This window comes from Streptomyces sp. NPDC002867, from assembly GCF_053591895.1.
On record NZ_JBSFUR010000002.1, the window covers coordinates 55,728 to 171,070 of the forward strand.

General features: G+C 69.9%; 100 protein-coding genes, 2 tRNA genes and 3 pseudogenes (2 of these 105 cut by a window edge). 63 read left to right on the top strand and 42 right to left on the bottom strand.

Translation table 11 applies throughout. The features are described 5' to 3' along the window. The 5 genes from ACWD0A_RS01815 to ACWD0A_RS01835 form a co-directional block, all read left to right on the top strand. On the top strand, positions 1–730 hold the final stretch of the coding sequence (locus tag ACWD0A_RS01815) for a replication initiator (protein ID WP_451293649.1). It extends 734 nt beyond the left edge of the window; 730 of the gene's 1,464 nt are visible here — the last part of the coding sequence; its start codon lies beyond the left edge, outside the window; its stop codon occupies positions 728–730. Next, positions 727–933 carry a helix-turn-helix transcriptional regulator gene (locus ACWD0A_RS01820; protein ID WP_451293651.1) on the top strand — a complete coding sequence of 69 codons (207 nt, stop codon included), beginning with the start codon at positions 727–729 and terminating at the stop codon, positions 931–933. The genes ACWD0A_RS01815 and ACWD0A_RS01820 overlap by 4 nt, the downstream gene beginning before the upstream one ends. Further along, a complete protein-coding gene (locus tag ACWD0A_RS01825; protein ID WP_451293653.1) occupies positions 927–2,321 on the top strand; it encodes a tyrosine-type recombinase/integrase in 1,395 nt (464 codons plus the stop codon). Before ACWD0A_RS01820 ends, ACWD0A_RS01825 begins: the two co-directional genes overlap by 7 nt. Before the next feature lie 455 nt (positions 2,322–2,776). After that, entirely contained in the window at positions 2,777–3,709 is a 933-nt protein-coding gene (locus tag ACWD0A_RS01830; RefSeq protein ID WP_451293655.1) for a hypothetical protein, read from the top strand. Beyond that, entirely contained in the window at positions 3,706–3,933 is a 228-nt protein-coding gene (locus ACWD0A_RS01835; RefSeq protein ID WP_451293657.1) for a hypothetical protein, read from the top strand. The genes ACWD0A_RS01830 and ACWD0A_RS01835 overlap by 4 nt, the downstream gene beginning before the upstream one ends. Positions 3,934–4,485: 552 nt before the next feature. Here ACWD0A_RS01835 and ACWD0A_RS01840 read toward each other — a convergent pair. Continuing rightward, on the bottom strand, positions 4,486–5,919 hold the full coding sequence (locus tag ACWD0A_RS01840) for a trypsin-like peptidase domain-containing protein (RefSeq protein WP_451293659.1): 1,434 nt from the start codon (positions 5,917–5,919) through the stop codon (positions 4,486–4,488). A gap of 276 nt (positions 5,920–6,195) precedes the next feature. Between ACWD0A_RS01840 and ACWD0A_RS01845 the strand changes: the two genes are divergently transcribed. The 3 genes from ACWD0A_RS01845 to ACWD0A_RS01855 all read left to right on the top strand — a co-directional run bounded on the left by ACWD0A_RS01845 (position 6,196) and on the right by ACWD0A_RS01855 (position 8,789). Further along, positions 6,196–6,999, top strand: a complete 804-nt coding sequence (locus ACWD0A_RS01845) for a glycerophosphodiester phosphodiesterase (RefSeq protein WP_451293661.1) — start codon at positions 6,196–6,198, stop codon at positions 6,997–6,999. Positions 7,000–7,052: 53 nt separating this feature from the next. Further along, entirely contained in the window at positions 7,053–7,652 is a 600-nt protein-coding gene (locus ACWD0A_RS01850) for an ATP-binding protein (RefSeq protein WP_307714615.1), read from the top strand. 153 nt (positions 7,653–7,805) lie between these two features. Next, positions 7,806–8,789, top strand: coding sequence for a DUF5926 family protein (locus tag ACWD0A_RS01855; protein ID WP_451293663.1), 984 nt, complete (start codon positions 7,806–7,808; stop codon positions 8,787–8,789). 193 nt (positions 8,790–8,982) lie between these two features. Here ACWD0A_RS01855 and ACWD0A_RS01860 read toward each other — a convergent pair whose 3' ends face one another. Both ACWD0A_RS01860 and ACWD0A_RS01865 read right to left on the bottom strand, forming a co-directional pair. Then, complete coding sequence (locus ACWD0A_RS01860; protein ID WP_451293665.1) at positions 8,983–9,600, bottom strand: hypothetical protein; 618 nt, start codon at positions 9,598–9,600, stop codon at positions 8,983–8,985. 198 nt (positions 9,601–9,798) lie between these two features. Then, positions 9,799–10,539, bottom strand: a complete 741-nt coding sequence (locus ACWD0A_RS01865) for a bifunctional DNA primase/polymerase (protein WP_451293667.1) — start codon at positions 10,537–10,539, stop codon at positions 9,799–9,801. A gap of 498 nt (positions 10,540–11,037) precedes the next feature. Here ACWD0A_RS01865 and ACWD0A_RS01870 point away from each other — a divergent pair, with 498 nt between their 5' ends. Then, a complete protein-coding gene (locus tag ACWD0A_RS01870) occupies positions 11,038–12,582 on the top strand; it encodes a PP2C family protein-serine/threonine phosphatase (RefSeq protein WP_451293669.1) in 1,545 nt (514 codons plus the stop codon). A gap of 129 nt (positions 12,583–12,711) precedes the next feature. Further along, a complete protein-coding gene (locus ACWD0A_RS01875; RefSeq protein ID WP_451293671.1) occupies positions 12,712–14,172 on the top strand; it encodes an aminopeptidase P family protein in 1,461 nt (486 codons plus the stop codon). A gap of 28 nt (positions 14,173–14,200) precedes the next feature. Here the strand turns inward: ACWD0A_RS01875 and ACWD0A_RS01880 are convergent, their stop codons facing one another. Then, positions 14,201–14,653, bottom strand: a complete 453-nt coding sequence (locus ACWD0A_RS01880; protein ID WP_451293673.1) for an ATP-binding protein — start codon at positions 14,651–14,653, stop codon at positions 14,201–14,203. A 203-nt stretch (positions 14,654–14,856) separates the two neighbouring features. Between ACWD0A_RS01880 and ACWD0A_RS01885 the strand changes: the two genes are divergently transcribed. The 9 genes from ACWD0A_RS01885 (at position 14,857) to ACWD0A_RS01925 (ending at position 24,378) form a co-directional block, all read left to right on the top strand. Beyond that, positions 14,857–15,639, top strand: coding sequence for a hypothetical protein (locus ACWD0A_RS01885; RefSeq protein ID WP_451293675.1), 783 nt, complete (start codon positions 14,857–14,859; stop codon positions 15,637–15,639). Between the two features lie 95 nt (positions 15,640–15,734). Next, positions 15,735–16,481, top strand: a complete 747-nt coding sequence (locus tag ACWD0A_RS01890) for a YcnI family copper-binding membrane protein (RefSeq protein WP_451293677.1) — start codon at positions 15,735–15,737, stop codon at positions 16,479–16,481. Between the two features lie 31 nt (positions 16,482–16,512). Beyond that, positions 16,513–17,169 (top strand): SCO family protein, encoded by a 657-nt coding sequence (locus ACWD0A_RS01895; RefSeq protein ID WP_451293679.1) that lies wholly within the window; start codon positions 16,513–16,515, stop codon positions 17,167–17,169. Further along, positions 17,169–17,615 (top strand): copper chaperone PCu(A)C, encoded by a 447-nt coding sequence (locus ACWD0A_RS01900; RefSeq protein WP_451294021.1) that lies wholly within the window; start codon positions 17,169–17,171, stop codon positions 17,613–17,615. Before ACWD0A_RS01895 ends, ACWD0A_RS01900 begins: the two co-directional genes overlap by 1 nt. A gap of 15 nt (positions 17,616–17,630) precedes the next feature. Next, positions 17,631–19,589 (top strand): copper resistance protein CopC, encoded by a 1,959-nt coding sequence (locus tag ACWD0A_RS01905; protein WP_451294023.1) that lies wholly within the window; start codon positions 17,631–17,633, stop codon positions 19,587–19,589. A 5-nt stretch (positions 19,590–19,594) separates the two neighbouring features. Beyond that, complete coding sequence (gene efeB, locus ACWD0A_RS01910) at positions 19,595–20,824, top strand: iron uptake transporter deferrochelatase/peroxidase subunit (protein WP_451293681.1); 1,230 nt, start codon at positions 19,595–19,597, stop codon at positions 20,822–20,824. Between the two features lie 44 nt (positions 20,825–20,868). Next, positions 20,869–21,810, top strand: coding sequence for a prephenate dehydratase (gene pheA / locus ACWD0A_RS01915; RefSeq protein WP_307714604.1), 942 nt, complete (start codon positions 20,869–20,871; stop codon positions 21,808–21,810). A 481-nt stretch (positions 21,811–22,291) separates the two neighbouring features. Continuing rightward, the gene (gene serS, locus ACWD0A_RS01920) at positions 22,292–23,569 is read left to right on the top strand and encodes a serine--tRNA ligase (protein WP_451293683.1); all 1,278 of its coding nucleotides are present in this window, start codon (positions 22,292–22,294) and stop codon (positions 23,567–23,569) included. Then, positions 23,566–24,378: an HAD family hydrolase gene (locus tag ACWD0A_RS01925; protein ID WP_451293685.1), complete on the top strand. Its 813-nt coding sequence runs from the start codon at positions 23,566–23,568 to the stop codon at positions 24,376–24,378. The genes serS and ACWD0A_RS01925 overlap by 4 nt, the downstream gene beginning before the upstream one ends. 3 nt (positions 24,379–24,381) lie before the next feature. Here the strand turns inward: ACWD0A_RS01925 and ACWD0A_RS01930 are convergent. The 7 genes from ACWD0A_RS01930 to ACWD0A_RS01960 all read right to left on the bottom strand — a co-directional run bounded on the left by ACWD0A_RS01930 (position 24,382) and on the right by ACWD0A_RS01960 (position 29,626). Continuing rightward, a tRNA-Ser gene (locus tag ACWD0A_RS01930) sits at positions 24,382–24,468 on the bottom strand. A 261-nt stretch (positions 24,469–24,729) separates the two neighbouring features. Next, the gene (locus ACWD0A_RS01935) at positions 24,730–25,350 is read right to left on the bottom strand and encodes an NADPH-dependent F420 reductase (RefSeq protein ID WP_451293687.1); all 621 of its coding nucleotides are present in this window, start codon (positions 25,348–25,350) and stop codon (positions 24,730–24,732) included. Between the two features lie 108 nt (positions 25,351–25,458). After that, entirely contained in the window at positions 25,459–26,055 is a 597-nt protein-coding gene (locus tag ACWD0A_RS01940) for a hypothetical protein (RefSeq protein ID WP_451294025.1), read from the bottom strand. A gap of 61 nt (positions 26,056–26,116) precedes the next feature. Continuing rightward, complete coding sequence (locus tag ACWD0A_RS01945) at positions 26,117–26,836, bottom strand: ABC transporter permease subunit (protein WP_451293689.1); 720 nt, start codon at positions 26,834–26,836, stop codon at positions 26,117–26,119. 17 nt (positions 26,837–26,853) lie between these two features. Continuing rightward, entirely contained in the window at positions 26,854–27,765 is a 912-nt protein-coding gene (locus ACWD0A_RS01950; RefSeq protein WP_451293691.1) for an ABC transporter ATP-binding protein, read from the bottom strand. Then, the gene (locus ACWD0A_RS01955; protein ID WP_451293693.1) at positions 27,762–28,664 is read right to left on the bottom strand and encodes an ABC transporter permease; all 903 of its coding nucleotides are present in this window, start codon (positions 28,662–28,664) and stop codon (positions 27,762–27,764) included. The genes ACWD0A_RS01950 and ACWD0A_RS01955 overlap by 4 nt, the downstream gene beginning before the upstream one ends. Further along, positions 28,661–29,626 (bottom strand): ABC transporter ATP-binding protein, encoded by a 966-nt coding sequence (locus ACWD0A_RS01960; protein WP_451294027.1) that lies wholly within the window; start codon positions 29,624–29,626, stop codon positions 28,661–28,663. The genes ACWD0A_RS01955 and ACWD0A_RS01960 overlap by 4 nt, the downstream gene beginning before the upstream one ends. A 301-nt stretch (positions 29,627–29,927) precedes the next feature. Between ACWD0A_RS01960 and ACWD0A_RS01965 the strand changes: the two genes are divergently transcribed. The 3 genes and pseudogenes from ACWD0A_RS01965 to ACWD0A_RS01975 all read left to right on the top strand — a co-directional run bounded on the left by ACWD0A_RS01965 (position 29,928) and on the right by ACWD0A_RS01975 (position 33,336). After that, positions 29,928–31,703, top strand: a complete 1,776-nt coding sequence (locus ACWD0A_RS01965) for an SDR family oxidoreductase (protein WP_451293695.1) — start codon at positions 29,928–29,930, stop codon at positions 31,701–31,703. Then, positions 31,700–32,635: pseudogene (locus tag ACWD0A_RS01970) on the top strand (MerR family transcriptional regulator). The gene ACWD0A_RS01965 and the pseudogene ACWD0A_RS01970 overlap by 4 nt, the downstream one beginning before the upstream one ends. 128 nt (positions 32,636–32,763) lie before the next feature. Then, positions 32,764–33,336 (top strand): RNA 2'-phosphotransferase, encoded by a 573-nt coding sequence (locus tag ACWD0A_RS01975; protein WP_451293697.1) that lies wholly within the window; start codon positions 32,764–32,766, stop codon positions 33,334–33,336. A gap of 105 nt (positions 33,337–33,441) precedes the next feature. Here the strand turns inward: ACWD0A_RS01975 and ACWD0A_RS01980 are convergent, their stop codons facing one another. Next, the gene (locus ACWD0A_RS01980) at positions 33,442–34,341 is read right to left on the bottom strand and encodes an LLM class flavin-dependent oxidoreductase (protein WP_451293699.1); all 900 of its coding nucleotides are present in this window, start codon (positions 34,339–34,341) and stop codon (positions 33,442–33,444) included. A 93-nt stretch (positions 34,342–34,434) separates the two neighbouring features. Here ACWD0A_RS01980 and ACWD0A_RS01985 point away from each other — a divergent pair, with 93 nt between their 5' ends. Further along, positions 34,435–35,298, top strand: coding sequence for an HAD family hydrolase (locus tag ACWD0A_RS01985; protein WP_451293701.1), 864 nt, complete (start codon positions 34,435–34,437; stop codon positions 35,296–35,298). A gap of 57 nt (positions 35,299–35,355) precedes the next feature. On the opposite strand, the gene ACWD0A_RS01990 is transcribed toward ACWD0A_RS01985, so the two are convergent. The 5 genes and pseudogenes from ACWD0A_RS01990 to ACWD0A_RS02010 form a co-directional block, all read right to left on the bottom strand. Further along, a complete protein-coding gene (locus ACWD0A_RS01990; protein WP_451293703.1) occupies positions 35,356–36,519 on the bottom strand; it encodes a M23 family metallopeptidase in 1,164 nt (387 codons plus the stop codon). A gap of 125 nt (positions 36,520–36,644) precedes the next feature. Next, positions 36,645–36,845: pseudogene (locus ACWD0A_RS01995) on the bottom strand (histidine kinase); the annotation flags it as partial. A gap of 124 nt (positions 36,846–36,969) precedes the next feature. After that, positions 36,970–40,527 (bottom strand): thiol reductant ABC exporter subunit CydD, encoded by a 3,558-nt coding sequence (gene cydD / locus ACWD0A_RS02000; RefSeq protein WP_451293705.1) that lies wholly within the window; start codon positions 40,525–40,527, stop codon positions 36,970–36,972. A 15-nt stretch (positions 40,528–40,542) separates the two neighbouring features. Beyond that, a complete protein-coding gene (gene cydB, locus ACWD0A_RS02005) occupies positions 40,543–41,544 on the bottom strand; it encodes a cytochrome d ubiquinol oxidase subunit II (protein ID WP_451293707.1) in 1,002 nt (333 codons plus the stop codon). 21 nt (positions 41,545–41,565) lie between these two features. Then, positions 41,566–43,071 (bottom strand): cytochrome ubiquinol oxidase subunit I, encoded by a 1,506-nt coding sequence (locus tag ACWD0A_RS02010; protein WP_451294029.1) that lies wholly within the window; start codon positions 43,069–43,071, stop codon positions 41,566–41,568. Positions 43,072–43,271: 200 nt separating this feature from the next. Between ACWD0A_RS02010 and ACWD0A_RS02015 the strand changes: the two genes are divergently transcribed. Beyond that, the gene (locus ACWD0A_RS02015) at positions 43,272–43,682 is read left to right on the top strand and encodes a cyclophilin-like fold protein (protein ID WP_451293709.1); all 411 of its coding nucleotides are present in this window, start codon (positions 43,272–43,274) and stop codon (positions 43,680–43,682) included. Positions 43,683–43,707: 25 nt separating this feature from the next. On the opposite strand, the gene hisC is transcribed toward ACWD0A_RS02015, so the two are convergent. Then, complete coding sequence (hisC, locus tag ACWD0A_RS02020) at positions 43,708–44,787, bottom strand: histidinol-phosphate transaminase (protein WP_451293711.1); 1,080 nt, start codon at positions 44,785–44,787, stop codon at positions 43,708–43,710. A gap of 360 nt (positions 44,788–45,147) precedes the next feature. Between hisC and ACWD0A_RS02025 the strand changes: the two genes are divergently transcribed. The 3 genes from ACWD0A_RS02025 (at position 45,148) to ACWD0A_RS02035 (ending at position 48,492) form a co-directional block, all read left to right on the top strand. Continuing rightward, positions 45,148–46,260, top strand: coding sequence for a LacI family DNA-binding transcriptional regulator (locus ACWD0A_RS02025; RefSeq protein ID WP_307714591.1), 1,113 nt, complete (start codon positions 45,148–45,150; stop codon positions 46,258–46,260). 161 nt (positions 46,261–46,421) lie between these two features. Continuing rightward, the gene (locus ACWD0A_RS02030; protein WP_451294031.1) at positions 46,422–47,519 is read left to right on the top strand and encodes a metallophosphoesterase; all 1,098 of its coding nucleotides are present in this window, start codon (positions 46,422–46,424) and stop codon (positions 47,517–47,519) included. Positions 47,520–47,667: 148 nt separating this feature from the next. Beyond that, positions 47,668–48,492, top strand: a complete 825-nt coding sequence (locus ACWD0A_RS02035; RefSeq protein WP_451293713.1) for a hypothetical protein — start codon at positions 47,668–47,670, stop codon at positions 48,490–48,492. Between the two features lie 214 nt (positions 48,493–48,706). On the opposite strand, the gene thiC is transcribed toward ACWD0A_RS02035, so the two are convergent. Then, a complete protein-coding gene (gene thiC / locus ACWD0A_RS02040; protein WP_451293715.1) occupies positions 48,707–50,482 on the bottom strand; it encodes a phosphomethylpyrimidine synthase ThiC in 1,776 nt (591 codons plus the stop codon). A 196-nt stretch (positions 50,483–50,678) separates the two neighbouring features. On the opposite strand from thiC, the gene ACWD0A_RS02045 reads away from it, so the two are divergent. Beyond that, positions 50,679–52,007, top strand: a complete 1,329-nt coding sequence (locus ACWD0A_RS02045; RefSeq protein WP_451293717.1) for a YibE/F family protein — start codon at positions 50,679–50,681, stop codon at positions 52,005–52,007. A 22-nt stretch (positions 52,008–52,029) separates the two neighbouring features. On the opposite strand, the gene ACWD0A_RS02050 is transcribed toward ACWD0A_RS02045, so the two are convergent. The 4 genes and pseudogenes from ACWD0A_RS02050 to ACWD0A_RS02065 form a co-directional block, all read right to left on the bottom strand. Then, positions 52,030–52,464, bottom strand: a complete 435-nt coding sequence (locus ACWD0A_RS02050) for an SsgA family sporulation/cell division regulator (protein ID WP_451293719.1) — start codon at positions 52,462–52,464, stop codon at positions 52,030–52,032. Between the two features lie 142 nt (positions 52,465–52,606). After that, a pseudogene (locus ACWD0A_RS02055) lies at positions 52,607–53,378 on the bottom strand (IclR family transcriptional regulator). Between the two features lie 263 nt (positions 53,379–53,641). Then, positions 53,642–53,863, bottom strand: coding sequence for a DUF5326 family protein (locus tag ACWD0A_RS02060; protein WP_451293721.1), 222 nt, complete (start codon positions 53,861–53,863; stop codon positions 53,642–53,644). A 122-nt stretch (positions 53,864–53,985) separates the two neighbouring features. Continuing rightward, positions 53,986–54,303, bottom strand: a complete 318-nt coding sequence (locus tag ACWD0A_RS02065; RefSeq protein WP_307714585.1) for a cupin domain-containing protein — start codon at positions 54,301–54,303, stop codon at positions 53,986–53,988. 47 nt (positions 54,304–54,350) lie between these two features. Between ACWD0A_RS02065 and ACWD0A_RS02070 the strand changes: the two genes are divergently transcribed. From ACWD0A_RS02070 to ACWD0A_RS02085, 4 genes are all read left to right on the top strand, one after another. Then, positions 54,351–54,728, top strand: coding sequence for a phage holin family protein (locus ACWD0A_RS02070; RefSeq protein ID WP_451293723.1), 378 nt, complete (start codon positions 54,351–54,353; stop codon positions 54,726–54,728). Positions 54,729–54,779: 51 nt separating this feature from the next. After that, on the top strand, positions 54,780–55,913 hold the full coding sequence (locus ACWD0A_RS02075; RefSeq protein ID WP_451293725.1) for a cystathionine gamma-lyase: 1,134 nt from the start codon (positions 54,780–54,782) through the stop codon (positions 55,911–55,913). A gap of 249 nt (positions 55,914–56,162) precedes the next feature. Continuing rightward, positions 56,163–57,053 carry a LysR family transcriptional regulator gene (locus tag ACWD0A_RS02080; protein WP_451293727.1) on the top strand — a complete coding sequence of 297 codons (891 nt, stop codon included), beginning with the start codon at positions 56,163–56,165 and terminating at the stop codon, positions 57,051–57,053. Between the two features lie 61 nt (positions 57,054–57,114). Further along, positions 57,115–57,594, top strand: a complete 480-nt coding sequence (locus ACWD0A_RS02085) for an NUDIX domain-containing protein (RefSeq protein WP_177149290.1) — start codon at positions 57,115–57,117, stop codon at positions 57,592–57,594. Positions 57,595–57,622: 28 nt separating this feature from the next. Here the strand turns inward: ACWD0A_RS02085 and ACWD0A_RS02090 are convergent, their stop codons facing one another. Next, positions 57,623–59,434 (bottom strand): globin domain-containing protein, encoded by a 1,812-nt coding sequence (locus ACWD0A_RS02090; protein WP_451293729.1) that lies wholly within the window; start codon positions 59,432–59,434, stop codon positions 57,623–57,625. A 525-nt stretch (positions 59,435–59,959) separates the two neighbouring features. Here ACWD0A_RS02090 and ACWD0A_RS02095 point away from each other — a divergent pair. The 4 genes from ACWD0A_RS02095 (at position 59,960) to ACWD0A_RS02110 (ending at position 62,560) form a co-directional block, all read left to right on the top strand. Next, complete coding sequence (locus ACWD0A_RS02095) at positions 59,960–60,505, top strand: DUF2269 domain-containing protein (RefSeq protein WP_451294033.1); 546 nt, start codon at positions 59,960–59,962, stop codon at positions 60,503–60,505. Between the two features lie 4 nt (positions 60,506–60,509). Next, a complete protein-coding gene (locus ACWD0A_RS02100; RefSeq protein ID WP_451293731.1) occupies positions 60,510–61,364 on the top strand; it encodes a GNAT family N-acetyltransferase in 855 nt (284 codons plus the stop codon). 274 nt (positions 61,365–61,638) lie between these two features. After that, a complete protein-coding gene (locus tag ACWD0A_RS02105) occupies positions 61,639–62,097 on the top strand; it encodes a MarR family winged helix-turn-helix transcriptional regulator (RefSeq protein ID WP_177149293.1) in 459 nt (152 codons plus the stop codon). Between the two features lie 10 nt (positions 62,098–62,107). After that, positions 62,108–62,560 (top strand): N-acetyltransferase family protein, encoded by a 453-nt coding sequence (locus ACWD0A_RS02110; RefSeq protein ID WP_451293734.1) that lies wholly within the window; start codon positions 62,108–62,110, stop codon positions 62,558–62,560. Between the two features lie 84 nt (positions 62,561–62,644). Here ACWD0A_RS02110 and ACWD0A_RS02115 read toward each other — a convergent pair whose 3' ends face one another. Continuing rightward, complete coding sequence (locus tag ACWD0A_RS02115; RefSeq protein ID WP_451293736.1) at positions 62,645–64,021, bottom strand: serine hydrolase domain-containing protein; 1,377 nt, start codon at positions 64,019–64,021, stop codon at positions 62,645–62,647. A gap of 137 nt (positions 64,022–64,158) precedes the next feature. Here ACWD0A_RS02115 and ACWD0A_RS02120 point away from each other — a divergent pair, with 137 nt between their 5' ends. Together ACWD0A_RS02120 and ACWD0A_RS02125 are read left to right on the top strand one after the other, a co-directional pair. Continuing rightward, positions 64,159–64,725, top strand: coding sequence for a TetR/AcrR family transcriptional regulator (locus ACWD0A_RS02120; protein ID WP_451293738.1), 567 nt, complete (start codon positions 64,159–64,161; stop codon positions 64,723–64,725). 9 nt (positions 64,726–64,734) lie between these two features. Continuing rightward, a complete protein-coding gene (locus tag ACWD0A_RS02125; protein WP_451293740.1) occupies positions 64,735–64,986 on the top strand; it encodes a hypothetical protein in 252 nt (83 codons plus the stop codon). A gap of 177 nt (positions 64,987–65,163) precedes the next feature. Here ACWD0A_RS02125 and dnaB read toward each other — a convergent pair whose 3' ends face one another. Further along, entirely contained in the window at positions 65,164–66,636 is a 1,473-nt protein-coding gene (gene dnaB / locus ACWD0A_RS02130) for a replicative DNA helicase (RefSeq protein ID WP_451293742.1), read from the bottom strand. A 426-nt stretch (positions 66,637–67,062) separates the two neighbouring features. Here dnaB and ACWD0A_RS02135 point away from each other — a divergent pair, with 426 nt between their 5' ends. Then, on the top strand, positions 67,063–68,400 hold the full coding sequence (locus ACWD0A_RS02135; RefSeq protein WP_451293744.1) for an MATE family efflux transporter: 1,338 nt from the start codon (positions 67,063–67,065) through the stop codon (positions 68,398–68,400). Positions 68,401–68,534: 134 nt separating this feature from the next. Here ACWD0A_RS02135 and rplI read toward each other — a convergent pair whose 3' ends face one another. From rplI to rpsF, 4 genes are all read right to left on the bottom strand, one after another. Next, positions 68,535–68,981: a 50S ribosomal protein L9 gene (rplI, locus tag ACWD0A_RS02140; protein ID WP_177149300.1), complete on the bottom strand. Its 447-nt coding sequence runs from the start codon at positions 68,979–68,981 to the stop codon at positions 68,535–68,537. 18 nt (positions 68,982–68,999) lie between these two features. After that, a complete protein-coding gene (gene rpsR / locus ACWD0A_RS02145) occupies positions 69,000–69,236 on the bottom strand; it encodes a 30S ribosomal protein S18 (RefSeq protein ID WP_003956534.1) in 237 nt (78 codons plus the stop codon). Positions 69,237–69,279: 43 nt separating this feature from the next. Then, positions 69,280–69,867, bottom strand: coding sequence for a single-stranded DNA-binding protein (locus tag ACWD0A_RS02150; protein WP_451293746.1), 588 nt, complete (start codon positions 69,865–69,867; stop codon positions 69,280–69,282). A gap of 75 nt (positions 69,868–69,942) precedes the next feature. Continuing rightward, complete coding sequence (gene rpsF / locus ACWD0A_RS02155) at positions 69,943–70,233, bottom strand: 30S ribosomal protein S6 (RefSeq protein WP_004950685.1); 291 nt, start codon at positions 70,231–70,233, stop codon at positions 69,943–69,945. A 271-nt stretch (positions 70,234–70,504) separates the two neighbouring features. On the opposite strand from rpsF, the gene ACWD0A_RS02160 reads away from it, so the two are divergent. From ACWD0A_RS02160 to ACWD0A_RS02170, 3 genes are all read left to right on the top strand, one after another. Next, a complete protein-coding gene (locus tag ACWD0A_RS02160) occupies positions 70,505–70,819 on the top strand; it encodes a hypothetical protein (protein WP_177149302.1) in 315 nt (104 codons plus the stop codon). A 141-nt stretch (positions 70,820–70,960) separates the two neighbouring features. Beyond that, positions 70,961–72,079 (top strand): lipid II:glycine glycyltransferase FemX, encoded by a 1,119-nt coding sequence (locus tag ACWD0A_RS02165; protein WP_177149303.1) that lies wholly within the window; start codon positions 70,961–70,963, stop codon positions 72,077–72,079. Positions 72,080–72,173: 94 nt separating this feature from the next. After that, positions 72,174–73,205 (top strand): alanine racemase, encoded by a 1,032-nt coding sequence (locus ACWD0A_RS02170; protein WP_177149304.1) that lies wholly within the window; start codon positions 72,174–72,176, stop codon positions 73,203–73,205. Between the two features lie 45 nt (positions 73,206–73,250). Here the strand turns inward: ACWD0A_RS02170 and ACWD0A_RS02175 are convergent, their stop codons facing one another. Next, positions 73,251–74,819, bottom strand: a complete 1,569-nt coding sequence (locus ACWD0A_RS02175; protein ID WP_451293749.1) for a glycosyltransferase family 87 protein — start codon at positions 74,817–74,819, stop codon at positions 73,251–73,253. Between the two features lie 125 nt (positions 74,820–74,944). Further along, complete coding sequence (locus tag ACWD0A_RS02180) at positions 74,945–77,620, bottom strand: transglycosylase domain-containing protein (protein WP_451293751.1); 2,676 nt, start codon at positions 77,618–77,620, stop codon at positions 74,945–74,947. A 372-nt stretch (positions 77,621–77,992) separates the two neighbouring features. Here ACWD0A_RS02180 and ACWD0A_RS02185 point away from each other — a divergent pair, with 372 nt between their 5' ends. The 3 genes from ACWD0A_RS02185 to ACWD0A_RS02195 all read left to right on the top strand — a co-directional run bounded on the left by ACWD0A_RS02185 (position 77,993) and on the right by ACWD0A_RS02195 (position 81,197). Continuing rightward, a complete protein-coding gene (locus ACWD0A_RS02185; protein WP_451293753.1) occupies positions 77,993–78,709 on the top strand; it encodes a helix-turn-helix transcriptional regulator in 717 nt (238 codons plus the stop codon). Positions 78,710–78,768: 59 nt separating this feature from the next. Further along, positions 78,769–79,851 carry an inositol-3-phosphate synthase gene (locus tag ACWD0A_RS02190; protein WP_307714566.1) on the top strand — a complete coding sequence of 361 codons (1,083 nt, stop codon included), beginning with the start codon at positions 78,769–78,771 and terminating at the stop codon, positions 79,849–79,851. Positions 79,852–79,928: 77 nt separating this feature from the next. Next, on the top strand, positions 79,929–81,197 hold the full coding sequence (locus ACWD0A_RS02195) for an MFS transporter (protein WP_451293755.1): 1,269 nt from the start codon (positions 79,929–79,931) through the stop codon (positions 81,195–81,197). 93 nt (positions 81,198–81,290) lie between these two features. Here ACWD0A_RS02195 and ACWD0A_RS02200 read toward each other — a convergent pair whose 3' ends face one another. After that, on the bottom strand, positions 81,291–82,757 hold the full coding sequence (locus ACWD0A_RS02200; RefSeq protein WP_451293757.1) for a CCA tRNA nucleotidyltransferase: 1,467 nt from the start codon (positions 82,755–82,757) through the stop codon (positions 81,291–81,293). 182 nt (positions 82,758–82,939) lie between these two features. On the opposite strand from ACWD0A_RS02200, the gene ACWD0A_RS02205 reads away from it, so the two are divergent. The 7 genes from ACWD0A_RS02205 to trxA all read left to right on the top strand — a co-directional run bounded on the left by ACWD0A_RS02205 (position 82,940) and on the right by trxA (position 92,446). Next, entirely contained in the window at positions 82,940–85,291 is a 2,352-nt protein-coding gene (locus ACWD0A_RS02205; RefSeq protein ID WP_451293759.1) for a DUF6049 family protein, read from the top strand. Between the two features lie 44 nt (positions 85,292–85,335). Further along, positions 85,336–87,483 carry a murein biosynthesis integral membrane protein MurJ gene (murJ, locus tag ACWD0A_RS02210; RefSeq protein ID WP_451293761.1) on the top strand — a complete coding sequence of 716 codons (2,148 nt, stop codon included), beginning with the start codon at positions 85,336–85,338 and terminating at the stop codon, positions 87,481–87,483. Positions 87,484–87,603: 120 nt separating this feature from the next. Continuing rightward, positions 87,604–89,340 (top strand): serine/threonine protein kinase, encoded by a 1,737-nt coding sequence (locus ACWD0A_RS02215; RefSeq protein ID WP_451293763.1) that lies wholly within the window; start codon positions 87,604–87,606, stop codon positions 89,338–89,340. Between the two features lie 24 nt (positions 89,341–89,364). Beyond that, positions 89,365–90,069 (top strand): RNA polymerase sigma factor SigM, encoded by a 705-nt coding sequence (sigM, locus tag ACWD0A_RS02220; protein ID WP_177149314.1) that lies wholly within the window; start codon positions 89,365–89,367, stop codon positions 90,067–90,069. Continuing rightward, on the top strand, positions 90,066–90,965 hold the full coding sequence (locus ACWD0A_RS02225) for a hypothetical protein (RefSeq protein ID WP_451293765.1): 900 nt from the start codon (positions 90,066–90,068) through the stop codon (positions 90,963–90,965). The genes sigM and ACWD0A_RS02225 overlap by 4 nt, the downstream gene beginning before the upstream one ends. Positions 90,966–91,089: 124 nt before the next feature. Beyond that, positions 91,090–92,064: a thioredoxin-disulfide reductase gene (gene trxB / locus ACWD0A_RS02230; RefSeq protein WP_451293767.1), complete on the top strand. Its 975-nt coding sequence runs from the start codon at positions 91,090–91,092 to the stop codon at positions 92,062–92,064. A 49-nt stretch (positions 92,065–92,113) separates the two neighbouring features. Continuing rightward, positions 92,114–92,446: a thioredoxin gene (gene trxA / locus ACWD0A_RS02235; protein ID WP_177149317.1), complete on the top strand. Its 333-nt coding sequence runs from the start codon at positions 92,114–92,116 to the stop codon at positions 92,444–92,446. A gap of 78 nt (positions 92,447–92,524) precedes the next feature. Here trxA and ACWD0A_RS02240 read toward each other — a convergent pair whose 3' ends face one another. From ACWD0A_RS02240 to rpmH, 9 genes are all read right to left on the bottom strand, one after another. Beyond that, complete coding sequence (locus ACWD0A_RS02240) at positions 92,525–93,142, bottom strand: GNAT family N-acetyltransferase (protein WP_307714556.1); 618 nt, start codon at positions 93,140–93,142, stop codon at positions 92,525–92,527. Positions 93,143–93,451: 309 nt separating this feature from the next. After that, on the bottom strand, positions 93,452–94,552 hold the full coding sequence (locus ACWD0A_RS02245; RefSeq protein ID WP_451293770.1) for a ParB/RepB/Spo0J family partition protein: 1,101 nt from the start codon (positions 94,550–94,552) through the stop codon (positions 93,452–93,454). After that, the gene (locus ACWD0A_RS02250; protein ID WP_451293772.1) at positions 94,549–95,622 is read right to left on the bottom strand and encodes a ParA family protein; all 1,074 of its coding nucleotides are present in this window, start codon (positions 95,620–95,622) and stop codon (positions 94,549–94,551) included. Before ACWD0A_RS02250 ends, ACWD0A_RS02245 begins: the two co-directional genes overlap by 4 nt. 248 nt (positions 95,623–95,870) lie before the next feature. Next, the gene (gene rsmG, locus ACWD0A_RS02255) at positions 95,871–96,587 is read right to left on the bottom strand and encodes a 16S rRNA (guanine(527)-N(7))-methyltransferase RsmG (protein ID WP_177149320.1); all 717 of its coding nucleotides are present in this window, start codon (positions 96,585–96,587) and stop codon (positions 95,871–95,873) included. A 110-nt stretch (positions 96,588–96,697) separates the two neighbouring features. Beyond that, a complete protein-coding gene (locus ACWD0A_RS02260; RefSeq protein WP_177149321.1) occupies positions 96,698–97,210 on the bottom strand; it encodes a Jag family protein in 513 nt (170 codons plus the stop codon). 14 nt (positions 97,211–97,224) lie between these two features. Beyond that, positions 97,225–98,511, bottom strand: a complete 1,287-nt coding sequence (yidC, locus tag ACWD0A_RS02265; RefSeq protein ID WP_451293774.1) for a membrane protein insertase YidC — start codon at positions 98,509–98,511, stop codon at positions 97,225–97,227. A gap of 3 nt (positions 98,512–98,514) precedes the next feature. Further along, positions 98,515–98,874, bottom strand: a complete 360-nt coding sequence (gene yidD, locus ACWD0A_RS02270) for a membrane protein insertion efficiency factor YidD (protein ID WP_307714552.1) — start codon at positions 98,872–98,874, stop codon at positions 98,515–98,517. After that, positions 98,871–99,242, bottom strand: coding sequence for a ribonuclease P protein component (gene rnpA, locus ACWD0A_RS02275; protein WP_177149324.1), 372 nt, complete (start codon positions 99,240–99,242; stop codon positions 98,871–98,873). Before rnpA ends, yidD begins: the two co-directional genes overlap by 4 nt. An 18-nt stretch (positions 99,243–99,260) precedes the next feature. Then, a complete protein-coding gene (gene rpmH / locus ACWD0A_RS02280; RefSeq protein WP_018846094.1) occupies positions 99,261–99,398 on the bottom strand; it encodes a 50S ribosomal protein L34 in 138 nt (45 codons plus the stop codon). Between the two features lie 360 nt (positions 99,399–99,758). Between rpmH and dnaA the strand changes: the two genes are divergently transcribed. From dnaA to ACWD0A_RS02335, 11 genes are all read left to right on the top strand, one after another. Then, entirely contained in the window at positions 99,759–101,564 is a 1,806-nt protein-coding gene (dnaA, locus tag ACWD0A_RS02285) for a chromosomal replication initiator protein DnaA (protein ID WP_451293777.1), read from the top strand. A gap of 870 nt (positions 101,565–102,434) precedes the next feature. Continuing rightward, a complete protein-coding gene (dnaN, locus tag ACWD0A_RS02290) occupies positions 102,435–103,565 on the top strand; it encodes a DNA polymerase III subunit beta (RefSeq protein WP_177149470.1) in 1,131 nt (376 codons plus the stop codon). Between the two features lie 86 nt (positions 103,566–103,651). Beyond that, positions 103,652–104,545, top strand: coding sequence for a phosphogluconate dehydrogenase (NAD(+)-dependent, decarboxylating) (gnd, locus tag ACWD0A_RS02295; RefSeq protein WP_451294035.1), 894 nt, complete (start codon positions 103,652–103,654; stop codon positions 104,543–104,545). Positions 104,546–104,602: 57 nt separating this feature from the next. Further along, complete coding sequence (gene recF, locus ACWD0A_RS02300) at positions 104,603–105,742, top strand: DNA replication/repair protein RecF (protein WP_451293779.1); 1,140 nt, start codon at positions 104,603–104,605, stop codon at positions 105,740–105,742. Further along, positions 105,739–106,284: a DUF721 domain-containing protein gene (locus ACWD0A_RS02305; protein ID WP_307714548.1), complete on the top strand. Its 546-nt coding sequence runs from the start codon at positions 105,739–105,741 to the stop codon at positions 106,282–106,284. Before recF ends, ACWD0A_RS02305 begins: the two co-directional genes overlap by 4 nt. A gap of 307 nt (positions 106,285–106,591) precedes the next feature. After that, the gene (gene gyrB / locus ACWD0A_RS02310; RefSeq protein WP_451293781.1) at positions 106,592–108,667 is read left to right on the top strand and encodes a DNA topoisomerase (ATP-hydrolyzing) subunit B; all 2,076 of its coding nucleotides are present in this window, start codon (positions 106,592–106,594) and stop codon (positions 108,665–108,667) included. Positions 108,668–108,711: 44 nt separating this feature from the next. Then, a complete protein-coding gene (gene gyrA / locus ACWD0A_RS02315; RefSeq protein ID WP_451293783.1) occupies positions 108,712–111,306 on the top strand; it encodes a DNA gyrase subunit A in 2,595 nt (864 codons plus the stop codon). A gap of 3 nt (positions 111,307–111,309) precedes the next feature. After that, the gene (locus tag ACWD0A_RS02320) at positions 111,310–111,945 is read left to right on the top strand and encodes a DUF3566 domain-containing protein (protein ID WP_373429308.1); all 636 of its coding nucleotides are present in this window, start codon (positions 111,310–111,312) and stop codon (positions 111,943–111,945) included. An 82-nt stretch (positions 111,946–112,027) separates the two neighbouring features. Then, positions 112,028–112,101, top strand: a tRNA-Ile gene (locus ACWD0A_RS02325). Between the two features lie 235 nt (positions 112,102–112,336). Then, on the top strand, positions 112,337–112,471 hold the full coding sequence (locus ACWD0A_RS02330) for a DLW-39 family protein (protein WP_003958712.1): 135 nt from the start codon (positions 112,337–112,339) through the stop codon (positions 112,469–112,471). 1,872 nt (positions 112,472–114,343) lie between these two features. Next, positions 114,344–115,343, top strand: partial view of a hypothetical protein gene (locus tag ACWD0A_RS02335; RefSeq protein WP_451294037.1) — the 5' portion only. Its footprint extends 494 nt past the window's final position; only the first 1,000 of its 1,494 coding nucleotides appear in the window; the start codon lies at positions 114,344–114,346; its stop codon lies beyond the right edge, outside the window.

Below are 115,343 nucleotides of genomic sequence, written 5' to 3' on the forward strand. Positions count from 1 at the left end.
CCCGGCCTGGACCACCTTCGACGCCCTACGCGTCGCCGTCGGCCTGGCAGTCGAGCGGGCCCGGCTCACGATCGAGTCGGACGCGGTCGGCGAACGCGTCATCCGATGGGGCGACCGGTTCAAGGTGGACCAAATCTCGGCCCTGGGTGACGGCGAACTCACCGACGCCAAAGTCGCCGGATACGTCGCCAAGTACGCCACGAAGAACGCCGAGGGCGCGGGCACCGTGGACCGCACCCTCGTCTGCCGCCCCTGCGCTGGACGCGGCTACGTACGCGGCCCCGACGGCTTCCGCGACCTGTGCGACGACTGCGACGGCACCGGCCAAGCCGAGCGCCTCGCCGATCTCCCCGTCCAGCAGCACACCCGGCAGATGATCCGCACCGCATGGGCGCTCGGCCACCTCCCCGAGTTCGCCGATCTCAAGCTCTGGAAGTGGGCCCACATGCTCGGCTTCCGCGGCCACTTCGCCAGCAAATCCCGCGCCTACTCGACCACCCTCGGCGCACTCCGCGACGTACGCCGTGCCTGGCGCACCGCCCAAGCCGAAGCCACCCGCATCCGCGCCGGCCTCCCCGTCGACGACGAGAACACCACCCTCATCACCGCCTCGTCATGGACCTACCTCAGAAGCGGCTACCGCCCCGGCGAAGAGTTCCTCGCCGCCCAGGTCCGCCACGACAGAGCCCACACCGAACGCCTCAAGTCCGAAGGAGCCCCCTGGCTGTGACCACTCCGACCACCGCCAACAAGCGAACGCTGACGCTGGTCGAAGCACTCGCTGAGATCAGAGTCTCCCGTGCTGCCTTCTACCGGATGCGCGCGCGGGGCCAGGCACCAAAGCACCTGAAGCTCCCCAACGGTCAGATACGCATCCGCCGGGCCGACCTCGACGCCTGGTTCGACGGCTGCGAGGTGCAGGAAGCTTGCTGACCTACGACGTTCAGGTCTGGGGCATTCGCAAGCGGCCCAACCGTGTGGCGGCCTATCAGCTCCGGTGGCGGGTCGGCCCCCGCCCTTTCTCCAAGAGCTACAAGATCAAGGCTCAGGCCGACGGTCGACGCTCGGAGCTGCTGACCGCGCTGCGCAACCGCGAGCAGTTCGACACGGAGACCGGCCTGCCCGCCTCGGAGGTACAGGCGCTCAACTCCACCACCTGGTACGCCCACACACGCGCCTATGCGGAGATGAAGTGGCCCAGTGCCTCGGCCAAGCACCGGGCAAGCATCGCTGACACGCTGGCCACCATCACGCCGAAGCTGGTCAAGGACAACCGTGGGGCTCCGGCTCCGAAGGTCCTCCGCATCGCCCTCTACTCGTGGATCTACCGCTTCGTCCTCGGCGACGACGGGACACTGAAACCCCGTATCGACGTCGAGGAGCCGCCCGCCGACATCGTGTCGGCGCTGGACTGGATCAGCCGGAAGTCCGTCGACATCACCACACTCAATACGCCCTCGGTGGTGCGTACGGCGCTCGACGCTCTGAAGCTGAAGCAAGACGGCACGGCCGCTGCCGAGAACACGGTGAATCGCAAGCGAACGGTCTTCAGCAACTGCCTCCGGTACGCGATGGAACGGGAGTTGCTGGCGACCCTGCCCCTCGACAAGGTCGACTGGACCCCGCCCGAAACTGACGACGAGATCGACTTCCGGTTCGTCCCCGGCCCGAAGCTGGCGAAGACGCTGATCGACGCTGTAGGCGAGCAGGGGGCACGCGGACGTCACCTAAAGGCGTTCTTCGGCTGCCTCTACTACGCGGCCAACCGTCCTGGGGAGGCGGCCAATCTGCGGGAAGAGGACTTCACATTGCCCGAAGAGGGCTGGGGCGAAGTGCTGCTGTCGACGAGCACGCCCCGCGTCGGCTCCGGGTGGACCGACACGGGGGAGTCGTTCGATACGCGCGGCCTGAAGAAGCGGGCCCGCAAGGCGACCCGGCCCGTACCGATTCCCCCCGTGCTCGTGCGCCTGGTCCGCGAGCACATGAAGGAGTTCGGTACCGCTGAAGACGGCCGGCTGTTCCGCGCGGCCCAGGGCGGCGGCCTGCTGTCCAAGGAGTACGGGGAGGTATGGAAAGCGGCTCGACTCGCGGCGCTGACCGAATCTGAAGCGGCCTCCCCCCTGGCTGACGTGCCGTACTCTCTGCGTCATGCGGGCGTCTCACTCTGGCTTGCTTCCGGCGTCTCCCCGGCAGAAGTCGCACGCCGGGCGGGCCACAGCATCGCGGTCCTGTTCCGCTTCTACGCCAAGGCCATCCACCGCAACCAGCAGCGCGCGAACCAACAGATCGAGACGGCATTGGCGGCTGACGACAGCGAGTAGACCAGGCCGTCTGGCCGACTGAAGGCGCCACCCCGCCAACCGAAGGGGTGGCGCCTTCGTCATCCCGCCGGAGGATCCCACCTGGTAGCGCGTGGCCCTGATGGGCGGTTCACATCAGTCTGCCTGCCAGATGTCCACTGGGTCGTCGGCCAGCACGATGGTCACCTTGACGCGCTTGCCCACGGGCTCCCCTCACGACCTCTAGCTTCTGTCCGATCCGGCCCGGGTCAGTCGCACAGGCTGCCAGCAGGGTCGGATCGCTGTCCCACACGTTGATCCCCACGGCCCCGTCACTGATTTCCAGGTCCAGCAGGCACGGGCCTGGGCGTACTTGAAGGGGGAACAGACCGAGCAGGCCCCCCTACGGCGGCGCCGCCCCCGTTCGAGCAGGTCAGAAGCGAACCAAGACCGCCCAAAATTCGTTATTACATACAAAGCTGACATATGCTGAATGTATGGAGGTACCTGTCTCGAAGCGTGTGCTTGACGCACATCAGGAAGCGACACAGCTACTCCGGGCCCCAATCGGGCATGCACTGCACTCCACCCCTACCGAGGGCGCCAACGTCTTGGGAGTGGGCATCCAGGAACAAACGATGGCGGGGCACGGTACCGGGGAAGCCTGCGTTGCTGTCTACGTCACAGACCCCGGGCGATTGGATGAGGCGGTGCCGCCGAAGATCCAGGACGTTCCCACTGAGCTGGTTCAGCGCAACCCCATCGTCGGCTTCGGCCCCACAGGTCGGCATCGACCGGCACCAATCGGCGTGTCATTCGGGCCGCTACCCGGCCCCATAGGAACTTTGGGGTTCGTCGGACATCGCAACGGCACGAAGTGTGTCGTTGGCTGCAACCACGTGCTGGCCCGCGAGAACGAGGGAAGAAGGGGGGAGGCCATACTTCAGCCTGGGGCAGGAGACGACAAGGGCTGCGCTGCCGACGAACTCGCGACTCTCTCCGATTGGATTGATCTTGATTTTGAAGGCGGCCCAAATCGGGTAGACGCCGCTGTAGCGGAATTCGATCATCCCAACATCACCTCGTGGATCTACGGACTAGGACAGATGGGTGCCAGTCCAGTGACTCCGCGGCTGGGGATGAAGGTGTGCAAGTCCGGACGTAGCACCGAGATCCGGTTCGGCACGGTAACGGCTGTGAGAATTCGCTGGGAGAGATATCAACTGAAACGAGGATCCGTTCGTATAGTTGACCACCTTGAGGTGACAGGCACCAACGGCAGGGTGTTCAGCTGGCTAGGGGATTCGGGCGCGTTGGTCGTAGAGGCGCAGACACTGAAGCCGGTAGGAATGGTTGTCGGAGGCAACGATCAAGTAACCTTTGCCACCCCGATCGATCGGGTGCTTGATGAGCTGGGAGTTTCGTTTTGAAGGCTAAGAATGCAACGCTTGCAGCTGCCCGACGAGCCGCGTCGCAGCACGAGGAAGAGCTCCTTGCCCTCGAACGGGTCCAGGGCATCGGGATAATCCGCTTCCGAGGAAAGCCGGCCGTCGCCGTCTACGTCTCTCCGGGAGCCTCTCACGAGGGGATACCACCCAAGGTGGACGGGATCCCGGTGCTCATCGAGGAGCGTGGGCCGATCCACGCATTTTGACGCGTTCACGTTCGCGGTCGGGCGCGGCCCTGCCGCGCTGCGAGACGTGGCGTTTGGTCACCACACCTCGCCCGGCACCAGTGGATGACAGGGTCCGGGCGCTATGTGATGCCTGGTCCCTCTGGATCAGCTTCCCGTGAACTGGCTGCGACATCGGTCAAGCCCCCGACTCCCCAGATACCACATAGTTGCACGTGGAGCGTAACTCAGCACCCTGCTAGAGCGGTGTCTGACCTGCTACTTCTTCTGCGTATTTGGTCCACGCCTGGTCCACACGCACTGATCCACACCGCGACAATGCCGGATCAAGGTGAGACAACCGCACGCAGAAGGGGTGCCCCTCAGCGAGAGGCACCCCTTCTGACCAGCATGTCTATGACCTGCGAAGTGGGCTCGATCCGAACCCACGGAGACGCTTTCGCGTCCTCACGTTTTTCAAGACCGTTCCCTTAGGCCGCTCGGGCAACCCACCCAGCGCCCCGGCCGCCTGCGCCGGAGCGGGCTACAGACTACCGGGCGCGGCCCATCGGGTGCAGCAGCGTTCTCGGGGGCTCAGCTGTCGCCCTCGCGTTCGCCCAGGATCACCTCGGCCTTGTGCTCCTCGCCGCCGCGCTCGTACGTCAGCGTGACCTTGTCTCCCGGCTTGTGGTTCCAGATCTCGCTGATCAGCGTCGGGCCGCTGTCGATCGCCTTGTCGCCGAAGCCGGTGATCACGTCGCCCGGCTTCAGACCCGCCTTGGCCGCGGGGCCGTTGGGGGTCACCGCCGCCGTGCCGCCCGCGCCCTCGGAGGCGATCTTGGCGCCCGTACCCTCGCCCGCCATGTCGACCGTCGCGCCGATCACCGCGTAGACCGGCCGGCCGGTTTTGATCAGCTGCTCGGCGACCGTCTTCGCCTGATTGATCGGGATCGCGAAACCGAGGCCGATCGAACCGGCCTGGGACTGGCCGAGGCCGTTACCCGCCGACTGGATGGCCGAGTTGATGCCGATGACCGCACCGCTGGAGTCGAGCAGCGGGCCGCCCGAGTTGCCGGGGTTGATCGAGGCGTCGGTCTGCAGCGCGCTCATGTAGGAGTTCTTGCCGCTGGAGCCGTCGCCCGACGCCACCGGGCGGTTCTTGGCGCTGATGATGCCCGTGGTGACCGTGTTGGACAGACCGAAGGGGGCGCCGATCGCGATGGTCGAGTCGCCGACCACGACCTTGTCCGAGTTGCCGAGGGGCAGCGGGGCGAGTCCGGAGGGCGCGTTCTTCAGCTTCAGGACGGCGACGTCGTAGCCCTGGGCCCGGCCGACGACCTCGGCGTCGTACTTCTTGCCGTTGGAGAAGATCACCGACAGCGCGCCGCCGTCGGCCGCGGAGGCCACCACGTGGTTGTTGGTGAGTATGTGACCTTCCCTGTCGTAGACGAAGCCGGTGCCCGTGCCTGCCTCGCCGCCGCCCTCGGGTCCGTCCAGCCCGCCGGCGCCCGACTTGGCCTCGATGGTCACCACGCTCGGCAGCGCCTTGCCCGCGACCGCGGCGACCGTGCCCGGCTCGCGCTTGAGGTCCTGCGGCGAGACGGCGGAGACCGTGGTGGAGCCGGGGGCGTCGTCGTTGCTCTCGGCGGCCCAGTAGCCGATGCCGCCGCCGACGCCGCCCGCCACCAGGGCCGCGACGAGCACGGCCGCCACGAGCCCGCCCGCGCGCCTGCGCCGGGGCTCGGCCGCCGGGACCGGCGCTCCCCATGCGGGACCGCCGCTGCCTCCGCCCCCGTAGGAGGGGAGCGGGGGCGGAGGCCACGCGGCGCCGGGGTGCTGCGCGGGGGCGTGCCCCGGCTGGGGGGACTGCCAGGGTTGCTCCGCCGCCGTCGCCGCCTCCGGGCCCGAGGTCCCGGGGCCGGCGGGGGAGGGGCCGGGCCCGGGCGAAGAACCCTCGGGAGCGGTGTCCGGCCGAGGAGGTACGGACGGGGCGGCCGGAACCGCGTTGCCCTCGTTCTCGGTGCTCACAGCTCTGTCTCCTCAGATTCCACGTCGGTGTCGGTTCGTTCTGCTTCGTCGGCACGATCCGTCCGCAGACAGCTTTTCCCACAGCACGTCAGGCCACTGTAAGCAGGAGCTGTGCGTATTCCGGCAATCCTTTACTTCCGGCAAAACGGACGCATCCCCAGAGCGTCCGACCGGCTGCGCGGTGCCGCCGGCCGGAACGGCCCAAGACGGACAGGAACAATGCGTTCCGTCGTACTCCTGCATCCGTATGCCCCATCCCGGTGACACCATGACGCGGTGACCCCAGCACGGCAGCAGCACCACATCCAGGTCGTCGCCCACCGAGGCGCCTCCGAGGACGCACCCGAACACACGCTGGCCGCCTACCGCAAGGCGATCGAGGACGGCGCGGACGCCCTCGAGTGCGATGTGCGTCTCACCGCCGACGGCCATCTCGTCTGCGTCCACGACCGCCGCGTCAACCGCACCTCCAACGGCCGCGGCGCGGTCTCCGCCCTGGAGCTCGCGGATCTCGCCGCCCTCGACTTCGGCTCCTGGAAGGACGCCGCCGAGGGCCCGGACTGGCGGGACCCGTCCCTCACCTCCGTGCTCACCCTGGAACGGCTGCTGGAACTGGTCACCGACTCCGGGCGCCACATCGAACTCGCCATCGAGACCAAGCACCCCACCCGCTGGGCCGGTCAGGTCGAGGAGCGGCTGCTGAAGCTGCTCGGGCGCTTCGGCCTGGACGCGCCGCCGTCCGCCGACGAGTCGCAGGTGCGGGTGATGAGCTTCTCGGCCCGCTCCCTGCACCGGATCGCGGCCGGTGCCCCCAGCCTGCCCACCGTCTATCTCACGCAGTTCATGACTCCGCGGCTGCGCGACGGGCGGCTTCCCGGCCGTGCGCGGATCGCGGGCCCCGGCATCAGGGTCGTGCGTGGCCATCCCGGCTACGTGGCCCGGTTGCACCAGGCGGGCCACCGAGTCCACGTGTGGACGGTGGACGAACCGGAGGACGTCGAACTCTGCGTCCACCTCGGCGTCGACGCAATCATCACCAACCGCCCCAAACAGGTCCTGTCCCAACTGGGCCGTGCGTAACCTCCGTTACAGGGAGTGCTCCGGCGCGTTCGGTGCGTATTCGAGCGTGTCGAGTGCGTCACTCGTCCCTGCTTGGCCGGTTTCCGGTCCAGTCCATTGGGGCATTCACACCGTGGCGTGGGGCAAAGGAGGTCTCGGGGGTGGCGTTGGTGGTGGCACAGGAGGTGCCCACGTCGTCGAGCATGGCCGTACCCCATGGCCCTGCGGGCGTGGGTGAGGCACGACACCGGATGCGGGAGCAGCTGAGCCGCAGCGGCGTATCCGAAGCGGTCGTCGACGATGCAGTTCTCATCCTTTCCGAACTTCTCAGCAACGCGTGTCGCCATGGCAGACCTCTGGGGCGCGCCGACGTGGGTGAGGGCGACATCCGTGCCGCCTGGCGAGTGGACAAGGCGGGCGGGCTCACGGTCGAGGTGACGGACGGAGGCGGTCCGACCCGCCCGGTTCCGGCCACGCCCTCGGTCACCGCACGCGGCGGCCGCGGGCTGAACATCATCTCGGCGCTGGCCCAGGAGTGGGGCGTGCGGGACGGCATGTCCGGTGAGGTCACCGTGTGGGTGATCGTCACGGAGGGGCATCGCCGCGAGGACTTCGCCACGCGCGTCGCGGGGCCGTCCTTCGATTTCGCCGACTCCTTCGACGATCTGGACTGATCCGGCGCCCTGTACGGGGATCGTGCCGACGGTCCGTCACACCCTCGTTCCGGCACTCCGCCGCACCGGTGCGTCACCGCTCCCCCACGGGGGTGGCATACGGCTAGGCTCGCGCCCGACACAGCACCGCCGCATTCGGGAGAAAGCCACACCATGGCCAAGAAGCGCCCCCAGACGAAGGCAACGAAGCCTCAGACCAAGGCCGGGGCCACAGGCGTCGACGAGCCCGTGCCGGTCGTGGGCGCGCGCGAGCCCTGCCCGTGCGGTTCGGGCCGCCGCTACAAGGCCTGTCACGGCCGGGCCGCCGCGCACGCCGTGACCGAACTGGTCCAGCGGCCCTTCGAGGGGCTGCCGGGCGAGTGCGACTGGGTGGCCCTGCGCGAGCTCGTGCCCGCCGCCACCGTCGAGCTGACCCTGAAGGGCGGACTGCCCGAGGGCGTGCCGTCCGTGACGCTCGCCACCGTCCTGCCGATGGCGTGGCCCGCGCTGCGCCGTGACGACGGTTCCGTTCTGCTCGGCCTGCAGAACGACACCCCCTCCGGCGACCTCAGCCGCGACCTCGCCGGCACGCTGCGCAAGGCGCTCGCCGCCGAGCCGGGCACGCCCGTCACCGGGGGCGACCCGGCCTCGGACGTACGGCTGCAGGATCTGCTCGACCCGGACGCCGCCTTCGTGCCGCAGGTGCACTCCGGTTTCGAGTTCTGGGTTCCGGATTCGGCCGAGCAGGCGTCGGGGGAGGTGGCCGCCTCCCTGGAGCGCGCGAACGCCGCGGCGATCCCGACCGTGAAGCTGTCCGGTGTCGACGCCGCCTACTGGTGCGAGACGCCGGAGAAGAACCACCTGCGCTGGGTCATGCCGCACCCCGAGGAGCGGCTGCTCGACGCCCTGGCCCGGCTGCACGCGGCCGGCACGTCCTCGCTCGGCGAAGGCACCCGGCTCGTCGGCTCCTTCCGTGCCCACGGGCTGATGGTCCCGGTGTGGGACCTGCCCAGCTCCATGGGGGCCAAGGAGTGCGAGACGCCGGCCGCGGAGTTCGCCGAGCGGCTCGCGAAGGCCCTGGAGAGCGACGCACCGCTGACCCCCGAGGAGCGCCGGGCCCGCGGCGGCCTCACGAACCGCCAGGTCACCCTCAGCTGAGAGTGACGAATTCCAGGGCCTTCCGGGTGACTCCAGTCACAACTCGCTCTATCGCGAGCTAAATCCTTGTCCGAATACCAGAGATCGAATTTGCGAACCGCAGATCTCTTGTTACCGTTCTAGAAGCCCGGTCGCTGGTGCATCCCCCGTCGCCAGCGACCGGGCGCTTCCATTTCCAGGAGCGTTTCACTCTTCAACGGCCCGTGCTCGCACGGGAGTTGCTGCCTGACCGCAGCAGTAGCGCCGCGTCGGCGCCGGCCCACGCGGCGGCGAACTCCGCGACGGCGGAGTAGTGCGAGGCAGCCCCCAGCGAACGTTCCCGAGGGGTTTCGCAGGTGCCCGGCTCGTCGCCCTCCTCGATCGGGCAGTTCGTCTGCCAGGTACGCCCGCCTGGCCCCATCAGGGTCAGCACGGATGTCAATTCGTCACCCGTCGCATTGCGGTAATACGTACGCGCCCAGGTCCGGCCGCCGTCGGTCAGGACGCACGTCTGCGCCTCGACGCCGTCGGGGGAGGCGAGTTCCGGCCCACATCGCTCGGAGGTGTGTGCTGGGGCCCGCTCGCCGGTTCCAGTACCATGCGCCCCTTCGGTCCCGGCCACCCCGTCGGATGCACCGAGCCCGGGGAGCAGCCCGGCAGTCGGCACCCCGGCCGTTTCCCCGGTACCGGCGCCGTTCTTCGCACCGCCCTCCGCTTCCTCGGACGACGGCGATCCGGAAGCGGGGGCCCCGGCCGTTCCGGCCGACGCGGCGAGGGGGACCAGCGCGGCGACGACCACCACGGCGGCGAGCCCGATCATGCGGAGATTCATGGCCCACCTGCCGACTGCGCGGAAATTCCTGACGGTTGCCCGAAGATATCCGCGAAATGCGGACGCCCCGGACGGCGCACACCCAATTCCGTGACAAGTCGGCCCTGCTGTTACCCGTAAGAGTGACGGCAGCGGAGCACCACACCTCGCCGGCCACGAACGCGGGCCCGGCCGGGGCCGGGCCCGCGGAGGGACCGTTCAGTAGGCGAGCCGGCTGCTTCCGCCCGCGTCCGGCGGATAGAGACCGCTCTCGGGTGCGCTGCTCGCGGTCGCCTCGACCAGTGCGTCCACGACCGCCTCCACGTCCGGCAGCCAGGGTGCGGCGGACCCGGGAAGGGGCGCCCGCTCCCAGCGCACCTGCCCGGCCCCCGTCTCCGAGGGAGGCAGCACCAGGTAACCGCCCTCGCCGTGGAAGCGCAGCGAACTGGGCACGCAGTCCTTGACGAACAGCAGCTCGCCCAGCTGCTCCAGGCTGTACGGGGCGACCAGCAGCGACCAGCGGGTGGGCGTGGCGACGACGGGCCCGAGCCGCATGTCCATCCGGTCGAGCACGGCCAGCGCACGGGCCGCCGGGACCGCGGGCAGGCTCAGCGCGCAGGGCGCCCGGCCTCCCGTGGCCAGCACGACCGGCGCGGTGGGCCGGTTGGTCCACCACCAGCGGATCATCCGCTCGTCGGTGGTGGCCGCCAGGATTCCTGGGTCGAAGGGGTGCGCGCCGGGAACGACACACTCGGGGTCGGGACAGGCGCATCCTCGCCCGCGGTCACCGCCGCTTCTTCCGGAGCCGTCCGGGGAGTTGCTCCCCGAGGCGTTCAGTCCCACACCGGGGAGCACGGGCCAGCCCCACTCGGCGGCGCAGGTGAGCGCCGCTTCGAGCTGGATCGGCCCCTTCTTGCGCCGGTACCAGAGCCTGCGTCGCCTTCCGAGGATCTCGCGCATGAGCGCTCGTTCCTTTCCGTTGAACGCCGGGGTCCACATCACAAAACGTGCACATGACTTCACTGTGCGTACAAATGCGTACTGATCGGCGCGTCACCGCCCGTGCCGCTGGCATGGGCGCCCCCTTGTCGTACCTGCGGCAGGATCGCCGCCCGGGGGCCGAACGTCGGCTGTAGTCCATTAAACGCGTGGCGAGGGGTGGCGCGCGCCTGGCGCTTGCTGTCCCGCTCTGACTTTCGCCGCCACTCGAGGATGGGGCGCGGCCTTTGGCTTTGAGACGCTCGGGCCCGCTGCCAGGTTCCGGGGGCGGTCCAACTGCCCCTGGCCATCACCGTCTCTACGTACACGTACCCAGCACGCTTGCAATGACGCTTCCCCTGGAGTCTGCACCCCGGGGCCCCCTGCCGAACGCCCTCAGTCGACCGCAGACATCCGCCATCGGGTGCTTTTTTCAGCCAAGTTAACTCTCCCGCAGACACCATCAATCCCACTGGGACAATGCTGGACATCACCTTGCGTGTGCGTGTAGATGTGGATGCATGGGTAGCGGCGCAGATGGACATGGGGGTTTGCGATGCTATTGAGCGAAACGCACCTGCCGGAAAGCCGGCAGCCGTGAGCGCCCCACACCTGCCGAAAGTGGCCGGAATCGATTCAACGGTTCCCGCGCCGATGCACACTGCCGCCCCGCTGCCCCCCGCCCCCGTCCCACCGCCCGCCCCGGGCGCGGTGATCCAGGACCGGCTGGCCGGCTGGGTCTCCGACCTCACCACCCTCCACGAGCTCACCGAGCGGCTGATCCGGACCGCCTCGCTCGACGACGCACTCGACGAACTGCTGCGCGCCGGCGCCGCGCTGGTCGGCGCCCGCCGCGGGATGGTCGTCCTCGAACCTCCCGGCGACCCCGCGCGCGACGGCGCGTTCGCCGCCGGCAGCGGCCCCGCGCGCACCAAGGGCCTCGGCCTCAGCCGCGCCGACCTCGGCCACATCGAGACCGTGCCGCGCGAGGTCACGGCGTACGGATCGATCCTCGAAGGCCGTCGGCGCGGCGGTCCGGCACCCACCGTTCCGCGACCGGTCGCGCATCCCGATCTGCTCGCCGAGGACGCCCTGCACCCGCTGCACCGCGAGGTCGCCGTCCGCCTCGGCTACGCCGCGAGCTACACGTCACCGCTGACGACCGAGGAGTCCGGCACGCTCGGCGCGGCCGTGTGGTTCTACGACGAACCGGCCGCACCCGTCGAGCGCCAGACGCATCTCGTCGGCCTCTACACGCGCTACGCCACCGAACACCTCGCCCGCCTCCTGGAGCTGGAGAGCGCCCGGGCCACCGTCGCGACCGTGGCCGAGGAGCTGCTGCCCAGCCGGCTGCCCCGGGTGCCCGGCGTCCGGCTCGCCGCCCGGCACAGCGCCGGACCGCGCGGGGGCGGCGACTGGTACGACGCGCTGCCGCTGCCCGAAGGCGCGCTCGGCCTGGCGGTCGGCTCGGTCAGCGGGTCGGGTCCGAGCGCCCTCGCCGCCATGGGCCGCCTGCGCGCGTCCCTGCGGGCGTACGCCGTGATGGAGGGCGAGGACCCGGTCGCGGTCCTCTCCGACCTGGAGCTGCTGCTGCGTCTGACCGAGCCCGCGCGCACCGCGACGGCCCTGTTCGCATACGCCGAGCCGGCCGTCCGCAAGATCGTCCTGGCCGGGGCCGGGCACACTCCGCCTCTGGTGATCGGGGACCTGCGCACGGAGTTCGTCGAGACCTCGCTGTCGGCGCCTCTGGGCATGCTCGCCTGCTGGGAGGCGCCCAGTGTGGAGCTGTCCCCGCAGCCAGGAGAAACGGTGCTGCTGTACACCGACGGACTGCTCCGGCGAACCGGCGAACCGATGGACCGGGCTTTCGCCCGGCTGCACTCGGCAGCGGCGAGCGTGCCGAAGGCCGCCAGGAACGATCCCGCGGCGATCGCCGACCACGTGCTGCACACGATGCTCCCGGAGGGGCTTGACCGGGCGGACGGCGGCGAGGACGTCGTGCTGCTCGCCGCCCGTTTCGACTGATTCGTCGCATCTCACAGGACCGCCCCGGTCCGCCCTGCCTCGCACATACGATGGAGACGCCCCACGCTGCCGGAACGGCGGCCGGGGCCCATGACGTATCGCGAAGGCCGACAGGCCCAGGAGGCAGACGTGGCGGAGGAGCTCACCCCGGAGACCCCGGAAGAGGACGAGCAGCCGATCAAGCAGCGCAAGAACGGCCTGTACCCGGGCGTGTCCGACGAGCTGGCCGAGAACATGACGACCGGCTGGGCGGACACGGAACTGCGGGATCTCGAGCCCGTCGCGCAGGCCGCACAGACCGCCGCCCGCCGCGCGGCGCTGTCCGCCCGGTTCCCCGGCGAGCGCCTGGTGATCCCCGCGGGCAACCTGAAGACCCGCTCGAACGACACCGAGTACAGCTTCCGCGCCTCCACCGAGTACGCGTACCTGACCGGTGACCAGACGGAGGATGGCGTCCTGGTCCTGGAGCCGGAGGGCGAGGGCCACCGGGCCACGATCCACCTCCTGCCGCGCTCCGACCGTCAGAACGGCGAGTTCTGGCTGTCCGGCCAGGGCGAGCTGTGGGTCGGCCGCCGCCACTCGCTGACCGAGGCCGAGCAGCTCTACGGCGTCCCCGCCTCCGACGTGCGCGAGCTGCCCGACCGCCTGCGCGAGGCCACCGGCCCGGTCCGCGTCGTACGCGGCCACGACGCCGGCATCGAGGCCGCCCTGACCGACAAGGTCACCGCCGAGCGCGACGAGGAACTGCGCGTCTTCCTGTCCGAGGCCCGTCTGGTCAAGGACGACTTCGAGATCGGCGAGCTGCAGAAGGCGTGCGACGCGACCGCCCGCGGCTTCGAGGACGTCGTCAAGGTCCTCGACAAGGCCCAGGCCACCAGCGAGCGCTACATCGAGGGCACCTTCTTCCTGCGCGCCCGCGTCGAGGGCAACGACGTCGGCTACGGCACCATCGCCGCAGCCGGCCCCCACGCCTGCACCCTGCACTGGGTCCGCAACGACGGACCCGTGCGCTCCGGCGACCTGCTCCTGCTCGACGCCGGTGTGGAGACCACCACCCTCTACACCGCCGACGTCACCCGCACCCTGCCGGTCAACGGCCGCTACACCGACATCCAGCGCAAGATCTACGACGCCGTGTACGAGGCCCAGGAAGCCGGCATCGCCGCGGTCAGGCCCGGCGCCAAGTACCGCGACTTCCACGACGCCGCCCAGCACGTCCTGGCCGAGAAGCTCGTCGAATGGGGCCTGGTCGAAGGCCCCGTCGAGCGCGTCCTGGAGCTCGGCCTCCAGCGCCGCTGGACCCTCCACGGGACCGGCCACATGCTCGGCATGGACGTCCACGACTGCGCCGCCGCGCGCACCGAGAGCTACGTCGACGGCACCCTCGAGCCCGGCATGTGCCTGACCGTCGAGCCCGGCCTGTACTTCCAGGCGGACGACCTCACCGTGCCCGAGGAGTACCGCGGCATCGGCGTCCGCATCGAGGACGACATCCTCGTCACCGAGGACGGCAACCGGAACCTCTCCGCCGCCCTCCCGCGCCGGGCCGACGAGGTCGAGGCCTGGATGGCCGGCCTGCGCAGGGACTGATCCGGGACCGACAGCGAGGGCGCGCCGCTCAGGAGACTCCGAGCAGCGCGCCCTCGCGCCATTTAAGGATCTTGTCGAAGCTCACCACCGCGCCACGGCCCGGTCGGCTGCGCACATGGACGTGGTCCGCGAGCTGCTCGATCAGACAGAGCCCCCGGCCGCTCTCCGCCGTGGAGGGTGCGGTGTGCCCGCACAGCGAACCGCGCCGCGGGACGAACCCCGGCCCCGAATCCGCCACCTCGATACGGCACTTCTCGCCGTCCAGGAAGGCCGTCACCCGGTATCCCGCCGACGCGCCGCGCGCGTCGGCGCCGCCGCCGTGTTCCACGGCGTTCGCACACGCCTCGGTCAGGGCCACCGACAGGTCGTAGGAGACGTCAGGGTCGACGCCCGCGGTCTCCATGGCGCCGAGCAGCAGACGGCGGGCGAGCGGCACGCTCGCAGCCTCGCGCCGCAGATGGAGGGACCACCAGATGCTCATGCTCAGCCTCCCGGCCGCGGCTCGACATACCGATACGTATTGCCCGCGGGCACATTCGGTAAGCACAGGGTCACCGCGACAGCCCTCGTTCGGCGGATGCGAAGCCGGGCTTCGCGGTGTATGCCGACGGACCCGGTCCGCAAAGGGGATCTTCCGGACCTGCCGTACGGACGCGAACGGCGCAGTGCGATGATGACCCGGCCATGTCGTCCACGCGCCACGCACGTGCCGGAGCCGGTCTGCGGCTTCTGAGGGCCGCGGTGTTCACCGCGGTCTGCGTCGTGCTGTCCGCGACCGGGCATGTGCTCGCCGCCTGCGAGGCGGTTGCGCTGTGGACGCTCGTGGTCGGGAGCGCCGGGGTCTTCGCGCTGGTCGTGCCGTTCGCGGGGCGGGAGCGTTCGCTGCCGGCCATCGCGGCCGTGCTGACCGCCGGACAGCTCGGTCTGCACTCCCTGTTCGGCATCGGGCAGAGCAGGCTGCACCTCGCGCAGACCGCCGACGAAGCGCTGATCAGAACGGCCGCAAAGCTGGTCTGCGGTGCGGGCGCCGCCTCCCTCACTCCCTCCGACGCGCGGCGCATCGTCACCATGGCGGGCATCGACCCGGCCGCGCACACCGGTCACGCGCATCTCGCCGAAGCGGCGGCCACGGGGCCGGAGGCGCCCTCGCTGGCCATGGTGCTCGGACACCTGCTGGCCGGGATCGCGACCGGACTGCTGCTGCGGCGCGGGGACGCTGCGCTGCTGCGGCTCATGCTGCTGTCCGCCGGCTCGGCCCACGAGGTCGCCGGTGCGGCGCGGCTGCGCGCCCTGCGTGCGGCCGTCGTGCTCGTACGGGCCCTGCGCGCCGGTCTGCCCGGCGCGCCGGGGCGCCTGCCCCGCCCGTCGGCGCACACGGCAGGACCGCCCCCGCCGACTGCCGGCGAGGTTCTTCAGCACACGGTGATCAGGCGCGGGCCGCCGCGCGTATTCGTCCTCAGCGCCTGATCGCGGCTCGCTCGACGGGAGCGGAGCCGCCGCGCCCGCGCACGCCCGTGCGCCGGCGCACCTCGTCTCTCCTTCACCGTGGAGTGTTTGCCAGCATGAACGTCTACCGCGCTGCCGCCGCTGCCGTCGTCGCCGCAGCCTCCGTCGTCGTCTTCTCCGGCGCCGCCTGTGCGCACGTCAGCGTGCAGCCGCAGGGCGAGGCCGCCAAGGGCGGCTACGCGACCGTCAACTTCAAGGTCCCCAACGAGCGCGACAACGCCTCGACCGTCAAGCTCGAGGTCAGCCTGCCCACCGAGCACCCGCTGGCGTCCGTCATGCCGCAGCCGGTGCCCGGCTGGAAGGTCGAGGTCACCAAGGCGAAGCTCGACAAGCCGCTCGAGGTGCACGGCAAGCAGATCACCGAGGCCGTCTCCAAGGTCACCTGGACCGCGGACGGCTCGAAGATCGGCCCCGGCCAGTTCCAGCAGTTCCCGCTCTCCCTCGGTCAGCTGCCCGAGGCCGCCGACCAGATGGTCTTCAAGGCGCTCCAGACGTACGACAACAAGGAGGTCGTGCGCTGGATCGAGGAGCCGAAGGAGGGCGGCGAGGAGCCCGAGTCCCCCGCTCCCGTGCTGAAGCTCTCCGCGGCGACCGAGGACCACCACGGCACGGGTGCGACGGACGCCTCGGCCGAGAACAAGAACGGCGGACACGACGACGAGGGCGCGCACAGCGAGTCCGCGGCGGCCTCCTCGTCCGGCGGCAGCGACACCACGGCCCGCATCCTGGGCGTCGTCGGCATCGTCGTCGGCGCGGCGGGGGTCGCCTTCGGCGTCCTCGCCGGACGCCGCCGCAGCTCCTGAAACGCCGTCCACCACGTCTGGAACCTGCTCAATGCGTAAGAACACCTTGCTCGCGGCCGCGCTCGTCGTGGCCGCCGGGCTCACCCTGTCCGCCTGCGCCACCGGTGACGAAGGGGCCGCCAAGCCCAACTTCGACGTCTCGGCGCAGGAGAGGACCGCGGCCGCGACGGTGCTCGACAAGCCGTACGCCAAGCCGGACCTCGTCCTGACCGACACCCGTGGCGAGACGTTCGACCTGCGGGAGCGGACCAAGGGCAAGCCGACCCTGATCTACTTCGGCTACACCCACTGCCCCGACGTCTGCCCGCTGACGATGAGCAACATCTCCATCGCCAGGAAGCAGCTGCCCAAGGCCGACCAGGACAAGCTCCAGGTCGTCTTCGTCACCACCGACCCCGAGCGCGACACCCCCGCCGAGCTCGGCACGTGGCTGCCGAGCGCGGGCGACCCGTCCTTCATCGGCCTGACCGGCGAGTTCCCGGCCATCCAGGCGGGCGCACGCGCGATCGGCATCGGCATCGACCCGCCGAAGAAGGAGAAGGACGGCACCGTCGTCTCCATGCACGGCGCTCAGGTCATCGCCTTCTCTCCGAAGACCGACAAGGGCTACGTCCTGTACGGCGAGGACACCACGGCCGACGACTGGGCGAAGGACCTGCCCGCGCTGATCAAGGGCGAGAGGCCGTGATCCGCCGGCGTACGTCCCTGGCCGTCGCCGTCGCCGTGAGCGCCGGTCTGGCACTGTCGGGCTGCTCGGCGGACGCCGGGCCGGAGCTGGCGGTCAGCGGCGCCTTCATGCCGCAGCCCGTCGACGACATGGCCGCCGGGTTCCTCACCGTCGAGAACAGCGGGGGGAGCGCGGACACGCTCACCTCGGTCACGAGCGACATCTCGGACGACGTCACGATCCACCGGACGACGGACCGGAAGATGCGCGAGGTGGCGTCGTTCGACATCCCCGCGGACGGCACGCTCGATCTCGAACGCGGCGGCAGCCACATCATGTTCATGGCGCTCAAGCAGCGGCCGAAGCAGGGCGACAAGGTCGCGGTCGAGCTGCACTTCGAGAAGTCGGACCCGATCACGGTGGAGGTCCCCGTCAAGGAGACCACCTACAACCCGCAGAAGCAGTGAGGGACTGATCGCATGATGACAGCCACCGCCCCGCGCTTCGGCCCGTCCCCGCTGCGGCGACTGCTCGCCGCGATCGTGCTCGCCGGCACGCTCGTCGGCGCTCTGCTGGCCGGTGCGGGCCCCGCGTCGGCGCACGCCGCGCTGATCACGAGCGACCCGAAGGACGGGGCGGTGGTGGCCACCGCGCCCAAGGAGGTCACGCTCACCTTCTCCGAGCAGATCGCCATGGGCGACGACTCAATCCGCGTGCTCGAACCGAGCGGCAAGCGCGCCGACACGGCCGAGATCCGCGACCTCGGCTCCGGCGGCACCGTCAGGTACGGCGTCCCCCTGCACGCGGGTCTGCCGAACGGCACGTACACCGTGGCCTGGAAGGCGGTCTCCGCCGACAGCCACCCGGTCTCCGGGGCCTTCACCTTCTCCATCGGCGCGCCGTCGAAGACCACCGTCGCGCTGCCCGACCAGGAGGCCGGCGGCGGGGTCGTCGGCCTGCTGTACGGGATCGCGCGCTACGCCGCGTACGCGGGCTTCGTCCTGCTCACGGGTGGTGCGGCCTTCGTGCTCCTGTGCTGGCGGCGCGGTGCGTCGGTGCGGCCCGTGCAGCGTCTCGTCGCCCAGGGGTGGGTCACGCTGACCGCAGCCACGCTGGCGATGCTGCTGCTGCGTTCGCCGTACACCGGCTCCGGCGAGCTCGCGGACGCGCTCGACCTCGGCGGGCTGGGGGACGTCCTGGAGACGAAGACCGGCGCCGCGCTCGTCTCCCGGCTGCTGCTGCTCGGAGCGGCCGCGCTCTTCGTCGCGGTGCTCTTCGGCGCCTATGCCCGCTCGTTTCCCACCCCCCTGTCCGACGGCGCTCCGCGCCGGCCGGCCGATGCGCGCGAGGGCGAGGAGGAACGCAAGGACCTCACCTTCGGGCTCGCCCTGGGCGGCTCGGTCGTCGCGGCCGGGATCGCCGCGACCTGGGCGCTGTCGGAGCACGCGTCCACCGGCATCCAGCCGGGGATCGCGATGCCGGTGGACGTCCTGCACCTGCTGGCCGTCGCGGTCTGGCTGGGTGGTCTGGCCACGCTGCTGGTGGCGCTGTACCGCGCGCCGTCCGTGGAGCGCGAGGCCGTACAGCGGTTCTCCACAGCCGCGTTCTGGAGCGTCGTGGTGCTGGCGGCGACCGGGCTCTACCAGTCGTGGCGGCAGGTCGGCTCGTGGTCGGCGCTCACCGGAACGCGGTACGGACAGCTGCTCCTGCTCAAGATCGGCCTCGTGGTGGTGCTGGTCGCCGTCGCGTGGATCTCGCGGCGCTGGACCACGCGCCTGTCCGAGGTCACGGCGGCCGGACCCGCAGACGACGAGAAGAACGCGGAGGACGACCCCGCCGAGGACGCCGACGCCGAGCCGGCCGACTCCGTCCGCGCCGCTCAACTCGCCCGCCAGAAGGCCGCGATGGCCACGGCCGAACGCAGGCGCACCAGGGACGCCGACGCCGAGCGCTCCGGACTGCGCCGTACCGTGCTGGCCGAGACCGCGGTCGCGGTCGTGCTGCTGGCCGTGACGACGGTGCTCACGTCGACCGAGCCGGGGCGTACGGAGGAGGATGCCGCGCGCGGCGGCGAGCGGTCGGCCGCTCCCCAGGCCACCGGACCCGTCGAGATCGAGCTGCCCTTCGACACGGGCGGCGAACAGGGCAAGGGCACCGTACGGCTCAGCCTCGACCCCGCGCAGCCGGGCGCGAGCGAGATGCACGTGTGGACGGAGACGCCGGACGGCGAACCGCTGGACGCCCCCGAGCTGAAGGTCTCGTTCACCCTGCAGGCCAAGGAGATCGGCCCGCTGCCCATCACGCCGGACCGGGTGGCGGCGGGACACTGGAGCGCGAGTGCGGTCCAGATCCCGATGCCCGGCGACTGGCAGGTCAAGGTGACCGTGCGCACCTCCGACATCGACCAGACCACCGTCGACAAGAACATCAGGATCGGCTGAACCCAGTGAGCGACAACGACATCTCCAGGCGGCGGGTGCTCGGCGCCGCCGGCGCCGCGGGCGCGACCGGGCTCGTGTCCGGCGCCGCGGGCGGCGCCGCCGCCTACGCCGCCTCGTCGGACGCCCCGACGCCGCTGACCTCGGTCGGCGCCACCGGCGTCGCCTTCCACGGCAGGCACCAGGCGGGGATCACCGACCCGCAGCAGGCCCACGGGCATCTGGTCGCCTTCGACCTCGCGCCCGGCGCCGGGCGCAAGGAGGCGGCCGCGCTGATGAGGCGCTGGTCGGCCCTGGCGGCGGAGCTGATGGCGGGGCGGCCCGCGGGGGACGGTGACACGGGCGTCGCGCTCGACGCCGGGCCGTCGTCGCTGACCGTCACCTTCGGGTTCGGCCGTACCTTCTTCGACCGTACGTCCCTGATCGCCGAACGCCCCGTGCAGCTGGACCCGTTGCCGGCCTTCTCCTCGGACCGTCTCGACCCGAAGCGCTCCGACGGCGATCTGTGGGTGCAGATCGGCGCGGACGACGCGCTCGTCGCCTTCCACGCGCTGCGCGCGATCCAGAAGTCGGCGGGCGGGGCCGCGCGGGTGCGCTGGCAGATGAACGGCTTCAACCGCTCCCCCGGCGCGACCGCGAAGCCGATGACCGCCCGCAACCTGATGGGCCAGATCGACGGCACCGGCAACCCCAATCCGTCCGAACCGGACTTCCGGCAGCGGGTCTTCGTGCCGCAGGCGACCGAGCACGCCTGGATGGCGGGCGGTTCGTACGCCGTCGTGCGCCGCATCCGGATGCTGCTCGACGACTGGGAGAAGCTGTCGCTGAGGAAGCAGGAGCAGGTCATCGGCCGCCGCAAGTCCGACGGCGCTCCGCTGACGGGCGGTACGGAGACGACGGAGCTCGCCCTCGACGAGACCGGTCCCGACGGAAGGCTCGTGATCCCCGACAACGCGCACGCGCGCATCTCCGCGCCCGAGCAGAACGGCGGCGCCGCGATGCTGCGGCGGCCCTTCTCCTTCCACGACGGGATCGACGCCGACGGGACGCCCGACGCGGGGCTGCTCTTCGTCTGCTGGCAGGCCGACCCGCTGCGCGGCTTCGTGCCGGTGCAGCGCAAGCTCGACCGGGGCGACGCGCTGTCGCCGTTCATCCGGCACGAGGCGAGCGGACTGTTCGCGGTGCCGGGCGGGCCGGCGAAGGGCGAGTACGTGGGGCAGCGACTGCTGGAGGGCTGAGCGGGAGGCGTACGGGCGGGTCCGCGGCGCATTAGGGTGACGGTATGTCGGCCACGCGCTACACGTATCTCGGTCCCGAGGGCACCTTCACGGAGGCCGCCCTGCGTACCCTGCCGGAAGCCGCGACCCGGGAGCTCGTCCCGATGGTCTCGGTGCCCGCCGCACTCGACGCCGTACGGGCGGGTGAGGCCGCGGCGGCGCTCGTGCCGATCGAGAACTCCGTGGAGGGCGGCGTCACGGCCACCCTCGACGAACTGGCGTCGGGCGAGCCGCTGATGATCTACCGCGAGGTCGTCCTGCCCATCGCCTTCGCGCTGCTCGTGCGCCCGGGCACCGAGCTCTCCGAGATCAAGACGGTGACCGGCCACCCGGTGGCCCAGCCGCAGGTGCGCAACTGGCTGCGCGCCCATCTGCCGGACGCGCTGTGGGAGTCGGCCGCGTCGAACGCGGACGGGGCGCGGCTCGTCCAGGAGGGACGGTTCGACGCCGCCTTCGCGGGCGCGTTCGCCGCGGCGACGTACGGGCTGGAGGCGCTGGTCACCGAGATCCACGACGCCGAGAACGCCGAGACGCGGTTCGTGCTGGTGGGCCGGCCGGCCCGGCCGGCGGCGCCGACGGGCGCGGACAAGACGTCCGTGGTGATCTGGCAGCGCGAGGACCATCCGGGTGCGCTGATGGAGCTGCTCCAGGAGTTCGCCGTACGCGGGGTCAACCTGATGCTGCTCCAGTCGCGGCCGACCGGCGCGGGCATCGGGAACTACTGCTTCGCCATCGACGCCGAGGGCCACGTCTCGGACCGCCGGGTGGGCGAGGCGCTGATGGGCCTGAAGCGGATCTGCCAGGAGGTCCGGTTCCTCGGCTCCTACCCCAGGGCCGGGGTGGCGCCCGAGCAGGTGCGTCCGCTGCGCGCGGGGACGTCGGACGCCGAGTTCACCGCCGCGTCCGACTGGCTGGCGCGCTGCCAGGACGGCCGCGCACAGGACTGAGTCGTACCGGCAGATTTTCGTTGTCCACAGAACTTATCCACAGGCGCGCTTCTCGACCTGGGGACAAGTCGACAACGCATCACCGCATCGTCGACAAATCGGCCCAGGACTCCCCCTTCCCTCCACAGAGCGGCAGGTCGGCCCCTGTCACCCTCTTTCCATTGATCAACCCTTCAGGGCGAGGAATTCCCACCCGAATGAGTGTGTGGGGACGGTTTGATCAGCGAATCCTCGGGCACTCATGCGCCTTTCGGAATGATCAATTCCATAGTCCACAGACGGTTCGCACACCCTGTGGATAACCGCGCTTCCCGCCGAACACCTGTGGACAAGCGGTCCACGATCCGGACGGGGGCCTGGAGAATTGGCGCCCGGGGCGAGGAATTGCCTCGCCTTTATCAATTCCGGCAATTCGGGCAAAGTGACACGCAATGCAGTATCGGGTGGGGTGGGCCCGAGTCGGCACCGGTAGCCTGGTGGGGTGATTGACCTTCGCCTGCTCCGTGAGGACCCCGACCGTGTTCGCGCCTCCCAGCGCGCCCGTGGAGAGGATGTCGACCTCGTCGACGCACTTCTCTCCGCCGATGAGCGGCGAAGGTCCTCGGGCCTCCGCTTCGACGAGCTGCGTTCCGAGCAGAAGTCGCTCGGCAAGCTCATCCCCAAGGCCTCTCCCGAGGAGCGCGCCGAGCTTCTGAAGAAGGCCGAGCAGCTCAAGGCCGACGTCAAGGCCGCCGAGGCCGCGCAGAACGACGCCGACGAGGAGACCAGGCAGCTCCTGCTCAAGCTCGGCAACATCGTCCACCCGGACGTTCCGGTCGGCGGCGAGGAGGACTTCGTCGTCCTGGAGACGCACGGCACCATCCGCGACTTCGCCGCCGAGGGCTTCGAGCCCAAGGACCACCTGGAGCTCGGCGAGGCGCTCGGCGCCATCGACGTCGAGCGCGGCGCCAAGGTCTCCGGCTCGCGCTTCTACTACCTGACCGGCGTCGGCGCCCTCCTGGAACTCGCCCTCGTCAACGCAGCGATCGCCCAGGCGACCGAGGCCGGCTTCGTCCCGATGCTCACCCCCGCGCTGGTCCGCCCGCGCGCCATGGAGGGCACCGGCTTCCTCGGCCAGGCCTCGGAGAACGTGTACCACCTGGAGAAGGACGACTACTACCTGGTCGGTACCTCCGAGGTCCCGCTCGCCGCGTACCACATGGACGAGATCATCGACGGCGACAAGCTGCCGCTGCGGTACGCGGGCTTCTCCCCCTGCTTCCGCCGCGAGGCCGGCACGTACGGCAAGGACACCCGCGGCATCTTCCGGGTCCACCAGTTCGACAAGGTCGAGATGTTCTCGTACGTCGCTCCGGAGGACGCCGAGGCCGAGCACAAGCGGCTGCTGGAGTGGGAGAAGCAGTGGCTGACCGGCCTGGAACTGCCGTTCCAGGTGATCGACGTCGCCACCGGTGACCTCGGCGCCTCGGCCTCGCGCAAGTACGACTGCGAGGCGTGGATCCCGACCCAGGGCAAGTACCGCGAGCTGACCTCCGCCTCGAACTGCGACGGCTTCCAGGCGCGCCGCCTGTCCGTCCGCATGCGCGACGGCAAGAAGGTGCAGCCGCTGGCGACGCTGAACGGCACGCTGTGCGCCGTGCCGCGCACCATCGTGGCGATCCTCGAGAACCACCAGCTGGCCGACGGTTCGGTGCGCGTCCCCGCGGTCCTGCGTCCCTACCTCGGCGGCCGCGAGGTGCTGGAGCCGATCTCCAAGTGAGTCCCGCCCCCTTCCCGTACAAGCTCGTCGCGACGGACCTGGACGGCACGCTGCTGCGTGGCGACGAGACGGTCTCGGAGCGCACCCGTGACGCGCTCGCCGCGGCCACCGCGGCGGGTGCCGCGCACATCGTCGTCACCGGGCGCGCGGTGCCGTGGACGCGGCACATCCTGGACGACCTCGGCTACGACGGCCTGGCCGTGTGCGGGCAGGGGGCGCAGGTCTACCACGCGGGCGAGCACCGGCTGCTGACGTCGGTCACCCTCGACCGGCAGCTGGCCGGGCTCGCCCTCTCCAAGATCGAGGCGGAGGTCGGCCCGCTGCTGCTGGCGGCGAGCCGGGACGGGCTCGACGGCGACGTGCTGATCGGCGAGGGCTACCGGGTGCAGGAAGGCCCGCTGCCGTACGTGCCGATGAAGGACCCGGCCGACCTGTGGGCCGCTCCGCTGAACAAGGTCTACATCCAGCATCCGACGCTGGAGGACGACGAGCTCGCGACGGTGGCCAGGGCGATGGTCGGCAGTCTCGTGGACGTGGTGATGGCGGGCGCCGGGATCGTGGAGATCCTCCCGCTGGGCCTGAGCAAGGCCACGGGCCTGTCGCTGGCCGCGCGCCGGCTGGGCGTGCGGGGCGCGGACACGATCGCCTTCGGCGACATGCCGAACGACATACCGATGTTCGGCTGGGCCGCGCACGGCGTGGCGATGGCGAACGCGCACGACGAACTGAAGGCTGTGGCCCACGAGATCACGGCGTCGAACGAGAACGACGGCATCGCGGTGGTCCTGGAGCATCTGCTCCGGGGCTGACGGCGGAGGATGCGCGGATCGAACGCGCGCAGGGTCGGAGCCCTGACGACGGCTTAGCAAGCCGCTGCCTTACCACTCGGCCAATCCTCCGGGAGGGGGGCGGCCCGCGCGGATGCGCGCTCGAAGCGGCCGCCCCCTGGGCAGCCGCTCCGGGCGGCCGTGCGGAGGGTGATGACTACTCCGCGGCCTGCCCGGTGCCGCCCCGACGGGAGCACAACGGACCTCGACTCGAACTCTCGGTCATCGCCGCACTCCTCTCCCGGTCGGTGGCACCGGCACCTCGCACGGATGTGCGGTACCGGCTTCAACCACTCTGCCCGGTAGGGGCGTTCGGCGCCAACGGATTTCTCGTCAGCGGGCCCGCAGGACCTCCACGTTGAAGACGTGCGCGCCGAGCGCGGTGGCCACCCCCACGAACAGCAGCGCGAAGTGCTCCTGGCCCCGGGCCGTGGCGATGCCGCCGAGGTCGAGCCGGGACGCGGCCGGCCAGCCGAAGCCCTCCAGCAGTTCGCCGACACGCTCCTTGGCCCCGGCGTCGTCCCCGGACAGGAAGACCGTGCCGGGCGAGGTCAGGAGCTCGGGACGGACCATGACCGAGGCGTCCATGGTGCACAGCGTCTTGACGACCTTGGTGTCCGGCAGCGCCCGCTGGAGAATTTCCCCCACGCTGTCGTTGTGGTGCACCAGCTCCATGGCGGGCGTCAGGGCGACGGTGACGTCGAGCAGCACCTTGCCGACCAGCTGCGGCCGCACGGAGGCGAGGAGTTCGACGCTCTCGGAGGTCCCCGGCGTGGCGTTGACGACGATGTCCCCGTGTGCGGCCGCCTCGGCCACGGGGACCACGGGGTGGTCCAGGTCCTTCCTGTTCTGCGGGTCGCGGGAGCCGAGCACCACGTCGTGCCCGGTGCGAGCGGCGCCGGCCGCGAGTGTTCTGGCGACGTTTCCTGTGCCGATGATCGCGATGTTCGTCATGGGTGTGACGCTAGGCGGCGCACAGCCCCGGCCGTATCGGGCTACGTGCCCGGACACGGTCGGGCTGTGGACGTAGGCCCGACCGGCCGAGTGGTCAGCAGCGGGCGGTCAGCGACGCCTGCGGCGACGGAGATCTCTGAGCCGGCGGGCGAAGTCGTCCATCCTCGCGTCCATCCGGATCATGTCGTCGGACAGTTCGCACAACCGGTTGCTCATCGCACCGACCACACGGTTGGTGGCATCCAGTCGCTGGTCGAGACTGTCGAGCCGCTGCGACATCCGGTTCAGGACGGGGCCGAGCTCCCGCAGGGCGGTGCCCACACCGGCGAGGCAGTGCTCGGCGTCGGTGACTCGGCGGTCGAGCGATGCGTAGCCCTCGCGCCACCCCTCCTCCGCGTCGAGGAGGTAGGTGCGCACGCGCCGGGCGATGTCGCTGTCGCGCAGGAGCATGGCGACGTTGAGCACGGCACGGCGGGTGAAGAGGGTGAGGCTGGAGCGGCGCTGTGGATAACTCGCAACACCCTCGGATGAGAGTGACAAGTTGTCACTCGGATATTCGCGCAGGTCAGAGCCACGCAACACCTGCATCCCGTTCTCGGTGAGCTCTTCACGGTGCCGAGACGTCATCTGCCTGATGACAGCTGTGGATACTTCGAAGTACACCGCGACGCCGTCTGTGGACACATGCATGCTGTCCGGCAGCAGCCGGAGAGGAAAAACGGGCCGGCCCCCGCCCGACCGGGCAGGGGCCGCCGTGCGCCGACCGTCACTCCTCGCCGGCGAGCTTGAGCACGCGCAGCCTCTGGCCCGCGTACCAGGTCGCCGCCACGGTCACCCCTGCCAGCAGCGCCACGGCGGCGGGCAGGCCGACGTCCGAGCCGATCATTCCCTCGCCGCCGATCCTCTCGGCCAGCGACAGGGACCACTGCTGGACGCTGAGCGTCCGGGCCCCGGGGACCAGGCTGCCGAACAGCGTCTCCCACACCAGGGCGTAGACGAGCCCGATGACCACCGCGTGCCGGCTGACCGTGCCGAGCAGCAGGAAGAGGGCGCTGTACGCGATGGAGGCGACCAGGGCCGCGACGGTGCAGGCGATGGCGATCTGCTGCCCGTTGCCGTTCAGGATGAAGCCGGCGACGAACGTGGGGACGGCCGAGAAGGCCATGGTCACGGCGATCGCCACGATCAGCTTGGTGAAGATGATCGTCGGCCGTTTCACCGGTTTGGCGAGCAGGTAGACGATCGAACCGTCGTCGATCTCCGGGCCGATCGCACCCGTCCCCGCGATCACGCCGATCAGCGGCACCATCGTGGCGAGGGCGAACCCGCTCAGGACGTCGGCCGCGACCTGGTCGTCCGCGCCGTTGAACGCCCGCACGGCGGCGGCGATCAGCAGCAGCAGAGCGGGCAGCACGAACAGGATGGCGGCACGGCGCCTGCCGAGCACGGCCCGATAGGTGAGCCGGGCGACTGTGGGGTTGTACATGGACGTCACAGCTCCTTTCAGGCCGCTACGAGGTAGGAGAAGACCGATTCGAGGGACTCGTCGGACGGCGAGACCGTGAGCAGCCGGATGCCGTGCTCCCGCGCGACCTTCGGCAGCAGCTCGGTGAACCGGCCGAAGTCGACGGCCTGGATGCGCAGCGCCCCCTCGCCGAGGTCGACCTCGATGCCGGCTGTGGACGGGTCGGCGATCAGGGCGGCGGCGAGCGCCCGGTCGTCGCTGGAGCGGACCAGATAGCGGTGCGGGCGGTCCGTCATCAGGCGGCGGATCCGGCGGAAGTCGCCGCTGGCCGCGTGCCGCCCGGCGACGATCACCTCGATGTGGGAGGCCAGTTGCTCGACCTCCTCCAGGATGTGCGAGGAGAACAGCACGGTACGGCCGTCCGCGCCCATGCGGCGCAGCAGGTCCATGAGCTGCATGCGCTGGCGCGGGTCCATGCCGTTGAACGGCTCGTCCAGCAGCAGCACGGCGGGGTCGTGGACGAGCGCGGAAGCCATCTTCACGCGCTGGCGCATGCCCTTGCTGTACGTCGCGATCTTGCGGTCCTGGGCGTACTCCATCTCGACCGTGGCGAGCGCCCGTGCGGCCTCGCGGCCGCCCAGGCCGTGCAGTTCGGCGTTGGCGACGACGAACTCGCGGCCGGTGAGGAAGTCGTACATCGCCTCCCGCTCGGGGACGACGCCGATCTGCCGGTAGACCGACTCGTTGCGCCAGATCGGCCGGCCGTCGAGAGTGACGGTGCCGGTGGAGGGGGCGAGGAAGCCGCCCATCATGTTGATGAGGGTGGACTTTCCGGCGCCGTTGGGGCCGAGGAGACCGGTGACGCCGGGGCCGATCGCCATGGTGACGTCGTTGACGGCCACCACGTTGCCGAACCAGCGCGACGCGTGCTCGATGTTGACCGTTGTCACAGGCCGACCTTCCGGTAGCGGCGCATCAGCACGGCGTACGAGCCGGCGACGAGCGCGAGGACGACGAGGAGGTAGACGACGCCGGCGCCGGTTCCCGGGCCCTCGCCGCCCGGGAAGGCGGACGTGGCGCCGAGGAACGCGGTCTGCACCCCGTCGATGAGCGTGACCGGCGAGAACAGGCCCAGCCACGGGACGGCGCCCGCCGAGCCGGTCTCCCAGGCGATGGCCTGGACCGTGGACACGGCGCCGTAGGTGATGGTGAGCGTCGCGATCACGGCGGCGACGCCGAAACCGCGCCGCGGTGTGAAGGCGGCGAGCACGAGGCCGATGCCGCCGAAGAGGACGGAGAGGAGAGCCACGGAGACCATGCCCTGCGCGAAGCCCTTCGTCTGGTCGGCGAAGTCGAACTTCGCGAGCAGCGCGCCCAGATAAAGGATGACCAGCGGCGTGGCCGTGAGGACGAAGAGCGCGGAGGCCATCGCCGCGAACTTGGCGACCACGTAGTCGATGCGCTCGATGGGACGCGAGAAGTACAGCGGGACCGACTTGAACCGCAGGTCGCGTGAGACGGACTGCGGTGCCTGCGCCGCCAGGAACAGGGCGATCAGCGCCTGCATGATGATCGCGTAGCGGGTGTACTCCACCGGCAGGTCGGACATCGAGGGCACCGAGATCGCGACGGCCACCATGATCGCCGCCACGAGGCACATGATGCCGAGCAGGATCATCGGCAGGACCTTGGACTTGGCGGAGCGGCCGAGGCCGTACGCGCCGCGCAACGACTGCGAGTAGAGCGAGCGGCGCGCGTAGGCGCGGCCGAGGCGAGGGCCGTCGTAGGTGCGGTACCCGATGTTGTGGATCCGCGTGGTCTCCGGGGCCCCGGGGGTCTGCGTGCTCACCGGGTCTGCACCTCCATGGGCCGGTCGGCCGTCTGCGGGCGGAAGACCTCCGCGATGTGGTGACGGCGCTGTTCCATCCGGACGAGACCGAGGCCGAGGTCGGCGACGGTGTCCCGGACGATGTCGTACGTCTCCTCGCCGGCCGCCTCGAGCAGCAGGATGTGGCCCGCGCCGGGCAGGCCCTCCTCGGTCCGCTCGTGCAGCGTGACCCCGGCCGCGGCGAGCGCGGCCCGCAGCGCGGCGGTGCCGTCGGGGTGCGTCTCGGAGTCGGTGACCTCGACCGCGAGGGTGGCTGTGGTCTGCGTGAAGTCCTTCGTGGAACTGGAGCGCAGCAGCGTGCCGCCGTCGATGACGACGACGTGGTCGCAGGTGCGCTCCAGTTCGCCGAGGAGATGGGACGTGACCAGGACCGAGATGCCGAAGTCGGTGTGGATGCGGCGGATCAGGCCGAGCATCTCGTCGCGGCCGACCGGATCGAGTCCGTTCGTCGGCTCGTCGAGGAGGACGAGCTGCGGGTCGTGGACGAGGGCCTGCGCCAGCTTCACGCGCTGCTTCATGCCGGTCGAGTAGCCGCCGATGGGGCGGTAGCGCTCCTCGTAGAGGCCGACATGGCGCAGCGTGTCGGCGGTGCGCTCGCGGGCGGCCGTCGGCGGCAGTCCCGACATGCGCGCCATGTGGACGACGAACTCGGTGGCCGAGACGTCGGGCGGCAGGCAGTCGTGCTCGGGCATGTAGCCGACGCGCTCGCGGATCTGCGCTCCGCTCGTGGCCACGTCGAGTCCGAGCACGGCGGCACGGCCCTCGGTGGCGGGGGACAGACCCAGCAGGATCTTGATCAACGTGGACTTGCCGGCTCCGTTGGCGCCCACCAGGCCGGTCACACCGGGGCCGATGTCCAACGAGAGCCGGTCAAGCGCGGTCACCCTCGGGAACCGCTTGCTCAGGCTTTCGGTCGCGATCACAGTCACGCTTCGACGGTAGTGGCGGCCGCCACACCTGACGTCAGCCTCGCGTCCCGATGTGCGTCCGACTCGAGAGGTACGGACCCGTAGGGGCGATGCGACCTGAGGCGACCTCACCTCGGGGGTCCGGGGGTTTCCACAGGCCGCACGCGCCCCTTGACGTGACCGCCGGGCATGGTCACATTCATCGGTGTCGCGTTACGGCTCGTAGTCGCCCGGGAGACGGACGGTGGCGTGGTCTCGTGCCCGGGGGCCGGCGACCTGCCGCAGGTGCGGTGCCGGGCGGAGGGGAGATGATCCGGTGAGCGGTCTGCAGGGGGCGCGCGAGCGCCGGGTCCGTACGGGCGGTGTCGAGCTGTGCGTCGCCGAGCTGGGCGACGAGACGCGGCCGACCGTGCTGCTGGTGCACGGTTATCCGGACAGCAAGGAGGTCTGGTCCGAGGTCGCGGCCGGGCTCGCCGACCGCTTCCACGTCGTGCTGTACGACGTCCGGGGCCACGGCGCCTCCACCGCCCCCGTCCCGCTGCGCGGCGGCTTCACGCTGGAGAAGCTGACGGACGACTTCCTCGCCGTGGCCGACGCGGTGAGTCCGGACCGGCCGGTGCACCTCGTGGGGCACGACTGGGGGTCGGTGCAGTCCTGGGAGTTCGTCACGGTCCGGCGCACCGAGGGCCGCATCGCCTCGTTCACCTCCGTGTCCGGGCCGTCCCTGGACCATTTCGGGCACTGGATCAAGCAGCGGATGCGCCGGCCCACCCCGCGCCGCGTCGGACAGCTCCTCGGCCAGGGCGCCAAGTCCTGGTACGTGTACCTGCTGCACACGCCGGTGCTGCCGGAGCTGGCCTGGCGCGGGCCGCTGGGCAAGCGGTGGCCCAGGATGCTGGAGCGCGTCGAGCGCGTGGCCGCCGGGGACTATCCGACGGCCTCGCTGCCCCGGGACGCGGCGCACGGGGCCTGGCTCTACCGGGACAACGTCCGGGCACGGCTGCGCCGCCCCCGCGCCGACGCCTACGCGCACGCGCCGGTCCAGCTGATCACGCCGACCGGTGACGCCTTCCTGTCGGAGCGGCTCTACGACGACCTCGACGCCTGGGTGCCGCGGCTCACCCGCCGCACCCTGGCCGCCCAGCACTGGGTGCCGCGCACCCGCCCGGACCAACTGGCGGCCTGGATCGGCGACTTCGTCACGGCCCACGAGTCCGGCACGGCACCCTCGGGCCCTCCTTCCGCGGCGGCGCCGCAGGGGCCGTACGCACAGCGGTTCGGCGGCCGGCTCGTGCTCGTGACGGGCGCGGCGAGCGGCATAGGGCGGGCCACCGCCTTCGCCTTCGCCGAGGCCGGGGCGCGCGTCGTCGCGGTGGACCGGGACGCGGAGGGCGCCGCCCGGACCGCGGAGCTTGCGCGGCTGACGGGGGCGGCCGACGCCTGGGCCGAGACCGTCGACGTGGGCGACGAGCAGGCGATGGAGAAGCTGGCCGAGAAGGTCACCACGGAGTACGGGGTGGTGGACGTCCTCGTCAACAACGCCGGGATCGGCCTGTCGGGCTCGTTCCTCGACACGAGCACCGACGACTGGAAGAAGGTCCTCGACGTCAACCTGTGGGGCGTGATCCACGGCTGCCGGCTCTTCGGGGGCCGGATGGCGGAACGCGGCCAGGGCGGCCACATCGTCAACGTCGCGTCGGCCGCCGCCTATCTGCCGTCCCGGACGCTTTCCGCGTACAGCACGTCCAAGGCGGCCGTGCTGATGCTCAGCGAGTGCCTGCGCGCGGAGCTCGCCGGCCGGGGCATCGGCGTCTCCGTGATCTGCCCCGGCATCGTGAACACCGACATCACCGCGACGGCGCGCTTCGCCGGGGCGGACGAGGCGGAGCAGAAGCGGCGGCAGAAGAAGGCGGCCCGGCTGTACGGGCTGCGCAACTACCCGCCGGAGAAGGTCGCCGAGGCGGTCCTGAGGGCCGTCATGAGGAACCAGGCGGTGGTGCCCGTGACGCCGGAGGCGCGGGGCGCCCGTGTCATGGCGCGGTTCACGCCGAGGGTGCTGCGCGCGCTCGCCCGGATGGAACCTCCCCTGTGAGCGGCGCCGAGTACCGGATCGCGGATCTGGCGCATCACAGCGGTGCCACGGTCCGCACCATCCGCGCCTACCAGGACCGCCGGTTGCTGCCCCCGGCCCGAGCGGCGCGGCCGGGCCAGCGTGTACGGATCGGCGTCGCACCTCACCAGGCTGCGTCGGATCGCGGATCTCCTCGACCGCGGCTACACGCCGCATCGATCAAGGAGTTGCTGGAGGCGTGGGACGCGGGCCGCGGCCTGGGCGGGGTGCTCGGGCTCGTCGTCGAGGTGCAGGGGCCGTGGACCGACGAGGAGGCGGCACGCGTCACCCGGGCCGAACTGGCCGAGAAATTCGGGGGGTCGGCCGATGAGGAGTCGCTTGCCGACGCCGTGGAGCTCGGCGTGCTGGAACGGATCCCGGGCCGCGAGGACGAGTTCCTGGTACCGAGCCCGCAAGAGCTGGCCGCGGCCGCTGAGTTGCACGCCGCCGGTGTGCCGCTGTCGGCAATCTCCGGGCGGCTCAAGGAGCTTCGGGGGCAGGTCGAGCACATCGCCGCGCACTTCCTGGAGTTCACGGCCGAGCACGTCTTCGCCCGGTTTCCGGGGCACCGGCCGCCGACGGACGCGGAAGCGGCGGAAGCGGCCGTTCTGGTCCGGCGTCTTCCCTAGCTCGCACAGCAGACGGTCGACGCGGAACTGGCGCGTGCGATGGGGGTCTTCGCCTCCCGGCACCTCCAGCGGCACCTGTCGTCGGGCGGCCCGGCACCTGCGGAGCAGGAGCAGCGTCCGGTGATGTCGCCCGTGCGCACAATGGACGCTGTACGGAATCTGGTTGGCGAGGTACATGCTGCCGCGTTCATCGCGGCGGCCGCCGAACGCGAGGTGCGGGCACGGACGTTGGACTCACTAACCGCAACACACAACAGTGAAAGAGAATTTGGTCAAATAGGGTAAATGACACGGCTGTTGTCCACAGATTTGTCAATCTCCCTGTGGATAAGCCGAGTTGGTTGTGGACCAAACATTCGGGGCGCAAAAAAATTCCAGTGGCGTGGCCGACATCGTCGGGGCACGCTGAAGGTATGAACGCAAGACCCGTCGGCGCCTCCCCGGACGACCGGCGCACCGTCAAGGTGTCGAAGTACCTCTCGAAGCATCTGCGGCACCAGCCGGAGCGGATCGGCATCACCCTCGACGCGAACGGCTGGGTGCCGATCGACGAGCTGATGCGCGCGGCAGCGGAGCATGGCTTCCGCTTCACCCGCGCCGAGCTCGATCATGTCGTGGCCGTCAACGACAAGAAGCGCTTCACCGTCGACGGAGCCCGTATCCGCGCCAACCAGGGCCACACGGTGGACGTCGATCTCGGGCTCCCGCCGGCCGAACCGCCCGAGTACCTGTACCACGGCACCGTCGCGCGCAGCCTGGACGCGATCCGCGCCGAGGGACTGCGCCCGATGAACCGCCACGACGTCCACCTCTCGCCCGACCGGGAGACCGCCACCCGCGTCGGCGCCCGCCGGGGGCGCCCCGTGGTGCTGGCCGTCCACGCCGGCGCGCTGCACCGGGCGGGCCATGTCTTCCGGGTCAGCGCCAACGGCGTGTGGCTGACGGCCTCGGTACCCCCGGAGTTCATCCGCTTCCCGGGTGTCTAGCGGCCCCCCGCCCGTCTCGCTCCCCCGGGCGCCCCTGAGCCGCCGGTGCTGCGAGCGGTCGTGTGGCCGGGGCGGGGGGACGGGGCGTGTGGACGCCGCCGCCGGTCAGCGGCGGAGCTGTCCCAGGGCCTCCGTCGCGATCTGCTCGAAGACGGCCTGGTCGGCGGCGAAGACCGAGTCGGGGATGGGCGCGTGGATCACGATCTCGTCGAAACCGAGCGCGACGTGCCGGCCCGCGAAGTCGACGAACGCGTCCAGCGATTCCAGCGGCCGCCCCCGGTCGGGGGTGAACCCGGTCAGCAGGATCTTCTCCAGTTCGCCTTCGTCCCGGCCGACGTCGGCGCATGCCTTCGACAGCTTGTCCATCTGCCCGCGGAGGGCCTCGATCGACTGCTCGGGCGTCCCCGTCTCGAACAGCTTCGGGTCACCGGTCGTCACCCACGCCTGCCCGTGCGCGGCGGCGAGCCTCAGTCCCCGCGGCCCGGTGGCGGCGACGGCGAACGGCAGCCGCGGGCGCTGGACGCAGCCGGGGATGTTGCGCGCCTCGACCGCCGAGTAGAAGGTCCCCTCGTGGGTGACGGCCTCCTCGGTCAGCAGCCTGTCGAGCAGCGGCACGAACTCGGCGAACCGGTCGGCCCGCTCCCGCGGCGTCCACGCCTCCTGCCCGAGCGCCGTGGCGTCGAAGCCGACACCGCCCGCGCCGATACCGAGCGTGATCCGGCCGCCGGAGATGTCGTCCAGGGAGATCAGCTCCTTGGCGAGGGTCACCGGGTGCCGGAAGTTGGGGGAGGTCACGAGCGTGCCCAGCCGCAGCCGCTCGGTCGCGGCCGCAGCGGCGGTCAGCGTCGGAACGGCGCCGTACCAGGGCCCGTCCCGGAAGGTCCGCCACGACAGGTGGTCATAGGTGTACGCGGCGTGGAAACCGAGCTGCTCGGCGCGCAGCCACTGGTCGCGGCCGCCGTCGTGCCAGGGTCGTACGGGAAGGATCACGGTACTCAAACGCATGCATCGAGCGTACGGGGCGGCGCGCGGGAAAGCCGCCCCCTCAGATGTGCGCCCTCCCGCACGCCCGTGCACCCGGTACGGGAGAATGTCCCAGTGACCTCAGCTACCGATCCCCGCCACCTGCCCGCGACGCCCCGGCTGATCGCCACCGACCTCGACGGCACACTGCTGCGCGACGACAAGTCCGTCTCCGACCGGACCATCGCCGCACTCGCCGCCGCCGAGGAGGCCGGGATCGAGGTCTTCTTCGTGACCGGCCGCCCGGCCCGCTGGATGGACGTCGTGAGCGACCACGTCCACGGCCACGGCCTCGCGATCTGCGCGAACGGCGCGGCCGTCGTGGACCTGCACTCCGGCGGGCAGCTGCTCAAGGTCCGTGACCTGCCGAGGGCGAACGCGCTCGACGTGGTGACCGCCCTGCGGGCCGCGGCCCCCGGCACGTCGTTCGCCGTCGAACTGGCCACCGGCATCCACTACGAGCCGGAGTACCCGCCCTTCCACCTCGACCCGGGCGCGACCGTCGCCAGGGCCGAGAAGCTGCTCCACGAACCGCGGCCCGGCCTGGGCGCCCCCGTGCTCAAGCTGCTGGCCCACCACTCCGAGCTGACCCCCGACGGGTTCCTGGCGCTGGCCCGCACGGCCACCGTGGACCTCGCCTCCGTCACGCGCTCCAGCCCGACCGCCCTGCTGGAGATCAGCGGCCTGGGCGTGAGCAAGGCCAGCACGCTCGCCCTGTGCTGCGCGGAGCGCGGGATCTCGTCCGACGAGGTCGTGGCCTTCGGGGACATGCCCAACGACGTGGAGATGCTGACCTGGGCAGGCACCTCGTACGCGATGGGCAACGCCCATCCGGACGTCGTCGCCGCCGCCTCCGGGCGGACCGTCGCCAACAACGACGACGGTGTCGCCGTCGTCATCGAGCAGATCCTCACCCGGCACGCGCGGGCGCGGGGCTGACGGGCCCCGGCCTCGGTCGCCGGGGACGGGCTGCCCGTCGCCGGCGCGACGGCTGCGCTACACCGGGACACCGTGCGACCGCAGCCAGGCCAGCGGGTCGACTCCCGACCCCAGGTAGGGCGTGAGCCGCACCTCGAAGTGCAGGTGCGGCCCCGTCGAGTTGCCCGACGTGCCGGCCTGGCCGATCCACTGCCCGGTGCGCACCTGCTCGCCCTGGTCCACGGTCACCCCGGCCAGGTGCGCGTACTGGGAGTAGTAGCCGCCCGGGTGCTCGACCACGATCTCGATGCCGAAGCCGCCGCCGCAGGACACCGAGACCACCCGGCCCGCCCCGATCGCACGCACCGGCGCGCCGATGCCGACCGCGAAGTCCTGCCCCGTGTGCCGCCGAGCCCAGCGCTCGCCGACACTGTCGAACCCGGCGGACAGGCTGTAGTCCTCGACGGGCGTGACCCACTCGGGCCCGCCTTGGGGCAGCTCGGGCTGCTCGAGGCGTACGGCGCCCGCGCAGGAGCCCGCCGCCACGCTGGCGTCGGCCTCGCTCTGCAGCTGCCACTGCGCGGTCTCCAGTTTCGCCTCGATGCCCCGCTTGACCACCGCGAGCTGCGCGTTGCGCGTGGCGAGATTCCGCCAGGCGGCTTGCGCCTTCTGCTCGGCCCGTCCGAGCTGCCGCTCGGCCAGCCGGGCCCGCTCCAGCAGCAGGTTCACCGCCCGCTCCGTCTGCGCCGCGACACGGTAGCCACGCAGCAGCGCGTCGGGGTTGTCGGCGAGCAGCAGCCGTGCGGCGTGGGCAAGGGAACCGCCGGTGCGGTACTGCTCGCGTGCGACGCCGCCGATGGAGTCGTGGATGGCTCCGAGCTCCGCCCTCTGCTCCGCCAGTCTGGACTGGAGTTTCTCCGCCGTGACGCGCTGCGCCTCCGCCGCGCGGCTGCTCCGCTCGTACGCCGCTGTGGCCTTGGCCGCGTCGGCGAACAGCCGTGCCACTTCGACGGCGACAGGGGGCGCGGGCTGATCGGCCTCCGGGGCGAGGGGCGCGGGCCGGTCGAGTACGGGAGGCGCGGGCTGGTCAGGGACCGGCGGCTCGGGCTGGTCAGGAACGGGCGGCAGCTCGGAAGCGGCGGCCCACAGCTTCGGCTTCTCGGACGCCGCGGCGGATGCCGGCGCACCGAGGAGCGTGCACAGCACCACCGGAACGATCATCAGCCTGTCACGGTGTCTCAAGCACATTCCGTGATCGTCACCCGGCTTCGCCGCCAAGTCGGGCAACGGTGCGGTGTCGTACGGCCACCTGGCTCAGCAGGCACCGCGCTCGGGCGACAGACGCCCGCCGAACGGCCCCGCGGGACCTACAGCGGCGCCTCCCAGAAGACCGTCGTGCCCGCGCCGCCGTCCCCGGTGCCCGGTCCCTCGCCGCTCGACCCGCCCGATGACTCGGCACAGCGCGCCGGATCGCGCAGCCCGCTGCGCCGGCCCCCGTCCGGGATGCCCACGCCGTCGTCGGCCACGGTCATCCGGAGGCCCTCCGTCCCGGCGGGCAGTGCCGCGGTCCCGGGATCACCACTCCGCGCGACGTGGCCGGGTGTCGGAAGAGACCGCAACGATCTCCAGTCCGCGCCAGGGGGCCGCGGGCCCCGCCCGCGGTGTCGGACGGCTTCCCCGGCGACGGCATGGTCATGCTGTCGAGGCCGGTGAGGCAGAAAGTCGGGAGCCGTGGGCGTCGGCGGCCCGCTCCCGCTCCCGCATCGACCGCAACGGCCCCTCCACCAGGGCGAGCGCGTCGTAAGGCCCGCGCTGCACGACGCGCCCCGCCTCCAGCACCACGACCTCGTCGACGGCCTCCAGACCGCGCAGACGATGTGTGATCAGTACGGTCGCCGGGCCCGCGCCGCTTCGCTTCTCCGCGGCCGCGAGCAGGTCGGCGGTGAGCGCGTCGGCGGTCGCCAGGTCGAGATGCTCGGCGGGCTCGTCGAGGACGAGTACCGGGAAGTCCGCGAGCAGCGCCCGTGCCAGGGCGAGCCGTTGGCGCTGGCCGCCGGAGAGGCGGGCTCCGTGTTCCCCCACGAGCGTGTCGAGCCCCTCGGGCAGCGCGTCGGCCCAGTCCAGCAGGCGGGCCTCGCCGAGCGCCCGCCGGAGATCGTCCTCCGTGGCCTCCGGACGTGCGAGGCGCAGGTTCTCCCGCAGCGTGCTGTCGAAGATGTGGGCGTCCTGGGCGCACAGCCCCACGAGACGCCGTACCGCGTCGCCCTCCAGGGCCTCGGCCGGGACGCCGCCGAGCGTGTACGTCCCCGAGCCGGCGTCGAGGAAGCGGAGCAGCACGTGGGCGAGCGTGGTCTTCCCCGACCCGGAGGCGCCGACGACGGCCACCCGCCTGCCCGCCGTGAGGGTCAGGTCGACGCCGCTCAGCGCGTCCGCCTCCTGCCCGGCGTACCGGGCGCCGATGCCGCGCAGTTCCAGCGGGAAAGCGGTGGCGGGCGGTGCGGCCGGGTGCGACGGCTCGTGCACGGGCACAGGCGCGTCCAGCACCTCGTGGACTCGCTCGGCGCTGCGCTCGACCCGGCGGCGGTACTGCACGGCGAGCGGCAGTCCGACGACCGTCTCGAAGGCGGCGAGCGGTGTGAGGACCACGACCGCCAGGCAGACGCCGGTGAGCCGGCCGTCGTGCACCGCCTGGATGCCGGCGAACGCGGCACCCACCACGGTCAGGCCGCAGATCAGCGACGAGAGCCCGCCGCCGAGTGCGGTGGCGGCCGCTCCGCGCGCGGCGATGCCGGTCAGGATCCGGTCCGCGTCCCGCGCGGCCGCGAGCCGCCGGGGCAGCGCCCCGGCGACGGTCAGTTCGGCCGTTCCGCGCAGCAGGTCGGCCACCGTGGTGGCGAGCACTCCGCGCGCCGGCGCCAACTGCCGCTCGGCCCGCCGGGCGACGGCCCCGCTCAGCAGCGGCACGCCCACGCCCGCGGCCAGCAGGCCGGCGGCGAGGACGGCCCCCGCCTCGGGCAGCAGCCAGGCGGTGAACCCGACGGAGGCCGCGCCGACGACGACGGCCGCGCCCGCCGGAAGCATCCAGCGCAGCCAGTAGTCCTGGAGGGCGTCCACGTCGGCGACCAGCCGCGAGAGGAGGTCCCCGCGCCGGGTCCGGCGCAGCCCGGCGGGCGCGATCCGCTCCAGCCGCCGGTAGACCGCGACCCGCGTCTCGGCGAGCATGCGGAGCACCGCGTCGTGGGAGACCAGTCGCTCGGCGTACCGGAAGACGGCCCGTCCGATGCCGAAGGCGCGGGTGGCCGTGACCGCCACCATCAGGTAGAGCACCGGCGGCTGTTCGGACGCCCGGGATATCAGCCATCCGGACACGGCCATCAGTCCGACCGCCGATCCGAGGGCGAGGCTTCCCAGCAACAGGGCCAGGGCGAGCCGGCCGCGCAGTCCGTCCGCCGCCGCACGGACCCTGAGCAGCGGAGACCGTGCGCCGTCCGGGGCGTCAGCCCGTGCACCGGACGGCTCCGCGCCGGCCTCCTCGTCCGGCCGGACCGCCGCGGGCGCCTGCGCCGGTACGGCGTCACCGTGCCCCGTGGCGGAACCTCCGTCGGCGCGGGTGAGCGTGACCACACGGTCCGCCACGGCCAGCAGGGCCGGGCGGTGGACCACGAGCAGGACCGTGCGCCCCTGCGCCAGCCGGCCCACGGCCTCGACGACGCCCGCCTCCGTCATGCCGTCGAGCGCGGCGGTCGGCTCGTCGAGCAGCACCAGTGGCCGGTCGGCCAGGAACGCCCGGGCGAGCGCGAGCCGTTGCCGCTGTCCGGCGGACAGCCCCGCGCCGTCCTCACCGAGTACCGTGCCCGCGCCCTGGGGGAGTGCGCTGACGAAGTCGTACGCTCCCGCCTCCCGCAGGGCGGCGTGCACCGCCGCGTCGTCGGCGTCCGGGCGGGCCAGCCGTACGTTCTCCGCGATCGTCCCGGCGAAGAGGTACGGGCGCTGCGGCACCCAGGCGATCTGCTGCCGCCAGAGCTCAGGGTCGACGGCGGCGAGGTCGGTGCCGCCGATCCGCACCCGCCCCTCGGTCGGTTCCACGAACCCCATCAGCACGTCCAGCAGCGTCGACTTGCCGACGCCGCTCTCCCCGACCACGGCCACCGTCTCGCCGGGTTCCACCACGAGCGAGGCCGCGCGGGGAGCGGCCTCGTCGCGCCCGGGACGGCGTACGGTCACCGCGGTGAACTCCAGCCGGAGCTCGTCCGGGACCGGCCCGCCGCCGGTGCGCGTCGGCTCGGTGCCGAGCACCTCGAAGATCTCCTCGGCGGCCGCGAGACCCTCGGCCGCCGCGTGGTACTGCGCTCCGACCTGGCGCAGCGGCAGATACGCCTCGGGGGCGAGGATGAGGATCACCAGGCCGGTGTACAGATCGAGTTCGCCGTGGACGAGCCGCATGCCGATACTGACGGCCACCAGTGCCACCGACAGCGTGGACAGCAGCTCCAGTGCGAACGACGACAGGAAGGCGATCCGCAGCGTGCGGACCGTCGCCTGCCGGTACTGCGTGGTGATCGACCGGATCGACTCCGCCTGCGCCTTGGCCCGCCCGAACACCTTGAGCGTCGGCAGTCCGGCCACGACGTCCAGGAAGTGCCCGGAGAGCCGTGACAACAGCTGCCACTGACGGTCCATCCGGGACTGGGTGGCCCAGCCGATGAGCACCATGAACAGCGGGATCAGGGGCAGCGTCACCACGATGATCGCGGCCGAGACCCAGTCCTCGGTCACGATCCGGGCAAGCACGGCGACCGGGACCACGACCGCGAGCCCCAGCTGCGGAAGGTAGCGCGAGAAGTAGTCGTCCAGGGCGTCGATGCCGCGCGTCGCAAGCGTGACCAGAGCACCGGTGCCGCCCCCGGCCGGGCCGGTGCCGCCCACCGGGCCGGGGCCCAGCTCGGCCGCCCGCGCCAGCATCCGGCCGCGCAGCTCCGACTTGACCGCCGCGCTCGCCCGGTGGGCCGCCAGCTCGGTCAGCCAGGAGACGAGCGCACGGCCGGCAGCGACGCCCGCCAGCAGCACCAGCGGCGCCGACAGCCCCGACACGGTCAGCCCTCGCTGGAAGGCGCCGACCACGACCTCGGCGATGAGCATCGCCTGCGCGATGACGAGCACCGCGCCGACGAGCCCGAGAACCACCACCGCGCCCAGGAAGAGGCGGGTGGCACGGGCGTACCGCAGGAGCCGGGGGTCGATCGGTTTCACGTGAAACATCCCTCGCTAGTGGGAGTCGGCGAGGTGCTGGACGCCGATCCGCTTGCGGAACACCCAGTACGTCCAGCCCTGGTAGAGCAGCACCAGCGGTGTGGCGACCGCCGCCAGCCAGGTCATGATCTTCAGGGTGTACGGGCTCGACGAGGCGTTGGTGACCGTCAGGCTCCAGGCGTCGTCGAGCGTGGAGGGCATGACATTCGGGAAGAGCGTCAGGAACAGCATCGCCACGGCCGCCGCGATGGTCACTCCCGACAGCGCGAACGACCATCCCTCGCGTCCCGCCCTGATGGCTCCGACCGCACCGACCAGCGCCGTGACGGCGACCACCATGGCGACCAGACTGGTGCTGTCGCCTCGGGACGCCTGCGTCCAGGCCAGGAAGACCAGCGCCACGGCAGCGGTGACGAGCCCCAGCTTCAGCGCCAGTGCCCTTGCCCGCACCCGGATGTCCCCCACCGTCTTCAGCGCGGCGAAGACCGTGCCGTGGAAGGTGAACAGAGTGAGCGTCACGAGCCCGCCCAGCAGCGCGTACGGATTGAGCAGGTCGATCAGCCCGCCCACGTACTCCTTGTTCTCGTCGATCTTCACGCCGCGCACGATGTTGCCGAACGCCACGCCCCACAGCACGGCGGGCAGCAGCGACGTCCAGAAGATCGCGTGTTCCCAGTTGGTCTGCCAGCGCTCCTCGTCCCGCTTGTGCCGGTACTCGAAGGCGACACCGCGCACGATCAGGCAGACCAGGATCAGCAGCAACGGCAGGTAGAAGCCGGAGAAGAGAGTGGCGTACCACTCGGGGAAGGCCGCGAAGGTCGCACCGCCCGCGGTCAGCAGCCACACCTCGTTGCCGTCCCAGACGGGCCCGATGGTGTTGATCAGCACCCGGCGCTCGGCCCGGTCACGGGCGAGCAGCTTCGTCAGGACACCGACTCCGAAGTCGAAACCCTCCAGGAAGAAGTAGCCGATCCACAGAAAGGCGATGAGTACGAACCAGACGTTGTGGAGTTCCATGCCTCAAGCTCCTCAGCGGTCTCAGTACGAGAAGGCCATCGGCCGGTCGGCGTCACGGTCGTGGCCGCCGATCCGGGTGGGCGGGTTGAGGTCGGCTTCCGTCAGCTCGGGCGGTCCCGCCTTGACGTACTTCACGAGCAGCTTGACCTCGATCACGGCGAGCACCGCGTAGAGCAGGGTGAAGACGGTCATCGAGGTGATGACCTCCGCCTGGGACACACCGGGGGAGACCGCGTCCCGGGTCTGCATCACGCCGTAGACGACCCAGGGCTGCCGGCCCATCTCGGTGAAGATCCAGCCCCAGGAGTTGGCGATCAGCGGGAACGCCATCGTCCAGAGCGCCAGGAGCCAGTACAGCCGGGTGAGCCTTGTCCCGAGCGGCTTTCGCAGGAGTGCCAGGTGCGGCACCTCGTCCTCGCCGGTCCGCAGGGCGGCCGGCAGCAGGAACTTCTTCCGTGTGAGCCACAGGCCCAGCAGGCCGAGGGAGAAGGAGGCCATACCGAAGCCGATCATCCAGCGGAAGCCCCAGTAGGCGACCGGGACGATGGGCTTGTAGTCACCGGGGCCGAACTTCTCCTGCAGCGCCTTGTTGGTGTCGTTGATGCCGGGCACGTACGAGTCGAAGTCGCTGTGGGCGAGGAAGGACAGCAGCCCGGGTATCTCCAGGGCGACCTTGTTGTGCCCCTTGTCGACGTCCCCGTACGCGAACACGGAGAAGGGCGCCGGCTCCTCGCCGTCCCACAGTGCCTCGGCAGCGGCCATCTTCATCGGCTGCTGCTCGTACATGACCTTGCCGAGGGTGTCCCCGCTGACCGCGGTGAGCAGGCCGCCGACCGCCAGGGTGACCAGACCGAGCCGGAGCGAGGTCCGCATCACCGGGATGTGCTTCTTGCGCATCAGGTGGAAGGCGGCGATGCCGACCATGAACGCGCCGCCGGTCAGGAAGGCCGCCGAGAAGCTGTGGAAGACCTGGTTGAGCGTGGTGTTCTGGGTCAGGACCGCCCAGAAGTCGGTCAGCTCGGCGCGGCCCTTCTCCTCGTTGATCCGGTAGCCGACGGGGTGCTGCATCCAGGAGTTGGCCGCGAGGATGAAGTACGCCGACAGCAGCGTGCCGATCGAGACCATCCAGATGCAGGCCAGATGGATCTTCTTGGGCAGCTTGTCCCACCCGAAGATCCACAGGCCGATGAACGTCGACTCGAAGAAGAACGCGATCAGTGCCTCGAAGGCGAGCGGCGCACCGAAGATGTCCCCGACGAAGCGCGAGTAGTCGGACCAGTTCATGCCGAACTGGAACTCCTGCACGATCCCGGTCACCACGCCCATGGCGATGTTGATCAGGAACAGCTTGCCCCAGAACTTGGTGGCCCTGAGGTACTTCTCCTTCTCCGTCCGCACCCAGGCCGTCTGCAGTCCGGCCGTGAGCGCGGCGAGCGAGATCGTCAGGGGCACGAAGAGGAAGTGGTAGACGGTGGTGATGCCGAACTGCCAGCGCGCCAAGGTCTCGGGCGCCAGCGCCAGGTTCAGGTCCACGTCGTCTCTCCTTACATCGGCGTGGTCACCGCGGTCGCCCACCCATTCCCTTCCATACGGGATCAAGACGGGCGAGCTTGTGAACGCGTTCACATTCACAAGCAATTATGGCTTAAACGAAATCCGTAGTGCCTACCGGGGTCCCCCTAGGGGCCCTCTTCCCAAAATTTTCAACATATTGTTGAATCCTGGGCATGCAGATACGCATCTCCTGGCCCACCGGGCAGCTGACCGCCACGATCGACGAAACCCCCACGAGCAAGGCGCTCATGGGGGTTCTGCCGTTCTCCGCGACCGCGCGGACCTGGGGAGAGGAGGTCTACTTCGAGACCCCCGTCTCCCCCGCCCCGGAACCGGACGCGCGCCAGGTCGTCGAGCCGGGCACGGTCGCGTTCTGGACCGACGGCGACGCCCTGGCGCTGCCCTACGGTCCGACGCCCATCTCCCGGGGCTGGGGGTCCCCCCGAACGGAGTTCGGGGGAGAGTGCCGTCTCGCGAGCCCGTGCAATGTCCTCGGCCGCATCGACGGCGACCCGCGCCGGCTCGCGTCCGTCCGCGACGGCGACCCGGTCCGGGTGGAACAGGTCGCGACCGACCGGGCCTGAGAGCCGGACCGATCGGGCCCGAGACCTAGAGGGACGCGCGGAAGGTCTCGGCGGTGTGCAGGAACAGGTCGTTGGCCTCGTCCTCGCCGATCGTCACGCGCACGCCCTCGCCCGCGAACGGCCGCACGACGACGCCCGCCTTCTCGCAGGCGGCCGCGAAGTCGAACGTGCGCTCGCCGAGCCGCAGCCAGACGAAGTTGGCCTGCGTCTCCGGGACCGTCCAGCCCTGCTTCACCAGCGCCTCGTGCACGCGGATGCGCTCGCACACCAGCGAGCCGACCCGTCCCAGCAGCTCGTCCTCCGCCCGCAGCGAGGCGACCGCCGCGTCCTGCGCGAGCTGCGAGACGCCGAACGGCACCGCCGTCTTGCGCAGGGCGGCGGCCACCGGCTCATGGGCGATCGCGAAGCCGACCCGCAGCCCCGCGAGCCCGTACGCCTTGGAGAACGTGCGCAGCACCGCCACATTGGGGCGGTCGCGGTAGATCTCGATACCGTCCGGGACGTCCGCGTCGCGGATGAACTCGCGGTACGCCTCGTCCAGCACGACCAGCACGTCCGAGGGCACCCGGTCCAGGAAGCGCTCCAGCTCGGCCCGGCGCACCACGGTGCCGGTCGGGTTGTTGGGGTTGCAGACGAAGATCAGCCGGGTCCGGTCGGTGATCGCGTCCGCCATCGCGTCCAGGTCGTGCACCTCACCCGGGGTCAGCGGCACCGGCACGGACGTCGCACCGCTGATCTGCGTGATGATCGGGTACGCCTCGAAGGAGCGCCAGGCGTAGATCACCTCGTCGCCGGGGCCCGAGGTGGACTGCAGCAGCGACTGGGCGACGCCCACCGAGCCCGTGCCGGTCGCCAGGTGCGTGGCGGGGACCCCGAACCGCTCGGCCAGCTCACCGATCAGACCGGTACAGGCCATGTCGGGGTAGCGGTTGAAGTTCCGCGCCGCGGCCAGGGCGCTCTCCATGACGCCGGGCAGCGGCGGGTACGGGTTCTCGTTGGAGGAGAGCTTGAAGGCGACCGGGCCGTCGGCCGCCGCCGGCTTGCCGGGCTTGTACGTGGGGATGCCGTCCAGCTCGGCGCGCAGCTTGGGGCTCGTCTCGCTCACCGCAGGTCCTCCTCGATCATGCATGTTCGGTACCGCTCACCAATACTCCTCACCTTATGAGGATTCCTGGCTGCTGCGAATGGCCGCAGGCGAGGAAAAGGGGGGAGCGCGCCACCCTGGCGCACGCCGGTAGCTCACGCCGTGGCGCGCATCCCTCGTAGTGGTGAGTTGAGACCTCTTCGCAACCTGGGCCCCTCAACAGGCCCATGCGGCCGGATACCCGACACATTGAGCCACTTACCTCCAACTCCCTTGATATTCATTGAGTTTGAGCCCTAATGATCATGCAAAAACGTGCCTGTCAACGCCTGCATATGCGACCGGCCAGACCCACCGCGCGAGCCCTACTATCGGCTCGCCATGACAGCAGCAGGGAAGCACCAGGTGAGCCGGACGGACACATCCCGCCGGGGCAGCCGGCAAGGCCGGGCGGGCATCCGGGACGTCGCCGCCGCAGCCGGAGTCTCCATCACAACTGTCTCCGACGCGCTCAACGGCAAGGGGAGGCTCCCGGACGCCACCCGTCGGCACGTCCGCGAGGTCGCCGACCGGCTGGGCTACCGGCCTTCCGCCGCGGCCCGCACACTCAGAACCGGGAAATCGGGCTTAATCGGCCTGACCGTGACGACCTACGGGGATGAACCTTTCACCTTCACGGAATTCGCGTACTTCGCGGAGATGGCCAGAGCCGCCACGTCCGCCGCACTCGCCCGCGGCTACGCGCTCGTCATCCTCCCCGCCACCTCACGCCACGACGTCTGGTCGAACGTCGCCCTCGACGGCACCGTCGTCATCGACCCCTCCGACCACGACCCCGTCGTGACCGAGCTGGCGCGCCAGGGTCTGCCCGTCGTCTCCGACGGCCGCCCGGCCGGCACGCTCCCGGTCACCGCCTGGGTCGACAACGACCACGAAGCCGCCGTACTCGGCCTGCTCGACCACCTCGCCGCCGCCGGCGCCCGCCGGATCGGCCTGCTCACGGGCACCACCACCGACACCTACACCCGGCTGTCGACCACCGCCTACCTCGACTGGTGCGAGCGCGTCGGCCAGGACCCGGTCTACGAGTCGTACCCGGCGCACGACCCCTGCGCGGGCGCCGTCGCCGCCGACCGGCTGCTCGCCCGGCCGGACCGGCCCGACGCCGTCTACGGCCTCTTCGACCCCAACGGCACCGACCTGCTGGCCGCGGCCAGGCGGTACGGCCTGCGCGTCCCCGACGACCTGCTGCTCGTGTGCTGCAGCGAGTCGACCGTGTACGCGACCACCGAGCCGCCGATCACGACGCTGTCGCTCAAGCCCCGCCGGATCGGCACGGCCGTGGTCCAGCTGCTGATCGACGCCATCGAGGGGATCGACGAGGACCGGCCGGTCGAGCAGGTGATACCGACCGAACTGATCGTCAGGACGTCCTCGCAGCGCCGCCCTCCGCGCACCACGGTGAGCGCGCCACGCTCCCCGGCGAAGGACTAGACCAACCCAATTCGGGGCGAAAGGGCCGATGAACCAGGGGGTGCGGAAGGATTCACCACCCCTGGTGCGTCACACACCGCCGGGCTCATTCCTATGATGGGCGAACGACACCGCGGACCACCCCGACCAGGCTGGGCCGAGAGGTGAACGGCGGCGCGACGGTGGTGGAGGGGTCGATGACTCAGGGGGCCGGTCAAGGACCCGTGGTGCGGACGGCAACGCTGCGCGATTTCCGCGTACCGCCGTACGCGCAGGTTCCCGTGCAGTCGCAGTCCGTGGACCCCGGCCACGCGGGCCACCCCGGCAACGCGTTCCCCGAGGGAGAGCCGCCGGAGGGCTACACCCCCACCGCGCGCGACCTTCCCGTGATCACCCGCGGCGGACCGGGCGACACCGTCGAGGTGCAGGTCGCCGTGGACGACCGGCCCGCGCCCGACGGCCTCGGCCCGCTCTACGTCGTCGGCGACGTCCACGGCTACCTCGACGAGCTCGTCGCCGCCCTCGCCGAGAAGGGCCTCATCGACTCCGAGGGCCGCTGGTCCGCGGGCAACGCCCGGCTCTGGTTCCTCGGCGACTTCACCGACCGCGGTCCCGACGGCATCGGCGTCATCGACCTGGTCATGCGGCTCTCCGCAGAGGCCGCGGCCGCCGGCGGCTACTGCAAGGCGCTCATGGGCAACCACGAGCTGCTGCTGATCGGCGCGAAGCGCTTCGGCGACACCCCCGTCAACTCCGGTGCGGGCACCGCCACCTTCCAGGCGGCCTGGCTGCTCAACGGCGGCCAGAAGTACGACATGGACCGGCTGCAGGACGTCCACCTGCAGTGGATGGCCCGGCTCGACGCGATCGTGGAGGAGGACAGCCATCTGCTGCTCCACTCCGACACCACCGCCTACCTCGAATACGGCTCGACCATCGAGGACGTCAACGACGCGGTGCACGCGATCCTCACCCGTAATGACGCCGACGAGTGCTGGGACCTGTTCCGCAAGTTCACCAAGCGCTTCGCCTTCCGCGACGAAGGCGGCCCGCAGGCCGTGCGCGAACTGCTGGCCGCGTACGGCGGCACGCGCGTGGTGCACGGCCACAGCCCGATCCCGTACCTCCTCGGAGAGGTCGGCACCGAGGACGGCGAGGACGACGAGCGTCCCGTCGTCGAGGGTCCCCATGTGTACGCGGACAATCTGGCCATCGCCATGGACGGCGGAGTGACCATGGCCGGAAAGCTTCTTGTCCAGCAACTCCCGCTGCGGGGCTGACCAGGGCGGCGGCAGGCGATTTACGGAAACCCCCTGTCACGCCGTGCCGTAACCGCTCTACCATCGGCTTATCCGTAGCAGGCTCTCCTCCGTTTCCGCCCAACTGCCCGGCACACACGGGCGATCCGGCCCTACGGAGCATCGGGGGATGCACATGAACAGCGCTCCGCACCTGCTGAACGAGGACCGCGCCGAGTACGAGCGGGTCCTCGACGGCGCACTGCGCGACGCCCGCGAACGTCCGGATCCGGCCGCCGTGCGAGCGGGCCTGAGCACCGAACAGCTGCGCACCATGGCCCTGAACGCGACGGCGCTGATCACCGCCTCGGCCGCCGCCGAGTACGAGCACTATGTGAAGGTCCGCGCGGAGACACGCGCGCCCGCCGCCGCTTCGGTGGACGGCTCCCTACGCACCGCCCCGGCCGGCGAGGCGGCCGAGACCGGCGCCGGATTCGCGGCCGTCATCGCCGTCCTGGCGCCGCTCCTCGCGGGCACGGCGGCCGGGATCTTCCTGATCGTCGGCTACATCCTCAAGATGCTGAGCCCCACCCCGTCCTTCGCCGACACCCTGGTCTTCACCGGCTGGGTCTTCGGGGCGCTCACGGCCGCCGCCATCCTGGTGGCGGCCGTCGCACTGCTGCTCACCGCCCTGCGCAACGGCGCCAGCCACGTCGCGGACGGGCGGCAGGAGGGCGATCTGCCGGACGAGGTCCGGCTGGCCAAGGAGGCCTGGTGCGAGGCCCTGCTGGAGCGGGGCATCATGCCCTTCCTCCGCGCGGCCCTGGCCGACCCCGCCGCCACGGCGTCCCCCGCCGATCCCCCGCACCGCGTGAACCGCATCCCCAAGGTCGGCTACAGCGGGCCGGACTTCTCCAGTCCGGCCGAGGGCCGGGTCGCGGGCCGGCGTCCGACCTACACCAGCCCGGACTTCTCCAGCCCCGACTTCGGCGGCCCGGAGCACCAGCCGGACTGACCGCCGGCGCGCCACCCAACGAGCGGTCACAGCCGCCGTACGACCTGGGTCTCCGCCCGCTCCACCGACGTCCGCCTGTGCTCGTGGACGAGGGCCGGACAGAACAGGGCCGGCGCCGGCGGAGCCCAGCGCCGCAACCGGTCCGCGTACCGGGCGATGCCGGGAGGTTGTCCTCCCGCGGACGGGCGGGAGGACGCCGGGCCGTGACCGTGCGTCAGTCCGCGATGGGCAGGTAGACCCGGTTGCCCGCAGCGGCGAACTCCTTGGACTTCTCCGCCATGCCCGCCTCGATCTCCTCCTGATTGCCGCCGTGCTGTCGGCGGATGTCCTGGGAGATCTTCATCGAGCAGAACTTCGGACCGCACATCGAGCAGAAGTGCGCGGTCTTCGCCGGCTCCGCGGGCAGCGTCTCGTCGTGGAACTCCCGTGCCGTGTCGGGGTCGAGGGCCAGGTTGAACTGGTCCTCCCACCGGAACTCGAAGCGGGCGTCGGACAGCGCGTCGTCCCACTCCTGGGCGCCCGGGTGTCCCTTGGCCAGGTCCGCCGCATGTGCCGCGATCTTGTACGTGATGACGCCGGTCTTCACGTCGTCGCGGTTCGGCAGGCCGAGGTGCTCCTTGGGCGTCACGTAGCAGAGCATGGCCGTGCCCCACCACGCGATCATCGCCGCTCCGATGCCGGAGGTGATGTGGTCGTAGGCCGGAGCGATGTCCGTGGTCAGCGGGCCGAGCGTGTAGAACGGCGCCTCCTCGCAGATCTCCTGCTGGAGGTCGATGTTCTCCTTGATCTTGTGCATCGGGACGTGGCCCGGGCCCTCGATCATGGTCTGCACGCCCAGCCGCTTGGCGATCGTGTTCAGCTCACCGAGCGTCCTGAGCTCCGCGAACTGCGCCTCGTCGTTGGCGTCCGCGATCGAGCCGGGGCGCAGACCGTCGCCGAGCGAGTACGTGACGTCGTACGCGGCGAGGATCTCGCACAGCTCCTCGAAGTTCTCGTAGAGGAAGCTCTCCTTGTGGTGCGCCAGGCACCACGCCGCCATGATCGAGCCGCCGCGCGAGACGATCCCGGTCTTGCGGTTGGCCGTGAGCGGCACGTACGGCAGGCGGACGCCGGCGTGGACGGTCATGTAGTCGACGCCCTGCTCGGCCTGCTCGATGACCGTGTCCTTGTAGATCTCCCAGGTCAGTTCCTCGGCCTTGCCGTCGACCTTCTCCAGCGCCTGGTAGAGCGGCACGGTGCCGATGGGCACGGGGGAGTTGCGCAGGACCCACTCGCGCGTGGTGTGGATGTTGCGGCCCGTGGACAGGTCCATGACCGTGTCGGCGCCCCAGCGGGTCGCCCAGGTCATCTTCTCGACCTCCTCCTCGATGGAGGAGGTGACCGCGGAGTTGCCGATGTTGGCGTTGACCTTCACCAGGAACCGCTTGCCGATGATCATCGGCTCGATCTCCGGGTGGTTGACGTTGGCCGGCAGGACGGCGCGGCCCGCCGCGATCTCCTCCCGCACCACCTCGGGCGCGACGTTCTCGCGGACGGCGACGTACTCCATCTCCGGCGTGATCTCGCCGCGGCGGGCGTACGCGAGCTGCGTCACCGCCTGCCCGTCCCGGCCCCGCCGCGGCTGACGCGGACGCCCGGGGAAGACGGCGTCGAGGTTGCGCAGGCCCCCACGCGGCGACGTGTGCTTGATCCCGTCGTCCTCGGGGCGGACCGGGCGTCCCGCGTACTCCTCGGTGTCGCCGCGACCGGCGATCCAGTTCTCCCGCAGCGGCGGCAGACCCCGGCGTACGTCCGTCTCGATGTTCGGATCCGTGTACGGCCCCGAGGTGTCGTACAGCGTCACGTCCTTGCCGTTGGTGAGGTGCACCTTGCGGACCGGCACGCGAATGTCGGGACGCGAGCCCTCGACGTATCCCTTGTGCCAGCCGATGGACTTCCCGGCCTCGTCGTTCTGGTTCGAGGCAGGCGTGCGTGCGTCCGATACGGTCATGAGACCTACTCCCTACGCCGGCATTACCCGGTAACAGGTTCGGCGGTCGGCGCAGCTGTCCCGTACGGATGTACGAAGGTCAGCGCCCTCTCAGCCCGGTGCTCCGAGCTCCCGCGTGTGCAAAGGTGACACCACGCTAGCGTCATGTCTGGCGCGCTGAACAGAGGCCCCCTCTCGTTCTTGCGATGATCTGTCCGTGACCTCATCGCCGCAGCATCCCGAACAGCAGGGCCACGACCACGGCCATGTGCACAGTCACGGGCCGGCAGCGCCCGTCTCCCAGCACCTCCGCAAGGTCATCGCCGCGGTGCTGATCCCCTTCGCGACGGCCGTTGTCGTCGGCCTCGCCGTGCTGTGGCCCGGCGGGACGCCCGGCCACGAGCGCTCGGGGGTCGGCTTCGACCGGCAGACCGAGCAGGGCAAGGTGGTGAGCGTCGAGAGAGTCGACTGCAAGGACGTCAACGCCGGCCAGGTCCCGCCGACGGGCGACACGTCGACGCCCCAGGGCCGCGAGGCGGTCGCCGCGCAGCAGGGCGACTGCGGAAAGGCCACCGTCGAGGTCACCACCGGCAAGGACAAGGGCCGGAGGTTCGTCGAGATCGTCCAGCCCGACGCGCCGCGGCAGCTGAAGGAGGGCCAGGGCGTGGTGGTGGCGTACGCGCCGGACGCGCCCCGCGATCTGCAGTACTCGGTGACCGATGTGGACCGCGGATTCCCGATGGCTCTGCTGGCGGGCATCTTCGCCCTGGTGGTCGTCCTGGTCGGACGCATGCGCGGCGTGATGGCGCTGGTCGCGCTCGCCGTCTCGTTCGCCGTGCTGACACTGTTCATCCTGCCCGCGATCCTGCAGGGTGCGAATCCGCTGATCGTCGCGGTGGTCGGGGCGAGCGCGATCATGCTCATCGCGCTCTATTCGTGTCACGGCATCACCGCGCGGACGTCGGTCGCCGTGCTCGGCACGCTGATCTCCCTGCTGCTGATCGGCCTGCTCGGCTCGCTGTTCATCGGCTGGGCCAGCCTCAGCGGCAACACCGACGACAACACCGGCCTGATCAAGGGCCTCTACCCGAACATCGACATGAGCGGCCTGCTGCTCGCGGGGGTCATCATCGGCTCGCTCGGCGTGCTCGACGACGTCACCGTGACCCAGACGTCGGCGGTGTGGGAACTGCACCAGGCCGACCCGGACATGGGGCCGCGCGCCCTCTACCGCTCCGCCATCCGGATCGGCCGCGACCACATCGCCTCGGTCGTCAACACGCTCGTCCTCGCCTACGCGGGCGCGGCGCTGCCGCTGCTGCTGCTGTTCTCGATCGCCCAGTCCAGCGTGGGCACGGTGGCCAACAGCGAGCTGGTGGCGGAGGAGATCGTACGGACCCTGGTGGGCTCGATCGGCCTGGTCGCCTCCGTGCCCGTGACCACCGCGCTCGCCGCCCTGGTCGTGTCCGCGGACCGCCCGGGCCGGGCGGTCGTCGGGGCGGCCGCGCCCGCGCGGGGCGGCAGGGGGCGGCGCCGCAAGAAGTAGCCGGGCGGCCGGTGACCGGCCGTCAGCCGGCGTTCTCCTCGGCCAGAATGCGCCCGAGCGCCTCCTCCAGGCTGACCTCGAAATCACCCAGCGCGAGCTCCTGGCCGAGCGGCACCAGCTTGTCCGTACGGTCGAGGAACGCGACGAGCGGCGGCGCGCCGACGCGGAACAGCGCGGAATCGCTCCCGACGCGCAGGCGGATGTGGACGTCCGACAGCGCCTCGGGCCGGGTCGGCGCGATGTGCACGTCGCCGTCCCCGCTCGGCGTGTTGATCCCGTCGAGCAGCAATTCCCGGCCGAAGGCCCAGGTCACGGGCGCGTCACCGGGAAGGTGGAAGGTCATCCGCACCGCGTACGGATCCGACGTGTCGTAGCGCAGCTCCACCGGGATCCGGAAGGACAGCTCCTCGGAAACGAGAAATCTCATCAGAACCTCGGCCTGGACCGACTCGCGCATCACGTACCTCGCAGTAGCTGAAGCAATCAATGAACCGTGCTGACGAAAAGAGGAAAACGGCCAGGAACGATCGCTGCCGGCTCTCTTGGCCTTGTCGACGCCATGGTGCTGGAAGCGGCAGCAGATCACAAGGAGTGATATTTCAGATACTGATAGAGAACGCAAGCGGCGTCGGCAGGCCGCCGATCCTTGCCTGTAGCTGTTCAACTGCCGAGTCCAGCCTGGCCTCTTGGTGCACGGGGAGGGAAGACGGCCATCGTCGCAGCCGTGTCACCCGCTGTGATCGGGATGGCCGTGCAGACCGTGCCCAGCGCGTACTCCTGGCGTTCGACGACCGGTTCCCCGCGCCTGAGGGGGGCGAGCCGCTCCAGGAGCGCGGCCCGGTCGCGCACCGAAGGGGGCGTCACCGGCTGCACGGGGTGGCGGTCGAGGTGGTCGCGGCGGGTGTCCTCGTCGAGCCGGCTGAGCAGGCACTGTCCGATCGCACGGGCGTGCCCGGTCTCGCGGAAGTCGGCCCGTTCCCGGACGGCCGGGGTGTACGGCGAATCCGCGATCGCGACGAGCTCGATCTCGCCAGCGCGGTAGACGGCCAAGCAGACGGCGACGCCGATCGCGTCCCGCCAGTGCGTCAGTGAGTCCTCGACGGTGCTGCGACGATTCCGCACGCGCCCGCTCCCGGCCAGTCGGCCGATCGCGTCCCCGAGCGTGAACACGCCTTTGTCCCGGCGGAGATAGTCCTCGTGCGTCAGGGTGCGCAGCAGGTGATAGGCGGTGGGCAGCGGAATGCCGGCTTCACGCGCGAGCTGCTTGGCGGGGGCTCCGCCCTCGTGCGCCCCCGCCGCCTCCAGCAGCCGGAGCGCACGCTGCACCGAGCCGATCAGGGTAGGGACAGCGGCGTTCGTAGCCCCGGCCAAAGGTCACCCCCAGGCGTGGTGACGGGCAGCGTGCCCGCCCGCGGGGGCCGCCCCCGCGCGGCCGCCGCGACCCCGGACCCTGAACAGCCGGCCTGAACAGGCGGTCAGCCCCGGGCCGGCATGGTGCTCCGGCCGGCGCACACGTGCGCAGAGATATCCGAGGGGGCGGCAGAGAGCTGCCACTCTAAGGGCAGCACCCGGCACGGGGCGGGCTTTGTCCGGCCCGTTCCCCCGGCCGGGCTAACGGACGTCCGGCGCCCCGCTCACCAGTCCCCGCGCGACGAACCCGAGGACGCCATGAACTTGCGTACGAGGAAGACCAGTCCGCCGACCAGGGCGACGAAGAGCAGCACCTTGAAGAGCACGCTGATCACGAACGTGACGACGCTCGTGATCAGACCGCCGAACACGGCAAGGGCGATGACAGGCACCGCGATCCACTTCACCCACCAGGGCATCCCCGTGAACATCTCCCGCACGGCCATCGTCCCTACCTCGTTTCTCCGACTGCGTGCCTTCGATGCTAGGCGGCGGGACGCCGTGTCCGGGGGCCCGCGATCCCTTGAAGTCCCCTGAGTGAACCCCTAGGGACCGTGCGGGGTCCGGCTCAGCTCTCGGGGGGAGAGAAGACCACCATGACCCGCAGGTCCTCGCTGATGTGATGGAACTTGTGCGGCACCCCCGCCGGCACGTAGACGACGCTGCCCCGCCCGACCTGGGTCGTCTCCATGCCCACCGTGATCGAGGCACGGCCGCTGACGACGAGGTACACCTCGTCCTGGTTGTGGGGCAGTTGCGGATCGACCTGTCCGGCGTCCAGCGCGTAGAGGCCGACCGACATGTTCCGCTCCCGCAGGAACTGCAGATACGCGCCGTCGTTGGCAGCGCGTTCCGCCTCCAGCTCATCCAGTCGGAATGCCTTCATCCGTCCGCCCCTGCACTTGGCCCGATACGTCTGCCACGATCAGACACATGATGAATTTCCTAGTCAAGACGATCGCCAATGCGGGGGCCCTGCTGGTGGCCATCTGGCTTCTGCAGGACATCACCCTCACCGGTGACAGCACCGGCAAGAAGGCGTGGTCCCTCATCCTGGTGGCGCTGATCTTCGGCCTGGTGAACTTCCTCGTCAAGCCCGTGGTGAAGCTGCTCACGCTGCCGCTGTTCATCCTCACCCTCGGCCTGATCACCCTGGTCATCAATGCGCTCATGCTGCTGCTGACCTCGTGGCTCGCCGACGAACTCGATCTGAACTTCCATGTGGAGGGCTTCTGGACCGCCGTGCTGGGCGGCCTGATCATCTCCGTCGTCTCGTGGGCGCTGAACGTCGTCCTGCCCGAGAAGGACTGATCACGGCATGAGGTCCGGCATCGCACGAGACGCGGCCCAGGAGCGGCGGGCATGACGGGTGCACCCCGGGGAGACGGCACACGAGCGGTACGGGCGGGGCTGCCCGATCCGGTGAAGTACGAACCGTCCCTGCCGGGCCCCGTCTTCGCGGCCCACTTCCATCTGCCGGGCGAGCCCACCGGCCCCTACACCTACGGCCGCGACGAGAACCCGACCTGGACCCGCCTGGAGCAGGCGATCAGCGAGCTGGAGGCGCCGGGGGAAGCCGTCGAGACGGTCGCGTTCGCGTCCGGGATGGCGGCGGTCTCCGCCGTTCTCCTGTCACAGCTGCGGTCCGGCGACGCGGTCGTCCTGCCCTCCGACGGCTACCAGGCACTGCCCCTGGTCCGTGAACAGCTGCAGGCGTACGGCATCGAGGTCCGCACGGCCCCCACCGGCGGCGACGCACAGCTGTCCGTCCTCGACGGGGCACGGCTGCTGTGGATCGAGACGCCGTCCAACCCCGGCCTCGACGTGTGCGACGTACGGCGCCTGACCGAGGCCGCGCACGCCACCGGCGCGCTCGTCGCCGTCGACAACACGCTCGCCACCCCGCTCGGGCAGCGGCCGCTGGACCTCGGCGCCGACTTCTCGGTGGCCAGCGACACCAAGGGCATGACGGGACACGGCGACCTCCTGCTCGGTCATGTGACCTGCCGCGACACCGCCCTGGCGGCGGGCGTGCGGCGCTGGCGGAAGATCGTCGGGGCCATTCCGGGACCGATGGAGGCCTGGCTCGCCCACCGTTCGCTCGCCACCCTGCACCTGCGTGCCGACCGGCAGTGCGCGAACGCCCTGTCGCTCGCGCAGGCCCTCGGCGCACGCCCGGAGGTGACCGGCCTGCGCTATCCGGGACTGGCCACCGACCCCTCGCACGCGGTCGCGTCCCGGCAGATGCGGCGCTTCGGGTGCGTGGTCTCCTTCGTCCTGCCCGACCGGGCGCACGCGGAACGCTTCCTGGACGGCCTGCGGCTCGTCGACGAAGCCACCAGCTTCGGCGGCGTGCGCTCCACGGCAGAGCGGCGGGGACGCTGGGGCGGCGACGCCGTCCCCGAGGGCTTCGTCCGCTTCTCCGCCGGCGCGGAGGACGCCCAGGACCTCGTGACCGACGTGCTGCGGGCGCTGGACGAGGCGGCCGCCCGCTGACGGCCCTGGCAGGCGCTCCAGGCACGGCCCGGCCGGAAGGGCACCGTGGACGACCGGGCGGCTGTGGCGAACGGTCCGAGCCTCCCCCCCTCGACGGCTCGGACCGTTCCGGTTCCTGCGCGCCGAGAACCGTGCGTTCAAGGCTAGTTGACTGTGCGTCAGTGTCCAATCACGCTGACGACAGGGACCTATCGACTTATTTATAGTTGGCAGGGTTCGGGCGCAACGTCGGACCGGGAGGGACATGGCATGGATCTGGCCCTGCTGCGCACATTCGTCACGGTGCACCGGGCCGGCTCCTTCACCCGCGCCGCGGCGCTGCTCGGCCTGTCCCAGCCGGCCGTCACCGGCCAGATACGCACGCTCGAACGACAGCTCGGCCGCCCCTTGTTCCTGCGCCAGGCCCGCGGTGTCACCCCGACCACCATCGGAGAGGAGCTCGCCCACCGGGCCGCCCCGCATCTGGACGCCCTCCTGGAGATCGCCGAGGCGGGGCTCGACGACGAGTCGCCGGTCCGCACGATCCACCTCGCCGGACCGCCCGAGTTCACCGCCCTGCGCGCCCTGCCCGCCCTCGCCCCGCTGATCGGCCGGGGCCTCGCTCTGCGCACCGCGTTCGGCAACGCCGAGGAAACCCTCGAAGGTCTCGCCGCCGGCCACCACGACGTCGCCATCGCCACCACGCGGCCCCGTGGACGGCTGCTCGCCTCGACCGCCCTGTGGGACGAGGAGCACGTCCTCGTCGCCGCCCCCAGGTGGGCGGCCCGCCTGGGGCCGGACGAACTCCGCAAGGGCCATGTCGTCCTCGAGCAGCTGCCGGTCGTGGAGGTGCACGAGTCCCTGCCCCTCGTCTCCCGCTACTGGCACGCCGTCTTCGACTCCCCTCCGGCCGCCGCCGGCGCCGTCATCGCACCCGATCTGCGCGCGGTGCTGGAGGCCGCCGCCGTCGGCGCAGGCCTCGCCGTCCTGCCGCGCTACCTGTGCGAGGACGCGCTCGCACAGGGCCGGGTCGTCACCCTCCTCGACCCTCCCGTGCCGCCGCTGCGCACGTACTTCCTCGTCATACGCACCGGGACACTGGCCCACCCCCATGTCGCGCGGGCCCACGAGAAGCTGCTGCGCGCGGCCGATGGCTGGTGAGGCGCCGCACGCGAGGGGCCGCAGGAGTTTCAGAAGCGGCGACATGGGCCACTCTCTTGCCATGACCGAACGACCAGTGGTCAAGCGCACCGCACGCGCCATTCTGCTCGACGGGAACGACCTCGTCCTGATCAAGCGCACCAAGCCCGGTGTCGACCCCTACTGGCTCACGCCGGGCGGCGGCGTCGAGCCGGAGGACGCCACCGTCGTCGACGCCCTTCACCGTGAGGTCCACGAGGAGCTCGGGGCCAAGATCACCGACGTGGTGCCGTGCTTCGTGGACACGGTCGAGCACATCGCCGACGGCGGCGTGACAGGCGTGAAGGTGCAGCACTTCTTCGTCTGCCGCCTGGAGTCCATGGACCCGTCGCTGCGGCACGGTCCGGAGGTCGACGAGCCGTGCGGGGAGTACGAGATCGTACGCGTCCCGTTCAGCAGGGTCGGGATCGCCGCGGTCCACCTGGTGCCGCTCTCCCTGCGCCACTACCTGGACGGCAACATCGAGGGTGTGCGGGCGATGCACGCCCCCGACCTGGGCTGACGCCCACGACGGCGCCGCGTCGCGTCGCCTAGTCGGCCGCCGCCACGAGCTCTTCCAGGGAATCGTGCCGGATCCGGTCGTACGGGATGCCGATGCCGCGGAGCGCGTGCACACCGCTGCGGATCATTCCGGGCGGCCCCGAGAGATAGGCGTCGAAGCCGTGCCACGGTCCGTACCGGCCGAGGTCCCGCACGGCCGAGGGGAACTCCGCGCGGTCGTCGACCACCGGGCGGACCGACAGCCAAGGGTGCGTCTGCTGCAACCGGAGCATGGTGTCGATGTCGTACAGGTCGTGGTCGGAGCGCGCCCCGTAGAAGACCTCGACCGTGCGCCGCTCGCCATGAGTGGCCACGTCCTCGACGAGCGCCTTGATGGGCGCAATGCCGGTGCCGCCGCCGAGACAGAGCAGACCGTTGTCGGTGGTGTGGTCGACCGTCATCGACCCGGCGGGCGGACCGAGCCGCAGTACGTCCCCGGGTCTGGCGTGGTGGACCAGGGCGTTGGAGACCCAGCCCGCCGGGACGGCCTTGACGTGGAAGGACAGCAGCCCGTCGGGCCGGGGCGCGCCGGCGAAGGAGTAGTGCCGCCAGATCCTGGGCCACCACGGCGTCTCCAGGCTCGTGTACTGCCCGGCGAGGAACTTGTACGGCTGGTCCGGACGGACCGTGATGATCGCGATGTCCGGGGTCCGCAGCTCGTGCGAGACGACCTCGGCATCCCACCAGGCAGGTGCGTTCTGCTCGTCCTCGGCCGCCGCGTCGATCATGATCTGGGAGATCGTCGTGTACGTGCGGACCCAGGCCGCCTCGGTCTCGGCGTCCCACGTGGTCGTCGCGTACCGCGTCAGGGCGCCGATCAGGGCCTCGCCCACGGCCGGGTAGTGGGCGGGCTGCGTCCCGTACTTGCGGTGGCCGCGGCCGAGGTTGCGGAGGTAGTCCGTCAGCACCTCCGCGTTGTCCATGTGCTCGGCCGCGGTCAGCAGCGCCTTGAGCAGCCGGTCGCGCTGGGTGTCCATGGCGACCGGGAACAGGGACCGCAGCTCGGGATGGCGGACGAAGAGCAGGGCGTAGAAGTACGAGGTGACCTGGTCGGCCACGGGCGCGATCTCGGCCATGGTCCGCCGGATCAGCACGGCGTCGGGGGACGCGGGGGGTTCGGCGGGTGCGGAGGCACGGGGCGGCCCGAACGGGTCGGCGTGGTCCGTACCGGAGGCCGGGGCGTCGTGGTCCGCGGGGGCGGCGTGAGGAGCGGGGGCCGCGTAGGGCGCGCGCTGGGGCGGGACGCCATGGGCCGTACCCGACGCCGGCGTGTCGCTCGGGGCGCGGGTGCCGTAGGACGCCTGCCGGGCCGGGATGTCACTCGGTTCCGGTGCCCCATGGGCCGGGTCGTGTCCGGCGTCAGGCCGGGAGTGCTCGGGCTCGGCGTCGGGTGCGGACGCGCCCGGGGCGCCGGCCTCGGCTGCGGTGGCCGGCGCGGCGGCCGGGTCCTGGTCCGGTTCCGCGGCCGCGGTCGGCCGCTCGGTATCGGTCTCTTCGGGGGCGGGTGTCGACGGTACGTCCCGTACGACCGAGAGCTGCGGCCGGTTGCGGCGGGACGAACCGGAACCGACCGGGCGTATCGCCGACACAGGTCGCGTCGGTACCGCTGCGGGCCGGCTCGGCTCACTCTCCTCCGCCCGGCCGTCCTGCCCGTCCCGACCGGGTCGCGAGGGAGTGGATGCGCCCTCGGCACCGGTCGCCCCACCAGGCCGGGCCGGTTGCCTGCGAGGGGTGAACCAACCGCCTCCGCCGTTGTCGCCTGACGCGCCGTTGTCGGCCGGCGTGGTGGCCGGAGCTTCCATGGTGTGCCTCGCCTCGAACATCTTTCGGTCGGTTCGCGCACGTCCGCCAGTCGGAACGTGCCGCACTTACCTGCGCTGTCCAGCACTGCCGCGACTCGTCCTTGCCGCGGCCATGCTCTGTATCAGGGCGAGTTCCCTCCGATGAAGACTCTGCCCGGACGCCCGCTGTCGCAGCATGGCAGCCGATTCCCGGAACCGGGACAAAGAGTCGAAAGTCCGGGCACCCGAACCCCTTTTCCCATTAGGCTCCCATGCCGCCATGTCCCTGCATCCGGATCGTCCGGAGCGCCTGCACTCCCCCTCCTCGTGCGCCCCGGATGAACTCCCAGGCCCCGCGGAGATGGAACCACCGTATGCAAGACACCCGTCCAGGCCAACCCCGAACTCTGCACAGACCCGGTCCGCGATCTTCACCGTCGCACGGGCCGTTCATACGTCCGTGGGCTCGTGTACGCCGACGCGAGTACCGACGCTTACTCCCGCTGTCAGACGACCGGCGCCCGGCTGCCCGGCACTGTGTTTCACGTGAAACCACTCAAGCGCCCCGTCCGCCGGGGAATCCTCGTCGCCCATGTCGCCGCATCGGCAGGCTGGCTCGGGATCACTCTCGGCCTGCTCGCGCTTGCGTTCACCGCCGTCACCACGGGCTCGGTACCGGTGATCGAGGCCTCCTACCGCTCCATGAAGGTCTTCACGGACTGGCTCGTCCTGCCCCTCGCCTTCCTCACACTCCTCAGCGGCCTCTTCCTGTCCCTGGGTACCAAGTGGGGTCTCGCCCACCACTGGTGGGTCTTCATCAAGTTCTGGCTGACGCTGGCGACGACCACTGCTTCGGTCATCGCCCTGCGGCCGGGCGTCAACCAGGCTGCCGACAGCGTCGCTTCGGGTGTCGTGGTCGCCGATCCGCGTGACCTCGTGATGGGGCCCGCCGTATCGCTGGCCGCCTACCTCTTCATGACGGTGATTTCGGTACTCAAGCCATGGGGAACCATCCGGCGTGGTCGCCGTTCGCGGGCCTCCGTCACTTCTCCTAAAACGGTGGACGGGCGATCAGTGCGTCAGACAGCCTGACCCCATGTCGACTCCGCTCTCCGAGCTGCCCATCAGGCGCCTGACCATCGATGACCTCGTCTCTTGTGCCGACCTCTCGGAGGACCGCGGCTGGCCACGCGAGGATCACAAGTGGGGTCTGCTGCTGACGGCCGGCACGGGGTACGGGATCGACGATCCGGCGGGCAAGGGGCTGGTGGCCGCCTGCGTACTGACGTCGTACGGCCCCGGCCTCGCCGCGATCGGCATGGTGCTCGTCGCCGAGCGATTCGCCCGTCAGGGCATCGGGCGCCGACTGATGAAGCACGTACTGGCAGAGGCCGGGGAGACCCCGCTGACCCTGCACGCCACGCCCAACGGACAGCCGCTCTACGAGGAACTGGGCTTCACCGCCACCGGCCGGGCGGAAATGGTCCGGGGTCGCTTCACCGCCACCGACCCGGCTGCCACGGTGCCGACCCGTCCGGCGACAGCGGAGGACATGCCTGCCCTGGTGCGCCTGGACGCCGAGGTCTTCGGCGTGGACCGCACCCACATGATGACCCGCCTCCCGGCCTTCGCCGACCAGCTCCGGGTGGCCGAGCAGGACGGCGTGCTGACCGGGTACGCGGCTGCCTGGCCGAACATGGCGACGCACGTCGTCGGCCCCCTGATCGCCAAGGACACCGAGACGGCAAAGGCCCTGATCACCTCACTGGCGGCGAACACGGACCGCCCGCTGCGCACCGACATCGACGTGCGCCACGAGGATCTGCTCACGTGGGTGAAGTCACAGGGCCTGGAGCCGATCGCCTTCAACGCGGTGATGACCTATGCCATCTCCGCGCTGCCGGGCGACTGGACCCGCCGGTTCGCACCGCTGACCGTCGCGGCAGGCTGAGGGTCGATCCCGGGCCCACCGCGACGGCGGTACGTCATCAGCCGGTGCCGGACCATCCGCGGGATTCTGCAGCGGTGTCCGGCCCGGCGGACAGGGTGGTCAGCGGACGGAGTTCGGCCCCCGGGCTTCGGCCGCGCTCCCGGCATCAGCCGCTTCCGCCTTGCGGTGCACCTTTTCACCAATACTTGCAGACGCTTTTTAATTGCCAGCGCGGACTATTGCGGTCATCGTCTACTCTGGGAGGGAGCCCCGAACGGCACCGAGGAGGAGACAGATGACCGCGACCGACCCCGCCCTCACGGCCCTCGCACAGGGCTGGTGCGCCCTCTCGCTGCTGCACGGAAAGATCGAGGCGCACATCGAGCGGGCTCTGGAGTCCCGGCACGGACTGAGCATGCGTGAGTTCTCGCTGCTCGACGTGCTCAGCCGGCAGCACAGCGGGCCGGGCGGGCATCTGCAGATGAAGCAGGTCGCCGACGCTGTCGTCCTCAGCCAGAGCGCCACGACCCGACTGGTCACCCGGCTCGAGGACCGCGGACTGCTGACCCGCTACCTCTGCGACACGGACCGCCGTGGCATCTACACCGATGTCACCGAAGCCGGCCTGGCTCTGCTCGCCGAGGCACGGCCGACGAACGACACCGCGCTGCGAGAGGCGCTCGACGAAGCCGCCAAGAACCCGGAGCTCGCTCCGCTCGTCAAGACCGTCGAAGAGCTGCGGGTCCCCGCGTAGTCTGCGGATCATGAGTGATCTGCAGATACGCCCGGCGGTCGTCGAGGACATCCCGGCGATCGTGGCGCTGCTCGCCGACGACCCGCTGGGCGTCCAGCGCGAATCGCCCGACGACCTCGCTCCGTACACCGCGGCGTTCGAGCGGCTGGTCGCGGACCCCCACCAGCACCCGATCGTCGCCGTCCGGGACGGCCGGGTCGTCGGCACACTTCAGCTGACGGTCATCCCCGGTCTCTCCCGGCGCGGCACCACCCGGTCGATCATCGAGGCCGTCCGGATCCATGCCGACGAGCGCGGCAGCGGGCTGGGCACACAGCTCATCGAGTGGGCCGTCGAAAAGTCCCGCGGCTTGGGCTGCCAACTGGTCCAGCTCACGTCCGACGCCACCCGGACCGATGCCCACCGCTTCTATGAGCGCCTCGGTTTCGAGCCCTCGCACATCGGGTTCAAATTGACCCTCTGAGCACAGGAGGCGCGCGCGCCCGGCGGCGAGAACGGGCCGACCCGCCTGGCACGGGTTGGCCCGTTTCACGTGAAACATCGCGGGTCAGAGCCCGCGCCACCCGTCCTCGTCCACACCGCCGGGCACCGCGTCGCCCTGTTCGTAGGGTTCACGTGTGAACACGAACGATCCCAGGTCCAGGTGGCTCACGGACCCGTCCTCACAGCGCACCACCGTGAGCGTCTCCCCTGCGAAGTAGCCGTCCAGCCCCGTCCACTCGCCCTCGGGCCCGGCCACGAAGCGGGACCTCCGGCCGCCCCCACGCAGAGGCTCCAGCTCGACTCCGCGATCGCCGACAAGGCGCAGCCCGTACGCGTACGTACCCCAGTACCAGGGACCCGTGAGGTCCAGCAGCTCCTGGTCGACGTCGGGCAGCGGTCGCCACGGCGCGGGCATCCGGGGCTCGGCATCCGCCACGATCCGGACGAGATCGGCGGCTACCGTGCTCGCAAGCGGCCCGGAAGTCACATTGGTCAGCGCCACCGCGGCGACGCCGTCGTCCACACTCGTCCACAGCCCTGCGAGAAACCCGGGCAGGGAGCCCGAGTGCCCCACGAGCGTGCGCTCCTCGTTGCGGACGATCTGCATGCCGAGGCCATAGCTGCTGTTCCAGTCTCCCGCCTCCGCGGGCACCGAGGGCGTGCGCATCTCGCGCACGGAGGCGGCGCTCAGCACCCGGTCGTCCCCCTCGGCGAGGAACCAGGCGAACCGGCAGAGGTCCGCCGCGGTCGACCACAACTGTCCGGCGGGGGCCATCAGCCCCAGGTCCTCGACGGGCTCGGGAAGTATGACATCCGCCCACGGATGGACGGCCCAGCCGCCCGCATGGGGCGCTCGCGGCTGCGCGCTCGTCCGGGCCAGCCCCAGCGGATCGAGGATCTCCGTCTGAAGGACCTGCTCCCACGGAACGCCGCGTACGGCTTCCACCAGTGAACCGAGAAGCGTGTAGCCGGGGTTGGAGTAGTGGTGCCGTCGGCCGGGAGGGTGCATCCGTGCCTTGTCGCCCAGCACATCGGCGAGTTCGGGGCGCAGGGTGCCGGGAGTCCTTTCCCACCAGGGAGCCGGGGACTCGGCACTCAAACCGGCACTGTGACCGAGGAGCTGAGCGATGGTCACCTCTCCGACGCCCGTGCCCGGCAGATGCTTCTCCAGCGGATCGCTCAGATCCAGCAGTCCCTCGTCACGCAGCCGCATCACGAGAACCGCGGTGAAGGTCTTGGTGATCGAGCCGATGCGGTACTGCGTATCGGCGTCGGGTGCATGGCCGTCGACGCAGGTGCGCGCGCCCGTCCACACCAGACGGCCGTCCCTCAGGACGGCTCCGACGAACGAGGGGGTACGTCCCTCGCTCTGCGCGACGGCGATGCGGTGCAGGAGAGCCCTGCGCGTGGTGGGGAGCAGCTCTTCCCAGGATGAGGTCATGCGGCAGGTCTATCGGTGTACGGGCGCTCCGTCGACCCGATTAAACCGTCTCCGCGGGCATGGACGGAGTGAGTGCTCACTCCGCATGCTCGGGCCATGACGCCACCTCCCGCGAAGGGCGGCAGGGCTCTCCGGCCATGAGCCCGGAGCAGCGCCGCGAGATGATCGTCCGGGCCACGATTCCCCTGCTCATCGAGCATGGCAGCTCGGTCACCACCCGCCGGATCGCACAGGCGGCCGGCATCGGCGAGGGCACCGTCTTCCGGGTATTCACCGACAAGGAGGAGCTCCTGGACGCCTGCATCGCCGAGACCATGGACCCGGGCACGTCCCTGGCCGAGATCCGGTCCATCCCACTGGACCAGCCTCTCGCCGCCCGTCTCACCCAGGCCGCGGAGGCGCTGCGCGCCCATGTGGACCGCATAGGGGCCGTGATGGGCGCCCTGCACGCCACCGAGGGCCGAAGCCGTGCCGCCGACCGCCCGGGCACGAAGCCACCGGACCGGCAGGCGGGCACGAACGCGGCGACGGACGCCATCGCCGGCCTCTTCGCACCCGAAGAGGACTCGCTCCGCCTCCCGCCGCGACAACTGGCCCAGCTCTTCTTCGGCCTGCTCTTCACCAGCTCGACCCAGGAAAGCCCCCAGCACATCGGCCCGGTCGTCGACGTCTTTCTGCACGGCGCCCTCGCGTCCACCGGCTGAGGAGGTCCCATGCCGATCACGCTGAACCACGCCATCGTCCCGGCCGCCCACAACGAGCGCGCCGCCCGCTTCTTCGCGACCGTCATAGGTCTCCCGTACGAGGGCCCCGACCGGCACTTCGCCCCGGTCCGCGTCAAGGAGTCCCTGACCCTCGACTACCTCAGCGTCCCCGAGCCGCCGGGGACGCACCTGGCCTTCGACGTGGACCCGGCGACCTTCGACGCGGTCCTCACCCGCCTGCGCGAGGCGGCGGTCCCCTAGGGCAACGATCCGTCCACGCCGGACAACGGCCGCACGGACCACCCGCTCGCGGCCCGCGGCCTCTACTTCACCGACGACTCGGGCAGCCTCTACGAACTGATGTCCCCGGCCTGACCGGCTCGCGCGCCGCCGGCCGCGGCCCCCGGTCACGCGAGTGCCGCCCTCAGGCGCCGCGCGTCACGTCTGGGCCATGTCCACGAAGCGCGAGTAGTGGCCCTGGAACGCCACCGTGATCGTGGCCGTCGGGCCGTTACGGTGCTTCGCCACGATCAGGTCCGCCTCGCCGGCGCGCGGGGACTCCTTCTCGTACGCGTCCTCGCGATGCAACAGGATCACCATGTCGGCGTCCTGCTCGATCGAACCCGATTCACGCAGGTCCGAGACCATCGGCTTCTTGTCCGTGCGCTGCTCGGGGCCACGGTTCAGCTGGGAGAGCGCGATCACGGGGAGCTCCAGCTCCTTGGCCAGGAGCTTGAGGTTTCGCGACATGTCCGAGACCTCCTGCTGGCGGCTCTCGGCACGCTTGGAGCCGCCCGACTGCATCAGCTGGAGGTAGTCGATGACCACCAGCTTCAGGTCGTTGCGCTGCTTCAGGCGGCGGCACTTGGCACGGATCTCCATCATCGACAGGTTCGGCGAGTCGTCGATGTAGAGCGGGGCCTGGGAGACGTCGGGCATCCGGCGCGCCAGGCGGGTCCAGTCCTCGTCCGTCATCGTCCCGGAGCGCATGTGGTGCAGCGCCACACGCGCCTCCGCCGACAGCAGACGCATCGCGATCTCGTTGCGCCCCATTTCGAGGGAGAAGATCACGCTGGGCAGGTTGTTCTTGATCGAGGCCGCACGCGCGAAGTCCAGGGCCAGAGTCGACTTGCCCATCGCGGGACGGGCGGCGATGACGATCATCTGGCCCGGGTGCAGGCCGTTCGTCAGGGAGTCGAAGTCGGTGAAGCCCGTGGGCACACCGGTCATCTCACCGCTGCGCGAGCCGATCGCCTCGATCTCGTCGAGAGCGCCCTCCATGATGTCGCCGAGCGGCAGGTAGTCCTCACTGGTCCGCTGCTCGGTGACGGCGTAGATCTCGGCCTGGGCGGAGTTGACGATTTCGTCGACGTCGCCGTCGGCCGCGTATCCCATCTGCGTGATCTTGGTGCCGGCCTCCACGAGCCTGCGCAGCACCGCCCGCTCGTGGACGATCTCCGCGTAGTACGACGCGTTCGCGGCGGTCGGCACCGACTGGACCAGCGTGTGCAGATACGGGGCCCCGCCGACGCGGGTGATCTCACCACGCTTGACCAGCTCGGCCGCGACCGTGATCGGGTCGGCCGGCTCACCCTTGGCGTAGAGGTCGAGAATCGCCTGGAAGACGGTCTCGTGGGCCGGCCGGTAGAAGTCGTGACCCTTGATGATCTCGACCACGTCGGCGATGGCGTCCTTCGACAGCAGCATGCCGCCGAGGACGGACTGCTCGGCGTCCAGGTCCTGCGGAGGCACTCGCTCGAAGCCGGGGCCGCCGTCCCAGCCAGTGCTCTCCCGGCTGCGGTCGTGCTGGTCGTCACGGCGGGTGTCGCTGCCGCGGCGGCGGGAGGCGGGAAGCCGGTCACCGGGAGTGTCGGCCGCCCACGGGTCGTCCAAGGGCTCGGAAATGCTCACCCGCGGCCACCTCCTCCCGTCCGCTCCGCGGACCTTTGCCGTGGCACTCTTTCTACGGCACGACACTGACAAAACGAGTCGCCTGACTCCGCTTGCGCGCGTCGGGCGACGGTCCACGGTAGGCCCGGCGGCACCGTCAGCCAATCTGGTTATCCACAGGCCCTGTGGACGAAGGACCAGATGCTGTGGAGAAGTCTTCGGAACCTGTGCACGGACCAGGGGACAGGACTGTGGACAAACTCATAGCCGCCTCACCACATAGCCTCTGAGCTGCTCATTTTCCATCCACCGGCTGTGGGGGAGAAAAACTTTTCCCACCGGGCCAAGATCAGAACAAACCGCGCACCGGGTGATGCCCAAGCCCTGGAGAAGTAAGGGACACCTGGGCGTTGCATCTCTTACCTGTGGAAGATTAGATTGGCCCCCATGCCCCAGGCCTCCGTGACCCCCAAGGCGCGCCGTCGACGCCATGACCGAGAGATCATCGCGCTCGCTGTCCCCGCCTTCGGCGCACTGGTCGCCGAGCCCCTGTTCGTGATCGTCGACAGCGCCATCGTGGGCCACCTCGGCACGCCCCAGCTCGCCGGTCTCGGGGTCGCGGCAGCCCTGCTCATGACGGCCGTCAGTGTCTTCGTGTTCCTGGCCTACGCCACCACCGCCGCCGTGGCCCGCCGTGTCGGCGCAGGCGACCTCCCATCGGCCATCCGCCAGGGGATGGACGGCATCTGGCTCGCGCTCTTCCTCGGTGTCGCCGTCATCGCGGTGACCCTCCCGGCCGCCCCCTGGCTCGTGGATCTCTTCGGCGCATCGGAGACAGCGGCACCGCATGCGATCACCTATCTGCGCATCTCCAGCCTCGGCATACCGGCCATGCTGATCGTGCTCGCGGCGACCGGCGTCCTGCGGGGTCTCCAGGACACGCGGACACCGCTCTACGTGGCCATCGGCGGATTCACGGCCAACGCAGCACTGAACGCAGGACTGGTGTACGGCGCCGGGCTGGGCATTGCCGGCTCCGCATGGGGCACGGTCGCGGCCCAGTGCGGCATGGCCGCCGCCTATCTCCTCGTCGTCGTGCGCGGAGCCCGCAAGCACGGTTCCTCGCTGCGCCCCGACGCGGCCGGGATCAGGGCGAGTGCCCAGGCCGGAGCCCCTCTCCTGGTCCGTACGCTCTCGCTGCGTGCGGTCCTGATGATCGCCACCGCTGTGGCTGCCCGCCTGGGCGACACGGACATCGCGGCACACCAGATCGTTCTGTCGCTCTGGAGCCTGCTGGCCTTCGCCCTCGATGCCATCGCGATCGCCGGGCAGGCCATCATCGGGCGCTACCTCGGTGCGAACGATGCCGAGGGAGCACGGCAGGCCTGCCGTCGCATGGTGGAGTGGGGAATCGCCGCGGGCGTGGTCCTGGGCGTCCTGGTCGTGGTCTCGCGCCCGCTGTTCATCCCTCTGTTCACCGGGGATCAGGCGGTCCGGGACACGCTTCTTCCCGCGCTTCTCGTCGTAGCGGTGTCCCAGCCGATCGCCGGAGTCGTCTTCGTCCTGGACGGGGTGCTGATGGGTGCGGGGGACGGCTCGTATCTCGCCTGGGCCATGCTCGTCACCCTCGCGGCGTTCGCGCCGGTCGCCCTGCTGGTGCCCTCCGTCGGCGGTGGCCTGACCGCGCTGTGGTGGGCCATGACCCTGATGATGACCGTGCGGCTGCTGACGCTGTGGTGGCGGGCCCGGTCCGGACGCTGGATCGTGACCGGCGCGACGCGCTGACGTTTCACGTGAAACGTCCCGTGGGGCACGCGGTACCGCGCACCAGACGAACCGTGATCGCAGCACGCCGGACCAACAGAAGGGCCGCACCCCGAGGGGTGCGGCCCTTCCTACCGCTCAGTCGAGCGCGCTGATCAGGCGGCGACAACCTCGACGCCGAGCTGCGCGGCAACCTCGGGGTGCAGACGCACGGACACCTGGTGCGAGCCCAGGGTCTTGATCGGCGCACCGAGCTCGACGCGACGCTTGTCGACCTCCGGACCACCGGCAGCCTTGATCGCCGAAGCGATGTCGGCCGGGGTGACGGAACCGAACAGGCGGCCGGCCTCGCCGGAGCGAACGGCCAGGCGCACCTTCACGGCCTCGAGCTGACCCTTGACGGAGTTCGCCTGCTCGATGGTCGCGATCTCGTGGATCTTGCGGGCGCGGCGGATCTGCGCCACGTCCTTCTCGCCACCCTTGGTCCAGCGAATCGCGAAACCGCGCGGGACCAGGTAGTTGCGAGCGTAGCCGTCCTTGACGTCGACGACGTCGCCGGCGGCGCCGAGGCCGGAGACCTCGTGGGTGAGGATGATCTTCATATCTCGGTCACCCTTCCCTTATCGCGCGGTGGACGTGTAGGGCAGCAGCGCCATCTCACGGCTGTTCTTGACGGCCGTGGCGACGTCACGCTGGTGCTGCGTGCAGTTGCCGGTCACGCGGCGGGCACGGATCTTGCCGCGGTCGGAAATGAACTTCCGCAGCATGTTCGTGTCCTTGTAGTCCACGTACACGGTCTTGTCCTTGCAGAACGCGCAGACCTTCTTCTTAGGCTTGCGCACAGGCGGCTTCGCCATGGTGATTCTCCTGTGTGATCAAGAAGTGGGGGTACGAGCTGCCCTAGAAGGGAGGCTCGTCCGAGTAGCCGCCGCCGGAACCGCCGGAGCTTCCGCCCCAGCCGCCGCCCCCGCCCTGCTGCTGGCCGCCGCCGGCCGGCGCGCTCGTGGCCCAGGGGTCGTCGGCGGGTGCACCGCCGCCGCCCTGCTGCTGACCACCACCGGGGCCGCCGCCCCAGCTGCCGCCGCCCTGCTGGCCGCCGCCGTAACCGCCCTGGCCGCCGCGACCGGTGGTCTTGGTGACCTTGGCCGTGGCGTTCTTGAGGCTGGGGCCGACTTCCTCGACGTCCAGCTCGTAGACCGTGCGCTTGACGCCCTCGCGGTCCTCGTAGGACCGCTGCTTCAGGCGGCCCTGCACGACGACGCGCATGCCGCGCTGGAGCGACTCGGCGACGTTCTCCGCCGCCTGCCGCCAGACCGAGCAGGTCAGGAACAGGCTCTCGCCGTCCTTCCACTCGTTGGTCTGCCGGTCGAAGGTGCGGGGAGTGGACGCGACGCGGAACTTCGCGACCGCCGCACCGGACGGGGTGAAGCGCAGCTCGGGGTCGTCGACGAGATTGCCGACGACCGTGATGACGGTCTCGCCTGCCATTGGGGGAACCTCTCGGCGGGGATTGCTTCTGGCTGCTTGCTGCTACTCGAACCCGATGACCTCTGAGCTAGGTGCTCAGTGGGTCTCGGGACGGAGGACCTTGGTCCGGAGGACCGACTCGTTCAGGTTCATCTGGCGGTCGAGCTCCTTGACGACCGCAGGCTCGGCCTGCAGGTCGATGACCGAGTAGATGCCCTCGGGCTTCTTCTTGATCTCGTAAGCGAGACGACGACGGCCCCAGGTGTCGACCTTCTCCACCTTTCCGTTGCCCTCACGGACGACGGAGAGGAAGTTCTCGATCAGCGGGGAGACAGCGCGCTCCTCGAGATCGGGGTCGAGGATGACCATCACCTCGTAGTGACGCATGTGGAACCCACCTCCTTTGGACTCAGCGGCCACGGTCGTTCCGTGGCAGGAGGGTCGTGATGCGTGAGCAACGGTATCGGCCGCCACTGACAATCCCCGCTCGACGAGAGGCGATCGTGTCCTGGCCAGGGCAGACACCGGTGCAGACCGTACAGAGTACCTGCACACCGGCTTCCGGTTGAAATCCGGTGGCGGATGGCCGCAATCTGTACACATCGGGTGCGCGCGGCGCTACGATGCGCCGCCTTCCGGCACAGCCAGGAGGTGCCTCATGGCACATGCAATGCGACGTCAGTCCCCCGCCTCTCTCCTCGCCACGGACGGCAAGCCACATCCGCTTCAGGACACCCTGATGGCGGTGACGCTGGTGCTCGGTGCCATCGCGTTCATCACGGCGATGTTCCACCACCTCCACCTGCTGAGCTCGTGGACCGGCCTTGTCGGAATCGTCACGGGCGCGTACGGCCAGTTCATCTCGGCGACCACGCGCGAGCGGTTCCTGCTGATCATCGGTCTCGGAGCGTCGGCCGTGGGCTTCTTCCTCGGCATGGCGCACGGCGGCCTCTTCGGCGGAGTCCTCGGCTGACGCACAGCGCATCGGGAGCGGGCCACGACCGGCCCGCTCTTGCGTACAGCCATTCGGAGCGCCTCCTCGGACCAGTAGGCTTCGGCGCGAGAGCCGGAGCCCCTGTACCCATGGGGACACACCTGCCGAGGAGCGCCCCGCATGAGCCTGACCCTGAGGACCATCAGCCGTGAGCAGCATCTGGCTTACATCCAGAGCCTGCCCTCGGCGAGTCACTGCCAGGTCCCGGCGTGGGCGGACGTGAAGACCGAGTGGCGCTCGGAGAACCTGGGCTGGTTCGACAAGAACGGCGACCTTGTCGGCGTCGGCCTGGTGCTCTACCGCCAGCTGCCCAAGATCAAGCGGTATCTCGCGTACCTCCCCGAGGGCCCGGTCATCAACTGGTACGCCCCGAACCTGGACGACTGGCTGCAGCCGATGCTGGCGCACCTCAAGAACCAGGGCGCCTTCTCCGTCAAGATGGGGCCGCCCGTCGTCATCCGCCGCTGGGACGCACCCGCGATCAAGGCCGGCATCCAGGACCCCGACGTCAAGCGCCTGCGTGATGTCGAGGCCACGCACATCGAGCCCCGGGCCTTCGAGGTCGCCGACCGGCTGCGCAAGATGGGCTGGCAGCAGGGCGAGGACGGCGGAGCCGGCTTCGGTGACGTGCAGCCGCGGTACGTCTATCAGGTGCCCCTGGCCAACCGGTCGCTGGACGACGTCCTCAAGGGCTTCAACCAGCTGTGGCGCCGCAACATCAAGAAGGCCGAGAAGGCCGGTGTCGAGGTGGTCCAGGGCCGCTACGAGGACCTCGCCGAGTGGCAGCGCCTGTACGAGATCACCGCCGAGCGCGACCGTTTCCGGCCGCGCCCGCTGTCGTACTTCCAGCGCATGTGGACCGTCCTCAACAACGAGGACCCCAACCGCATGCGTCTGTACTTCGCGCGACACAACGGCGTGAACCTGTCCGCGGCGACCATGCTCGTCGTCGGCGGACACGTCTGGTACTCCTACGGAGCCTCCGACAACATCGGGCGCGAGGTCCGGCCCTCGAACGCGATGCAGTGGCGGATGCTGCGCGACGCCTACGCCATGGGCGCCACCGTCTACGACCTCCGGGGCATCAGCGACTCGCTCGACGAGACGGACCACCTCTTCGGCCTGATCCAGTTCAAGGTCGGCACCGGTGGCGAGGCCGTCGAGTACGTCGGCGAGTGGGACTTCCCGCTGAACAAGCTGCTCCACAAGGCGCTGGACATCTACATGTCGCGCCGCTGAGGGCGCCGCTGACCGCTCCGGCGGCGCGAAGGACTCCGTAATCTCGTACATGTCTTTGCTACACCGCAACCACCAGAAAGGTTCCGGGCCGGTCATGGCGCTCTCCCTCTACGTCGACATCGCGCGCTGGCGGGCGCACCAGAAGTCCGTGATCGACCAGTTCCCGGGACTCGTCCCGGTCTGCAAGGGCAACGGCTACGGCTTCGGCCACGAGCGCCTCTCCGACGAGGCGGCCCGCTTCGGCGCCGACATGCTCGCGGTCGGCACGACGTACGAGGCCGCGCGGATCAAGGACTGGTTCGGCGGCGACCTGCTGGTCCTCACACCGTTCCGGCGCGGTGAGGAGCCGGTGCCGCTGCCCGACCGGGTGATCCGTTCGGTGTCCTCGGTGGACGGTGTGCACGCCCTGGTCGGGGCACGGGTCGTCATCGAGTGCATGAGCTCGATGAAGCGCCACGGCATCACCGAGCAGGAGCTCGGCCAACTGCACGCCGCGATCGAGGACGTGCGGCTCGAGGGCTTCGCGCTGCACCTGCCGCTGGACCGCACCGACGGCTCCGACGCCGTCGAGGAGGTCATCGGCTGGATGGACCGGCTGCGTGCCGCCCGCCTGCCGTTGCACACGATGTTCGTCAGCCACCTGCGGTCGGACGAACAGGCGCGGCTGCAGCAGCAGTTCCCGCAGACCCGGTTCCGCGCCCGGATCGGCACCCGTCTGTGGCTCGGTGACCACGAGGCGACGGAGTACCGCGGGGCGGTCCTGGACGTGACCCGCGTGTCCAAGGGGGACCGTTTCGGCTACCGGCAGCAGAAGGCCGCGTCCGACGGCTGGCTCGTCGTCGTCGCCGGCGGCACGTCGCACGGCGTGGGGCTGGAGGCGCCCAAGGCGATGCACGGCGTGATGCCGCGTGCCAAGGGCGTGGCCCGTGCCGGTCTCGCGACGGTCAACCGCAATCTGTCGCCGTTCGTGTGGGCGGGCAAGCAGCGCTGGTTCGCCGAACCGCCGCACATGCAGGTGTCGATCCTGTTCGTGCCCGCGGACGCCGACGAGCCCAGGGTCGGTGACGAGCTCGTCGCCCACCTGAGGCACACGACCACGCAGTTCGACCGCCTCGTCGACCGGTAGGACGCCCGGCGCTGTCTGCCGCCCGCGCGGGATTCCGCGAGGCCGTCAGGCGGACGGCTGAGCCTCTGTGCCCTGCCCCGTCCCGGCGGGCTGCGTGCCCCATTCCACCCGGGGCCCCTCCACGGTCTGCGCGGCATGTCGCCGCCGGGCCGCGCGCCTCAGGGGGAACACGTCCTCGGCGCCGTCGAGCACTCCGCCGGAGGGGTCGTCCGAGCCGTCCGTCCGCACCCCGTCGCGTTCGGGCATCAGGATGTCCCGCACGATCACCGCGCACAGGTAGAGCGTGCCCAGCAGGTGCAGGGTGATCGCGAGCTGGTATCCCTCGGGCGGCAGCCCCTGGTGCTTCTCGCTGGTGGTGTACGCGAGGTACATCCAGATGCCGAGGAAGTACATGACCTCGCAGGCCTGCCAGACGAGGAAGTCCCGCCAGCGCGGACGGGCGAGCGCCGCGAGCGGGATCAGCCACAGTACGTACTGCGGCGAGTAGACCTTGTTGGTGAGGACGAACACGGCGACGACCAGGAACGCCAGTTGGGCGAACCGGGGCCTGCGCGGTGCGGTGAGAGTCAGCAGAGCGATACCGGCGCACGCCACGATCGTCAGGAGCATCGCGTACGTGTTGACCGTCTCCGCCTCGATCGAGCGGCCCGTGCGCTGGGTGATGATCAGCCAGAACGAGCCGAAGTCGACGGGCCGCTCCTGGCTGAAGCTGTAGAACTTCTTCCACCCCTCCGGCGCCAGCAGCATGACGGGGACGTTGACCACGAGCCACGCCGCCACGGCCCCGAAGGCCGCCGTGAGGAACTCGCGCCACTTGCCCGCACGCCAGCACAGCACCAGCAGGGGCCCGAGGAGCAGGAACGGGTAGAACTTGGCGGCCGTCGCCAGGCCGATGAGGACGCCTGCGGCGAGCACCCGGCTGCGCGACCACATCAGCATCGCCGAGGCCGTCAGGGCCACCGCGAACAGGTCCCAGTTGATCGTGGCCGTCAGCGCGAACGCGGGTGCCAGGGCCACCAGCAGCGCGTCCCAGGGGCGGCGGCGGTGGGTGCGGGCGACGCAGACGGCGATGACGGCGGCGCAGATCAGCAGCATGCCCGCGTTGATCATCCAGTACAGCTGCTCGCGCTGCATCATGTCGTCGCCCGACAGCCCGAGCCAGGAGGCGGCGTCGGCGACCCAGGAGGCGACCTGCATGAACAGCCCGGTGAGGACCGGGTATTCGAGGTACTCCATGTCACCGGGCAGCCGGTCGAAGTACGGAATGCGTCCATCGGCGAAGCCGCGGCCGAGATACAGGTGCGGGATGTCCGAGTAGCAGGCGTGGGTGTACTGCGAACTGGTGCCCCTGAACCAGGCCCAGTTGTAGCAGGGCAGCTTCTGCACCATGCCGAGCGCGAACATGCCGATCGTCACCAGGGCGATGACACGCACGGGTGTGAGCGGGCCGTTGCCGGCGCGCCGTGCCCGGCGGCCCGCGGGGCCACCGATCAGCTCGCTGCCGGCCGCGGCGATCCTGTCGCGCCGTGTGGGGCGCACGTCAGAACTGTCCCGCCGTGCGGGCAGGACACCGCGGCGGTCCTCGTACACGCTCGTCTCCTCTGCGCTGGGCATGGTGCACATCCTGCCGCAAGGGGCCGGGTACACGACGAGGGCCGCCGTGTCCGGCAGGCACAGGCACGAAGCGCTGCGCCTGCCGGTACGGCGGCCCTCTGGCGGTGCCGGCCTACGGGCGGCGGCTACTCGGTTCCGTCGGAGCCTCCGATGAAGCCTCCGCCGTTGCCTCCGCCATTGTTGCCGTTGCCTCCGCCGCTGTCCGTACCCGGCGACGTCGTCGGACTCGTGGTGATCCCGCCGTTGCCTCCGCCCTGGTCGGTGCCGGCATCGGTACCGCCGGTGGGGTCGCAGGTCCAGTCCTCCCACGGGTTGCACGACTCCGAGGGGCGGCCGGGGCTCTTCGAAGGGCTCTCCGACGGGCTCGAGGAGGGCGACTCGGACGGGCTCGAGGACGGCTTGCTGCTCGGTGTCGGCTTGGGGCTGACCGCGCCGCCGCCCCAGACGGCCTCGGCGTCGAGCTCCTCCGGCTCGTCGAACTCCATGATCTTGGCGTTCTTGAGCGCCTTGGACATGTACGTCTGCCAGATCTCGGAGGGGAACGACGAACCGTGGATCGTGTCCCGGTCACCGGTGCCGTACATCTTCAGAAACTCGCGCTTCTTGCCGCTCTTCTCGTCGTCGTCGAGGCGGTACATGTCGATGGCGGTCGACAGCTGCGGGGTGTAGCCGACGAACCACGCGGACTTGTTGTCGTCGGTGGTACCCGTCTTGCCGGCGACCTGACGGCCGGGAAGGCGCGCGTTCTTACCCGTGCCCTCCTCGTCGTCGACGACGTCCCGGAGCACGTCCGTGACGTTGGTGGCGACGGCCTTGGTGAAGGCCGTCTCGACCTTGTCCTCGTGCTTGTAGATCGTCTTGCCCTGGTACTCGACGGACGTCACGGAGTACGGGTCGCGCTGCTTTCCGTTGGCCGCGAAGGTGCCGTAGGCGCCGGCCATACGGATGGCGCTGGGGTCCGAGATACCGAGGGAGAACGAGGGGACGTTCGCTTTGACCAGGCTGGTTTCGAGCAGACCGGCGTCGACGGCCGCCTTCCGCACCTGCGGGATGCCGATGTCCATGCCGAGCTGCACGAACGGCGAGTTGGCCGAGTGGATCATGGCTTCGCGCAGGCTGATGTTCTTGAACGACTCGTCACCGTCGTTGCGCTGCAGCCACTCCTTGCCCTCCTCGTTGCGCCAGATCGAGCCGTCGTAGTTCTTGATCTTGAGCTTGTTGGCTCCGTTGTACCGGCTCTTGTCGGGGTCGACGATGGTGCGCTCACTGGGCCCCTGCTCCGGACTGAGCTCGGGGTTGCGCACCCCGTCCCGCATCGCGGCGGCCAGCACGAACGGCTTGAACGTAGATCCGACCTGGGCACCCGTCGCGTCGGCGTTGTTCGTGAAGTGCTTCGTCGCGTCGGCACCGCCGTAGATCGCGACGATCTTCCCGGTCTCCGGCTCCACGGAGGCGCCGCCGAACTGGACGTGGGTGTCCGTCTCCGGCCGCTTCTCTGGGTCGATGTGCTTCTTGTAGATGTTCTTGATGGAGGCCTCGAGCGCGTGGACCTTCTTCTTGTCGAAGGTCGTGTGGATCTCGTAGCCGCCCTGCGCCAGCTTCTTCTCGGTCATCCCGTCGTAGTTGTTCATGAAGTTGGCCTTGGCCAGGTCCACCAGGTAACCGATCTGCCCGCTCAGCTGCGCGTCCTTCTTCGGCTTCTGCGGGTTGGGGAACTCCGTGTACTTGGCGCGCTCCTCGGCGGGGAGCCGGTTGTCCTTGACCATCTCGTCGAGGATCCAGCGCCAGCGCTCCTCGGCTCGCTCCCTGTTGGCCGCCGCCGTCGCCTTGGAGTCGATCTCCGTGGCGCCGGCCGGGTCGAAGTACGTCGCGCCCTTGAGGAGCGAGGCGAGGAACGCGCACTCGCTCGCGTTCAGGTCCTCGGCGTCCTTGTTGTAGTACGTCCGGGCCGCGGCCTGGATGCCGTAGGCACCGCGGCCGTAGTACGAGGTGTTCAGGTAGCCCGCCATGATGTCGGGCTTGTCCATCGTGCTGTCGATCTTGATGGAGATGAACAGCTCCTGGACCTTACGGCTCAGGGTCTGGTTCTGGTCGTCGAGCCGCGCGTTCTTCACGTACTGCTGGGTGATGGTCGAGCCACCCTGCGTCTGCTGGCCCCGTGCCATGTTGAACACAGCGCGGGAGATGCCCATCGGGTCGATGCCCGAGTCCTTCTCGAAGGTCTTGTTCTCCGCGGAGATGACGGCGTCCTGCATCTCCCTCGGAATCTGGTCGATACCGATGATCTGGCGGTTGACCTCACCGCCCGTGGCGGCCATCTGGGAGCCGTCGGCCCAGTAGTACACGTTGTTCTGGGCCGTGGCCGCCTCCGCCACCTTCGGGACGACGACCATGCTGTACGCGAGGGCGGCGGCCACCATCAGCAGCCCTATGAAGCCGATGCACAGTCCCGCGACGAGCTTCCAGGAGGGCATCCAGCGACGCCATCCGTACTTGTCGTGTCGCGGGTAGTCGATCAGCCGCTTCTTCCCGGCTGCGGCTCCGGCGGCGCCGCGGCGCGCGGCCCTGCCACCTGTTCCCGACTCGTCCACGCGCCGGCGACCACCGCCCCGCTGGGCGGCGCGCCGGGCCTCGGCTCTGCCACCGTACGGACGCTCCTCCCCATGAGAAGCGGAAGGGGAGGCTGACGTGGCACCCCTCCCGGGTGCTGCACGTCGCCCAGAGGACTGCTGGGCGGCGCGTCGGGCCGCGGCGCGCCCGCCACCCTGCGGCTGCGGCGGTTTGCGTCGGTGCTCGCTCATCGAACGACTACTCCTCGGGCAGGCGAGACGCCTGGAAGCGGCAGTTGAGTTCCGGTCCCCCCGAAATGGATACGGCCGAGCTCTGGGGAGAGCTCATCCGCTGTGCATCCACGGCGATGACGCACAGGGGCGTCACATGGTTCCCAGTGGTCTGCATGCCGCACAGACTACGCACGGTCAAAACCCACCGAGGGTCGAAGTTCACCCCATTTCAGGCAACTCACCGCCGACGAATTGACGATGTGACGCCGCTCACGAAGGGCCCCCTTGTCGCATGCGAAGCGCCGCTCTATCGTGCTGATGTATCGAGTCGATACATCAGCACGACACATCGGACCGGCATACGGGCACCGACGGGCGAGGGAGGCGACAGTGAGCAGACGCTCAGGCATCCTCGAGTTCGCCGTCCTCGGCCTGCTCCGCGAAGCCCCGATGCACGGGTACGAGCTGCGCAAGCGGCTCAACACCTCGCTGGGAATCTTCCGGGCCTTCAGCTACGGAACCCTCTACCCCTGCCTCAAGACGCTCGTCGCCAACGGCTGGTTGATCGAGGAACCGGGAAACGCACCCGAGGACGCCCTCGCCGCATCGCTGGCGGGGCGCCGCGCCAAGATCGTCTACCGGCTGACGGCGGAAGGTAAGGAGCACTTCGAGGAGCTGCTCTCGCACACCGGCCCCGACACCTGGGAGGACGAGCACTTCGCAGCCCGTTTCGCCTTCTTCGGCCAGACGGAGCGCGAGGTGCGGATGCGGGTCCTGGAGGGCCGCCGCAGCCGGCTGGAGGAGCGCCTGGAGAAGATGCGCGCCTCTCTCGCCCGCACCCGCGAGCGCCTCGACGACTACACGCTCGAACTGCAGCGGCACGGCATGGAGTCCGTGGAGCGCGAAGTGCGCTGGCTGAACGAGCTCATCGAGAGCGAGCGGGCGGGGCGGGAGCAGCGACGGCCCTCCCCCGAGAGCACCGCTCAGCAGGACAACACATCTGGAGCGACGGGCGGCCTGCCCCGGCACCAGGGCGACGAGTCATCCGGAGGGACACCTCCCGACGGCTCCACCCCGCCGGATCCGTCCGACGACACCGCCAAGTGAGGCCCTGCGCTCCGCAGGGTTTCATCCGGAATACCGAGATCACACAGGGAGCAACCGGAATGGGTTCGGTTCGCGTAGCCATCGTCGGCGTGGGCAACTGCGCCGCCTCGCTGGTGCAGGGCGTCGAGTACTACAAGGACGCCGACCCGGCAGCCAAGGTGCCGGGTCTGATGCACGTCCAGTTCGGCGACTACCACGTTCGTGACGTCGAGTTCGTGGCTGCCTTCGACGTGGACGCCAAGAAGGTCGGCCTCGACCTCGCGGACGCCATCGGCGCCAGCGAGAACAACACCATCAAGATCTGCGACGTGCCGGCGACCGGCGTCACCGTGCAGCGCGGCCACACCCTGGACGGTCTGGGCAAGTACTACCGCCAGACCATCGAGGAGTCCACCGAGGCCCCGGTCGACGTCGTCCAGGTCCTCAAGGACAAGCAGGTCGACGTCCTGGTCTGCTACCTGCCCGTCGGTTCCGAGGACGCTGCGAAGTTCTACGCGCAGTGCGCCATCGACGCCAAGGTCGCGTTCGTCAACGCCCTCCCGGTCTTCATCGCCGGCACCAAGGAGTGGGCGGACAAGTTCACCGAGGCCGGTGTCCCGATCGTCGGCGACGACATCAAGTCGCAGGTCGGCGCCACCATCACGCACCGCGTGATGGCGAAGCTCTTCGAGGACCGGGGCGTCATCCTGGACCGCACGATGCAGCTGAACGTCGGCGGCAACATGGACTTCAAGAACATGCTCGAGCGCGAGCGCCTGGAGTCCAAGAAAATCTCGAAGACGCAGGCCGTCACCTCGCAGATCCCGGACCGCGAGATGGGCGAGAAGAACGTCCACATCGGCCCGTCGGACTACGTGGCCTGGCTGGACGACCGCAAGTGGGCGTACGTGCGTCTCGAGGGCCGCGCCTTCGGTGACGTCCCGCTGAACCTCGAGTACAAGCTCGAGGTGTGGGACTCCCCGAACTCCGCGGGTGTCATCATCGACGCCCTGCGCGCCGCGAAGATCGCCAAGGACCGGGGCATCGGCGGCCCGATCCTCTCCGCGTCCTCGTACTTCATGAAGTCCCCGCCGGTCCAGTACTTCGACGACCAGGCTCGTGAGAGCGTCGAGAAGTTCATCAAGGGCGAGGTCGAGCGCTAAGCGTTCGTCCCGTCCGATCGAGGAGGGTCCCCGGGTCATCGGCCCGGGGACCCTCCTCGTATGTGACGCTTGCTCGCATGCCCGCTGTACGTGATCTGCGCGTACTACTGCGCCTGACCGACTTCCGCCGACTGCTGACCGTCCGACTGCTCTCCCAGTCGGCTGACGGTGTCTACCAGGTCGCTCTCGCCACGTATGTGGTGTTCTCCCCGGAGAAGCAGACCTCGCCGGCCGCGATCGCCTCCGCCATGGCCGTCCTGTTGCTTCCGTACTCCTTCGTGGGCCCCTTCGCCGGCGTGCTCCTCGATCGCTGGCAGCGCCGACAGGTCTTCCTCTACGGCAATCTCCTGCGCGCCCTGCTCGCAGGCTGCACGGCGCTGCTCATCGTGGCCTCGGTGCCGGACTGGCTCTTCTACGCCTCCGCGCTGTCCGTCACGGCCGTCAACCGGTTCGTGCTGGCGGGGCTCTCGGCCGCCCTTCCTCGTGTGGTCGACGCAGACCGGCTCGTCATGGCCAACTCCGTGTCACCCACCGCCGGGACGCTCGCCGCCACCGCGGGCGGCGGGCTGGCCTTCCTGGTCCGCCTCGCCGTCGCCGATTCCGATGCCGTGGTGGTACTGGTCGGGGCCGCGCTCTACCTCTCCTCCGCCCTGGCGTCGCTGCGCATGGGGCGCGAACTTCTCGGTCCCGATCCGGAGCTCGTCCAGCCGCGCCTGCTCACGGCGATCGCGTCCACGGCTCGCGGGCTGCTGGACGGCCTGCGGCATCTGACTCAGCGACCGCCCGCTGCCCACGCCTTGGCGGCGATGGCCCTCATGCGGTTCTGCTACGGCGCGTTCACCGTGATGGTGCTCATGCTCTGCCGCTACGCGTGGACCGATACCGAATCCGACGGACTCGCCCTCCTCGGCCTGGCACTCGCGGTCTCGGGTGCGGGGTTCTTCGCCGCCGCCGTACTGTCGCCCTGGGCGATCGGGCGCCTCGGACGGAACGGCTGGATGGTCGGATGCGCCGCGGCGGCAGCCGTCCTCGAACCGGCGCTGGGACTGCCCTTCGCTCCCGGGCCGATACTGGTCGCCGCTTTCGTTCTGGGTCTCGTCACCCAAGGAGCGAAGATCGCGACGGACACGATCGTCCAGACCGCCACGGACGACGCCTTCCGTGGCCGGATCTTCGCTCTCTACGACATGTTGTTCAACGCGGGCTTCGTCGGAGCGGCCGGCATCGCGGCCCTCATGCTGCCGCCGGACGGCAGGTCGGCTCCGCTCATCGGCCTGGTCGCGGTCATCTATGCAGGGGTCGCCGTGATGCTGGCGCGCTGGAGGCGTACGGGGGAGCTGGTCTAGCGAAAAGCGGTGGGGGCGGTGTTTCACGTGAAACACCGCCCCCACCGTCTTGAGGGCGCGATGTTTCACGTGAAACATCGCGCCGTTTCACGCTCAGCCCTGTGCCGCCCACCACTCCTTGAGCGCGGCAACCGCGGCATCGCGCTCCATCGGTCCGTTCTCCAGACGCAGATCGAGAAGGAACGCGTACGCCTTACCGATCACCGGACCGGGGCCGACGCCCAGAATCTCCTGGATCTGGTTGCCGTTGAGGTCCGGCCGAATCGCGTCCAGCTCCTCCTGCTCCTGCAGCTGGGCGATGCGCTCCTCGAGACCGTCGTAGGCCCGGGAGAGCGCAGTTGCTTTCTTCTTGTTCCGGGTCGTGCAGTCCGAGCGGGTCAGCTGGTGCAGCCGCGACAGCAGCGGCCCGGCGTCCCGCACGTAGCGCCGCACCGCCGAGTCGGTCCATTCGCCTGTCCCGTAGCCATGGAAGCGCAGGTGCAGCTCGACCAGCCGCGCGACGTCCTTGACCATCTCGTTCGAGTACTTGAGCGCGGTCATCCGCTTCTTCGTCATCTTCGCGCCCACCACTTCGTGGTGGTGGAAGGAGACGCGCCCGTCCTTCTCGAACCGCCGCGTCCTCGGCTTCCCGATGTCATGGAGCAGCGCCGCCAGCCTCAGCACCAGGTCCGGTCCCTCGTCCTCGAGGCCGATCGCCTGGTCGAGCACGGTGAGCGAATGCTCGTACACATCCTTGTGCCGGTGATGCTCGTCGCTCTCGAGGCGGAGTGCCGGCAGCTCGGGCAGTACGTAGTCCGCGAGCCCGGTGTCGACGAGCAGCCCCAGTCCCTTCCGGGGGTGCGCGGACAGCAGCAACTTGTTCAGTTCGTCACGCACACGTTCAGCGGAGACGATCTCGATGCGCTGCGCCATCGCCTTCATGGCGGCCACCACGTCGGGTGCGACCTCGAAATCGAGCTGGGCCGCGAACCGGGCGGCGCGCATCATCCGCAGCGGATCGTCCGAGAAGGACTCCTCAGGAGTGCCGGGCGTTCGCAGCACACGGGCCGCAAGGTCCTCCAGGCCGCCGTGCGGGTCGATGAACACCTTCTCGGGAAGGGCGACGGCCATGGCGTTCACCGTGAAGTCCCGACGGACGAGGTCTTCCTCGATGGAGTCGCCGTAGGACACCTCGGGCTTGCGCGACGTCCGGTCGTAGGACTCCGACCGGTAGGTGGTCACTTCGATCTGGAAGCGCTGCACCTCGTCACCGACGCGGCCCTCCTTCTGGGATCCGACCGTGCCGAAGGCGATGCCGACGTCCCAGACCGAGTCCGCCCACGGGCGGATGATCTTCAGTACGTCCTCGGGCCGAGCGTCCGTCGTGAAGTCGAGGTCGTTGCCGAGCCGACCGAGAAGTGCGTCACGTACCGAGCCGCCGACCAGGGCAAGGCTGAACCCGGCCTCCTGGAAACGGCGGGCAAGGTCATCGGCGACCGGGGACACCCGCAGCAGTTCGCTCACCGCGCGGCGTTGCACCTGGCTCAGGGCAGTGGGGTTGTCTTCATTGGCGTTCGGCACAACAGAAAAGGGTACGTGCCCCGGCCGACCGGAGCGCCCCCGTTTACGGCGGCCCGCGGAGCCCCTTGCGATCTTGTGATGCAGTCCGCGGCACTTCGACCCAGCGCGCATCGTTACCATGCCTGGACGCAAGAACCAGAGAACCACCACCGGCAAGCAGACGACGAGGGACGGGCGAGCGCGTGGCCGAGGCGGCAGACTTCCAGGGGATGCGTACTTCTCCTGCCCGCCGGTGGCTGCGTCGCTCAGCCTCGCTGCTCACCGGCGCACCACTCGTGGCCGGGCTGCTGTGCGGCCCCGCGGCGCCGACGGCGCATGCCGCGGAGGACGCCACCGGGTCACGGACCGTCGATGTGTCTCTCGACACGTTCACGCCGGCGACACCGGGCGAGAAGGACACGATCACCATCTCCGGCACGGTGATCAACGAGGGCAAGCAGACGATCACCGACGCGCACGTCGATCTGCGGGTCGGGCACAAGCTCTTGGGCAGAACGGCCATCGATCGCGCCGCCGAGCGCACCGGCTACGACCCGGGCCTCGACGGTGCGGAGGTGGACGACAAGTACTCACTCGAGATCCCACGCCTCGCCTCCGGCATCAGCCATGACTTCCGGCTGTCCGTACCGGCCGACGAACTCGACCTCGACGAGGACGGTGGCGTCTACCAGCTCGGCGTCTCGCTCTCGGGACAGACCACGCATCTGCCGTTCGACCAGGTGCTGGGCATCGAGCGGACCTTCCTGCCGTGGCAGCCGGAGGCGCCGGAGAAGAAGACCCGCCTCACGTATCTGTGGCCGCTCATCTCCTCCACGCATCTCACCTCCGAGACGGGCTCCGACGAGCAGCAGACACCGGTGTTCGAGGACGAGTCGCTGGCGGCCGAGCTGTCCACCGGCGGGCGGCTCGACCAGCTCGTCTCCCTCGGCAAGGAGCTGCCGGTCACCTGGGTCATCGATCCGGACCTGCTGGCCACCGTGGACGCCATGACCCGGAATTACCAGGTCAAGAAGGGGAACACCACGGTCCAGGGCAAGAACCAGGCCGTGGCCAAGCGCTGGCTGAGCGATCTCCAAGCCGCGGTTCAGGACCGCAAGGTCGTCGCCCTGCCGTTCGCCGATCCCGACCTGGCCTCACTGGCGCACCGCGGCAAGTCCGTCTCCGGATCGCTCAGCCATCTCCAGCCGGCCACCGAGGTCGCCGCGACGACGGTCGAGACGGTCCTCCACGTGAACGCGTCGACCGACTTCGCCTGGCCCGTGGAGGGCGCGATCGACTCGTCGATCGTCGATGTGGCCACATCGGCCGGTGCGCACAACGTGATCGCCCGCAGTGACAGCCTCCAGGACAACCTGGGCTACACACCCACGGCGGCGCGGCCCATCGGCGGTGGCACGACCGCGGTCGTCGCCGACTCACGGCTCTCCAAGGCCTTCCAGGGCGACATGAGCCGGTCGGACACCTCGACGCTCGCCGTCCAGAAATTCCTCGCCCAGTCGCTCGCCGTGACGCACCAGGCCCCGGACAAGCAGCGCAGCATCGTCGTCGCTCCGCAGCGTGTGCCCACGGCAGCACAGGCCCAGTCCATGGCGCGAGCACTGCAGGCCCTAGGCCAGCGCTGGACCCAGCCGCTCGACCTCGTGGCGGCTGCGGACTCCAAGCCGGACGCCGACGCCAACACCAAGGTGCCCGGCACCTCCCAGTACCCGCGCAAGCTCCGTAAGCAGGAGCTGCCCGTCGAGGCCTTCCAGGACGTCCGGGGCACCCAGGAGACCCTCGACATGTTCGAGGGCATCCTCACCCAGGCGGACCGGGTGAACACACCGTTCGGCAGGGCGATCGACCGCGAGCTGTCGGTTTCCTGGCGAGGAAACCCCGTGGCGGCCCAGCAATACCGCGACGAGGTGCGGAGCTATCTGCGGGACCTCACCGAAGAGGTCCTGCTGATCGAGAAGTCGGACGTGACCCTCTCGGGCCGGAGCGCCACGATTCCGGTCACCGTGCAGAACGAGCTGGTCCAGGGCATCGACCATCTGGTGCTCCGGCTCACGTCGCACAACCCCACGCGTCTGAACCTCGACGGCGACAAGGGCGTCACCGAGCAGCAGGTCCGGATCGACGGCGGCCACAGCCAGACGGTGAAGTTCCCCGCATCGGCCAATGCCAACGGCCAGGTCCAGATGACGGCGCAGCTCTACACGCAGGACGGCAAGCTGTACGGCAAGGCCATGAACTTCACGGTGAAGGTCTCCGAGATCACACCGACGGTCATGCTCGTCATCGCCGGCGGCGTTCTGCTTCTGGTCCTCGCAGGCATCAGGATGTACACCCAGCGCAAGCGCGCTGCCGCTCGCGAGGCGGCGGGCGCGGAGTCCGAGGAAGTGCCGACGGACGACGACACCGCCTCGGACGAGGAGGAGAGCACGCGGGGTGACATCGGCAGCCCGGATCCCGGGCAGGCGAGTGACCCGGGACCGGACACCCGACCCGAAAGCGGCGACCCGTCGGGCGCTGGTGAGAAAGTGGACCGTTGAGCGATGTGTGGCCGGTCGGCCGGGGACGATGAGGTGGGGTAGTCATGAACGCGCCGTACGACGGTGATCGTGGCCAGGCGGGTGGGAACCCGCCCGGCCAGGTCCCGCCGCCGCATCAGCCCGCCCCTGAGCCCTACCAGGACCCCTACGTCCAGGACGCGTACGCTCCTGACCCCTTCCAGGCCCAGGATCTTTCGTCCCAGGACCCGGTGGCCGAGGCGCTCTACGACCGGTCTGCGCACCCTCCGCCGCCCCCCGGCACCTACCCGGAACCGCAGCCGCTCTACCAGCAGCCTCCGTCGTCCGAGTACGCCCCCGACCCCCGCGTCTGGGCACAGACGCCCCCGCCCGAGCCGGAGGGTCCCTCCCGGCACCTGCCGTACGGGGACGCCGCCGGAACCACCCAGTTCACGGGCGTGGACGACCTCGTCACCCGCGCCGGTGACAAGGAACCGGAACCCGACGCGTTCGCTCACCTCTTCCGGGACCAGCAGGCCTCCGGTCGCCCGGCCCCGGCACCCGAACCCGCCCCGGCGGCGCCCGCGCCTCCCAAGAAGCCGGCAGGGCGGGCCTCCGGTCTGCTGAAGTCCAGCGCCGTGATGGCGGCCGGCACGCTGGTCTCCCGCCTGACCGGGTTCGTGCGCAGCCTGGTGATCACCGCCGCCCTGGGCGCCGCTCTCCTCGGTGACACGTTCACCGTCGCGTACACCCTGCCGACGATGATCTACATCCTCACCGTCGGCGGCGGACTCAACTCGGTCTTCGTGCCGCAGCTGGTGCGCGCGATGAAGAACGACGAGGACGGCGGCGAGGCGTACGCCAACCGCCTGCTCACCCTGGTGATGGTGGCGCTCGGCGCCATCGTCGCCATCGCCGTGTTCGCCGCACCGCTGCTGATCCAGCTGATGTCGGACACGATCGCCGGCGATCCGGCGGCAAACAGCGTCGCCGTCAGCTTCGCCCGGTACTGCCTGCCCACGATCTTCTTCATGGGCATCCATGTCGTCATGGGCCAAATCCTCAACGCTCGCGGCAGGTTCGGCGCGATGATGTGGACCCCGGTCCTCAACAACATCGTCATGATCACGACGTTCGGCCTCTTCATCTGGGTGTACGGCACCTCGGCCGAATCGCAGATGGGTGTCCAGACGATTCCGCCGGAGGGTGTCCGCCTGCTCGGCGTCGGAACGCTCCTCGGCCTGGTCGTCCAGGCTCTGGCGATGATTCCGTACCTGCGAGAGACCGGCTTCCGCTTCCGTCCGCGCTTCGACTGGAAGGGCCACGGTCTCGGCAAGACGGTGAAACTGGCCAAGTGGACGGTGCTCTTCGTCCTCGCGAACCAGGCCGGTGTCCTCGTCGTCACCCAGCTCGCCACCGCGGCGGGCCAGGCCTCGGGCAAGCAGGGCGCGGGCTTCATCGCCTACACCAACGCCCAGCTCATCTGGGGCATGCCGCAGGCCATCATCACGGTCTCCGTGATGGCCGCCCTGCTGCCGCGCATCTCGCGCGCCGCCCACGACGACGACCCGGGCGCCGTGCGCGACGACATCTCCCAGGGTCTGCGCAACAGCGCGGTCGCCATCGTCCCGGTCTCCTTCGCCTTCCTCGCGCTGGGCGTTCCGATGTCCACGCTGCTGTTCGCGTCCACCGGCCAGGAGGCCGCACGGGGCATGGGCTTCATCCTGATGGCCTTCGGCCTCGGCCTCATCCCCTACTCCGTTCAGTACGTCGTCCTGCGCGGCTTCTACGCCTACGAGGACACCAGGACGCCCTTCTACAACACGGTCATCGTCGCGGCGGTCAACGCCGGGGCATCCGCCCTGTGTTACGCGCTGCTGCCCGCCCAGTGGGCGGTCGTCGGCATGGGCGCCTCCTACGGTCTCGCCTACGCGGTGGGCGTCGGGGTCGCCTGGCGGCGGCTCAAGAAGCGCCTCGGCGGCGATCTGGACGGCTCTCACGTGATGCGGACCTATGCACGCCTCTCCATGGCGTCGGTGCCGGCCGCGGTCGCGGGCGGCGCGGCAGCCTTCGGCGTCATGACGGGACTGGGCAGCGGCGCGGGCGGCTCGTTGGTGGCGCTGGTCGCCGGTGGAGCCGTACTGATGGGCGTCTTCCTCGTCGCGGCGAAGAGGATGCGCATCGAGGAGCTCAACGCCATGGTCGGCATGGTCCGTGGCCGTCTCGGCCGCTAGGACGGACCGGCCCTGGCACAACCTTCGTCGGACGCCGCGTGTCGTGCATAGCGTCCGACTGTGGGCACAATTGGCATGGCGTTTGAATATGGCGCAACGGATGGGGAGGCAGGAACGACGGTGGCGGAACGTAGCACGGCTGCCGTCGACGTGGCCGACAACGGCGGGGACGAACCGCTGACCGCGCAGGCGGGCAAGGCCACGACCGACGGGGCGGCAGAATCCCAGAAGACTGCGGAGACGACCGCACCGGAGACGGACGGCGAGGGGGAGACCGGGACGGAGGGCAAAGACCTCTCCCTGTCGACGCCCGAACTGCACAGTGGCCACAAACTCGCCGGACGCTACCGCCTGGAGGAGTGCGTCACCCGTCTGGACGGTTTCAGCAGCTGGCGTGCCGTCGACGAGAAACTGCGCCGAGCCGTCGGCGTCCACCTCCTGCCCGCGGACCATCCCAGGGCCCGTTCCGTTCTCGCTGCCGCCCGCTCATCGGCTCTCCTCGGCGATCCGCGCTTCGTCCAGGTCCTCGACGCCGTCGAGGAGAACGACCTGGTCTACGTCGTCCACGAATGGCTCCCCGACGCCGTCGAGCTGACCACGCTGCTGGCTTCCGGGCCTCTCGAACCGCACGACGCGTACCAGCTCGTCGAGCAGGTGTCGTTGGCCATGGCCGCGGCCCACCGTGAGGGGCTCGCCCATCTGCGGCTGACCCCTGGCGCGGTTCTGCGGACCTCCACCGGCCAGTACCGCATCCGTGGCCTCGCGGTGAACGCCGCACTGCGCGGCATCTCCGCCGACCGCCCCCAGCGCACCGACACGGAGGCGATCGGCGCCCTGCTGTATGCCGCGCTCACCCAGCGCTGGCCCTACGAGAACGATGCCTACGGCCTCTCCGGGCTTCCCAAGGGCGTCGGCCTCGTCGCACCCGACCAGGTGCGTGCCGGCGTCCATCGGGGACTGTCCGAGCTCGCCATGCGCGCTCTCGTCAACGACGGTGCCACCGCCTCCCGCCAGGAGCCGCCGTGCACCACGCCCGACGAACTGGCGAAGGCGGTCGCCGCGATGCCGCGCATCCGCCCGCCGGAGCCGGTCTTCACCGCGCCCCCGGAGTACCAGCGCACCACCTATCAGCAGGGCAACTACGGGCGCACCGCCGTCCGGCCGGGCATGGGTGTCACGCAGGTGTCGCCCACACCGCCCGCCCCACTGGAGAGCCGCACGGGCACGGCGCTGAAGTGGGCCGTGTCCGCGCTCCTCATCGCGGCCTTGGGGCTCGGAAGCTGGCAGGTGGCCGACAAGCTGCTGGGCCAGGAGCAGGGCACCCAGGAGCCCAAGACCTCGCAGACGTCCGTCACGGGTGGCGAGAACGAGAAGCCCAAGGCTCCCGTCCCCCTGAGGATTCAGGCGGCCCAGGAGTACGCCCCGGACGGATCCCCCCAGAACGCGGGGGATGTGGGAGCGACACACGACGGCGACAGCACCACCTACTGGCGGACCAAGAGCTACTTCGACGGACCGGAGTTCGCTCCGTCGGTGAAGCAGGGTGTGGGCATCGTCTTCGACCTGGGTGCGGAAAAGGACGTCTCCAGCGCGTCCATAGCGTTGCGCTACGGCGGAGATCACACCACGATCAGCCTCTACGCAGCCGATTCCCTGTCCCCGTCCGGCCCGGTGAGCTCCATGACGCAGATCACCTCCGGACAGACCAGCGGATCGGCTCTGAAGTTGACGGCCAAGAAGCCGGTGGCGAGCCGCTATGTCCTGCTCTGGATGACCGCGATGCCGTACTCGTCGAAGGACGAGTTCAGCGGCACCGGTTACAAGCAAGGCATCACGGACGTCACGTTCACCGGCTGACAGAAGCGGGGAGGGGGCTCACCGTTGGACGACGCCACACTCGGCGACGCGAGCGACCAGGATCTGCTGGCCCGCCATGTCTCCGGTGACCCCGACGCCTTCGGCGAGCTCGTGCGGCGCCACCGCGACCGGCTGTGGGCCGTGGCGCTGCGCACGCTGGGGGACAGGGAGGAGGCTGCGGACGCGGTCCAGGACGCCCTCGTTTCCGCCTTCCGCGCCGCACACACCTTCCGCGGCCAGTCCGCCGTCACCACGTGGCTGCACCGCATCACCGTGAACGCCTGCCTCGACCGCGCCCGCAAGGCGGCATCCCGTAAGACCTCTCCGGTCGACGACACGGAGCGCCTGGAACAGCTGCTGGAGCCTCACGAGTCCGCCGAGGCTCCAGCCGAGCGCCAGGACCTCCATCGCCAGCTCCTGGCCGCGCTGGCCACACTGCCGCCGGACCAGCGGGCCGCGCTCGTCCTGGTGGACATGCAGGGATACCCCGTCGCGGAAGCCGCACGGGTCCTCGACGTACCCACCGGGACGATCAAGAGCCGGTGCGCCCGGGGCCGCGCCCGGCTGCTGCCCATGCTCACCCACCTCCGTGCGGAGCGCGGGGATAACCCCGACGTCAGCGGGGGAAGGAACCGGACGCCGGGGACATCCGTCCCACCGGAGTCGGGAGCACGAGACACAGGGCCGAACGGGCCTGCGGCTGTGAAGGGTGGAGGTGGGCGCGCGTGACATCCTCGACCGACAGGGCCGGCACAACACAGCACCCGGATGTCTCGGAGATCTCCGACCTCACCGAAGGTGTCCTTTCCCCCTCGCGTGCTGCTGAGATCCGCCTTCACCTCGACGACTGCTCCCTGTGCGCAGATGTCCGCAGCTCACTCGAAGAGATCCGCGGCTTGCTGGGGACGCTGCCCGGCGCCAGCCGGATGCCGGCCGACATCGCCGGCCGGATCGACGCCGCCCTCGCTGCCGAGGCCCTCCTGGCCGCCAGCGCCCCCTCCGAGCCCGCGCATGTTTCACGTGAAACGGCGCCGCCCCCGTCTCCCGCTGAGGCGACCGCCCCCGCCGCCGACCGCCCCTCAGGCCACTCGCGTGCCGCGACCGGCCCCGGCCGTAACCGTCGGACCCGCCGCCGCCGCGTGGCCGTGCTCGGCGCCGTGTTCGGCGCTGCCGCCGTCGGGGTCAGCGTCATGCTCCTCCAGTCGGTGCAGACGCAATCGGGGAGCGACTCCAGCACCAAGGAGGCCAGCGTCAGCGCCGACACCGGAGAGTTCTCCGGGGCGCCCCTCCAGGACCGCGTGCACACGCTGCTCGCTGCGGACACCCATGCCGAGCCGAGGATCGAGAAAGTGCCGCCGCTCGACACCGAGTCCTCCACCGTCTCGCCCAAGAGCTCACCCGAGACCTCGGTGCCTGCATGCATCCAGCAGGGGACCGGCCGGTCCGATCGCCCCCTCGCCTTCGAGCAGGGCCGCTATGCGGGGGTCGACGCCTACCTCGTCGTGATGGCGCATCCCACCGACGAGACGCGGGTCCAGGCGTACGTCGTCGATGCCGCCTGCGTCGGCAAGGCAGCCGCCGGCCCGGGAAACCTGCTGCATTCGGAGTCCTACCCTCGCAACTGAGACCTTGCCTGTGCCGCTCCGACGCCCCGGGAATGCAAGCCCCGTAGGATCCGTTGGGTGGGGTGAGATCCTGTAACCCGCCCCCGTAGGCAGTAGGCAGTCTGCAGAGACGAGGAAGAAACCCGTGAGCGACGTCCGTAACGTGATCATCATCGGCTCCGGGCCCGCGGGCTACACGGCCGCGCTCTACACCGCGCGCGCGTCGTTGCAGCCGCTGGTGTTCGAGGGGGCCGTCACCGCCGGTGGCGCGCTGATGAACACGACCGATGTGGAGAACTTCCCCGGCTTCCGCGACGGCATCATGGGTCCGGACCTGATGGACAACATGCGCGCCCAGGCCGAGCGCTTCGGCGCCGAGCTCGTCCCCGACGATGTCGTGGCCGTCGACCTCACGGGCGAGATCAAGACCGTCACCGACACCGCCGGAACCGTGCACCGCGCGAAGGCCGTGATCGTCACCACCGGCTCGCAGCACCGCAAGCTGGGCCTGCCGAAGGAGGACGCCCTCTCCGGACGCGGCGTCTCCTGGTGCGCCACCTGTGACGGGTTCTTCTTCAAGGACCAGGACATCGCCGTCATCGGTGGTGGCGACACGGCCATGGAGGAGGCCACCTTCCTCTCCCGCTTCGCCAAGTCCGTCACGATCGTCCACCGCCGTGACACGCTGCGCGCCTCCAAGGCGATGCAGGAGCGCGCCTTCGCCGACCCGAAGATCTCCTTCGCCTGGGACAGCGAAGTCGCGGAGATCCACGGGGACCAGAAGCTCTCCGGTCTGACCTTGCGCAACACCAAGACGGGTGAGACCTCGCAGCTCGCCGTCACCGGCCTGTTCATCGCCGTGGGTCACGACCCCCGCACCGAGCTCTTCAAGGGCCAGCTCGAGCTCGACGACGAGGGCTACCTCAGGGTCGACGCGCCGTCCACGCGCACCAACCTGCCCGGTGTCTTCGGCGCCGGTGACGTCGTCGACCACACCTACCGTCAGGCCATCACGGCCGCCGGCACCGGCTGCTCCGCCGCCCTGGACGCCGAGCGTTTCCTCGCCGCCCTCTCGGACAGCGAGAAGGTCGCCGAGCCCGAGAAGACCCCTGTGGTCTGACCCCCGCACCGCACTCCCCTACACCCCGCAAAGAAGTAAGGAGGACGCCGTGGCCGGCGACCTGAAGAACGTGACCGACGACTCCTTCGAAGAGGACGTCCTCAAGAGCGACAAGCCCGTCCTGGTGGACTTCTGGGCTGCCTGGTGCGGCCCCTGCCGCCAGATCGCGCCGTCCCTCGAGGCCATCGCGGCCGAGCACGGCGACAAGATCCAGGTCGTGAAGCTCAACATCGACGAGAACCCGGCCACCGCTGCGAAGTACGGCGTCATGTCCATCCCGACGCTGAACGTCTACCAGAACGGTGAGGTCGCCAAGACCATCGTCGGCGCCAAGCCGAAGGCCGCAATCGTCCGCGACCTCGAAAGCTTCCTCGGCGAGTAGTCATCGCCTCGACGTTTCACGTGAAACATCGAATGGGCTCACCCCCGACATGGGGGTGAGCCCATTCTCATGTCGGCCTCACAGCGGCCGGAGCGCCGGCTCCTTCTGCACCGCGCCCAACAGCCGATCGAGCGCCAGCTCCACGTCTTCCTTCCAGGAGAGCGTCGTCCGCAGCTCGAGCCGCAGCCGGGGATGCGTCGGATGCGGACGCACCGTCTTGAACCCCACCGCGAGCAGATGGTCGGCCGGCAGGACGCACGCGGGCTCCTTCCAGCGCGCATCGCCGAACGCCTCGATGGCCCGGAATCCCCGCCGCAACAGGTCCTTGGCGACGGTCTGGACGATCACCCGCCCCAGTCCCTGTCCCTGATACCCGGGCATGACCCAGGCGGTGATGAGCTGCACCGCGTCCGCGGAGACGGGACTCGTGGGAAAGGCCATCGACCGGGGCACATAGGCCGGCGGTGCGTAGAGGACGAAACCGACCGGAGCGTCGTCGACATAGACGACACGGCCGCACGAGCCCCAGTCGAGAAGGACCGCCGAGATCCAGGCCTCCTTCTCGAGCTGCGGAGTCCCCGCCTTTACCGCTGCTTCGCCGCTGACCGGATCAAGCTCCCAGAAGACACACGAACGACAGCGCTGGGGAAGGTCCGAAAGGTTGTCGAGCGTGAGCGGTACGAGTCGGCGCCCCATGGAGACTCACCCTCTCTTGCCTGATCTGCCGCGCTCCGCGCGGCTGCCAGCGCGCTCCTCTCCCGAAGCAGGCTGCTGACGAATCCGCCTACTGCCCCAAGTCCCAAACCGGCTGTCACCAGTTGGCTGCGGCTCACCGCTCGCATGGCCCCCGCCCTCCCTCTGAGGTGGCTCAAGGTGGATGCGTCATACCAGAACGCATCGTATCCACCCAGCCCCGACACGGATACCGCAATACGGCAAGAGGCGGGTCGTGTCTCGTGAACCGGAACACGACCCGCCCTTTTCGGCAATGGTGATCGAAGAGCCTCAGACGTCCTCGTCCTCGGCGAGCTCCTCACCGAGCCCCTTCTCCAGGACGCGGCCCTCCCCGGGGGCCAGGGTGCCGAGGATCCTCTCGAGGTCGTCTATCGACGCGAACTCGACGACGATCTTTCCCTTCTTCAGCCCGAGGTCGACCTTCACCCGCGTCTCGAAGCGATCCGAGAGCCGGGAGGCGAGATCGGTGAGCGCCGGGGACAGCCGGGTCCCGGCTCGCGGGCCCTTGGCCTTGGGCGTGCTCTTGGGGCCGGAGTTGAGCAGAGTGACGATCTCCTCGACCGCCCGTACCGAGAGGCCCTCGGCCACGATGCGGTGGGCCAGCCTGTCCTGTTCCTCCGAGTCGTCCACGGAGAGCAGCGCCCGCGCGTGCCCCGCGGAGAGAACGCCGGCAGCGACCCTGCGCTGCACGGGCGGTGAGAGCTTGAGGAGGCGCAGCGTGTTGGACACCTGCGGACGCGAGCGCCCGATGCGGTCGGCCAACTGGTCATGGGTGCAGTCGAAGTCCTTGAGGAGCTGGTCGTAGGCAGCCGCCTCTTCCAGCGGGTTCAACTGTGCCCGGTGGAGGTTCTCCAGCAAGGCGTCCAGCAGAAGCTTCTCGTCATCGGTGTGCCGGACGATCGCAGGGATCCGCTCCAGACCGGCCTCGCGGCACGCCCGCCAGCGGCGCTCGCCCATGATGAGCTCGTAGCGGTCCGGCCCCAACTGTCGTACGACGACGGGCTGGAGCAGACCGACCTCCTTGATGGAGGTGATCAGCTCGGCGAGAGCATCCTCGTCGAAGACCTCACGCGGCTGTCGCGGATTGGGGGTGATCGCACCGAGCGGCACCTCCGCGAAATGCGCTCCTGCCGGCTCGCTCGGCTGCGGTGCGGCGTCCATGTCCACGGCGGAACCGATCCCGTCCGGCGCGGTGGCGGCCGCAGGGAGGGTGGCGACCTTGGCCGCGGCCACCCCACGGTCCGCCGTCAGCACCGGACCCGCCGCAGGAGAGGGCGCGGCACCCGCCGAGGGCGGTGCCTGCTGCTCCTGGGGAGCCGCGGGGATCAGCGCACCGAGCCCACGCCCCAATCCTCTACGTCGCTCGCTCACTGGATCCCCTCCGACACATTCTGCTGATTGTTCTGAACCGCGTGGGCGTGCTGCGGGTCGTAGTGGACCCCCACGCCACGCAGCGCGATCTCCCGGGCGGCTTCAAGGTATGACAGGGAACCGCTGGAACCCGGATCGTAGGTCAGGACCGTCTGTCCATAGCTCGGAGCCTCCGAGATACGCACCGACCGGGGGATGCTCGTCCGCAGGACCTCATCCCCGAAGTGGCTGCGCACCTCGTCCGCCACCTGGGAGGCGAGCCGCGTCCGGCCGTCGTACATGGTGAGCAGGATCGTCGATACATGAAGCGAGGGATTGAGGTGTCCTCGCACCAGATCGACGTTCCGCAGCAACTGGCCCAGCCCCTCCAGCGCGTAGTACTCGCACTGGATGGGGATGAGAACCTCCGCACCCGCGACGAGTGCATTGACGGTCAGCAGGCCGAGTGACGGCGGGCAGTCGATCAGGATGTAGTCCAGCGGCTGCTCGTACGCCTGGATGGCGCGCTGAAGTCTGCTCTCCCGCGCCACCAGCGACACCAGCTCGATCTCCGCACCGGCGAGATCGATGGTGGCGGGAGCGCAGAAGAGTCCTTCGACGTCGGGGACGGGCTGGACCACCTCGGCGAGGGGCCTGCTCTCCACCAGGACGTCATAAATCGAGGGAACTTCCGCATGGTGATCGATTCCCAGCGCCGTGGAGGCGTTGCCCTGGGGATCGAGGTCCACCACCAGAACGCGCGCCCCGTGCAGGGCGAGCGAGGCGGCGAGGTTGACCGTGGTGGTGGTCTTCCCTACGCCGCCCTTCTGATTGGCGACAACCATGACGCGTGTCTGTTCAGGTCGGGGCAGCCCCTCACCGGCACGCCCCAGCGCCTCCACAGCCAGCTGAGCAGCACGGCCGATGGGGGTGTCGTCCATGGGCGGCGGTGTTTCACGTGAAACATCCTCCCCCGGGGACTCGGTACGGGGACCGGGGACCGGATCGGTCATCGGTCCCGCGATGTTGGCGTCGGACCGCAAGGATTCACTCTCCTCGACTTCAGGCTCGCGATGAGGAGAGCCTGCCATGCTTTCGGGGTCGTGAACCAGCGAGGCCCGTGGTTCTGTGGAGGAATCCACCTCTGTGGACAACTCGGTAGCCCTCAAGAGGGGCTTGCGACCCCTCGTCGGCGCGGCAGCACGGCCGCGGCTGATGATTCCCTGCAGCAGTGAGCGACGTTTCACGTGAAACACGATGCCTGCGCCGCATCACCGAACCGGGACGACACTCCGAAATGCGTACGTATGGAAGCTTGTATGGCTCAGCGTGCTGAGGGTCAGCGGCGGCGACGAGTTCGGCTTGTCCTTGCGGCCTTCGCGCGCTTGGCGGCGAACCTCACACCGCCCGGACTTTCACCCACCTCGACCCGTACGACGGTGGACAACGGGTCGACGATGCCTTCACCGACATGGAGGACCGAGGTCTCCACGACTCCGAGCTTGCTCAGCGCGGCCCGGGCGCTCTGGATCTCCTCCTCGGCGGTGTCACCCTTGAGCGCCAGCATCTCGCCGTAGGGACGGAGCAGAGGGACGCCCCAGCCGGCCAGGCGGTCCAGCGGTGCCACGGCTCGCGCCGTCACCACATGCACCGGAGGAACCTTTCCCAGCATCTCCTCGGCCCTGCCCCTGACCACGGTCACGTGGTCCAGGCCCAGCAGCTCGACGACCTCCTGCAGAAAGTTCGTACGCCGCAGCAAGGGTTCGAGAAGGGTGATCTTGAGGTCCGGCCGGACGAGGGCGAGCGGGATGCCCGGAAGACCGGCGCCCGAGCCGACGTCGCACACCGTCACCCCCTCCGGGACGACCTCGGAGAGCACAGCGCAGTTCAGCAGGTGACGCTCCCACAACCGGGGAACCTCACGCGGGCCGATCAGGCCGCGCTTGACCCCGGCATCCGCGAGCAGCTCCGCATACCGCACGGCCTCCGGAAAAAGCTCTCCGAACACCGTCCGCGCCGCCTCGGGCGCCTGGGGAAGCTCCGCTGCCTCCGTCACGGGAACCGTCCTTCCGTACCGCACTGCCGCGCAGGGCTGTGGTGGCTGACTATCAGGCTGACAAAGATCGGCCCCGCCTGCGAACAGACGGGGCCGAGGGAACACGTGGGTCAAGCAGGGAGTACGACGACGAAGCGCTGGGGCTCCTCGCCCTCGGACTCGCTGCGCAGACCGGCGGCCGCGACCGCGTCGTGGACGACCTTGCGCTCGAAGGGCGTCATGGGGTCGAGCTTCACCGGCTGGCCGGTGGTCTTGACCTCGTTGGCCGCCTTGGCGCCGAGCTCGGCCAGCTCGGTGCGCTTCTTCGCCCGGAATCCGGCGATGTCGAGCATGAGACGGCTGCGGTCACCGGTCTCACGGTGCACAGCCAGGCGCGTCAGCTCCTGAAGGGCCTCGAGGACTTCGCCGTCCCGGCCCACGAGCTTCTGCAGATCCCGGCTGCCCGCGTCACTGATGATCGAGACCGCGGCGCGGTCCGCCTCGACGTCCATGTCGATGTCACCGTCGAGGTCGGCGATGTCGAGCAGGCCCTCGAGGTAATCAGCCGCGATCTCCCCTTCCTGCTCGAGGCGGGTCAGGGTGTCGCCACCCTCGGCGGCGGCGGAGATGGTGCCTTCCGTCACGGATGGACTCCTTCTTACTTCTTGGACGACGGGTGCTTGGGGCGCTGCTGGCCCTTGCGCTGCCCGGACTTCGCCTGTCCGGGCTTGGTCTGGCGGGATCCGGTGGCCTTGCCACCGCCGGCCTTGGGCGGGACGCCCTCGGCGGACTCGTCCTTCTGCAGCGACGTCTTGGACACGGAGTCGGCCGGGGCTTCGTCACCCTTGGCCGCACCCACGGTGCCGGCGGCGGACTGGCGCCGCGCCTTGCTCTGCCGCTTGGGCTGCTGGCGCCGCTGGGCACCGCTGCCGCCCTCGGCCTCGGCCTCGGCCGTCTCGCTCTTCGTCACGGTGCCGTCCGCCTGGGCGGCCAGGCCGGCCTTGGCCAGCCCGGTGATGAACCGGCGCTCGTTCTCGTTGCGGTCCGGCCCCTTGGCCACGATCGCCTGGACGACCGAGCGCTTGCGGCGCGAGCGAACCTCGCCGTGCGCGACGACGCCCTTGAGGAGGCGCTGCAGGTAGTGGTCCTGCGCCTTGCTGCCCGGCGTCGGGTTCTGGTTGATGACGTACATCTGCTGGCCCATGGTCCACACGTTGGTGGTCAGCCAGTAGACGAGGACACCGACCGGGAAGTTGATGCCCATGACGGCGAAGATCACCGGGAAGATGTACATCAGCATCTTCTGCTGCTGCATGTACGGCGTCTTGACGGTGAGGTCGACGTTCTTCTGCATGAGCTGGCGCTGCGTGTAGAACTGCGACGCCGACATCATGATGATCATGATCGCGGTGACGATGCGGACATCGGTGAGGGAGGCGTTGAGTGCCTCGACCTTGGCCGGGTCGTCCATGAACTTCGCAGCGATCGGAGCGCCGAAGATGTGCGCCTCACGCGCACTGTTCACCAGGCTCTGGTTGAGGACACCGATCTCGTCACCCGAGGCGATCTTGCTGAGCACGTGGTACAGAGCGAAGAAGAACGGCGACTGCGCGAGGATGGGCAGGCACGAGGAGAGGGGGTTCGTCCCCGTCTCCTTGTACAGCTTCATCATCTCTTCGGACTGACGCTGTCGGTCGTTCTTGTAGCGCTCCTGGATCGCCTTCATCTTCGGCTGGAGCGCCTGCATGTTCCGGGTCGACTTGATCTGCTTCACGAAGAGCGGGATCAGGCAGATCCGGATGAGGATCACCAGCGACACGATGGACAGTCCCCAGGCCCAGCCCGTGTCCGGGCCGAAGATCGCCCCGTAGAGCTTGTGGAACTGGACGATGATCCACGAGACAGGTGTGGTGATAAAACTGAAGAGACTGGCAATCGTGTCCACTAATCAGGCTCCTTGAGCATTGGGCGAGGTCTCTGCGGCCGGGCTCGGGGTTCCGGGGGCCGACCCCAGGGCAGGCACATCAGCGGCGGAGTGCCCGCCCTTGCTGCCGCGCAAGGCATCGCGCAGCATTTCGTGCCACCGTGGGCGCTTGCGCGGGGGCACATGATCCACGCCGCCCGGCGACCACGGATTGCACCGCAGGATCCGCCAGGCGGTCAGGGCCGTGCCTTTCACCGCACCGTGCCGGTCGATGGCCGTAAATCCATAGTGGGAACACGACGGGTAGTACCTGCAGACAGGTCCCAGCAGCGGGCTGATCGTCCACTGATAGATCTTGATCAGTGCCAGCAGTGGGTACTTCATCGCGCGCCCCCTCCCAGCAGCCGCTGCAGAGCGGCGTCCAGGTCTCGGGCCAGCTGTGCATGTTCGGCGTCGCCCGCACCGGGCAGCGCCCGTACGACCACCAGGCTACCGGGGGGCAGCTCGGAGAGCCGATCGCGTATGAGGTGGCGCAGTCTCCGCTTGACCTTGTTGCGTACGACGGCACCGCCCACGGCCTTGCTCACGACGAAACCCGCACACGTCGGGGGAGCGCTCTCCCCAGGCGCGTGCGGGTCCGTTGCACCGCTGCGTAGATGGACGACGAGAAGCGGGCGTCCGGCCCGGCGTCCTCGGCGTACCGCAGTCGCGAAGTCCTCGCGCCGCCTCAGCCGATTCTCGGAAGGCAGCACGTCATGACCTGTACGCGATCAGGCGGACAGGTTGGCGCGACCCTTGCTGCGACGGTTCGCCAGGATGGCGCGACCGGCACGGGTACGCATGCGCAGGCGGAAACCGTGGGTCTTCGCACGACGACGGTTGTTCGGCTGGAAGGTGCGCTTGCTCACTCGGGGGCTCCAGAAATGATTCGTTGATGGCGGGACATCGCCTGGCTGTCACCGTGCGCCCACGAGTAGCTCGCGATTACGCCCGAGTGCACCGCTTCACAATCACAGACCGTGATCTTTGCCCATCGGAGGCAGGCGGCAGCAGCCATCGACAACTCGACCTGGTTACGGTACGCGCGGCTACGCCATCCGGTCAAACCAGGCCGTTGACGGTCCCCGCTGTGCACAGGCTGTGGACAACAACTTGAACCGCATGGCTCGGCCTGACTACCGTGGCTGAACTCGGATTCCTTTCCTGCCTGTCTTCCCATCCCGTCCCGAGAACCACACATTCGTGGGACCTGTGAGAGAGCGTGCTTCGTGGCTGATGTACCTGCCGATCTTGCCGCAGTGTGGCCACGAGTGCTGGACCAGCTCCTGGACGAGGGCCAGCAGGGCGTCGAGCCCAAGGACAAGCAGTGGATCGAACGCTGCCAGCCCCTCGCGCTCGTCGCCGACACCGCGCTGCTCGCCGTCCCCAATGAGTGGGGCAAGCGGGTGCTCGAGGGCCGCCTCGCCCCGCTGATCAGCGAGACGCTGAGCCGCGAGTGCGGCCGTCCGATCCGGATCGCGATCACCGTCGACGATTCTGTGGGTGAGCCGGCCGCCCCCCAGGCACCGCCCGCGCATCAGCAGCAGCGCTACCAAGGGCCTCAGCGCGACGATTCCCGCCCGACCGACGCGTACGACGGCCCGCGCCAGGGCGGCGACGCCTACGAGAGCGGGCGCCAGAGCAGCCCCTACGACGGCGGCTACGGCCACCGCCCGTCCCCCGACGACGGCCTGCCGGAGGTGCGCCCGTCGTACCCCGAGTACCAGCAGCAGCGCCCCGAGCCCGGCGCCTGGCCGCGTACCCAGGAGGACCTCTCCTGGCAGCAGCCGCGCCTCGGCGGCTTCCAGGAGCGCGACCCGTACGCCTCCGCCCCGCCGAGCCGGTCCCAGCACGACTACCGGCAGCCGCCGGAGCGCCAGCAGTACGACCCGCGTGCCGAACGCCAGCTGCCCGAGCCGCAGGCCCCGCACCGCGGCGGCCCCTCGGGCGCGCCCGGACCGCTCGGCGCCAAGCCCGCGCCCGCTCCCGGTCCCGGCGAACCGCACGCCCGCCTGAACCCCAAGTACCTCTTCGACACGTTCGTCATCGGCGCGTCCAACCGCTTCGCGCACGCCGCGGCCGTCGCGGTCGCCGAGGCGCCGGCCAAGGCGTACAACCCCCTGTTCATCTATGGGGAGTCGGGGCTCGGCAAGACGCACCTGCTGCACGCCATCGGGCACTACGCGCGCAGCCTCTATCCCGGCACCCGCGTGCGGTACGTGAGCTCCGAGGAGTTCACCAACGAGTTCATCAACTCGATCCGCGACGGCAAGGGCGACACCTTCCGCAAGCGCTATCGCGACGTGGACATCCTCCTGGTCGACGACATCCAGTTCCTCGCGAGCAAGGAGTCGACGCAGGAGGAGTTCTTCCACACCTTCAATACGCTGCACAACGCCAACAAGCAGATCGTGCTGTCCTCGGACCGGCCGCCCAAGCAGCTGATGACGCTGGAGGACCGGCTGCGGAACCGTTTCGAGTGGGGTCTGACCACCGACGTGCAGCCGCCCGAGCTGGAGACGCGTATCGCGATCCTGCGCAAGAAGGCCGTGCAGGAGCAGCTCAACGCCCCGCCGGAGGTGCTGGAGTTCATCGCGTCCCGCATCTCCCGGAACATCCGTGAGCTGGAAGGCGCGCTGATCCGGGTCACGGCGTTCGCCTCGCTCAACCGTCAGCCGGTGGACCTCGGTCTCACCGAGATCGTGCTCAAGGACCTGATCCCCGGCGGCGAGGACGCCGCTCCCGAGATCACCGCGACCGCGATCATGGCGGCCACGGCCGACTACTTCGGCCTCACGGTCGAGGATCTGTGCGGATCCTCGCGCAGCCGCGTGCTGGTGACGGCACGCCAGATCGCGATGTACCTGTGCAGGGAGCTCACGGATCTGTCGCTGCCGAAGATCGGCGCACAGTTCGGCGGACGCGACCACACGACCGTGATGCACGCGGACCGCAAGATCCGCGCGCTGATGGCGGAGCGGCGGTCGATCTACAACCAGGTCACCGAGCTCACCAACCGCATCAAGAACGGCTGACCCAGCCGCCGGCACGGCCCGAGAAGGCGCCCACGGGAGGAGATCCCGGGCGCCTTCTCGGCGTTCCAGGGCCTTTCTCGGAGCGCCGGGGCCGCTCGGCAGGCCGCCGTGCCGTCCTGTCACGGGACGGCTGTGTTCGAATACGTCCCGACCGGTGCCCGTTCTCCACAGGAGTGGGGACGATCTTCCGTCCACAGCCTGGGGACCGGGAAGTTGTCCAGATACGGTCCACAGGACAGCTCGCGGAGGCACTGTAGGGCCAGCTCAGCGGGGTGTGGATTTGTGGCCGGACGCCCTCCACAGTCTGTGGACAGCCGAATCGTCCACAGACCTTGATCCACGTTGTCCACCGGCGGCCCACAGGCAGGGCCTCGTTGCCCACAGCTTTTCCCCACCCCTGTCCACTGTTCGGCAACGCGACATCCCGACTCACCGGGTCGAGTGAAAGGCATCACACCAAGGTGGTCGGTTGGCCTGTGGGGAACGTGGGTAAAGCTGGGGACGGCACTGGGGAGAAGTCCCTGTGGGCTGTGCATCGGGTGTGCAGAACTTTCGCGTGTCCACAGAAGCGCCCGGTTGTCCACCGGTCCCGCCCACAGGCGCGGTGGACAAAAAACGGGCCATGACCTGCGCAGAAGGCGTTATCCACGGTTTCCACAGGCCCTACTACTACTCCCACTCAGAGTTACCGGGAAATTCGCTTGGAAGAGGGGCCTGTGCACAACTCGCGCCCGGAGCGCCCGGTACCTCTTGGCGCGACTTGACCCCGACCCGCACCAGCTGTCGGCGCCGTGCGTCAGACTGGTCTCCGGCATCAAGCCGACGACGAAGGCCAGCAGGGCGAGCCAGCAACAGCAGGAGGCGGTTCCGGTGAAGATCCGGGTGGAGCGCGATGTACTCGCGGAGGCGGTGGCCTGGGTGGCCCGCAGCCTTCCGGCCCGTCCGCCGGCGCCCGTACTCGCAGGCCTTCTTCTGAAGGCGGAGGACGGCGCCCTCAGCTTCTCCAGCTTCGACTACGAGGTCTCGGCCCGCGTCTCGGTGGAGGCCGAGATCGACGAGGACGGCACCGTGCTCGTCTCCGGCCGCCTGCTCGCCGACATCTGCCGCGCCCTGCCCAACCGGCCGGTGGAGATTTCCACAGACGGTGTACGGGCGACCGTGGTCTGCGGCTCCTCGCGGTTCACCCTCCACACCCTGCCTGTGGAGGAGTACCCGGCGCTCCCGCAGATGCCGACCGCGACTGGCACCGTGCCCGGCGAGGTCTTCGCCTCCGCCGCCGCCCAGGTCGCCATCGCCGCCGGCCGCGACGACACCCTTCCCGTCCTGACCGGTGTGCGGATCGAGATCGAGGGCGACACCGTCACCCTGGCCTCCACCGACCGCTACCGCTTCGCGGTCCGGGAGTTCCTGTGGAAGCCCGAGAGCCCTGACGCCTCCGCGGTGGCCCTGGTGCCCGCCAAGACGCTGCTCGACACCGCCAAGGCGCTCACCAGCGGTGACACGGTCACCCTGGCGCTGTCCGGCTCCGGTGCCGGTGAGGGTCTGATCGGTTTCGAGGGCGCCGGGCGGCGGACGACGACCCGACTGCTCGAAGGCGACCTGCCGAAGTACCGCACGCTGTTCCCGACCGAGTTCAACTCGGTGGCCGTCATCGAGACCGCGCCGTTCGTCGAGGCCGTCAAGCGTGTCGCCCTGGTCGCCGAGCGGAACACCCCGGTGCGCCTCAGCTTCGAGCAGGGCGTGCTGATCCTGGAGGCCGGCTCCAGCGACGACGCACAGGCTGTGGAGCGTGTGGACGCGCAGCTGGAGGGCGACGACATCTCGATCGCCTTCAACCCGACCTTCCTGCTGGACGGTCTGAGCGCGATCGACTCCCCGGTCGCCCAGCTGTCCTTCACCACCTCCACCAAGCCCGCGCTGCTGAGCGGCAAGCCGGCCGTGGACGCGGAGGCGGACGAGGCGTACAAGTACCTGATCATGCCGGTGCGACTGAGCGGCTGATCAGCGGCTTTTGAGCGCCTGACCCCACAGGTGTGCACCCGCGTCCGGGCGTAGTCTCGGACGCGGGTAGGAAACGGCACACAACGATTGAGGAATCTCTGATGGAGCTCGGTCTCGTCGGCCTCGGCAAGATGGGCGGCAACATGCGTGAGCGCATTCGCCGCGCAGGCCACACCGTCATCGGCTACGACCGCAACCCGGACCTCGCGGATGTCCACAGCCTCGAGGAGCTTGTGAACAAGCTCAAGGGCCCGCGCGTCGTCTGGGTCATGGTCCCGGCGGGTGCCGCGACCCAGTCCACGATCGACGAGCTGGCGGAGCTGCTGTCCCCCGGCGACATCGTCGTCGACGGCGGCAACTCCCGCTGGACCGACGACGAGAAGCACGCCGAGGAGCTGGCCGCCAAGGGCATCGGCTTCGTCGACTGCGGCGTCTCCGGCGGTGTCTGGGGCCTGGAGAACGGCTACGCGCTGATGTACGGCGGCGACGCCGAGCACGTGGCGAAGGTTCAGCCGGTCTTCGACGCGCTCAAGCCCGAGGGCGAGTTCGGCTCGGTCCACGCGGGCAAGGTCGGCGCCGGGCACTTCGCCAAGATGGTCCACAACGGCATCGAGTACGCCATGATGCAGGCCTACGCCGAGGGCTGGGAGCTGCTGGAGAAGGTCGACTCAGTCACCGATGTGCGCGAGGTCTTCCGCTCCTGGCAGGAGGGCACGGTCATCCGGTCCTGGCTGCTCGACCTCGCGGTCAACGCCCTGGACGAGGACGAGCACCTGGAGAAGCTGCGCGGTTTCGCGCAGGACTCCGGCGAGGGCCGCTGGACCGTCGAGGCCGCGATCGACAACGCCGTGCCGCTGCCGGCGATCACCGCGTCGCTGTTCGCGCGGTTCGCGTCCCGCCAGGACGACTCCCCGCAGATGAAGATGATCGCCGCACTGCGCAACCAGTTCGGCGGCCACGCGGTGGAGAGCAAGAAGTAATCCACAGGCTGTGCACTGCCATGCACAGCCTCGCCGGGGGAAGGTCGGCGCCACACCATGCACGTCACGCATCTGTCGCTGGCCGACTTCCGCTCGTACGCCCGGGTCGAGGTCCCTCTCGATCCGGGCGTCACCGCTTTCGTGGGCGCGAACGGCCAGGGCAAGACCAATCTCGTCGAGGCCGTCGGCTATCTGGCGACGCTGTCCAGCCACCGGGTGTCCTCGGACGCTCCGCTGGTGCGGATGGGGGCCGACCGTGCGGTGATCCGCGCCGCCGTCACCCAGGGCGAGCGCTCCCAGCTGGTCGAGCTCGAGCTCAACCCGGGCAAGGCGAACCGTGCCCGTATCAACAGGTCCTCGCAGGTCAGGCCGCGTGACGTGCTCGGGATCGTACGCACGGTCCTGTTCGCGCCGGAGGACCTCGCGCTGGTCAAGGGTGATCCCGGTGAACGCCGGCGCTTCCTCGACGAGCTGGTCACGGCCCGATCGCCCCGCATGGCCGGAGTGCGCTCGGACTACGACCGCGTGCTCAAGCAGCGCAACACCCTCCTGAAGTCGGCCGCGATGGCGCGCCGGCACGGCGGGCGTTCCATGGACATGTCCACGCTGGACGTATGGGACCAGCACCTGGCGCGGGCCGGAGCCGAGGTGCTGGCCAGACGGCTCGACCTGACAACCACCCTCCAGCCCCTGACGGACAAGGCGTACGAGGCACTCGCCCCGGGCGGCGGTCCGATCGCCCTGGAGTACCGTTCCTCCTCCGGTCCCGCGGGCGCCGAGCACACCGGGCCCATGACGCGCGAGGAGCTGTACGAGCAGCTGATGGGCGCGCTGGCCGAGGCTCGCAAGCAGGAGATCGAGCGGGGTGTGACCCTGGTCGGCCCGCACCGTGACGACCTGCTGCTCAAGCTGGGACAGCTCCCGGCGAAGGGGTACGCGAGCCATGGCGAGTCCTGGTCGTACGCGCTGGCGCTGCGGCTGGCCTCCTACGACCTGCTGCGTGCCGAGGGCAACGAGCCGGTGCTCGTGCTCGACGACGTGTTCGCCGAGCTGGACGCACGTCGCAGGGAGCGCCTGGCGGAGCTGGTGGCCCCTGGTGAACAGGTGCTGGTGACGGCCGCGGTCGACGACGACGTCCCGCACGTGCTGGCGGGCGCCCGGTACGCGGTGGCCGACGGGCAGGTGGAGCGCGTATGAGCGAGGACGAGATCCCTTCGGCCGCCCGGGTCCCCGAGTCCTCGGGTGTCGACCTGGCACGCGTCGCGCTGCGCGCGGCCAAGGAGCAGGCGAAGGCCAAGGGCGCGGCCGCGCAGCAGAAGAAGCAGGCCAGGCGCGGCGGTGGGCTGCGCTCCGGTGCGCGCGCGGACGGTCGCGATCCGCTGCCGCTGGGCGCGGCGATCAACCGGCTGATCACCGAACGGGGCTGGGAGACCCCGGCCGCCGTGGGCGGTGTGATGGGCCGCTGGCCGCAGATCGTCGGCGAGGACCTGGCCAAGCACTGCGTACCGCTGCGCTACGACGAGGACCCGGACGAGCGCGTGCTGACGGTCCAGTGCGACTCCACTGCGTGGGCGACGCAGCTGCGGCTGCTGGCTCCGCGGCTGGTGGCGCGGCTGAACGAGGACCTGGGGCACGGCACGGTCCGGGTGATCAAGGTGCTGGGCCCCGGCGGGCCGCAGCGCCGGTTCGGTCCGCTGCGGGCGCCGGGAAGCACGGGCCCGGGGGACACGTACGGCTGACCCGGTCCCGGTCGCGCGGCTGCCGCGACAGGGGAAACCGGACGGTACGTCCGAGGTGTCCCTCAGGGTAGCCGGAGGTTGACAGCCCGAAGCTCTCAAAGCCCGTGTGAGCCTCTTGGAGCCCCTTCCCGCATATGGGGAGTCGGACGGAGGAGGTTCAGGGCGGCACATGCGGACTCAGCTACCGGCAAACCCCCATTCGTGTCGCCGGTACCGGTAGACTGGTGGACAATCCCGCGCCTCTCGCGGGACTCGTCGATTAGATACCGAACGACGCAGCCGGTCCCGCAGTGACGGAGAGCGGCTTGTGCTGTGCCAGAAAGGGCGCTTCGTGGCCGATTCCGGCAACCCCAACGAGAACCTTCCGTCCACTGCTGCCGGTGGGAACGGCGAGGTCACCGCCTCGTACGACGCCAGCGCGATCACCGTCCTCGAGGGTCTGGACGCGGTCCGCAAGCGCCCCGGCATGTACATCGGCTCGACCGGTGAGCGTGGACTCCACCACCTCGTCCAAGAGGTCGTCGACAACTCCGTCGACGAGGCCATGGCCGGCCACGCCGACAGGATCGACGTCACGATCCTCGCCGACGGCGGCGTACGCGTCGTCGACAACGGCCGTGGCATCCCGGTGGGCATCCACCCCGTCGAGAAGAAGCCGGCCGTCGAGGTCGTGCTCACCGTGCTGCACGCGGGCGGCAAGTTCGGCGGCGGCGGCTATGCCGTCTCCGGCGGTCTGCACGGCGTGGGTGTCTCCGTGGTGAACGCGCTGTCCTACAAGCTCGCCGTCGAGATCAGGACGGACGGCTACCGCTGGACGCAGGAGTACAAGTCGGGCGTCCCCACGGCTCCGCTGGCCAAGCACGAAGAAGTGTCCGACTCCGGCACCGCGGTCACCTTCTGGGCCGACCCGGACGTTTTCGAGACGACCGAGTACTCCTTCGAGACGCTGTCGCGGCGCTTCCAGGAGATGGCCTTCCTCAACAAGGGCCTGACGATCACGCTGACCGACGAGCGCGAGTCCGCGAAGGCGACCATGCGCGCCGACGACGCGGACGCCTCCGCCGAGGCGGTCGAGGAGCAGCCGGCCCGCACCGTGAAGTACCACTACGAAGGCGGCATCGTCGACTTCGTGAAGTACCTCAACAGCCGCAAGGGCGAGCTCATCCACCCCACGGTCATCGACATCGAGGCCGAGGACAAGGAGCGGATGCTCTCGGTCGAGATCGCGATGCAGTGGAACTCGCAGTACACGGAGGGGGTGTACTCCTTCGCGAACACGATCCACACGCACGAGGGCGGTACGCACGAGGAGGGCTTCCGGGCCGCTCTGACGGGTCTGGTCAACCGGTACGCGCGCGACAAGAAGCTGCTGCGCGAGAAGGACGACAACCTCTCCGGCGAGGACGTGCGCGAGGGTCTGACCGCGATCATCTCGGTCAAGCTCGGCGAGCCGCAGTTCGAGGGCCAGACCAAGACCAAGCTGGGCAACACCGAGGCGAAGACCTTCGTGCAGAAGGTCGTCCACGAGCACCTGACCGACTGGTTCGACCGCAACCCCAACGAGGCCGCGGACATCGTCCGCAAGTCGATCCAGGCGGCCACCGCCCGTGTCGCGGCCCGCAAGGCACGCGATCTGACCCGCCGCAAGGGCCTGCTGGAGTCGGCGTCGCTGCCGGGCAAGCTGAGCGACTGCCAGTCCAACGACCCGACCAAGTGCGAGATCTTCATCGTCGAGGGTGACTCCGCCGGCGGCTCGGCCAAGTCCGGCCGCAACCCGATGTACCAGGCCATCCTGCCCATCCGAGGCAAGATCCTGAACGTGGAGAAGGCGCGGATCGACAAGATCCTGCAGAACACCGAGGTCCAGGCGCTGATCTCGGCCTTCGGCACCGGGGTCCACGAGGACTTCGACATCGAGAAGCTCCGCTATCACAAGATCATCCTGATGGCGGACGCCGACGTCGACGGCCAGCACATCAACACCCTGCTGCTGACGTTCCTGTTCCGCTTCATGCGGCCGCTGGTCGAGGCCGGCCACGTCTTCCTCTCCCGTCCCCCGCTGTACAAGATCAAGTGGGGCCGGGACGACTTCGAGTACGCGTACTCCGACCGCGAGCGCGACGCCCTCGTCGAGCTCGGCAAGCAGGCCGGCAAGCGCATCAGGGAGGACTCGATCCAGCGCTTCAAGGGTCTCGGCGAGATGAACGCCGAGGAGCTGCGCATCACCACCATGGACCAGGAGCACCGCGTGCTCGGCCAGGTCACGCTGGACGACGCGGCGCAGGCCGACGACCTGTTCTCGGTGCTCATGGGCGAGGACGTGGAGGCGCGGCGCTCGTTCATCCAGCGCAACGCCAAGGACGTCCGCTTCCTCGACATCTGAGTCGGTCTCAGCTGAGTACCGCACGAAAGGACTGAAGACCAGCAATGGCCGACGAGAACACTCCTGTCACCACCGAAGAGGAAGAGCCTCTCGCCATGCGTGTCGAGCCCGTCGGGCTCGAGACGGAGATGCAGCGCTCCTACCTCGACTACGCGATGTCCGTCATCGTGTCGCGCGCGCTGCCCGACGTGCGGGACGGTCTCAAGCCCGTCCACCGCCGCGTGCTGTACGCGATGTACGACGGCGGTTACCGCCCCGAGAAGGGCTTCTACAAGTGCGCCCGTGTCGTCGGTGACGTCATGGGTACGTACCACCCCCACGGCGACACCTCGATCTACGACGCCCTGGTCCGCCTGGCGCAGCCGTGGTCGATGCGCATGCCGCTGGTGGACTCCAACGGCAACTTCGGTTCCCCGGGCAACGACCCGGCCGCGGCCATGCGGTACACCGAGTGCAAGATGATGCCGCTGGCCATGGAGATGCTCCGGGACATCGACGAGGAGACCGTCGACTTCCAGGACAACTACGACGGCCGCAACCAGGAGCCGACGGTCCTGCCGGCGCGCTTCCCGAACCTGCTGATCAACGGCAGCGCCGGTATCGCCGTCGGTATGGCCACCAACATCCCGCCGCACAACCTGCGCGAGGTCGCGGCCGGTGCCCAGTGGGCGCTGGAGCACCCGGAGGCCACGCACGAGGAGCTGCTCGACGCCCTGATCGAGCGGATCAAGGGCCCGGACTTCCCGACCGGGGCCCTGGTCGTCGGCCGCAAGGGCATCGAGGAGGCGTACCGCACCGGTCGCGGCTCCATCACGATGCGGGCCGTCGTCGAGGTCGAGGAGATCCAGAACCGCCAGTGCCTGGTGGTCACGGAGCTCCCGTACCAGGTGAACCCGGACAACCTCGCGCAGAAGATCGCCGACCTCGTGAAGGACGGCAAGATCGGCGGCATCGCGGACGTCCGTGACGAGACGTCCTCGCGGACCGGCCAGCGCCTGGTCATCGTGCTGAAGCGCGACGCGGTCGCCAAGGTCGTGCTGAACAACCTGTACAAGCACACCGACCTGCAGACGAACTTCGGCGCCAACATGCTCGCCCTCGTCGACGGCGTGCCGCGCACGCTGTCCCTGGACGCGTTCATCCGCCACTGGGTGACGCACCAGGTCGAGGTCATCGTCCGGCGCACCAGGTTCCGCCTGCGCAAGGCCGAGGAGCGGGCGCACATCCTGCGCGGTCTGCTCAAGGCGCTCGACGCGATCGACGAGGTCATCGCGCTGATCCGGCGCAGCGACACCGTCGAGGTGGCGCGCGAGGGCCTGATGGGCCTGTTGGAGATCGACGAGATCCAGGCCAACGCGATCCTCGAGATGCAGCTGCGCCGGCTCGCCGCCCTGGAGCGTCAGAAGATCATCCAGGAGCACGACGAACTCCAGGCGAAGATCAACGAGTACAACACGATCCTCGCCTCGCCGGAGAAGCAGCGCGGGATCATCAGTGAGGAACTGGCCGCGCTGGTCGACAAGTTCGGCGACGACCGCCGCTCCAAGCTGGTGCCCTTCGACGGCGACATGTCCATGGAGGACCTGATCGCCGAGGAGGACATCGTCGTCACGATCACACGTGGCGGCTATGTGAAGCGCACGAAGACCGACGACTACCGCTCGCAGAAGCGCGGCGGCAAGGGCGTGCGCGGCACGAAGCTGAAGGAAGACGACATCGTCGACCACTTCTTCGTCTCCACCACCCACCACTGGCTGCTGTTCTTCACCAACAAGGGCCGGGTCTACCGGGCCAAGGCGTACGAGCTGCCGGACGCCGGCCGTGACGCGCGCGGTCAGCACGTCGCCAACCTGCTGGCCTTCCAGCCGGACGAGCAGATCGCCGAGATCCTCGCGATCCGCGACTACGAGGCCGCGCCGTACCTGGTGCTCGCCACCAAGGCCGGTCTGGTGAAGAAGACGTCGCTGAAGGACTACGACTCCCCGCGTTCGGGCGGTGTCATCGCGATCAACCTCCGGGAGACCGAGAGCGGTGCCGACGACGAACTGATCGGTGCCGAGCTGGTGTCCGCCGAGGACGATCTGCTGCTCATCAGCAAGAAGGCGCAGTCGATCCGGTTCACGGCGACGGACGAGGCGCTCCGCCCGATGGGACGCGCGACCTCCGGCGTCAAGGGCATGAGTTTCCGCGAGGGCGACGAACTGCTCTCGATGAATGTCGTCCGGCCCGGTACGTTCGTGTTCACCGCCACCGACGGCGGGTACGCGAAGCGGACCGCCGTCGACGAGTACCGCGTCCAGGGTCGCGGCGGCCTCGGTATCAAGGCCGCGAAGATCGTGGAGGACCGCGGATCGCTCGTGGGCGCGCTGGTGGTCGAGGAGACCGACGAGATCCTCGCCATCACGCTCGGTGGCGGCGTGATTCGTACGCGAGTCAATGAAGTCAGGGAGACGGGCCGTGACACCATGGGCGTCCAACTGATCAACCTGGGCAAGCGCGATGCCGTGGTCGGGATCGCTCGCAACGCCGAGGCAGGTCGCGAGGCCGAAGAGGTCGACGGGACCGAGGCGGACGGCGACGAGCCGGCCGAGTCGGCAGCCGAGGGCACTCCGTCCTCGGCTGGGGAGCACGAGGAGTAGAGCGTGAGTGGAGCCACGGGCGCCGGAGCGGCCGCTTCCGGAGCGAACGGTGCCCGTGGCCCTGCCGCGGACTCCCAGGGGGCCACAGTGACGGACACCCGGGGGCCTCAGCCCCCTCACCAGATGTTCGGCGGCGAGCAGCCCGCTCCCGCCCAGCCGGGACAGGCGTACCACCCGCCGCAGGCGTATCCCTCGCCGGGCGGCGCCCAGGGCGGCCAGTCCGCTTCGGCGGTGCGCCGGCCGCGTACGGGTGCCAGTACGACACCGCGTACGCGCAAGGCGCGGCTGCGGGTGGCGAAGGCCGACCCGTGGTCGGTGATGAAGGTCAGCTTCCTGCTCTCCATCGCCCTGGGCATCTGCACCGTGGTGGCGGCCGCGGTGCTGTGGATGGTCATGGACGCGATGGGCGTCTTCTCGACGGTCGGCGGGACGATCAGCGAGGCCACCGGCTCCAACGAGAGCAACGGCTTCGATCTCCAGTCGTTCCTGTCGCTGCCGCGCGTGCTCATCTTCACCTCGGTCATCGCGGTGATCGATGTGGTGCTCGCCACAGCGCTGGCCACCCTCGGGGCCTTCATCTACAACCTGTCCGCCGGATTTGTGGGCGGTGTGGAGCTCACGCTCGCCGAGGACGAGTAGTGCCGGAGCCGGGTCCCCGGAATCCGATTTTGGCGCTGCACCGCGTGTGCGCTAATCTTCAGAGGTCAGCGCGCAGCGCGGAGGGGCTATAGCTCAGTTGGTTAGAGCGCATCCCTGATAAGGATGAGGCCACAGGTTCAAATCCTGTTAGCCCCACAGTGCAAAGGCCCCCAGCCGGATCCGGCTGGGGGCCTTTGGCGTGTCCGGCGGGGCCGCACGGTCCGTGACCGGCGCGCCCCGGCGAGAGCCGGGCCGATCGCTTTGTCGCTGCCCCCAGTTGAGGCGGGGCAATGCCTCGGCGGCTGCCCGGTAGGTCACCGATCGGTATCGGTCGGTGTGTATAGTCGGGCGCCAGAAGTCCTCATACGTCAAGGAAAGACGAGGTCGCGCGGTGAAGAAGCTTCTCCTGGTCGCACTGGCCGCCATCGGCGGGCTCCTCGTGTACCGCCAGATCCAGGCGGATCGCGCCGAGCAGGATCTGTGGACGGAGGCGACCGACTCCGTGCCCGCAGGTTCGGGTGTGTGAGACGCAGTCCTTGGATCATGGGCCCCGGTCGCGGAAGCGGCCGGGGCTTCGTGCTGTTCGGGGGCCGGTGCGACGACGGCGGCCGACTGCGGGCTGTTGCATGACCGTGACGCAATGCCCTTGAGTTCACCTCAGCAAATCACTAGCTTGCGAGAGCAAACGCGAGGCTGTGGAGGGGGACGCGCGTGACAGCACGACAGAGCCGCCGGGCGGCGGTGGTGACGGTCGGCGCCGCACTGCTGGCCCTGGCGGCGGTGCCGCTGCCGTACAGGCCGTGCGGCTCAAGGGGGACACCCCATCGGCCTGTCGCTGCAGAAAGGCCGCCGAGGACCTTGCCGAGCCCGCTGACGGTGCCGTCGGCACGCGCACGATCCTGCTGGTCTCGGACGGCGAGGACAGCTGCGGGACTCCGCCGCCCTGCGAGGTGGCCCGCCGGCTCGCCGGGGACGGCGTGGGGCTGCGGATCGACACCGTCGGCTTCCAGGTGCGCGGTGCCGCACGGGAGCAGCTGGAGTGCATCGCCCGGTCCGGGAACGGCCGTTACCACGACGCCCCCGACGCCGACGCGCTCGCCCGTCAGCTGCAGCGCTCCGCCCAGTCGTCGGCGGACGGCTACCGCTTCGACGGCGAGCGGTCGCCGGCACGCCGGCGCGGGACGCGGCCCCGGTGCTCCGCCCCGGTCAGTACCTGGACACCATCGACCCCGGCGAACAGCGGTACTACGCCGTCGATCTCGACGCCGAGTCGACGGTGGACCTCTCCGCCACGGCCGTGCCGCAGCCGGGGGCCGCGGTCGACACCTTCGACGCGCTGCACACGGAGATCGCGTACGGCGCCGACAGCGCCTGCGAGTCGAGCACCGAGCATTTCCTCCAGGAGGAGGGCGCGACTCCGCTGACGTCGGCCGTCGCACGCGTGCCCAGCTCCAAGGGTTCCGGCAGCTGCGACGAGGCGGGCCGCTACTGGCTCGTCGTCGAACGGAAGAGCAAGGCGGCCTCGGACGCCGCCCGCTGGCCGCTGGAGCTCACCTACGGCGTCGAGAGGCCGCTGGGCGCCGGCGTGACGCCCGCGCAGTCGCGGCCGGAGTACGGAAAGGGCGGCAAGGACGCGGTGCTGTCCACCGGTGACCCGAAGGACGTGCGTGGCGGAACCGGCTTCAACGACGCCGAGGAGATCGGGCAGGGCGTGTGGCGGGACGAGCTGCTCCCCTCGCAGACGCTCTGGTACAAGGTCCCCGTGGGCTGGGGACAGCAGCTGCGCTACGACGTGAAGTTCTCCAACGAGCCGACCCTGAACGGTTCGTCGGCGGTCTGGTCGTACGGCGCCACCCAGGTCTTCACCCCGGCCCGGGCGCCGGTCGGCGGCGGCACCGGGGAGTTCAGCCCGCAGACCGTCTACATCGGCCGCCCGGCGGTGCTGGAGATGGGCACGGTCCCGGTCGCCTGGACCAACCGCCACGAGAGCCACCCCAACGTGCTTCCCGTGCACACGACAGGAAGCTTCTGCATCGCCGTGACGCTCGGCGCGAAGGCCGCCGAGATCGCGGAGAACCCGCGGATCGGTGTGGTCCTGCGCGTGGCCGTCCTCGGCGATCGGCTGGCCGGGCCGCAGCACGACGCCCCGTGTCGGCGGGCGGTCCGGGCGAACAGGGGGACAAGAAGGGTGATTCACCCGCGCGCGCAGACAGCGCGGGCGCCGACGGGGCAGGATGGTCCGGCGTCGCGATCGCCGCGGCGGGGGGCGGCGGCGCCGTCTGATCGCGGCCGTGGCGGTCGTCCTGCTGCGGCGCAGGACCGCGGCGGCCACCGGCCCGTCCGGTTGGCCGAGCCCGGCGGCGGGCTCGTCGGACTCATCGACCACAGGGAGATACGCGTGAAGAGGCAGCGCGGCAGGGGCCGGGTGACGCTGGCCGCGATGGCGGCGATGTGCGCCGTGGCGGCGCTGCCGGGGCAGGCGTGGGCGGCGGGCGAACCGAGCCCGTACACGTTCGACGACGAGGCGAAGCCCGTCCAGGGCACGCCCGTCAACAGCAACGGCCCGGAACTCACCGCCGGTTCCACGTACAAGGACAGCATCAAGCCGGGCGAGAAGCGCTACTACCGGATCGACCTGGACGCCACGTCCAACGCCTATGTCTCGGCCGTGGCCGTCCCCAGGCTGGGGACGAAGGTCGCCTACGCCGACAAGCTCGAAGTCAGCATCGAGGACCGGTCGGGCTCCGAGTGCAGCGACGGCGAGGCCACGTTCGGATCGGCGACGTACGCCCGCCCGGTCGCCGACTACGCGACCCGGCGGATCGAGAAGGACAGCAGCAGCTGCCAGGAGGCCGGCGCGTACTACGTCCTCCTGGAGCGTACGAGCGAGGCCACGTCGACACCCGAGCCGTGGGATGTGGAGATCCGTTTCCTCTCCGAGTCCGGGCTGAAGGAGGCCGAGCCCACGGCGGCGCCGGAGAACTGGCCGTCCGCCTCGCCCGCGGTGCCGGGCGGCGGTCCGCAGAAGCGGGCCGGAGGCACCGGCTTCCACGACGCGACCAGCCTCGAACAGGGCGAGTGGCAGGACGAGATCGCGCCCGGCCGGACCCTCTTCTACCGGGTGCCGGTGGACTGGGGGCAGCAACTGTTCGTCAGCGCCGACATCGGCAACAGTCCTTCGGGCGACGGACTGAAGAGCGTCGGCAACGCCATGGCGGTGGCCCTGTACAACCCCGCCCGCGGGCTGGTGGACGAGGACAGCAGTGTCTACTACGACGGCAAGCAGAAGGCCATGGCCCTCGACCCGCTGCCGCCGGTCGCCTACAAGAACCGCTACGACTCCGACACCAGTGCGGCCGCCATGCGGTTCGCCGGCTGGTACTACCTCTCGGTCACGC

Coding starts and splice junctions, on each gene's coding strand:
- ACWD0A_RS02115 (WP_451293736.1), bottom strand. CDS start 64,021: ATGACCTCATCCTGGGAAGAGCTGCTCCCCACCACGCGCAGGGCTCTC.
- ACWD0A_RS01830 (WP_451293655.1), top strand. CDS start 2,777: ATGGAGGTACCTGTCTCGAAGCGTGTGCTTGACGCACATCAGGAAGCG.
- ACWD0A_RS02305 (WP_307714548.1), top strand. CDS start 105,739: ATGAGCGAGGACGAGATCCCTTCGGCCGCCCGGGTCCCCGAGTCCTCG.
- ACWD0A_RS02100 (WP_451293731.1), top strand. CDS start 60,510: ATGTCGACTCCGCTCTCCGAGCTGCCCATCAGGCGCCTGACCATCGAT.
- rpsF (WP_004950685.1), bottom strand. CDS start 70,233: ATGCGTCACTACGAGGTGATGGTCATCCTCGACCCCGATCTCGAGGAG.
- gyrA (WP_451293783.1), top strand. CDS start 108,712: ATGGCCGACGAGAACACTCCTGTCACCACCGAAGAGGAAGAGCCTCTC.
- ACWD0A_RS01890 (WP_451293677.1), top strand. CDS start 15,735: ATGAACGTCTACCGCGCTGCCGCCGCTGCCGTCGTCGCCGCAGCCTCC.
- recF (WP_451293779.1), top strand. CDS start 104,603: ATGCACGTCACGCATCTGTCGCTGGCCGACTTCCGCTCGTACGCCCGG.
- ACWD0A_RS02085 (WP_177149290.1), top strand. CDS start 57,115: ATGACCGAACGACCAGTGGTCAAGCGCACCGCACGCGCCATTCTGCTC.
- yidD (WP_307714552.1), bottom strand. CDS start 98,874: ATGAAGTACCCACTGCTGGCACTGATCAAGATCTATCAGTGGACGATC.
- ACWD0A_RS01935 (WP_451293687.1), bottom strand. CDS start 25,350: ATGACGAACATCGCGATCATCGGCACAGGAAACGTCGCCAGAACACTC.
- ACWD0A_RS01865 (WP_451293667.1), bottom strand. CDS start 10,539: ATGCGCGAGATCCTCGGAAGGCGACGCAGGCTCTGGTACCGGCGCAAG.
- ACWD0A_RS02080 (WP_451293727.1), top strand. CDS start 56,163: ATGGATCTGGCCCTGCTGCGCACATTCGTCACGGTGCACCGGGCCGGC.
- ACWD0A_RS02065 (WP_307714585.1), bottom strand. CDS start 54,303: ATGAAGGCATTCCGACTGGATGAGCTGGAGGCGGAACGCGCTGCCAAC.
- ACWD0A_RS02240 (WP_307714556.1), bottom strand. CDS start 93,142: ATGGGGCGCCGACTCGTACCGCTCACGCTCGACAACCTTTCGGACCTT.
- rpsR (WP_003956534.1), bottom strand. CDS start 69,236: ATGGCGAAGCCGCCTGTGCGCAAGCCTAAGAAGAAGGTCTGCGCGTTC.
- ACWD0A_RS02015 (WP_451293709.1), top strand. CDS start 43,272: ATGCAGATACGCATCTCCTGGCCCACCGGGCAGCTGACCGCCACGATC.
- ACWD0A_RS02125 (WP_451293740.1), top strand. CDS start 64,735: ATGCCGATCACGCTGAACCACGCCATCGTCCCGGCCGCCCACAACGAG.
- ACWD0A_RS01905 (WP_451294023.1), top strand. CDS start 17,631: ATGACAGCCACCGCCCCGCGCTTCGGCCCGTCCCCGCTGCGGCGACTG.
- ACWD0A_RS02070 (WP_451293723.1), top strand. CDS start 54,351: ATGATGAATTTCCTAGTCAAGACGATCGCCAATGCGGGGGCCCTGCTG.
- ACWD0A_RS02060 (WP_451293721.1), bottom strand. CDS start 53,863: ATGGCCGTGCGGGAGATGTTCACGGGGATGCCCTGGTGGGTGAAGTGG.
- ACWD0A_RS02075 (WP_451293725.1), top strand. CDS start 54,780: ATGACGGGTGCACCCCGGGGAGACGGCACACGAGCGGTACGGGCGGGG.
- ACWD0A_RS02105 (WP_177149293.1), top strand. CDS start 61,639: ATGACCGCGACCGACCCCGCCCTCACGGCCCTCGCACAGGGCTGGTGC.
- ACWD0A_RS01855 (WP_451293663.1), top strand. CDS start 7,806: ATGGCCAAGAAGCGCCCCCAGACGAAGGCAACGAAGCCTCAGACCAAG.
- ACWD0A_RS01980 (WP_451293699.1), bottom strand. CDS start 34,341: ATGCGTTTGAGTACCGTGATCCTTCCCGTACGACCCTGGCACGACGGC.
- ACWD0A_RS02180 (WP_451293751.1), bottom strand. CDS start 77,620: ATGAGCGAGCACCGACGCAAACCGCCGCAGCCGCAGGGTGGCGGGCGC.
- rplI (WP_177149300.1), bottom strand. CDS start 68,981: ATGAAGATCATCCTCACCCACGAGGTCTCCGGCCTCGGCGCCGCCGGC.
- ACWD0A_RS01975 (WP_451293697.1), top strand. CDS start 32,764: ATGAACGCAAGACCCGTCGGCGCCTCCCCGGACGACCGGCGCACCGTC.
- murJ (WP_451293761.1), top strand. CDS start 85,336: ATGAACGCGCCGTACGACGGTGATCGTGGCCAGGCGGGTGGGAACCCG.
- ACWD0A_RS01870 (WP_451293669.1), top strand. CDS start 11,038: ATGCTGGACATCACCTTGCGTGTGCGTGTAGATGTGGATGCATGGGTA.
- ACWD0A_RS02170 (WP_177149304.1), top strand. CDS start 72,174: ATGGCGCTCTCCCTCTACGTCGACATCGCGCGCTGGCGGGCGCACCAG.
- ACWD0A_RS02110 (WP_451293734.1), top strand. CDS start 62,108: ATGAGTGATCTGCAGATACGCCCGGCGGTCGTCGAGGACATCCCGGCG.
- ACWD0A_RS02150 (WP_451293746.1), bottom strand. CDS start 69,867: ATGGCAGGCGAGACCGTCATCACGGTCGTCGGCAATCTCGTCGACGAC.
- ACWD0A_RS01880 (WP_451293673.1), bottom strand. CDS start 14,653: ATGAGCATCTGGTGGTCCCTCCATCTGCGGCGCGAGGCTGCGAGCGTG.
- ACWD0A_RS02250 (WP_451293772.1), bottom strand. CDS start 95,622: ATGGCAGGCTCTCCTCATCGCGAGCCTGAAGTCGAGGAGAGTGAATCC.
- ACWD0A_RS02160 (WP_177149302.1), top strand. CDS start 70,505: ATGGCACATGCAATGCGACGTCAGTCCCCCGCCTCTCTCCTCGCCACG.
- thiC (WP_451293715.1), bottom strand. CDS start 50,482: ATGACCGTATCGGACGCACGCACGCCTGCCTCGAACCAGAACGACGAG.
- ACWD0A_RS02195 (WP_451293755.1), top strand. CDS start 79,929: ATGCCCGCTGTACGTGATCTGCGCGTACTACTGCGCCTGACCGACTTC.
- pheA (WP_307714604.1), top strand. CDS start 20,869: ATGTCGGCCACGCGCTACACGTATCTCGGTCCCGAGGGCACCTTCACG.
- ACWD0A_RS02175 (WP_451293749.1), bottom strand. CDS start 74,819: ATGCCCAGCGCAGAGGAGACGAGCGTGTACGAGGACCGCCGCGGTGTC.
- ACWD0A_RS02120 (WP_451293738.1), top strand. CDS start 64,159: ATGAGCCCGGAGCAGCGCCGCGAGATGATCGTCCGGGCCACGATTCCC.
- ACWD0A_RS01945 (WP_451293689.1), bottom strand. CDS start 26,836: ATGTACAACCCCACAGTCGCCCGGCTCACCTATCGGGCCGTGCTCGGC.
- ACWD0A_RS01895 (WP_451293679.1), top strand. CDS start 16,513: ATGCGTAAGAACACCTTGCTCGCGGCCGCGCTCGTCGTGGCCGCCGGG.
- ACWD0A_RS01885 (WP_451293675.1), top strand. CDS start 14,857: ATGTCGTCCACGCGCCACGCACGTGCCGGAGCCGGTCTGCGGCTTCTG.
- ACWD0A_RS02035 (WP_451293713.1), top strand. CDS start 47,668: ATGCACATGAACAGCGCTCCGCACCTGCTGAACGAGGACCGCGCCGAG.
- cydB (WP_451293707.1), bottom strand. CDS start 41,544: ATGGAACTCCACAACGTCTGGTTCGTACTCATCGCCTTTCTGTGGATC.
- ACWD0A_RS02050 (WP_451293719.1), bottom strand. CDS start 52,464: ATGCGCGAGTCGGTCCAGGCCGAGGTTCTGATGAGATTTCTCGTTTCC.
- ACWD0A_RS01860 (WP_451293665.1), bottom strand. CDS start 9,600: ATGAATCTCCGCATGATCGGGCTCGCCGCCGTGGTGGTCGTCGCCGCG.
- ACWD0A_RS02025 (WP_307714591.1), top strand. CDS start 45,148: ATGACAGCAGCAGGGAAGCACCAGGTGAGCCGGACGGACACATCCCGC.
- ACWD0A_RS02135 (WP_451293744.1), top strand. CDS start 67,063: ATGCCCCAGGCCTCCGTGACCCCCAAGGCGCGCCGTCGACGCCATGAC.
- ACWD0A_RS02090 (WP_451293729.1), bottom strand. CDS start 59,434: ATGGAAGCTCCGGCCACCACGCCGGCCGACAACGGCGCGTCAGGCGAC.
- ACWD0A_RS02165 (WP_177149303.1), top strand. CDS start 70,961: ATGAGCCTGACCCTGAGGACCATCAGCCGTGAGCAGCATCTGGCTTAC.
- ACWD0A_RS02190 (WP_307714566.1), top strand. CDS start 78,769: ATGGGTTCGGTTCGCGTAGCCATCGTCGGCGTGGGCAACTGCGCCGCC.